Source organism: Bacillus sp. FSL K6-3312, from assembly GCF_038007485.1.
GTDB lineage: Bacteria > Bacillota > Bacilli > Bacillales > Bacillaceae > Bacillus > Bacillus pumilus.
In genome coordinates this window covers 2,532,706-2,645,487 of record NZ_JBBOXI010000001.1, presented here as the reverse complement: position 1 = coordinate 2,645,487, position 112,782 = coordinate 2,532,706, and the positions used below count along the sequence as shown (strand labels likewise).

General features: G+C 41.0%; 125 protein-coding genes, 1 tRNA gene, 3 pseudogenes, 3 riboswitches and 1 other annotated feature (2 of these 133 cut by a window edge). Of the genes and pseudogenes, 89 read left to right on the top strand and 40 right to left on the bottom strand.

Translation table 11 applies throughout. The features are described 5' to 3' along the window. The 5 genes from rpmA to pheA form a co-directional block, all read left to right on the top strand. Positions 1–121: the end of a 50S ribosomal protein L27 gene (rpmA, locus tag MHI11_RS13795; protein ID WP_003216586.1), read on the top strand. The gene continues 164 nt to the left of window position 1, outside the view; 121 of the gene's 285 nt are visible here — the last part of the coding sequence; its start codon lies off the left edge, out of view; it ends in the stop codon at positions 119–121. 255 nt (positions 122–376) lie between these two features. After that, the gene (locus tag MHI11_RS13790; RefSeq protein ID WP_012010758.1) at positions 377–961 is read left to right on the top strand and encodes a sporulation initiation phosphotransferase B; all 585 of its coding nucleotides are present in this window, start codon (positions 377–379) and stop codon (positions 959–961) included. A 30-nt stretch (positions 962–991) separates the two neighbouring features. After that, entirely contained in the window at positions 992–2,278 is a 1,287-nt protein-coding gene (obgE, locus tag MHI11_RS13785) for a GTPase ObgE (RefSeq protein WP_340961234.1), read from the top strand. Positions 2,279–2,333: 55 nt separating this feature from the next. Then, entirely contained in the window at positions 2,334–2,777 is a 444-nt protein-coding gene (locus tag MHI11_RS13780) for an ACT domain-containing protein (RefSeq protein WP_003216269.1), read from the top strand. Between the two features lie 18 nt (positions 2,778–2,795). Further along, positions 2,796–3,674 (top strand): prephenate dehydratase, encoded by an 879-nt coding sequence (pheA, locus tag MHI11_RS13775; RefSeq protein ID WP_034661622.1) that lies wholly within the window; start codon positions 2,796–2,798, stop codon positions 3,672–3,674. A 111-nt stretch (positions 3,675–3,785) separates the two neighbouring features. On the opposite strand, the gene MHI11_RS13770 is transcribed toward pheA, so the two are convergent. The 6 genes from MHI11_RS13770 to MHI11_RS13745 form a co-directional block, all read right to left on the bottom strand. Next, the gene (locus MHI11_RS13770; RefSeq protein ID WP_340960248.1) at positions 3,786–5,138 is read right to left on the bottom strand and encodes an IS1182 family transposase; all 1,353 of its coding nucleotides are present in this window, start codon (positions 5,136–5,138) and stop codon (positions 3,786–3,788) included. Positions 5,139–5,264: 126 nt separating this feature from the next. Further along, complete coding sequence (locus MHI11_RS13765) at positions 5,265–5,708, bottom strand: CotY/CotZ family spore coat protein (protein ID WP_044140422.1); 444 nt, start codon at positions 5,706–5,708, stop codon at positions 5,265–5,267. A gap of 204 nt (positions 5,709–5,912) precedes the next feature. Continuing rightward, positions 5,913–6,404: a CotY/CotZ family spore coat protein gene (locus tag MHI11_RS13760; RefSeq protein WP_003211658.1), complete on the bottom strand. Its 492-nt coding sequence runs from the start codon at positions 6,402–6,404 to the stop codon at positions 5,913–5,915. Positions 6,405–6,550: 146 nt separating this feature from the next. Next, on the bottom strand, positions 6,551–7,033 hold the full coding sequence (locus MHI11_RS13755; RefSeq protein ID WP_044140423.1) for a spore coat protein: 483 nt from the start codon (positions 7,031–7,033) through the stop codon (positions 6,551–6,553). 88 nt (positions 7,034–7,121) lie between these two features. After that, positions 7,122–7,457: a hypothetical protein gene (locus MHI11_RS13750; RefSeq protein ID WP_044140424.1), complete on the bottom strand. Its 336-nt coding sequence runs from the start codon at positions 7,455–7,457 to the stop codon at positions 7,122–7,124. Positions 7,458–7,501: 44 nt separating this feature from the next. Beyond that, entirely contained in the window at positions 7,502–7,888 is a 387-nt protein-coding gene (locus MHI11_RS13745; protein ID WP_044140425.1) for a spore coat protein, read from the bottom strand. A gap of 177 nt (positions 7,889–8,065) precedes the next feature. On the opposite strand from MHI11_RS13745, the gene MHI11_RS13740 reads away from it, so the two are divergent. The 5 genes from MHI11_RS13740 (at position 8,066) to MHI11_RS13720 (ending at position 9,542) form a co-directional block, all read left to right on the top strand. Continuing rightward, the gene (locus MHI11_RS13740) at positions 8,066–8,416 is read left to right on the top strand and encodes a DUF1360 domain-containing protein (protein ID WP_044140434.1); all 351 of its coding nucleotides are present in this window, start codon (positions 8,066–8,068) and stop codon (positions 8,414–8,416) included. Between the two features lie 71 nt (positions 8,417–8,487). Further along, positions 8,488–8,616 carry a hypothetical protein gene (locus MHI11_RS13735; RefSeq protein ID WP_258395192.1) on the top strand — a complete coding sequence of 43 codons (129 nt, stop codon included), beginning with the start codon at positions 8,488–8,490 and terminating at the stop codon, positions 8,614–8,616. An 86-nt stretch (positions 8,617–8,702) separates the two neighbouring features. Then, entirely contained in the window at positions 8,703–8,924 is a 222-nt protein-coding gene (locus MHI11_RS13730; RefSeq protein WP_044140426.1) for a hypothetical protein, read from the top strand. An 84-nt stretch (positions 8,925–9,008) separates the two neighbouring features. Beyond that, positions 9,009–9,146, top strand: coding sequence for a YjcZ family sporulation protein (locus MHI11_RS13725; RefSeq protein WP_003212017.1), 138 nt, complete (start codon positions 9,009–9,011; stop codon positions 9,144–9,146). A gap of 138 nt (positions 9,147–9,284) precedes the next feature. Continuing rightward, a complete protein-coding gene (locus MHI11_RS13720; protein ID WP_003212292.1) occupies positions 9,285–9,542 on the top strand; it encodes a stage VI sporulation protein F in 258 nt (85 codons plus the stop codon). A gap of 16 nt (positions 9,543–9,558) precedes the next feature. Here the strand turns inward: MHI11_RS13720 and MHI11_RS13715 are convergent, their stop codons facing one another. Next, entirely contained in the window at positions 9,559–11,871 is a 2,313-nt protein-coding gene (locus MHI11_RS13715; protein ID WP_340961233.1) for an ATP-dependent helicase, read from the bottom strand. A gap of 126 nt (positions 11,872–11,997) precedes the next feature. Between MHI11_RS13715 and MHI11_RS13710 the strand changes: the two genes are divergently transcribed. Then, positions 11,998–12,255 carry a hypothetical protein gene (locus MHI11_RS13710; protein ID WP_003210759.1) on the top strand — a complete coding sequence of 86 codons (258 nt, stop codon included), beginning with the start codon at positions 11,998–12,000 and terminating at the stop codon, positions 12,253–12,255. An 82-nt stretch (positions 12,256–12,337) separates the two neighbouring features. Here MHI11_RS13710 and MHI11_RS13705 read toward each other — a convergent pair whose 3' ends face one another. Genes MHI11_RS13705 through MHI11_RS13695 form a run of 3 tightly spaced genes read right to left on the bottom strand, consistent with a single transcriptional unit; the run spans position 12,338 to position 14,087 of the window. Beyond that, a complete protein-coding gene (locus tag MHI11_RS13705) occupies positions 12,338–12,772 on the bottom strand; it encodes a GNAT family N-acetyltransferase (RefSeq protein WP_111912330.1) in 435 nt (144 codons plus the stop codon). 6 nt (positions 12,773–12,778) lie between these two features. Then, entirely contained in the window at positions 12,779–13,294 is a 516-nt protein-coding gene (locus MHI11_RS13700; RefSeq protein ID WP_106030372.1) for a YjcG family protein, read from the bottom strand. A 52-nt stretch (positions 13,295–13,346) separates the two neighbouring features. Then, positions 13,347–14,087: an alpha/beta hydrolase gene (locus MHI11_RS13695; RefSeq protein ID WP_003211044.1), complete on the bottom strand. Its 741-nt coding sequence runs from the start codon at positions 14,085–14,087 to the stop codon at positions 13,347–13,349. 221 nt (positions 14,088–14,308) lie between these two features. Next, a riboswitch (SAM riboswitch) is annotated at positions 14,309–14,430 on the top strand. Positions 14,431–14,509: 79 nt separating this feature from the next. Between MHI11_RS13695 and MHI11_RS13690 the strand changes: the two genes are divergently transcribed. The 3 genes from MHI11_RS13690 to MHI11_RS13680 all read left to right on the top strand — a co-directional run bounded on the left by MHI11_RS13690 (position 14,510) and on the right by MHI11_RS13680 (position 17,004). Next, positions 14,510–15,628, top strand: coding sequence for a methionine biosynthesis PLP-dependent protein (locus MHI11_RS13690; protein ID WP_340961230.1), 1,119 nt, complete (start codon positions 14,510–14,512; stop codon positions 15,626–15,628). Beyond that, the gene (metC, locus tag MHI11_RS13685; protein ID WP_340961228.1) at positions 15,625–16,803 is read left to right on the top strand and encodes a cystathionine beta-lyase; all 1,179 of its coding nucleotides are present in this window, start codon (positions 15,625–15,627) and stop codon (positions 16,801–16,803) included. Before MHI11_RS13690 ends, metC begins: the two co-directional genes overlap by 4 nt. A 128-nt stretch (positions 16,804–16,931) precedes the next feature. After that, a tRNA-Val gene (locus tag MHI11_RS13680) sits at positions 16,932–17,004 on the top strand. Between the two features lie 85 nt (positions 17,005–17,089). Here MHI11_RS13680 and MHI11_RS20960 read toward each other — a convergent pair. Next, positions 17,090–17,485, bottom strand: a pseudogene (locus MHI11_RS20960) (site-specific integrase); the annotation flags it as partial. A 437-nt stretch (positions 17,486–17,922) separates the two neighbouring features. Between MHI11_RS20960 and MHI11_RS13670 the strand changes: the two are divergent. From MHI11_RS13670 to MHI11_RS13650, 5 genes are all read left to right on the top strand, one after another. After that, complete coding sequence (locus MHI11_RS13670; RefSeq protein ID WP_340961227.1) at positions 17,923–20,310, top strand: hypothetical protein; 2,388 nt, start codon at positions 17,923–17,925, stop codon at positions 20,308–20,310. A gap of 1,670 nt (positions 20,311–21,980) precedes the next feature. Beyond that, positions 21,981–22,898, top strand: coding sequence for an ETX/MTX2 family pore-forming toxin (locus MHI11_RS13665; RefSeq protein ID WP_065097708.1), 918 nt, complete (start codon positions 21,981–21,983; stop codon positions 22,896–22,898). A 29-nt stretch (positions 22,899–22,927) separates the two neighbouring features. Beyond that, positions 22,928–23,443, top strand: a complete 516-nt coding sequence (locus MHI11_RS13660; RefSeq protein WP_221450810.1) for a DUF3102 domain-containing protein — start codon at positions 22,928–22,930, stop codon at positions 23,441–23,443. Further along, positions 23,425–23,649, top strand: a complete 225-nt coding sequence (locus MHI11_RS13655) for a hypothetical protein (RefSeq protein WP_340961226.1) — start codon at positions 23,425–23,427, stop codon at positions 23,647–23,649. The genes MHI11_RS13660 and MHI11_RS13655 overlap by 19 nt, the downstream gene beginning before the upstream one ends. 613 nt (positions 23,650–24,262) lie before the next feature. Continuing rightward, a complete protein-coding gene (locus MHI11_RS13650) occupies positions 24,263–24,448 on the top strand; it encodes a hypothetical protein (protein WP_185108884.1) in 186 nt (61 codons plus the stop codon). 38 nt (positions 24,449–24,486) lie between these two features. Here MHI11_RS13650 and MHI11_RS13645 read toward each other — a convergent pair whose 3' ends face one another. Next, on the bottom strand, positions 24,487–24,792 hold the full coding sequence (locus MHI11_RS13645; protein ID WP_340961225.1) for a hypothetical protein: 306 nt from the start codon (positions 24,790–24,792) through the stop codon (positions 24,487–24,489). After that, the gene (locus tag MHI11_RS13640; RefSeq protein WP_044142116.1) at positions 24,793–25,050 is read right to left on the bottom strand and encodes a hypothetical protein; all 258 of its coding nucleotides are present in this window, start codon (positions 25,048–25,050) and stop codon (positions 24,793–24,795) included. A 416-nt stretch (positions 25,051–25,466) separates the two neighbouring features. Between MHI11_RS13640 and MHI11_RS13635 the strand changes: the two genes are divergently transcribed. From MHI11_RS13635 to MHI11_RS13605, 7 genes are all read left to right on the top strand, one after another. After that, positions 25,467–26,297: a sialate O-acetylesterase gene (locus MHI11_RS13635; RefSeq protein WP_044142117.1), complete on the top strand. Its 831-nt coding sequence runs from the start codon at positions 25,467–25,469 to the stop codon at positions 26,295–26,297. Between the two features lie 154 nt (positions 26,298–26,451). Then, entirely contained in the window at positions 26,452–27,114 is a 663-nt protein-coding gene (gene catA, locus MHI11_RS13630) for a type A chloramphenicol O-acetyltransferase (protein WP_065097705.1), read from the top strand. Between the two features lie 519 nt (positions 27,115–27,633). Continuing rightward, positions 27,634–28,125, top strand: coding sequence for a hypothetical protein (locus tag MHI11_RS13625; RefSeq protein WP_044142121.1), 492 nt, complete (start codon positions 27,634–27,636; stop codon positions 28,123–28,125). A 56-nt stretch (positions 28,126–28,181) separates the two neighbouring features. After that, positions 28,182–29,063, top strand: a complete 882-nt coding sequence (locus MHI11_RS13620; protein WP_223250602.1) for a hypothetical protein — start codon at positions 28,182–28,184, stop codon at positions 29,061–29,063. A gap of 379 nt (positions 29,064–29,442) precedes the next feature. Continuing rightward, complete coding sequence (locus MHI11_RS13615) at positions 29,443–30,561, top strand: response regulator aspartate phosphatase (RefSeq protein ID WP_003211375.1); 1,119 nt, start codon at positions 29,443–29,445, stop codon at positions 30,559–30,561. Continuing rightward, positions 30,551–30,724 carry a hypothetical protein gene (locus MHI11_RS13610; protein WP_003212043.1) on the top strand — a complete coding sequence of 58 codons (174 nt, stop codon included), beginning with the start codon at positions 30,551–30,553 and terminating at the stop codon, positions 30,722–30,724. The genes MHI11_RS13615 and MHI11_RS13610 overlap by 11 nt, the downstream gene beginning before the upstream one ends. Before the next feature lie 109 nt (positions 30,725–30,833). Next, positions 30,834–31,664 (top strand): SMI1/KNR4 family protein, encoded by an 831-nt coding sequence (locus tag MHI11_RS13605; protein ID WP_340961223.1) that lies wholly within the window; start codon positions 30,834–30,836, stop codon positions 31,662–31,664. An 82-nt stretch (positions 31,665–31,746) separates the two neighbouring features. Here MHI11_RS13605 and MHI11_RS13600 read toward each other — a convergent pair whose 3' ends face one another. Next, positions 31,747–31,953, bottom strand: a complete 207-nt coding sequence (locus MHI11_RS13600) for a DUF2651 family protein (protein ID WP_235355592.1) — start codon at positions 31,951–31,953, stop codon at positions 31,747–31,749. A gap of 533 nt (positions 31,954–32,486) precedes the next feature. On the opposite strand from MHI11_RS13600, the gene MHI11_RS13595 reads away from it, so the two are divergent. Continuing rightward, complete coding sequence (locus MHI11_RS13595) at positions 32,487–33,383, top strand: macrolide 2'-phosphotransferase (RefSeq protein ID WP_044141228.1); 897 nt, start codon at positions 32,487–32,489, stop codon at positions 33,381–33,383. A 4-nt stretch (positions 33,384–33,387) separates the two neighbouring features. On the opposite strand, the gene MHI11_RS13590 is transcribed toward MHI11_RS13595, so the two are convergent. From MHI11_RS13590 to MHI11_RS13575, 4 genes are all read right to left on the bottom strand, one after another. Then, on the bottom strand, positions 33,388–34,263 hold the full coding sequence (locus tag MHI11_RS13590) for a LysR family transcriptional regulator (protein WP_044141229.1): 876 nt from the start codon (positions 34,261–34,263) through the stop codon (positions 33,388–33,390). 23 nt (positions 34,264–34,286) lie between these two features. Continuing rightward, positions 34,287–34,985 carry an aspartate/glutamate racemase family protein gene (locus MHI11_RS13585; protein WP_044141230.1) on the bottom strand — a complete coding sequence of 233 codons (699 nt, stop codon included), beginning with the start codon at positions 34,983–34,985 and terminating at the stop codon, positions 34,287–34,289. A 69-nt stretch (positions 34,986–35,054) separates the two neighbouring features. Continuing rightward, positions 35,055–35,294, bottom strand: coding sequence for a GNAT family N-acetyltransferase (locus MHI11_RS13580; RefSeq protein WP_235355593.1), 240 nt, complete (start codon positions 35,292–35,294; stop codon positions 35,055–35,057). A 168-nt stretch (positions 35,295–35,462) separates the two neighbouring features. Next, positions 35,463–36,353: a LysR family transcriptional regulator gene (locus MHI11_RS13575; RefSeq protein ID WP_044141231.1), complete on the bottom strand. Its 891-nt coding sequence runs from the start codon at positions 36,351–36,353 to the stop codon at positions 35,463–35,465. A gap of 127 nt (positions 36,354–36,480) precedes the next feature. Here MHI11_RS13575 and MHI11_RS13570 point away from each other — a divergent pair, with 127 nt between their 5' ends. Then, positions 36,481–37,179 carry an MFS transporter gene (locus MHI11_RS13570; protein ID WP_340961222.1) on the top strand — a complete coding sequence of 233 codons (699 nt, stop codon included), beginning with the start codon at positions 36,481–36,483 and terminating at the stop codon, positions 37,177–37,179. 121 nt (positions 37,180–37,300) lie between these two features. Here MHI11_RS13570 and lpdA (MHI11_RS13565) read toward each other — a convergent pair whose 3' ends face one another. Continuing rightward, positions 37,301–38,695: a dihydrolipoyl dehydrogenase gene (lpdA, locus tag MHI11_RS13565; protein ID WP_044141233.1), complete on the bottom strand. Its 1,395-nt coding sequence runs from the start codon at positions 38,693–38,695 to the stop codon at positions 37,301–37,303. 184 nt (positions 38,696–38,879) lie between these two features. Here lpdA (MHI11_RS13565) and MHI11_RS13560 point away from each other — a divergent pair, with 184 nt between their 5' ends. The 14 genes and pseudogenes from MHI11_RS13560 to hag (MHI11_RS13495) all read left to right on the top strand — a co-directional run bounded on the left by MHI11_RS13560 (position 38,880) and on the right by hag (MHI11_RS13495) (position 51,562). Then, positions 38,880–39,449 carry a TetR/AcrR family transcriptional regulator gene (locus MHI11_RS13560; protein ID WP_111912348.1) on the top strand — a complete coding sequence of 190 codons (570 nt, stop codon included), beginning with the start codon at positions 38,880–38,882 and terminating at the stop codon, positions 39,447–39,449. A 30-nt stretch (positions 39,450–39,479) separates the two neighbouring features. Beyond that, a pseudogene (locus tag MHI11_RS13555) lies at positions 39,480–39,905 on the top strand (GNAT family N-acetyltransferase). A 241-nt stretch (positions 39,906–40,146) separates the two neighbouring features. Beyond that, on the top strand, positions 40,147–40,668 hold the full coding sequence (locus tag MHI11_RS13550) for a ClbS/DfsB family four-helix bundle protein (RefSeq protein WP_335351734.1): 522 nt from the start codon (positions 40,147–40,149) through the stop codon (positions 40,666–40,668). 238 nt (positions 40,669–40,906) lie between these two features. After that, positions 40,907–42,039, top strand: a pseudogene (locus MHI11_RS13545) (response regulator aspartate phosphatase). Positions 42,040–42,263: 224 nt separating this feature from the next. Continuing rightward, on the top strand, positions 42,264–42,497 hold the full coding sequence (locus MHI11_RS13540) for a hypothetical protein (RefSeq protein WP_340961220.1): 234 nt from the start codon (positions 42,264–42,266) through the stop codon (positions 42,495–42,497). 229 nt (positions 42,498–42,726) lie between these two features. Beyond that, on the top strand, positions 42,727–43,176 hold the full coding sequence (locus MHI11_RS13535; protein WP_340961219.1) for an AraC family transcriptional regulator: 450 nt from the start codon (positions 42,727–42,729) through the stop codon (positions 43,174–43,176). 143 nt (positions 43,177–43,319) lie between these two features. Then, entirely contained in the window at positions 43,320–43,667 is a 348-nt protein-coding gene (locus tag MHI11_RS13530) for a hypothetical protein (protein WP_340961218.1), read from the top strand. Continuing rightward, the gene (locus MHI11_RS13525; RefSeq protein WP_340961217.1) at positions 43,654–43,953 is read left to right on the top strand and encodes a hypothetical protein; all 300 of its coding nucleotides are present in this window, start codon (positions 43,654–43,656) and stop codon (positions 43,951–43,953) included. Before MHI11_RS13530 ends, MHI11_RS13525 begins: the two co-directional genes overlap by 14 nt. Positions 43,954–44,118: 165 nt before the next feature. Then, positions 44,119–45,300, top strand: coding sequence for an alanine racemase (alr, locus tag MHI11_RS13520; protein WP_065097690.1), 1,182 nt, complete (start codon positions 44,119–44,121; stop codon positions 45,298–45,300). A 118-nt stretch (positions 45,301–45,418) separates the two neighbouring features. Then, positions 45,419–46,900 carry a Kelch repeat-containing protein gene (locus tag MHI11_RS13515; RefSeq protein ID WP_340961216.1) on the top strand — a complete coding sequence of 494 codons (1,482 nt, stop codon included), beginning with the start codon at positions 45,419–45,421 and terminating at the stop codon, positions 46,898–46,900. Between the two features lie 236 nt (positions 46,901–47,136). Then, entirely contained in the window at positions 47,137–48,036 is a 900-nt protein-coding gene (hag, locus tag MHI11_RS13510) for a flagellin Hag (RefSeq protein ID WP_044141242.1), read from the top strand. 273 nt (positions 48,037–48,309) lie between these two features. Further along, complete coding sequence (gene hag, locus MHI11_RS13505) at positions 48,310–49,227, top strand: flagellin Hag (RefSeq protein WP_044141243.1); 918 nt, start codon at positions 48,310–48,312, stop codon at positions 49,225–49,227. A 336-nt stretch (positions 49,228–49,563) separates the two neighbouring features. Next, positions 49,564–50,454 carry a flagellin Hag gene (gene hag / locus MHI11_RS13500; protein ID WP_044141244.1) on the top strand — a complete coding sequence of 297 codons (891 nt, stop codon included), beginning with the start codon at positions 49,564–49,566 and terminating at the stop codon, positions 50,452–50,454. A gap of 286 nt (positions 50,455–50,740) precedes the next feature. Further along, entirely contained in the window at positions 50,741–51,562 is an 822-nt protein-coding gene (gene hag / locus MHI11_RS13495; RefSeq protein WP_044141245.1) for a flagellin Hag, read from the top strand. Positions 51,563–51,679: 117 nt separating this feature from the next. Here the strand turns inward: hag (MHI11_RS13495) and MHI11_RS13490 are convergent, their stop codons facing one another. From MHI11_RS13490 to MHI11_RS13480, 3 genes are all read right to left on the bottom strand, one after another. Next, positions 51,680–53,032 carry an IS1182 family transposase gene (locus tag MHI11_RS13490; protein WP_340960248.1) on the bottom strand — a complete coding sequence of 451 codons (1,353 nt, stop codon included), beginning with the start codon at positions 53,030–53,032 and terminating at the stop codon, positions 51,680–51,682. 129 nt (positions 53,033–53,161) lie between these two features. Then, a complete protein-coding gene (locus MHI11_RS13485) occupies positions 53,162–53,638 on the bottom strand; it encodes a hypothetical protein (protein WP_340961215.1) in 477 nt (158 codons plus the stop codon). Next, positions 53,635–54,633, bottom strand: coding sequence for an NAD(P)/FAD-dependent oxidoreductase (locus MHI11_RS13480; RefSeq protein WP_340961214.1), 999 nt, complete (start codon positions 54,631–54,633; stop codon positions 53,635–53,637). Before MHI11_RS13480 ends, MHI11_RS13485 begins: the two co-directional genes overlap by 4 nt. 222 nt (positions 54,634–54,855) lie before the next feature. On the opposite strand from MHI11_RS13480, the gene MHI11_RS13475 reads away from it, so the two are divergent. Beyond that, a complete protein-coding gene (locus MHI11_RS13475; RefSeq protein WP_065097687.1) occupies positions 54,856–55,680 on the top strand; it encodes a methyl-accepting chemotaxis protein in 825 nt (274 codons plus the stop codon). 36 nt (positions 55,681–55,716) lie between these two features. On the opposite strand, the gene MHI11_RS13470 is transcribed toward MHI11_RS13475, so the two are convergent. After that, on the bottom strand, positions 55,717–56,088 hold the full coding sequence (locus MHI11_RS13470) for a DUF5412 domain-containing protein (protein ID WP_044138938.1): 372 nt from the start codon (positions 56,086–56,088) through the stop codon (positions 55,717–55,719). A 244-nt stretch (positions 56,089–56,332) separates the two neighbouring features. Here MHI11_RS13470 and MHI11_RS13465 point away from each other — a divergent pair, with 244 nt between their 5' ends. Then, positions 56,333–56,956 (top strand): poly-gamma-glutamate hydrolase family protein, encoded by a 624-nt coding sequence (locus MHI11_RS13465; protein ID WP_065097686.1) that lies wholly within the window; start codon positions 56,333–56,335, stop codon positions 56,954–56,956. A 26-nt stretch (positions 56,957–56,982) separates the two neighbouring features. On the opposite strand, the gene MHI11_RS13460 is transcribed toward MHI11_RS13465, so the two are convergent. After that, positions 56,983–57,531, bottom strand: a complete 549-nt coding sequence (locus MHI11_RS13460; RefSeq protein ID WP_065097685.1) for an ImmA/IrrE family metallo-endopeptidase — start codon at positions 57,529–57,531, stop codon at positions 56,983–56,985. Positions 57,532–57,841: 310 nt separating this feature from the next. Here MHI11_RS13460 and MHI11_RS13455 point away from each other — a divergent pair, with 310 nt between their 5' ends. Beyond that, positions 57,842–58,741 carry an N-acetylmuramoyl-L-alanine amidase gene (locus MHI11_RS13455; RefSeq protein WP_065097684.1) on the top strand — a complete coding sequence of 300 codons (900 nt, stop codon included), beginning with the start codon at positions 57,842–57,844 and terminating at the stop codon, positions 58,739–58,741. On the opposite strand, the gene MHI11_RS13450 is transcribed toward MHI11_RS13455, so the two are convergent. The 6 genes from MHI11_RS13450 to MHI11_RS13425 form a co-directional block, all read right to left on the bottom strand. Further along, positions 58,730–58,861, bottom strand: a complete 132-nt coding sequence (locus MHI11_RS13450) for a hypothetical protein (RefSeq protein ID WP_257474525.1) — start codon at positions 58,859–58,861, stop codon at positions 58,730–58,732. The two genes, MHI11_RS13455 and MHI11_RS13450, sit on opposite strands and share 12 nt — an antisense overlap. A 100-nt stretch (positions 58,862–58,961) precedes the next feature. Beyond that, positions 58,962–59,132: a type II toxin-antitoxin system SpoIISB family antitoxin gene (locus MHI11_RS13445; RefSeq protein WP_034620052.1), complete on the bottom strand. Its 171-nt coding sequence runs from the start codon at positions 59,130–59,132 to the stop codon at positions 58,962–58,964. Further along, on the bottom strand, positions 59,107–59,877 hold the full coding sequence (locus MHI11_RS13440) for a type II toxin-antitoxin system SpoIISA family toxin (RefSeq protein ID WP_003211137.1): 771 nt from the start codon (positions 59,875–59,877) through the stop codon (positions 59,107–59,109). The genes MHI11_RS13445 and MHI11_RS13440 overlap by 26 nt, the downstream gene beginning before the upstream one ends. 145 nt (positions 59,878–60,022) lie before the next feature. Beyond that, positions 60,023–61,021, bottom strand: a complete 999-nt coding sequence (locus MHI11_RS13435; RefSeq protein ID WP_044138934.1) for an inorganic phosphate transporter — start codon at positions 61,019–61,021, stop codon at positions 60,023–60,025. 15 nt (positions 61,022–61,036) lie between these two features. Then, positions 61,037–61,654, bottom strand: coding sequence for a DUF47 domain-containing protein (locus tag MHI11_RS13430; protein WP_003212390.1), 618 nt, complete (start codon positions 61,652–61,654; stop codon positions 61,037–61,039). Positions 61,655–61,860: 206 nt separating this feature from the next. Next, entirely contained in the window at positions 61,861–62,319 is a 459-nt protein-coding gene (locus MHI11_RS13425; protein WP_065097683.1) for an ASCH domain-containing protein, read from the bottom strand. Positions 62,320–62,545: 226 nt separating this feature from the next. Here MHI11_RS13425 and ggt point away from each other — a divergent pair, with 226 nt between their 5' ends. The 14 genes from ggt to MHI11_RS13355 all read left to right on the top strand — a co-directional run bounded on the left by ggt (position 62,546) and on the right by MHI11_RS13355 (position 76,525). After that, on the top strand, positions 62,546–64,297 hold the full coding sequence (ggt, locus tag MHI11_RS13420) for a gamma-glutamyltransferase (protein ID WP_065097682.1): 1,752 nt from the start codon (positions 62,546–62,548) through the stop codon (positions 64,295–64,297). 643 nt (positions 64,298–64,940) lie between these two features. Then, positions 64,941–65,408: a PTS sugar transporter subunit IIA gene (locus MHI11_RS13415; RefSeq protein WP_185108905.1), complete on the top strand. Its 468-nt coding sequence runs from the start codon at positions 64,941–64,943 to the stop codon at positions 65,406–65,408. A 54-nt stretch (positions 65,409–65,462) separates the two neighbouring features. Beyond that, on the top strand, positions 65,463–66,836 hold the full coding sequence (locus MHI11_RS13410; protein ID WP_003210771.1) for a PTS galactitol transporter subunit IIC: 1,374 nt from the start codon (positions 65,463–65,465) through the stop codon (positions 66,834–66,836). Between the two features lie 19 nt (positions 66,837–66,855). Beyond that, positions 66,856–67,134, top strand: coding sequence for a PTS sugar transporter subunit IIB (locus MHI11_RS13405; RefSeq protein ID WP_003212259.1), 279 nt, complete (start codon positions 66,856–66,858; stop codon positions 67,132–67,134). A gap of 61 nt (positions 67,135–67,195) precedes the next feature. Continuing rightward, positions 67,196–67,642 carry a hypothetical protein gene (locus tag MHI11_RS13400; RefSeq protein ID WP_065097680.1) on the top strand — a complete coding sequence of 149 codons (447 nt, stop codon included), beginning with the start codon at positions 67,196–67,198 and terminating at the stop codon, positions 67,640–67,642. After that, positions 67,639–68,670, top strand: coding sequence for an alcohol dehydrogenase catalytic domain-containing protein (locus MHI11_RS13395; protein ID WP_185108907.1), 1,032 nt, complete (start codon positions 67,639–67,641; stop codon positions 68,668–68,670). The genes MHI11_RS13400 and MHI11_RS13395 overlap by 4 nt, the downstream gene beginning before the upstream one ends. Before the next feature lie 182 nt (positions 68,671–68,852). Then, positions 68,853–69,836 (top strand): thiamine pyrophosphate-dependent dehydrogenase E1 component subunit alpha, encoded by a 984-nt coding sequence (locus tag MHI11_RS13390; RefSeq protein WP_044138927.1) that lies wholly within the window; start codon positions 68,853–68,855, stop codon positions 69,834–69,836. 31 nt (positions 69,837–69,867) lie between these two features. Further along, positions 69,868–70,848: an alpha-ketoacid dehydrogenase subunit beta gene (locus tag MHI11_RS13385; protein WP_034620051.1), complete on the top strand. Its 981-nt coding sequence runs from the start codon at positions 69,868–69,870 to the stop codon at positions 70,846–70,848. Positions 70,849–70,865: 17 nt separating this feature from the next. Beyond that, positions 70,866–72,188 carry a dihydrolipoamide acetyltransferase family protein gene (locus MHI11_RS13380; RefSeq protein WP_106065132.1) on the top strand — a complete coding sequence of 441 codons (1,323 nt, stop codon included), beginning with the start codon at positions 70,866–70,868 and terminating at the stop codon, positions 72,186–72,188. A gap of 12 nt (positions 72,189–72,200) precedes the next feature. Further along, a complete protein-coding gene (gene lpdA, locus MHI11_RS13375; protein WP_044138925.1) occupies positions 72,201–73,583 on the top strand; it encodes a dihydrolipoyl dehydrogenase in 1,383 nt (460 codons plus the stop codon). Between the two features lie 25 nt (positions 73,584–73,608). Then, positions 73,609–74,310, top strand: coding sequence for an SDR family NAD(P)-dependent oxidoreductase (locus MHI11_RS13370; protein ID WP_340961212.1), 702 nt, complete (start codon positions 73,609–73,611; stop codon positions 74,308–74,310). Continuing rightward, complete coding sequence (locus MHI11_RS13365; RefSeq protein ID WP_044138923.1) at positions 74,288–75,073, top strand: SDR family NAD(P)-dependent oxidoreductase; 786 nt, start codon at positions 74,288–74,290, stop codon at positions 75,071–75,073. Before MHI11_RS13370 ends, MHI11_RS13365 begins: the two co-directional genes overlap by 23 nt. Before the next feature lie 93 nt (positions 75,074–75,166). Beyond that, on the top strand, positions 75,167–76,123 hold the full coding sequence (locus MHI11_RS13360) for a sugar-binding transcriptional regulator (protein WP_003211594.1): 957 nt from the start codon (positions 75,167–75,169) through the stop codon (positions 76,121–76,123). Positions 76,124–76,186: 63 nt separating this feature from the next. Continuing rightward, positions 76,187–76,525, top strand: coding sequence for a bh protein (locus MHI11_RS13355; protein WP_044138921.1), 339 nt, complete (start codon positions 76,187–76,189; stop codon positions 76,523–76,525). Here MHI11_RS13355 and MHI11_RS13350 read toward each other — a convergent pair whose 3' ends face one another. Continuing rightward, a complete protein-coding gene (locus tag MHI11_RS13350; RefSeq protein WP_044138919.1) occupies positions 76,526–77,851 on the bottom strand; it encodes an APC family permease in 1,326 nt (441 codons plus the stop codon). Between the two features lie 318 nt (positions 77,852–78,169). Between MHI11_RS13350 and MHI11_RS13345 the strand changes: the two genes are divergently transcribed. Next, complete coding sequence (locus MHI11_RS13345; protein ID WP_044138917.1) at positions 78,170–79,126, top strand: ring-cleaving dioxygenase; 957 nt, start codon at positions 78,170–78,172, stop codon at positions 79,124–79,126. A 135-nt stretch (positions 79,127–79,261) separates the two neighbouring features. Here the strand turns inward: MHI11_RS13345 and MHI11_RS13340 are convergent, their stop codons facing one another. Beyond that, on the bottom strand, positions 79,262–80,578 hold the full coding sequence (locus MHI11_RS13340; RefSeq protein WP_044138916.1) for a trypsin-like peptidase domain-containing protein: 1,317 nt from the start codon (positions 80,576–80,578) through the stop codon (positions 79,262–79,264). Between the two features lie 168 nt (positions 80,579–80,746). Between MHI11_RS13340 and proG the strand changes: the two genes are divergently transcribed. The 10 genes from proG to MHI11_RS13290 all read left to right on the top strand — a co-directional run bounded on the left by proG (position 80,747) and on the right by MHI11_RS13290 (position 91,144). Continuing rightward, entirely contained in the window at positions 80,747–81,571 is an 825-nt protein-coding gene (gene proG, locus MHI11_RS13335) for a pyrroline-5-carboxylate reductase ProG (protein WP_340961211.1), read from the top strand. 189 nt (positions 81,572–81,760) lie between these two features. Then, positions 81,761–82,585, top strand: coding sequence for a M55 family metallopeptidase (locus tag MHI11_RS13330; RefSeq protein ID WP_044138914.1), 825 nt, complete (start codon positions 81,761–81,763; stop codon positions 82,583–82,585). A gap of 18 nt (positions 82,586–82,603) precedes the next feature. Further along, on the top strand, positions 82,604–83,539 hold the full coding sequence (locus MHI11_RS13325) for an ABC transporter permease (RefSeq protein ID WP_003211100.1): 936 nt from the start codon (positions 82,604–82,606) through the stop codon (positions 83,537–83,539). Continuing rightward, on the top strand, positions 83,536–84,498 hold the full coding sequence (locus MHI11_RS13320; RefSeq protein ID WP_340961210.1) for an ABC transporter permease: 963 nt from the start codon (positions 83,536–83,538) through the stop codon (positions 84,496–84,498). Before MHI11_RS13325 ends, MHI11_RS13320 begins: the two co-directional genes overlap by 4 nt. 7 nt (positions 84,499–84,505) lie before the next feature. Further along, positions 84,506–85,516 (top strand): ABC transporter ATP-binding protein, encoded by a 1,011-nt coding sequence (locus MHI11_RS13315; protein ID WP_106067754.1) that lies wholly within the window; start codon positions 84,506–84,508, stop codon positions 85,514–85,516. After that, positions 85,516–87,138, top strand: coding sequence for a peptide ABC transporter substrate-binding protein (locus tag MHI11_RS13310; RefSeq protein WP_268508054.1), 1,623 nt, complete (start codon positions 85,516–85,518; stop codon positions 87,136–87,138). Before MHI11_RS13315 ends, MHI11_RS13310 begins: the two co-directional genes overlap by 1 nt. 113 nt (positions 87,139–87,251) lie before the next feature. Beyond that, positions 87,252–88,193, top strand: coding sequence for a S66 peptidase family protein (locus tag MHI11_RS13305; protein ID WP_185106998.1), 942 nt, complete (start codon positions 87,252–87,254; stop codon positions 88,191–88,193). Continuing rightward, positions 88,190–89,269: a mandelate racemase/muconate lactonizing enzyme family protein gene (locus MHI11_RS13300; protein WP_065097114.1), complete on the top strand. Its 1,080-nt coding sequence runs from the start codon at positions 88,190–88,192 to the stop codon at positions 89,267–89,269. Before MHI11_RS13305 ends, MHI11_RS13300 begins: the two co-directional genes overlap by 4 nt. Then, positions 89,269–90,186, top strand: coding sequence for a C40 family peptidase (locus tag MHI11_RS13295; protein WP_065097115.1), 918 nt, complete (start codon positions 89,269–89,271; stop codon positions 90,184–90,186). Before MHI11_RS13300 ends, MHI11_RS13295 begins: the two co-directional genes overlap by 1 nt. Further along, positions 90,176–91,144: an ABC transporter ATP-binding protein gene (locus MHI11_RS13290; protein WP_065097116.1), complete on the top strand. Its 969-nt coding sequence runs from the start codon at positions 90,176–90,178 to the stop codon at positions 91,142–91,144. Before MHI11_RS13295 ends, MHI11_RS13290 begins: the two co-directional genes overlap by 11 nt. Before the next feature lie 39 nt (positions 91,145–91,183). Here MHI11_RS13290 and MHI11_RS13285 read toward each other — a convergent pair whose 3' ends face one another. Next, on the bottom strand, positions 91,184–92,065 hold the full coding sequence (locus MHI11_RS13285; RefSeq protein WP_065097117.1) for a dimethylarginine dimethylaminohydrolase family protein: 882 nt from the start codon (positions 92,063–92,065) through the stop codon (positions 91,184–91,186). Between the two features lie 179 nt (positions 92,066–92,244). Here MHI11_RS13285 and MHI11_RS13280 point away from each other — a divergent pair, with 179 nt between their 5' ends. From MHI11_RS13280 to MHI11_RS13260, 5 genes are all read left to right on the top strand, one after another. Then, positions 92,245–92,766, top strand: a complete 522-nt coding sequence (locus tag MHI11_RS13280) for an acyl-CoA thioesterase (RefSeq protein ID WP_065097118.1) — start codon at positions 92,245–92,247, stop codon at positions 92,764–92,766. A gap of 114 nt (positions 92,767–92,880) precedes the next feature. Next, positions 92,881–93,207, top strand: coding sequence for a PadR family transcriptional regulator (locus MHI11_RS13275; protein ID WP_065097119.1), 327 nt, complete (start codon positions 92,881–92,883; stop codon positions 93,205–93,207). 4 nt (positions 93,208–93,211) lie between these two features. Then, a complete protein-coding gene (locus tag MHI11_RS13270; protein WP_340961208.1) occupies positions 93,212–93,964 on the top strand; it encodes an HAAS domain-containing protein in 753 nt (250 codons plus the stop codon). A gap of 314 nt (positions 93,965–94,278) precedes the next feature. Next, positions 94,279–94,767 (top strand): small multi-drug export protein, encoded by a 489-nt coding sequence (locus tag MHI11_RS13265; RefSeq protein WP_065097121.1) that lies wholly within the window; start codon positions 94,279–94,281, stop codon positions 94,765–94,767. A 17-nt stretch (positions 94,768–94,784) separates the two neighbouring features. Then, positions 94,785–95,330, top strand: coding sequence for a GNAT family N-acetyltransferase (locus MHI11_RS13260; RefSeq protein ID WP_065097122.1), 546 nt, complete (start codon positions 94,785–94,787; stop codon positions 95,328–95,330). A gap of 17 nt (positions 95,331–95,347) precedes the next feature. Here MHI11_RS13260 and MHI11_RS13255 read toward each other — a convergent pair whose 3' ends face one another. Then, the gene (locus MHI11_RS13255; protein ID WP_065097123.1) at positions 95,348–96,391 is read right to left on the bottom strand and encodes a bifunctional transcriptional activator/DNA repair enzyme AdaA; all 1,044 of its coding nucleotides are present in this window, start codon (positions 96,389–96,391) and stop codon (positions 95,348–95,350) included. Positions 96,392–96,565: 174 nt separating this feature from the next. Next, the gene (locus MHI11_RS13250; RefSeq protein WP_065097124.1) at positions 96,566–96,700 is read right to left on the bottom strand and encodes a YrzI family small protein; all 135 of its coding nucleotides are present in this window, start codon (positions 96,698–96,700) and stop codon (positions 96,566–96,568) included. A 220-nt stretch (positions 96,701–96,920) separates the two neighbouring features. Then, positions 96,921–97,029, top strand: a riboswitch (guanidine-I (ykkC/yxkD leader). A 66-nt stretch (positions 97,030–97,095) separates the two neighbouring features. On the opposite strand from MHI11_RS13250, the gene MHI11_RS13245 reads away from it, so the two are divergent. Together MHI11_RS13245 and MHI11_RS13240 are read left to right on the top strand one after the other, a co-directional pair. Beyond that, positions 97,096–97,425, top strand: a complete 330-nt coding sequence (locus MHI11_RS13245; RefSeq protein ID WP_065097125.1) for a DMT family transporter — start codon at positions 97,096–97,098, stop codon at positions 97,423–97,425. After that, the gene (locus MHI11_RS13240) at positions 97,422–97,736 is read left to right on the top strand and encodes a DMT family transporter (RefSeq protein WP_065097126.1); all 315 of its coding nucleotides are present in this window, start codon (positions 97,422–97,424) and stop codon (positions 97,734–97,736) included. Before MHI11_RS13245 ends, MHI11_RS13240 begins: the two co-directional genes overlap by 4 nt. 32 nt (positions 97,737–97,768) lie before the next feature. On the opposite strand, the gene MHI11_RS13235 is transcribed toward MHI11_RS13240, so the two are convergent. Then, positions 97,769–97,954: a hypothetical protein gene (locus MHI11_RS13235; RefSeq protein ID WP_034663011.1), complete on the bottom strand. Its 186-nt coding sequence runs from the start codon at positions 97,952–97,954 to the stop codon at positions 97,769–97,771. A 162-nt stretch (positions 97,955–98,116) separates the two neighbouring features. Between MHI11_RS13235 and purU the strand changes: the two genes are divergently transcribed. The 6 genes from purU to MHI11_RS13205 all read left to right on the top strand — a co-directional run bounded on the left by purU (position 98,117) and on the right by MHI11_RS13205 (position 103,661). Beyond that, positions 98,117–99,019, top strand: coding sequence for a formyltetrahydrofolate deformylase (gene purU / locus MHI11_RS13230; protein WP_065097127.1), 903 nt, complete (start codon positions 98,117–98,119; stop codon positions 99,017–99,019). 43 nt (positions 99,020–99,062) lie between these two features. Beyond that, positions 99,063–99,280 (top strand) — a binding site (T-box leader). Positions 99,281–99,335: 55 nt separating this feature from the next. After that, on the top strand, positions 99,336–100,433 hold the full coding sequence (gene proB, locus MHI11_RS13225) for a glutamate 5-kinase (RefSeq protein WP_113767581.1): 1,098 nt from the start codon (positions 99,336–99,338) through the stop codon (positions 100,431–100,433). A gap of 12 nt (positions 100,434–100,445) precedes the next feature. Then, positions 100,446–101,693: a glutamate-5-semialdehyde dehydrogenase gene (locus MHI11_RS13220; protein WP_185106981.1), complete on the top strand. Its 1,248-nt coding sequence runs from the start codon at positions 100,446–100,448 to the stop codon at positions 101,691–101,693. 124 nt (positions 101,694–101,817) lie between these two features. Continuing rightward, on the top strand, positions 101,818–102,954 hold the full coding sequence (locus tag MHI11_RS13215) for a Rap family tetratricopeptide repeat protein (RefSeq protein ID WP_065097130.1): 1,137 nt from the start codon (positions 101,818–101,820) through the stop codon (positions 102,952–102,954). Beyond that, positions 102,944–103,081: a phosphatase gene (locus MHI11_RS13210; RefSeq protein WP_065097131.1), complete on the top strand. Its 138-nt coding sequence runs from the start codon at positions 102,944–102,946 to the stop codon at positions 103,079–103,081. The genes MHI11_RS13215 and MHI11_RS13210 overlap by 11 nt, the downstream gene beginning before the upstream one ends. Before the next feature lie 151 nt (positions 103,082–103,232). Then, a complete protein-coding gene (locus MHI11_RS13205; RefSeq protein ID WP_044138892.1) occupies positions 103,233–103,661 on the top strand; it encodes an organic hydroperoxide resistance protein in 429 nt (142 codons plus the stop codon). A 32-nt stretch (positions 103,662–103,693) separates the two neighbouring features. Here MHI11_RS13205 and MHI11_RS13200 read toward each other — a convergent pair whose 3' ends face one another. Continuing rightward, on the bottom strand, positions 103,694–104,140 hold the full coding sequence (locus MHI11_RS13200; RefSeq protein ID WP_003212097.1) for a MarR family winged helix-turn-helix transcriptional regulator: 447 nt from the start codon (positions 104,138–104,140) through the stop codon (positions 103,694–103,696). Positions 104,141–104,302: 162 nt separating this feature from the next. Here MHI11_RS13200 and MHI11_RS13195 point away from each other — a divergent pair, with 162 nt between their 5' ends. Next, a complete protein-coding gene (locus MHI11_RS13195) occupies positions 104,303–104,719 on the top strand; it encodes an organic hydroperoxide resistance protein (protein ID WP_065097132.1) in 417 nt (138 codons plus the stop codon). A gap of 58 nt (positions 104,720–104,777) precedes the next feature. On the opposite strand, the gene MHI11_RS13190 is transcribed toward MHI11_RS13195, so the two are convergent. The 3 genes from MHI11_RS13190 to MHI11_RS13180 all read right to left on the bottom strand — a co-directional run bounded on the left by MHI11_RS13190 (position 104,778) and on the right by MHI11_RS13180 (position 109,092). Then, positions 104,778–105,248: a nucleoside deaminase gene (locus MHI11_RS13190; RefSeq protein ID WP_003212370.1), complete on the bottom strand. Its 471-nt coding sequence runs from the start codon at positions 105,246–105,248 to the stop codon at positions 104,778–104,780. Between the two features lie 138 nt (positions 105,249–105,386). Next, positions 105,387–107,675 (bottom strand): 5-methyltetrahydropteroyltriglutamate--homocysteine S-methyltransferase, encoded by a 2,289-nt coding sequence (gene metE / locus MHI11_RS13185; protein ID WP_106067719.1) that lies wholly within the window; start codon positions 107,673–107,675, stop codon positions 105,387–105,389. Positions 107,676–107,828: 153 nt separating this feature from the next. After that, a riboswitch (cobalamin riboswitch) is annotated at positions 107,829–108,020 on the bottom strand. A 112-nt stretch (positions 108,021–108,132) separates the two neighbouring features. Further along, positions 108,133–109,092 (bottom strand): S8 family peptidase, encoded by a 960-nt coding sequence (locus MHI11_RS13180; RefSeq protein ID WP_003210884.1) that lies wholly within the window; start codon positions 109,090–109,092, stop codon positions 108,133–108,135. Between the two features lie 457 nt (positions 109,093–109,549). On the opposite strand from MHI11_RS13180, the gene MHI11_RS13175 reads away from it, so the two are divergent. The 5 genes from MHI11_RS13175 to MHI11_RS13155 form a co-directional block, all read left to right on the top strand. Next, on the top strand, positions 109,550–109,852 hold the full coding sequence (locus MHI11_RS13175; protein ID WP_065097134.1) for a hypothetical protein: 303 nt from the start codon (positions 109,550–109,552) through the stop codon (positions 109,850–109,852). Then, positions 109,853–110,056 (top strand): helix-turn-helix transcriptional regulator, encoded by a 204-nt coding sequence (locus MHI11_RS13170; RefSeq protein WP_050945187.1) that lies wholly within the window; start codon positions 109,853–109,855, stop codon positions 110,054–110,056. A gap of 236 nt (positions 110,057–110,292) precedes the next feature. Further along, on the top strand, positions 110,293–110,979 hold the full coding sequence (locus MHI11_RS13165) for a response regulator transcription factor (RefSeq protein ID WP_106067721.1): 687 nt from the start codon (positions 110,293–110,295) through the stop codon (positions 110,977–110,979). A gap of 3 nt (positions 110,980–110,982) precedes the next feature. Then, positions 110,983–112,332, top strand: coding sequence for a sensor histidine kinase (locus tag MHI11_RS13160; RefSeq protein ID WP_340961206.1), 1,350 nt, complete (start codon positions 110,983–110,985; stop codon positions 112,330–112,332). Between the two features lie 66 nt (positions 112,333–112,398). Beyond that, positions 112,399–112,782, top strand: the 5' portion of a protein-coding gene (locus MHI11_RS13155; protein WP_340961204.1) for a PepSY domain-containing protein. It continues 303 nt past the right edge of the window; only the first 384 of its 687 coding nucleotides appear in the window; its start codon is at positions 112,399–112,401; the stop codon falls past the right edge of the window.

Sequence of the window (112,782 nt, the reverse complement as noted above, 5' to 3'; positions counted from 1 at the left end):
AGGTGAAAACGTTGGACGCGGAGGCGACGACACTCTTTTCGCTAAAATCGACGGAACAGTTAAATTCGAACGTTTCGGTCGTGACCGTAAAAAAGTGAGCGTATATCCTGCGGCACAATAATTGCTAAAAACTCCGGTCATTGACTGGAGTTTTTTTCACTTTTTACAAGTAGTATCGAAGATGAAAAAGAAGATGCACTCCATCAATATCAAAGAACGTTTGCTGACTTTGCCTCATTTTCTCCTATAGATCAGAAAAAACAACCTTTCCTCACATAACTAGTGTTTTTCTATGCTGTCTTCTCTGTTATAATTCAGGGAGACATAGTGATGATAAGACTCCTAAAAGAGAGACCAAACGATTGGGAGTGCGATAATGGAAGAGATATCAAGTAAACAAAACGAAAAATTAACTCACGTTGCATTAACAAATGAATTGATCTATCTGCTCAGTCGTTCAAGACATGACTGGATGAATAAATTGCAGCTGATCAAGGGCAACTTGACATTAGAAAAATATGACCGTGTGTTTGAAATTATAGAAGAAATGGTCATTGAAGCACAGCATGAATCCAAACTCTCAAATTTAAAAATTCCCCAATTGGCCTATTACTTTCTAACATTTAATTGGGAGTCGCATTTTATCACCTTAGAATACGAAGTGCTTGGTGAAACCCGAGACTTATCAGCATATGAATCGCAGCTGCTAACGGTATCACAGGAGTTGTTTTCGATATTCGATCAATCAGTTTGCCAAAAAACTGAAAATCATTTAACGGTCACGTTCCAAACAGATCATGAAGAGAATGATGTGGTCTTATATTTTGATTTCAAAGGAAAATTAACAAGTTTGGATGCGTTAAATGCGTTTCATGACGCAAACTATCCATGTATGAGTGTAGTTCAATTTCATGTGACAAGTCATGAGTCCATGATTGAGCTTTGTTTGAGGCAAGAATGAGATATGTGATGCAGAGAAACGGAGGAAGTTATGTTTGTAGATCAGGTTAAAGTGTATGTTAAAGGCGGTGACGGCGGAAACGGTATGGTGGCGTTTCGTCGTGAAAAATATGTGCCAAAAGGCGGACCGGCTGGCGGCGATGGTGGAAATGGTGCAGATGTTGTATTTGAAGTAGACGAAGGACTCAGAACATTGATGGACTTTCGTTACAAACGCCATTTTAAGGCGGATCGCGGCGAACACGGAATGAGTAAAAACCAGCATGGCCGAAATGCGGAAGAAATGGTTGTCAAAGTTCCGCCCGGTACGGTTGTGACGGATGCAGAGACAGAACAAGTACTCGCAGACTTAACAGAGCATGGACAGCGGGCAGTCATTGCAAAAGGCGGACGAGGCGGACGTGGAAATTCACGTTTCGCAACACCGGCAAACCCTGCACCACAGCTTTCTGAAAATGGCGAGCCAGGTAAAGAACGTGACGTCATCTTAGAATTAAAAGTACTTGCAGATGTTGGACTTGTTGGTTTCCCAAGTGTCGGGAAATCGACGCTGCTTTCAATTGTCTCTTCAGCGAAACCGAAAATTGCGGATTTTCATTTCACTACGCTTGTGCCGAACCTAGGAGTTGTCGAAACAGATGATAACCGAAGCTTCGTCATGGCGGATCTGCCAGGACTGATCGAAGGCGCGCACGAAGGCGTTGGCTTAGGTCATCAATTTTTACGCCACATTGAGCGGACACGTGTCATTGTCCATGTCATTGATATGTCAGCACTTGAAGGACGTGACCCGTACGAAGATTATGTGACGATTAATGAAGAGCTTGAGCAATACAATATGAGATTGACTGAGCGTCCACAAATCATTGTAGCGAACAAAATGGACATGCCAGATGCAGCTGACAATCTAGCGGCATTTAAAGAAAAATTAACGGATGACTATAAAGTGTTCCCAATTAGTGCGATCACAAGAGAAGGGCTTCGTGAGCTTTTATTTGAAATCGCCAATCAGCTTGAAACAACACCGGAATTCCCGCTTTATAATGAAGAGGAACTGTCTGATAACCGCGTAATGTACAGGTTTGATGAGGGAGATGCACCATTTGAGATCACAAGAGATCCTGACGGTACATTTGTCATAACGGGTAAAGCACTTGAGCGACTGTTTAAGATGACAGATTTCTCAAGAGATGAGTCCGTGAAACGATTCTCTAGACAATTGCGCGGAATGGGTGTCGATGATGCCTTGCGTGAGCGTGGTGCACAAGACGGCGACATCATTCGTCTGCTTGAATTTGAATTTGAATTTATTGATTGATCAAAAGGAGGGTCCAGTCCATGGGCTCTCCCGTTTTTAAAAGGGGAGAAAACAGGTGAAAGAAGAAACGTTCTATTTAGTAAGAGAGGATGTCCTTCCAGATGCGATGCGAAAAACGCTTGAAGTTAAAAAGCTTCTCGATCGCAAAAAAGCGGATTCAGTTGCCGATGCTGTTCAACAAGCGGATTTAAGTCGCAGTGCTTTTTATAAATACAGAGATGCTGTTTTTCCATTTTATACGATGGTGAAAGAGCAGATCATCACATTGTTTTTCCACCTTGAGGATCGGTCTGGGGCTCTGTCAAGACTGCTTCAAATTGTGGCTGACTCTGGCTGTAATGTGTTATCCATTCACCAAACGATTCCGCTGCAAGGAAGAGCAAATGTCACCCTATCCATTAGCACGGCTGGTATGGCAGATGATATCAATACAGTCATGAATCAATTAAGAAAACTTGAATTTGTCGAAAAAGTTGAAATTCTAGGTTCTGGGGCGTAAAAGGAGAGATCATAGCAGATGAAGCAATTAACTGTAGGTTATTTTGGACCAGAGGCAACATTTACTCATTTGGCCGTATGCTCTTGCTTTCCAGCAGATGCAGTGCAGCGTGCCTATGCAACGATTCCGCAATGTATGGATGCTGTGTCAAAAGGCGAAGTCGATTTGGCGGTCGTTCCACTTGAAAATGCACTCGAAGGATCTGTGAACTTAACGATTGATTATTTAATTCATGAAGAAGCGTTGTCCATTGTTGGTGAAATGACAGCACCGATTCGGCAGCATTTGCTTGTCCACCCATCAAGAGCGGAAAGCTGGGAGACATTAGATGTGATCCAATCACATCCGCACGCGATTGCCCAGTGTCATCAATTTCTGAAAAAGCAGTACCCAGATATTCCGCATCGTCCAGTTGAATCAACAGGTTATGCAGCGAAATATATCAGTGAGCATCCGGATGAGGCTGCTGGGGCCATTGCGAATGAAATTGCCGCACAAACGTATGGTTTAACGATTGCAAAAAAAGACATTCATGATTATCCGCACAATCATACACGCTTTGTTATTTTACATAAAGATCCTAAAGCATCGTTCCCAATGAATGCAGGGTTCTCATCGAAGCCAAAAACGACCATTGTCGTCAGTCTGCCAAAGGATGACCAATCAGGTGCATTGCACCGCGTGTTATCTGCCTTTTCTTGGCGAAATCTCAACTTGTCAAAAATTGAATCTCGTCCAACAAAAACTGGTCTTGGACACTATTTATTTATTATAGATATAGAAAAAGAAATGGATGATGTCCTTGTCCCTGGTGCGATTCAGGAATTAGAAGCGATTGGCTGTGAAGTCAAATTGCTCGGCAGCTACCAAACATATGAACTAACGAATGAAAAATAGTGTCCCTTATAGGACACTCAGATTGTAGAGAAACTCATGTTTTTCTACAATCTTTTTTATTTTCATCGTAATGATGATGGATGAGATTAAAGAAAAAGGCCTCCCACACACCTAGCCTAGCTTCGCTAGGTGTGTGGCAATCTTCTTCATGTTCTGACAGGCAGCTGTGAGAAGCACTTGCTCACTCACATTTTGTTTTCCCCTCAACCGGCAGTAGCGAAGCCCATGCAGTTGTTTTGAATCTGCAAAGCTTCGCTCTATTTTTTCTTTTCTTTTTTTATATAGCTCTTTTCCAGAAGCAGACAGACGATTTTGTCTGATCTTTTCTTTATGTTCTTCCCATACATGTCTTGAGATCACTTTTTGATGATTTTTCGACCTTGTACAGCTCTCTAGGAAAGGACACGATACGCATTTTTTAGGGTCTGATTTGTAGAATCGATAACCTTTTCGATCAGTTGTTGTATATAATAGCTTCTCGCCATTTGGGCATATGTAGTGATCATGTTCAGAATCATACTGAAATTTCCATTTCTCAAATAATCCTCTTGTTGGATGAAAGCGTCTATGTGCGATGACACCAAAAATACGGCGATCGGATAAACCTTTACAGATTGGGGTTGTCAAATAACCAGAATCAAGGGCAACAGCTTCTACTTGAAAACCAAATCGGGCGATTTGGTGATCCAATCGATCAAGATACGGAACAGAGTCATGGATATTGCCGGGCGTGACATGGGCATCCGTGATGATATTGTACTTCATATCCGTTGTACGGTGGTCTAGGTAGAAAAAGCCTTCTGGCTTGTTTTCACGATAAAGATAGCCACTTTCAGGGTCAGTCGTACTTTGACGAATGTCTTTTTCCGTTTTCACCTCCTCTTTTACCTTTAAGGGCTTTTTTCCGTGTACCTCTCGATCTTCTTGGATCGCTTCTTCTAAATCATTTATATAGTTCTGAGTATCTTGTTCAATCGTTTTTCTCGTATATTTATGTTTATTGGCATTGGCTTTAAGATGAGTCGAATCAGTAAAAAGAACGCGGCCTCCTACCATATCATGATTGATGGCTTGAAGCACAATTTCATCAAAAATGTCTTGAAAAATCGTTGTATCTTTGAATCGAGTACGACGATTCCAGCTAATGGTCGAGTGGTGGGGAACGGGGTCATTGATGTTCAAACCTAAAAACCATCTATACGCCATGTTATAGTAAATTTCTTTTTCAAGTTGTCTTTCAGAACGGATACCGTACAGGTATCCGATAAACATCATTTTGAACAAAATAAGTGGATCAAGAGAAGGACGACCTTTATTCTCACTATAATAGGGTTTGACTTTATCTACGATAAATGAAAAATCAATGTACTGATCAATTTTACGAAGCAGGTGATCCTCTTCGACCAGTTGATCTAGCAATACAAATTCGGCTTCGTGCTGAGAAGAATTTCTAGTGTGGAACATGAGAAAAACACCTTCCTTTAGTATGCTTTTCTCTATTATAAAACGGGGGAATGGAAACTTTAAGGGAAAAAATAAAGCTGTCGAGATTTTCTCGACAGCCTGAGTCCCATAGAGGGACTTTTTTTGTTAGCAGTTACGGTTGATGAGTCGTGGATTTAAGCACTCGATTGCGCAGAAGCAGTCAAGATCTACTTCAATGCAATACTTCGATTTTTCTAATCGGAACACATCACATACGGAATCTTTGTCTGTAAAATCTAAAATATGACGGTCTTTGTCAAATGCGATAAGCAAGCTGAGTGTTGCGCAGTGGTCAGAGATGTGTTCGACTCTGAAAAATGTAGTGCTGAAGCAAGGACCTGCATCTACTTCTCCGACGTTTCCGAATGCGACGAATGGTTTTGATTTGGATGTAAAGAGAACAAACGGGACAGTGTCACCTAATGAATGGGATGAAGAAAGGAGATTGCTGTAACAGCTGGTCGGGCATTCTTCTTCGACGGCATTTTGTAAGTCGTTAATATTTTCAACAGCCTCTGCTACACAATTCCATGAATGTTTGCGGCTCATATTCAACCCTCCTATACTAGGAAATTTATTTGAGTGTTTGAGCACTGTCATCATCTACAAGCTTTTTGTTTTGCCGGTTGATACTTCTACTTACAATCAATGCGGAAGCGGTAGCTCTTATGCTGACTGCTCCGCATGATTGACTGTCATTCGTAAGGAAGGGGATGCTTTGACTCATGACAAGTGAGATCAATGGCGGTTGATTTAGCCGTGGTGATGATGCTTTTTATCTTTCGATGGCATGACTCTGTCTACTAGTTCTGGGTTTAAACATTGGATTGCGCAGAAGCAGTTTAGATCAACCTCAATACAAAAGTCCGTTTTTTCTAGACCAAAGAAGTCAGGGTCACAAGGGTGACAAACGCTTAGCGTATGTCCGTGTACATCAACAGGTCTTAATACAGATAACGTAGCACAGCAGTCGTGTAATTTTTCAACCCGGAAGAAAATGGATTCGAAGCATTGGCAATCGTCAACAAATCCTCCAATGTTTCCGAAAGTAGAAAACAATCCGCCCTTTTTATCGAAAAGTAAAAACGGAATCGTATCTTTTCCAGAAACGGTTGGGCTTAATAAATTACTGTAGCAGCTCGTAGGACATTTATCTTCTACAGCTTCCTGCTCTGCTAAAATCTTATCAACCGCATCGCATACACAGTTTTCATCATGTCGGCCATGGTGTTTTCCGCAGCTCATGGATTTCAGCTCCTTTAACAAGGTATTTGACTTTAGTCCTTAACAACATATGTATGCGCCCTCTAGTTGGTGTGGGTAAATGACTATTTATATTTGTTGTATTTTTATAAAAGGAAAAGCAGAGCTTTTCGCTCTGCTTTTGGACATTAGAGGATACCGATTGCAACGATTGTCGCAACAAGTGTTTGAGTAAGTGTTTGGATTGCGATCGAGATGTCCGCATCGATTGTCGATACTGTAACGTTTCTTGAATTTTCGATAACAAGTTTTTGGCGGTTTGTTTGTTTGTGAGTAGCGGCTTGTAAAAGATCCTGTGTGACGCGGTCTGCTAAATCACCGTCTGCGATTGAGATATTTGTAATGGTGATGATCGCTGTTTGAACAGCTACTTGGATAGATGCTGCAACCTGTGCGTCAACAGAAGATACGTTAATGTCACAAGAGTCTCTGACGATAATGACTTCCTCAGACGTCTGTTTTGTAAAACTCACTTGATCAAAGTCTTGTAAGACATCTTCATCATCAAAAAAGTGGCCGTCACAAACTGCTTTTCTTTCGTAGTTGTTGTAATCGCCGTGGTGTGTACAGTTACGATCTAGAGCGACCCAAGAGTATGGTTTAGATTCCATTTCTATTCCTCCTTCCGTTTACTTTATTAAATGCTGCAATGAATGGTTTTGTCTCGGGCATTTACCCTAGCAGGCAACCCATTTTTATTTAATCGTTGTTTCGCTGCGCATCACGGCGCTGCTGAATACGATCTCGAAGTGAATTTCGTTTTGGACGTACTTGCGGTTCAGGCTCTGCTTCTTCCACATGTTTTGCTGCCTCAGCCTGCCTTTTTTTCTCCTGCTGTTGCTGTACGAAGTCATCTGCTTTCTTTTGTAAGTCCTCAACTAATTTCAAAATCATTCTTCTTTGATCATCTGAAATATTTGCTTTCTGATCATCTGTGATATTGTTTTTGTTTAAAATATCACTTACAAGAAGGCTCGTTAATGGATCAACATCAGTGTTGATTTGAAACTCCTTTTTTTCGTTCTCTTCAGCCACGATTATTTCACCTCTTTCATACATAATGTTAGAAAAAGAAAGGGTCAAAGAATGCCGGCTTCAACTAATAGTACATTCAATGTTTGAGTGAGAATTTGGACGGAGTTCATAATAGATGCATCTGATAATGTAATCGTGACGTTATAGCAATTGATGATTTGGATCACAGTTTTCTTTTGGACTGTCACTTGTTGTGTGGCTAAAAGCTGATCTGTGATGTCTGTAGCCAATTCATCGTCTGGTACAAGAAGTTGGATTAAAAGAGTAATGATTGTCGTTACGGTCGCTTGAAGGGAGAGTGCGGCTGTTACATCTGTTTTATGAATTGTGACATTTTCGGAATCTTTGATCTCAATGAAATCATCATAATTGCTGATTAATTCGTTTAACAGTTGTGTGTATAATAAATCAGCACTTTCTTCAATAGACAATACTTTCACTCCTTTCTTATCTATACATTATTTAATGCAGCAGAGGCTCAAGGTGGAATCGGAAAGTGTGAAAAAGTACAACCCAATTTTATTTCCGCTCGATTCATCATGGCGCTCATTCTTTTTGCATATATAAAGAAAGGACGCAAAAAAGAAGAAAGAAGGAGGTGGAGGCTCCTGAGCGGTGCTTTGTCATTTGTCGTGTTTGCCCTCGCATCGTTTAGACTGACGAGGCTCATAGTGTTTGATACCATTACTGCTCCTTTCCGCCGTTTATTTCATGAAGAACAAGAAGAGGTCAATGAACAAGGTGAAGTAGAGACATATATTATCATTAAAGGTAAAGGGCTGCGGTCTTGGGTAGGAGAGCTGTTAAGCTGTTATTGGTGTACTGGCATGTGGTGCACTGCTGCTTTACTTCTGATATACATATTATTTCCTGTCATTAGCATGTGGCTTAATTTACTATTAGCGATTGCCGCAGCAGCAGGCATGATTGAAGCGATCGTCTCAAAGCTGGTGAAATAAACAGGCATTCTGATCAGACACGCTTTTAAAAAATGCATATACTATCATGGAAGAGGAAAGGAAGGGTTGCGATGAAACCAAATGAAACACCGTCACACATGCTTCAAGGTTATCCAGCGCAGTCAAATCAACAATCTGTTTATACGAAGAAAATTAAAAAAGCAGGCTGCGGCTGTGGAAAGAAAAAGAAACCTCAATAGAAGAGAAAACAAAAGCCGGATTTATCCGGTTTTTTTGTTGCCCTTTTTTTGAGTGATGCATATGTAAGAGAGAAGGGGTGACCAGAATGGATGCATTCGAACAATTAATCGGTTCCTTGTTCACTAAACCCCATGATGGGAAAGAGCAAGCGCATGAAAAGGTTGAAATGGATCTAACGGATAAAGCGAAGGATCTTGAGGAGCATTTAAAAGCATTTGGCGTGAAGATGGATGCTTTTGCGAAAGAAACAGAAGCATTCATGATACGTCATGGAGAGGCAGATTACGTCTTTAAACAGCGAAAATAAAAATTCCGCACTTTTTTATGTGATCGTCCAAACCATTTGTTGTATTTTTCATATTTTGTAAGGGAGAAGAGGAGGTGCTTATATATGAGTTGTTACGGTTACGGTGGCGGTTCTTGCGGCGGCTACGGCGGAGGTTATGGCGGCGGATATGGATCAACATTTGTTCTTGTCGTTGTGCTTTTCATCCTTCTAATCATCGTTGGTGCTTCTTTCTTTAACTAAACAGTAAGAAGGTGAGGGAAGCAATAGGGGAGCCTTTTGCTTTCCTTTCTCTTTGGGCAAACAAGGCTTTAGGATAGGCACATATCTCGCCTATTTTCATATAGTAAGGTGATTACTCCACAAAGAGGAGGCAAATGAATGGATAATAAATTCTTTAAAAGCGTTGAAAATAAAACAGGTGTGAATATGAACGATGTCTTCAAGCTTGCAGGTTCTTTGCAAAATGCCAACTTTAAAGATGAAGCAACGGTTCGAGGCGTCATTAAAAAAGTAGCGCAGCTTGCGAATAAACGTGTACCGAAAGAAATGGAAGACAAAATCGTTCAATCGATTACAAGTGGAAAAGAAAAGCTTGATTTCAATACCATCGCTAAAATGATGAACAACAAAAAATAAACAACAGGCTCTCCGCTTAAAGGGGGGCCTGTTGTTTTTCTGTGAATAATTCTCGGTTTTTCTTTAGAAGGGGATATAAAAAGCGCGAGCGATGAGCGGTTTTCCCTCGTCTAAATGATGGAACCGATAGATAAAGAGATTGTTTAGCTCTTGTCATGGCCACATATAATAAACGGCGCTCTTCTTCCAAGGCTTCTTCATCACCGTTTCTGAGTTCATCAAGTGAGAAATCATGAGGCAGTGCTCCGTCGACCACGCAAGTGATGTACACCGTTTGGAATTCCAGACCCTTTGCACGGTGAATCGTCATGAGCTGAACACCTGGTTCGTCTGTTTTTTCCTTTTCGGCAGATTTCATGTGTTCGGCATGTGCGAGAAAGGCTTCAATCGTTTCAAAGCGTTTGGCGGCGGTTTTTACATCTCGTACGTCATCCGCCCCTTTTTCAAGCACATTCGTATCATTCACTCGTTTTTTTAAGTAATCACCAAGTCCCATCTTTTGTTCAATAAACGCCACAGCGTCAGACGGCTTTAAATTTCGTAACGTGCGGAACAGAGGAACAATGGATTGCAGCTTTTTCCGTTGAAACGGCTGAATATCTGTTAGTTTTCCGAGTGCGTCGACCATTGAACAATCTTCCGTGATGGTTAGTGCCTTCATTGTGTTTAAGGTCTGCTGCTTTAAAAAGAAAACCGGAAGCAGCTGTTTCATAGCAGCCACATCATCGGCATCCTGACTTAAAGAGAGAAAGGCGAGAAGAACCCGAACAATTCGTCTGCTGTAGAAGGCTTTGACACCAGGCTCCGTCTCATACGGAATCGCGGATTGATGCAGACGCTCATAAATCGCGCGGCCTCCCGTATTGGTGCGAAAGAGTACGCAGATATTATTCGGCTTTGCGCCGTTTTTAATTTTCTCCTGAATATCTGCCACGATCATGGTCGCTTCCTCTTCCTCGTCATATGGATAAAAGAGCGTAGGAGGGATTGTCTCCGATCGGACGGCTTTTAACGTTTTCTCATAACGATGCTGATTTTTCTTAATAATGGCATCCGCACTTGCGACAATTGTATGATGCGACCGATAATTGGCATGTAAATGGACAATCTGAGCCGAAGGATAATCTCGTTTGAACTCAAGAATGAAAGCAGGATTACTGCCCCTAAAGGCATAAATGGCTTGATCATCATCACCGACACAAAATAGCTGCTCAGATTCTCCAGCTAACAGCTGAATCAATTGATATTGAACTGGATTTATATCCTGAAATTCATCCACCAATATATATTTGAACCGTTCTTGATACCGTTTCAGCAGTTCAGGCTGTTCAGTCAGCATGTGCAAGCAGGCAATGGACATGTCATCAAAGTCAAATTGCTGATTGTCTCGTTTTTGATGTTCATAGGATTGATAGATCGTCCACATGTGCTTTTCCTTTTCATCCTTCAAATCAGGAAGCTCACCTGGTAAAAAAGCATTTTTCCAATAGCCGATCGATTGCAGGACTTGATCGGTAGGGTAGTCTTTTTCATCTAGTCCTTCATTCATGATGGCTTTCCGAATGTACTGTTCCTTCTGCCAATCAAACTTAATCAGGTGCTGGCCATTCCATTTGTTTGCGTCATCGTGAAGCAGCATTTTATAAAAAAGACTATGGAAGGTGCCTGTCACCACTTGGCTTGCTTGTGATGGGTGAAGCTGATATTGCTTGCGCAGTCTTTCTTTCATTTCACTGCTGGCTTTTGTGGTGAAAGTCACGAGTAAGATATGGTGAGCAGGAATATGATGATGTGACATGAGATAAGCCGCTCTGGCTGTCAGGACTCTTGTTTTCCCGCTGCCAGCGCCAGCCAGCACCAGCATTGGACCGTCTTTATGTGTGACAGCTTGAAGCTGCGGTGTGCTAAAGGTGATATGCGGAAAGAGATCGATGGTATGTGCTTGTTCATTCTCTTCTAAATGTAACGCATCACTAAATTGAATCGACCTTGGTTCCTGCCAGTCATATGATTCATTCGTTTGCGAGATGATTTGTTTACCTGTTGGAAAACGGAAGCCCCCAAGTTCTTTATAAGAAGCACTTTCCTCTCGCTCTGCGTGTTTTTTCTGATTATCTTGTTCTTCTGCTTGTTCACACAGCTCGTGCTGAGACATATGTTTATGAATAAAGGCAGGTTCTTCATGTATATTTAATCTGAAAAAGACTGGTTGTCCGCAATATGGGCAGAATAAGTGCCCTTTTTTTCCCTCGTCATGGAGGAATTGATAATGTTCTCTCGAATACGTATGTAATGAGATCGTTCGATCATGTCGTCGTGCGCATTTCAAAGCTAGTCCTCCAATAGTTAATCAATCTTAAAAAGAAACACATCTAATCATATCAAATGAGACGTGTTTCAAACAGTCATAATTAGGGAATAGTAGAGTAGAAGAGAAGCAAAGGAGGCGTTCTTGATGGGATATATAGCCCCGATTCAGCCGGATCTGTATTTTCAGTATATCAATCGTCCTGCTCCTCAGGATAAAGAAGACTACGCGAAAGTAACTAAGGTTACTCGCACCTTTCATGACAAGATATATAGAGAGCTGGAGAAAAAAGAGGACTTAGTGACAGAAGCGGAAACGAAAGTACAGCAAAAAAAGCGGGAACGCTTTGTACGAGATATGTTTATGGAGGAAGGCAAAGGCGTTCATATTAATACGTATATATAAATGATTGCGCTTTCTTCCATTGACGAACGATGATAAAGAAAGAAAAGCCAGGGCATCTTGAATGCTCTGGCTTTTCTTTTGGTCAAACAGACAGTGTTTTTGTCATTTTGACATGTGTGATCCCCGCTTCTTCAAACGGTTCAGATACGGCTGTGTAGCCTTTTTTTTCGTAGAAAGGAAGAGCTTGGACTTGTGCGTGCATAACTGCTTCCTTCGCTCCATTCGCAATGGCTTCTGTTTCCAGCGCTTCTAATAGTTTGTGGCCAAGGCCGAAAGAGCGCGCCTCTTTTAACACACAAATTCGTTCTAGCTTTGCCTTTGGCCCTTCAATGATCCGTAATCTAGCGGCTGCTTGAGGCTTCATTTCATCGTTATAAATGACAAAATGAATGGCCTCGTCTTCTAGTTCATCTATTTCAATCTCTATTGGGACTTCTTGTTCTTTGACGAATACTTCTTTTCGAACGTAATATGCATCTTCTCGTTGTGTTTGTGCTGTTGCGATGACTGTTTTCAAATGTCTTTAACCCTCTTCTCCTAAAATAAATGTTTCATAGACGGTCCAAGATCCGTTCTCTAATTGATATAAAAGGTGGAAGCGATCCACTGTTTCTTCATGGTCAATCTTTCTCAGCTTTAATGTGCCAAGTACGTCTGAATGCTCATCATCTGATAGTTTTTGAGCCACTGTCACATGCGGAACAAAGGCATATTCAGGTGTGCCAGCAAGTGGATCTGCGTACAATCTTTCATTGAGCGCCATGATTTCCTCGTTCGGTTCTACTTTCATATAAATGACGTTGTTTACAGGAGCGAATGAACTGAATTTTTTAATACGTAACGTAATAGGAGAAACATTTTTTGCATACTCTCTTAACGTTGAGACGACCTCAGCCGCTTCTAGATCCGTTAATTCAAAAGGTGTTCTAAGTGTTAAATGAGGCGGTATGAGTGCATAGTTCGGATCATAACGCTTCCGGTAAGAGTTCGCAATATCTTGCAATTTTTTTGATGGAAATATAACAACTCCGTATTTCATCTTGTTCCCTCCTGATTAAGAAAGTATTTATTATTGTTTATTATAACAAAATTCAGTTGATTAACGAATATGGGAGCATTCTTTTTAACGAAGGCGCAATGAGCGGCTGCCAAAACGTCCATTTATGATCCCCTTCGAATGTCTCAAATAAATAATCTGCACCTGACTGTTCAAGAAGTGCCTTTAAATCGTCGTTTGGCTGAATAAAATCAAGCACTTGGCCATCTGTCGTTTTCACAGCCGTTTCTTCCAGTCCAATTTGATGGATAATCGCATAATGAGAAAGGGCTGTCGACTGTTTAACAGCTTCTAAGACTGACTCATCAACGTAAGGTGACTGCAAAATGAGTCCGCCAAATAAAGAAGGATAATCAATCGCTGTCATAAGAGAAATCGTAGCACCCAGTGAATCACCAATAAACGTGCGTCCTGAGCCAATTTGATAGGTTGGATAGTGCGTATCAATATATGGGACAAGTTCATTTGCTAAAAAGCGTTTATATGCTTCAAATTTTGTGCCATCTGGATGATACGTATTCCGTCTTTCCGTGACATTTTCATAAGGGACACCAATGATAATGGAGCGTTCCATTTCTTTGTTTTGCATCAATTCTTCTGCCTGTCTGCCTATTTTGCCTAAGCGGAAATAATCATGACCATCTTGGGCAATGATGACATGATATGTATAAAGGGGGGAATAATTGACTGGCAAATAGATCAAAAGGGTCACATCCGCCCCAAGTTCTTTTGAATGTAAGGTTTCTTCTTGAATAATGCCTGTTTTCTTCACCATAATCCATTCCTCCAGCTAACCGATTTCATCACAAAGTGAAACGTTTCCATTCATTGTAACATGAAAAATAGCGTTGTTCCTATATGCTAACATGCAATCAATTCAGTTAACACCGAATCTGTTATAAAATACAGAAAATTTCAATTAATTGTTCAGATTCCTCTTGAAAAATGAGATTTAATGCGTTACAGTATTAAGAATTAGAACAGACAGACAACACATTCTTATCGTGAGAGGTGGAGGGACTGGCCCTTTGAAACCTCAGCAACCGGTATGCATCACTTCATGTGATGTACCAAGGTGCTAAATCCAGCAAGCAGCTTTTTTGCTTGGAAGATAAGAGGAAGCGATTAAAACCCCTTCTTCTTATGAAGAAGGGGTTTTCTGTTTTGAAATCAGATTTTTACTTAGGATGGTGTCAAATGACAGAACATGTGGAAACGACATTAGCGCAAATTGGAAACCGTAGCGAAGAGGCGACTGGTACGGTCAGTCCCCCCGTTTATCTTTCAACAGCATACAGACATAGAGGCATAGGGGAATCAACCGGATTTGATTACATTCGAACGAAAAACCCAACAAGGCAGCTTGTAGAGGATGCGATTGCTTCACTCGAAGAAGGGACGGCCGGATTTGCCTTCAGTTCGGGAATGGCTGCGATCCAAACGATCATGGCGCTATTTGAAAGCGGTGATGAACTCATCGTCTCATCAGACTTATATGGCGGTACATATCGTTTGTTTGAAAACGAATGGAAAAAGTACGGCTTACGTTTTCTTTACGATGATTTTTCAGATGAAGACTGTTTACGCTCTAAAATCACGCCAAACACAAAAGCAGTCTTTATTGAAACGCCGACAAATCCACTTATGCAGGAAGCGGATATTCAAAAAATAGCGAAGATTGCAAAAGAACATGGCGCTTTGGTCATTGTCGATAACACCTTTTACACACCCGTTTTGCAAAAGCCGATTACGCTTGGAGCGGACATTGTCATCCATAGTGCAACCAAATATTTAGGTGGACACAATGACGTTCTTGCCGGGCTTGTGGTGACAAAAGGAGAGAAGCTCTCTGAAGACATGTTCCAGCATCAAAACGCAATTGGCGCCGTTTTATCTCCATTTGATTCATGGCTTTTAATGAGAGGAATGAAAACACTGGCACTTAGAATGCGCCAGCACGAGGCAAATGCGAAGGAGCTAGCTGAGTTTTTAAAGAAACAGCCAGAAATTCAAGATGTCCTTTACCCAGGCAAAGGAGGAATGCTGTCATTCCGTGTAGCCAAAGAGGACTGGGTCAATCCATTTTTAAAGCAGCTGAAAACGATTTGTTTTGCTGAAAGTCTTGGCGGAATCGAAAGCTTCATTACGTATCCTGCGACGCAAACGCACATGGATATTCCTGAGGAAATTCGCATTGCAAACGGTGTGTGTAACAAACTGCTCCGTTTCTCCGTTGGTATTGAGCACGTAGATGACCTGAAGGCAGACCTAAAGCAGGCACTATCACAAGTAAAAGAGGAGGTACATGCCAAATGACCACACATGATTGGACATTCGAAACCCAACTCGTTCATAATGCATTCAAAACAGACCGTTCAACAGGTGCAGTCAGTGTGCCGATTCAGCATGCATCCACCTTTCATCAAAGCAGCTTCGATGATTTTGGTCAATATGACTACTCAAGATCGGGAACTCCTACACGTCAAGCATTAGAGGATACGATTGCGGCGCTAGAAGGAGGAACAAGAGGGCTTGCTTTTGCATCAGGCATGGCAGCCATCTCAACTGCTTTTCTTCTATTATCAAAAGGAGATCACGTCCTTGTCACAAGAGATGTGTATGGCGGTACTTTCAGAATGATTACTCAAGTTCTTTCGCGATTTGGCATTGAGCATACCTTTGTGGACATGACGGATTTGAATGAAGTCAAAAGAGGCATTCAATCGAATACAAAAGTCATTTACATGGAAACGCCGTCAAACCCGACTCTAGGAATTACGGATATTGGGGGCGTCGTCCAGCTTGCCAAAGAACATGACTGTCTGACTTTTTTAGATAATACATTTTTAACACCCGCTCTTCAGCGTCCGCTTGACCTTGGCGTTGACGTAGTCCTGCACAGCGCAACGAAATTTTTGAGCGGTCACAGTGATGTACTGTCAGGCTTAGCTGTAGTGAAAGACGAGAAACTGGGTGAGGAACTTTATTCGCTGCAAAACTCCTTCGGTGCGGTCCTTGGCGTGCAGGATTGCTGGCTCGTATTAAGAGGGTTAAAAACCCTTCAAGTCAGATTAGAAAAAGCAAGCCAAACGGCATTTGAACTCTCTTCATTCCTCAAAGAGCATCCTGCGGTGAAAAAAGTATACTATCCAGGCTTAAATGACCATCCTGGTGCAGACATTCAGCGAAAGCAAGCGAGCGGAGCTGGGGCAGTTCTCTCATTTGAATTAGAAAACCAAGCAGCTGTCAAAGAATTAGTGGATGCTGTCACATTACCTGTATTCGCTGTCAGCCTTGGCGCCGTCGAATCCATTCTGTCATACCCAGCCAAAATGTCACATGCTGCTATGCCAAAAGAAGAAAGAGAAAAAAGAGGGATTACGGACGGCCTGCTTCGATTAAGTGTAGGAGTAGAAAACGGAGAAGACCTCAAACGCGACTTCAAACAAGCACTCGATCAACTAAAGCCTGTTCTTGTAAACCAATCATAAAGAAGAGAAAAAGCCGGCACAGCCGCCGGCTTTTTGACCTTTTTTGAACAAAACCATTGACGACGGATCATGATGATTATATAATAGAGACTGTCAGTAACAGAAAGCCCAGAACTGATACATAACCCGATTCCGTAGCTCAGCTGGGAGAGCGCTACCTTGACAGGGTAGAGGTCGCTGGTTCGAGCCCAGTCGGAATCATCGTTGAAACCCTTGCCTAGCAAGGGTTTTTTTGTTTTTTTTGACAGCGAATATTTGTTCTGTTTCTTTTGATTGGGGACGTACTTTATCCACCAGATTGTTTCTGAGTATTTTTAGGATCAGAACGATTAAGGTGTTCTGCAGTGTTAAATTCTAATTTGTTTGTGACATGACCATAAATATCTGAGGTAGTTTTAGCACTAGCATGCCCGGCTCTTTTTTGAATAGCATTAATGCTCTCACCAGCCTCAATAAGGAGTGCGACCATTGTATGTCTTAAATCATGTAATCGAATGTTTTTTAATTTGTGTTTATTTTTGATCTTAGACCATTAAGCCATTATGAAATAAATATTGGTGATCATCTCCTTCCCATACTAGTTAGGCATCTTTACAAAACGTTTAGAACTTCTTGATTTAGGTTCTTTAACATAGGGTTTGCCATCAACTGTCTTTGAAATTGAACGATTAAAAAAAAGACCTCACCATCAAATGAGGTCCTTTTCTATCCGCAAGCGTTAGAGGAGGTTCCTCTTACATATTTTACCTAAATTTTCTAGTGGTTATAACTCCAAATTTATAAAAAATCACTTTTCCAATTCCACTTACATATAGTATACAGGCCGCATGTCTTTAATCTCTCATGGTTTTACCCCATCTAGAAAAAATCTCCCCCTATGGGGAGGTCTTTTCTTTTTGTGTCTTTATCTTATTTTTTTTCTTGTGGAGGGGAATAATTTATTGTAATTGCTTTACTAATGCTTTTTTGAAAACTATATAAGAAAAAGAACATTATACATATTTATCAATAATAAAAATGTTGTTATAAATCATCTGTTAATTTAGACTGTTTATACATTTTTGCTAAACAATCTCACTAATGTAGATAAGGTGCATAAGATGTCAAAGAGGTGATTTTATGAAAAGGTGTAGGCATTGTGGGAAATTATGTACATCTCATTTGGGAAATAATAATAAACGAGGAAGTTGGTATGGTTCGTATGAAGATTATGACTGGGAGTGTGATAGCTGTAAGAAAGGAAAAACAAGAAAACCAGTGAAAAATCCTTGCTGTGGAAAGGATCCTTGTGTGTGTGTCATCCAAGGTCGTCCAGGGGGTAGAGGTAGAAGAGGCCCAGCAGGTCCAACAGGTCCAACTGGACCAGGAGTAGGAGCAACGGGAGCGACCGGCGCAACAGGAGCAACAGGAGCAGCAGGAGCCACCGGAGCAGCAGGAGCGACCGGAGATACGGGAGCCACAGGAGCAGCAGGAGCGACCGGAGATACGGGAGCCACAGGAGCAACAGGTCCAACGGGAGCGACCGGAGATATTGGCGCAACAGGAGCAGCAGGAGCAACAGGAGCCACGGGAGCAACCGGCGCAACAGGAGCCACGGGAGTAGGACTAACAGGTATTGTGCCATTCGACCCAGGAGCAGCACCAGGTTATCCAGTAGGTCAAGTTGTGACGAATAATGGTAGTACGTATATTGTAAATACGCCATCTCCAACTGGCACGCCAGGAACATCACCAGATTACACGTTGATAGCGGGTGCGGGTGCAACCGGAGCAACCGGAGATACAGGTGCAACGGGTGTCACGGGAGCAACCGGAGATACTGGAGCCACAGGAGCCACGGGAGCCACAGGAGATACTGGTGCAACAGGAGCCACGGGAGCAACCGGAGATACTGGAGCCACAGGAGCCACCGGAGCGACCGGAGATACGGGAGCCACCGGAGCAACAGGAGCAACCGGAGATACTGGAGCCACCGGAGCCACAGGTCCAACGGGAGCGACCGGAGATACTGGAGCCACAGGTCCAACGGGAGCGACCGGAGATACTGGAGCCACAGGTCCAACGGGAGCGACCGGAGATACTGGAGCCACCGGAGCCACAGGAGCAACCGGAGCCACAGGTCCAACGGGAGCGACCGGAAATACTGGAGCCACAGGTCCAACGGGAGCGACCGGAGATACTGGAGCCACCGGAGCCACAGGTCCAACGGGAGCGACCGGAGATACTGGAGCCACGGGAGCCACAGGAGCCACCGGAGCCACGGGAGCGACCGGAGATACTGGAGCCACCGGAGCCACAGGAGCAACCGGAGATACTGGCGCAACGGGAGCCACCGGAGCCACAGGTCCAACGGGAGCGACCGGAGATACTGGCGCAACGGGAGCCACCGGAGCCACAGGTCCAACGGGAGCGACCGGAGATACTGGAGCCACAGGTCCAACGGGAGCGACCGGAGATACTGGAGCCACCGGAGATACTGGAGCCACCGGAGATACTGGAGCCACCGGAGCCACAGGAGCAACCGGAGCCACAGGTCCAACGGGAGCGACCGGAGATACTGGAGCCACAGGTCCAACGGGAGCGACCGGAGATACTGGAGCCACAGGAGCAACCGGAGCCACGGGAGCGACCGGAGATACTGGCGCAACCGGAGCCACGGGAGCGACCGGAGATACTGGCGCAACCGGAGCTACAGGAGCAACCGGAGCCACGGGAGCGACCGGAGCTACAGGAGCAACCGGAGCCACCGGAGCCACAGGTCCAACGGGAGCCACAGGAGCAACCGGAGATACAGGAGCCACCGGCGCCACAGGAGCCACAGGCCCTACCGGAGCCACAGGAGCCACAGGCGCCACAGGAGCAACCGGAGCCACAGGAGCAACCGGAGCCACGGGAGCGACCGGAGATACTGGCGCAACCGGAGCTACAGGAGCCACCGGAGCAACAGGAGCAACAGGAGCCACAGGCCCTACAGGAGCAACCGGAGCCACAGGAGCCACCGGCCCTACAGGAGCGACAGGAGCAACCGGAGCCACCGGCCCTACCGGAGCCACCGGAGCCACCGGAGCCACCGGAGCCACCGGCCCTACCGGAGCAACAGGCGCAACCGGAACGCTTGCAACAGCCTCTGCTTCTACTATTAATACTACTGCTCAAACTGTTGCTGATAATAGTCTTTTTTCATTAGCTGGGACTCAGTTCTTAAATAATGTAACTTTTACTGCTCCAGATACTTTTGTTGTACAACAAAGTGGTAATTATGATTTAAAAGCTCTTGTTTCCGCTGTTGCAGGGCAAGCTGGTCCGCTTGGCATTGATATAATAGCCAATGGATCAGCTATTGGTACCGGTGGTGGTAGAGTTAGGGGAACCACAGCTGGTCAAGAAGTAACAGCTATCGGTTTTTCAGGTCAAATTGCTGCAGGAACGACATTTCAATTAAGGAATGTTAGCGGGCAGGCTATTTCAACAGATTATGTAAGACTTACGCTTGTCAGAATCAGTTGATCACAGTAATAACAGGATTGGTTGATATTAATCCGTTTATATTAGGTTTATATATTGACTTAGCAACGATAGTTAGTTGGATAACTTAGTAATGTGTGTTGGTATTATGGTGTTCTATTAACAGGAGGAGTTAGTGTTTTTAATCATGATAGCTCTGGATTGTAATAAATAGAACACCAGCTTCGTTTGCTGTATATATTAGTAAGATAGTTGCGTAGCACTGTATTGGTTGGAACGAGTATTATAGTCGTAGGTAATTTGGCTCCAATATTGAGAAAGTCTTAACTCTAGCCGCACAAATTAAATATATTAATTAAACAGGAAACTAGGTCGTTGTAATCTTTGCAAGCATCATATGATAGTTTTGGTGATTCCGCAGTGGGTTAAGAGTGTTGATATATTAATCACGTAATTGAAACTCAGGGGTGACTTTAACAGAGTCATCCCGTTCTAATTAATTCGAAAAAGCAATACTAAAAAAGCTGGTAAGATGCCATTAGGATGATGGATAGGCGTGTGATAGTTGTAAGAGGTAAAGTTCGGAAAACCATAAAAAATTCATGCTGCGAAATCGATCCTTGTAAGTACGATATTCAAGGGCGGCCAGGGTAAGTAAAAAATGATCAAAACCTGACAATGATCCCCAAAAGACATATCAACTTAAAATCTATAGGCAAAAATAAAACAGATCCTTTAAGGTCTGTTTTTTATGGGGACGGATTGGGGACCAACCCTTTCAGTTTTGTTCAGAAATGCACATTTTTTATCAGAAAGGCTCATCATAAAACCTTATTAAATCAGTCTTTTTCAGAGAACGTTTGTTTGCTGTGGATAAGGTCATTAACCTTGACAGGGGAGAGGTCGCTGGTTCGAGCCCAGTCGGAATCATATAAAAAGACGTTGATATAAAGCCATTCTTGAGTTATTCAAGGATGGCTTTTGTCTATTTAAAATGAAAAAGTTCTAAAAATCAATGCAATTAATGAGAATAGCATACCCTGCTTCCCTATTTGCACATGTATCTGAAAGGCGAAAGCTGCCATTAAGTGCTGTACGAAGGATGGGTGTATCGTTTCTGACGATGCAGGACAAGCCACAAGTAGGAGAATCCATTTTTTGGGGCTCTGAAACTGTTAGGGACACTTGACACAGTAGGCTTGTTTGACACTATCAAGATGATCAGTTGCCTGTCTGAGTTTGTTTCTTTTTTTATAAGCAAATTCAGGCAGACAACTTGTCCAGCCGTTGTCCATTGCTTTCAACCTATCAAGCCAAAAAGCAAACGACAAGTCAAGACTAATAGTGAAAATAAATTGAGGAGTTGTAAGAAAACATGGGGACTCCTCAAACTTATGTCAAAGGGTTAGCTTCATGTCTGTCCATTTGACAGGTATTAAAGGGAGTAGTTTTAACCGACACCCTATATGATAGGAACACTATGACGGTCACCACTATCATTTTAAATGAGAGTATTAAGCTGATAAGTTGAACTTAAGGAAGTGAAGTAGCCCACTGTAGGAGTGGAGATATAATCTAACGAACAATTGAGTCGTTTAAAACTAAGGTATTCTATTAGGGGTGAATTAAATTTACAATAAATTGTATTTATGTATATTTGTGTTATGATAATTATGTTCAATATAAAATACAAACGGTAAGGATGAGATTACATGAAAAAAGTCTTTTTGTTTAGTACGATTATCTTTAGTTTTATTTTAAGTTCATTCCCATTAGTTACAAAAGCACAAGATATTCAGATTCACAATCTCCAATCCGATTTAGATCAAATTGGAATAAGTTATTATCACGAACGATTAGCTGGTACTACTATGACTGGTTTATACAAATATTCTAGTGAACCCAAATCAGTAGATACAAGTTATTACAATTTTGATATTGATAGGTCTAGCGTAAAGACAACAAGCAATAGAACTTCTATATCACCTGTATTTATAGGTCAAAGTGAATTTGCTAATGGAACAGATAAATCCCAGAGATTTACGACCCAAACTTATTCAGAAGAGATTTCTCAAACATTTGACACTTCAAATGTTTCTGGTTTCAATTTAGGCGGCAATAGATTTATTTCTATTTTGTTACAGATGATTGATGGAAAAAAGTTTGATATTATTCAAAATACAGCATCAAAAACAGTATCAAGCGAAACAAAGAATCAAAGACTTACAGCTTCTCCTCAAACAATTAAGGTTCCTGCTCATAAAACTTATGTTGTAGAAACATATTTAACTAGAGATCAATATGATTTCACAACTACCTATACAGCCAAAGGTAATTTAGGTAGAACAAATATTAAAACTACTGCAATGTGGATAGCGTACGATGGAACACCACATCTCAAAAAAGGTAGTATTTCCGATGACACAATTAATTATTGGAATGCATTATCAAACAATGGAAAGTCTGGAATTAAAAACTTAAAAATAAACAATGTAAATAATAGTTTTTCATTTGATGGTAAAGTTTATACTAAAGCCGTTTATGGCAGTACATACACTATTAAAACTTATGAAAAAAATGAAAAGAATCAACGAATTTTAGTGGATAAATTTACTCTACCAATAGAATAATAAAAAGGTCAAAGAGTGTAGTAGTCTCTTTGGCCTTTTTAATAGAAATCAACTCATATAAACAAGTAGCTGGTCAAGCCATATTTGAGATTGGCAGACGACTAAAACATGTTAAAGAGAATGATTTGGTGCATGGTGAGTGGATTAAGTGGTTAGAGAATATAGACATGGATAGATATCAGGCAGCACGTTTCATCAAAGTATTCGATAATCTAAGCGAATCAAATGTGCGCCTGGGCGCACATTTAGGTCTGAAAACTTTGTACGAAATTGCGACGATACCCGAAGATGCTCGAACCATTTCTCACCAAATCCCATCAACAGGTGAAACAAAAACTGTAGACGAAATGACTGTGCGTGAGTTGCGTGAAGTGAAGAAAGCATTAAAGGAAGCGGAACAAGATAAGAAGCGATTAAAACGTGAGATAGATGAAGCGAGGAATATGGATCATGATGAATTAATCGAGGATTTGAAAAGAACCCAGGTTATCATAGAAGAAAATGGATATTGGGGGATTGTCAGTAAATGCACAAATCAAAGTTAGTTGTTTGGACGTTTATCGTTGTGACTGGATTCTATATGCTGGTGAGTATATGGAACATTGTTGTATTTCCAGATAAGACATGGACAGATTACGCAGGACAGATTTTGATTGTCGTTTTTGGAAGTATGGTGAATGGATTAATCGCTGCTTTCTTTATGTACGCAGCAGCCATATTAGTAAAATATATTAATGGTGATAAAGCTTAAATTTGTAGACAGGGAGATGCAACCTTGTCTATTTTTTTAGAGGAGATGTTACCTCATGGATTGGTGAAGATTTTAGTCACAGAGGTGTCACAAGAAATGTTTTTACTATTAAGAATCACTTACTATAAGTTAGTAAACTAAATCGAATGAATCCTTATGCATCAATGATTTGGACAACTATTCAGAATTTTATAGAATTAGTTAGAAAACGTGTCTCGTCCTTGACAGGATAGAGGTCGCTGGTTCGAGCCCAGTCGGAATCATCGTTTAAACCCTTGCCTAGCAAGGGTTTTTTGTTTTTTCAGTAACGAATATTTGTTCAGTTTCTTTTGATGGGGGCCGAACTTTATCCACCAGATTGTTTCTCAGCATTTTTAGGATCAAAACGATTAAGGTATTCGACTTATCATCTGGCATCGTTAAAGTGACCGAGCCTTTGAAAAGGATGCCATAAACAATGGAATAGACGGCTACTTGGAGCAAAAACAGAAAATGTGGTTAAACGATTCCAGCTCATTTTTGTTGGATGGGGAATTTTTTTTGTTTTAATTGGGAAAAATTTGGTTATAAGGTTAGGTGAAACGTGATATGATTGTAAAAAGGAGGTAATGTGATGACATTTAAAAAAGCGTTCAATATAGGTTATTTTGTATTGCTTTTATCTTTTATTGTCGTATATTTCTTGCTTCCAGTCGATCAAATATTTACCGCAATTATGATTCTAACCGTACTATTTGGAGTATACCAATTTGTGATTTTCAAAAAGCTAAAAGAGCAAAAACAGCAAAAACAGCAATAAAAACAGCCCTAGTCTGCATTAGACTGGGGCTGTTTTAATTATGTTCCGCACATGTAATGCTTTCCTGCCGATCCTATTTCGTCCAGTTTTTTATTTTTACGTTTACTGACCGAGAACATTTTCAAGTGTCTCTTTCTCCACAAATAACAAATATCAGTGTCGGCTCGTGTTCCCCAACGTGCGGAGAAGTAACCTGTTTTCATTTTCAATTGAATCATTATTTGAGCAGCCGCAGTAGCAATCCAACCAACATAAGGAATACGGTTTAAAATGGCTGCTACAATTACTCCTAAAACTGCATTTCCTTCTACTGTAATACGGTAATGATCATATTTGGACCACACTCATTTTACCTTTTGTTTCAGTGTTGTAAAATCAACATTTGCTAATTGTTCAAGGGAATTAGTGACCATTGGATTCATTTGATTTTCTAGTACAATGCTGTTTGCAATCTTATTTACCTGTTCTTCAATTGCAGCTATTTCGTCAGATTTTAGATAGTTACTAGAAACAGAAATATTACCTGTCTCTTTGTTAGATGTATAGGTGATTGTGCCAAGTTCAGTTTTAAAAGTGGTAACATGTTGTGAATCGTTTTCCATGGTTTATATATTTGTTTTCAATCCGTCTATTTCTTCGGTGAATTCTTCGTGATTTTTAAAAGAGTCGTTTTCTTTTGAAGTGTTTTTCTCGGTTGCAAAACTTGGGGGAACAGAGGTCAAAATCAGGGACAAGGACAACAAAATAATAAACAATGCCCGTTTTTTCATGTAATTCCTACTATGGAAAATATAGTCTTGCGACACCATCTTATCTTCTTCAACAAATATAAAAGAGACTAAAATACCATTTTATAGGATTGTTGTGTTTTCATTGTGTGAATAGCTGAATGCACTTTTTGAATTAATTAAAGTAAGCGCTAATAGGGCTTGAGATTGTTGAAATTTATAAAAAAAGAAAATGATAACGTTCAAGCGAATACACATTTGATAAAATATTTAGTGGAGGGGAAAATGATATGAAGTCATTTTTACTAATTGGACAATCAAATATGGCGGGTCGAGGCTTCAAGCATGAAGTGCCTCCGATTTATAATGAAAGAATCATGATGCTGCGAAATGGTAGATGGCAAATGATGACTGAACCTATTCATTTTGATAGGCCGGTAGCTGGTGTAGGACTAGCGGCTTCCTTCGCGGAGGCTTGGTGCAAGGATCATGAGGGAGAGAAGATTGGTCTTATTCCATGTGCCGAGGGTGGCAGTTCCATTGATGAGTGGTCACGAGATGGGGCATTATTTCGTCATGCAATAAATGAAGCTAAATTTGCAAAGGAAGATAGCGAATTGGTCGGGATATTATGGCATCAAGGAGAAAGTGACAGCCAAGATGGGAAATACAAAGAATACTATGAAAAAATACGAAGATTATTTCATGAACTAAGAACTGAATTATCTGTACCTAACATTCCGCTTGTGATAGGAGGTTTGGGCGATTTCTTGGGAAAGAGAGCATTTGGCGCAGGGTGTGTGGAATATCAACTGATGAATGAGGAACTACAAAAATATGCATATCATAATGAAAATTGTTATTATGTTACTGCGAAAGGCCTTGCATCTAACCCAGACGGAATTCACATCAATGCGATGTCTCAGAGAATATTTGGTATAAGATATTATGAAGCATTTCGAAAAAAAGAACATATACATGAACCATTGCCAAATGAACATGAGTTAGTGAATGAATGTCATAATAGAATGAATACCTCAGCGGAAAATACATATATAGCACTAGAAAAATTCACGTTGGGCAAGATAACTTACGAAGAGTTGCTGCAGGCTTTAACATAGGCTAAGCTTATGGTAGCCTTTGAATGAAAACGTTATAACTTACATTAGTGATAGACAGAAACATGACAAGTCTCTTGAAAGGATGATTGTGGTGGTGAAAACAGATAAAGTCTCCTCCTGAATACAGTAAATCACATTCAGGAGGAGATAAAAAATGTTTAAACAAATAGACGAAAATTATCCAAGAAAAGAGCACTTTCACCATTATATGACGTTAACCCGATGCTCATATAGCTTGGTGATCAATCTAGACATCACGACATTGCATGCAATATTAAAAGAAAAAAGGCTAAAAGTATATCCTGTGCAAATTTATTTGTTAGCAAGAGCTGTGCAAAAAATTCCTGAGTTTCGGATGGATCAAGTGAACGATGAACTGGGTTACTGGGAGATTCTCCATCCTAGTTATACGATTCTAAATAAAGAAACAAAGACATTTTCAAGTATTTGGACGCCTTATGACGAAAACTTTGCTCAGTTTTATAAAAGCTGTGTAGCCGACATTGAAACATATAGCAAAAGCAGCAACCTATTTCCGAAACCTCATATGCCAGAAAACATGTTCAATATTTCAAGTCTACCGTGGATTGATTTTACTTCTTTTAACCTTAATGTATCTACAGATGAAGCTTATTTACTGCCAATATTTACGATAGGCAAATTTAAGATGGAAGAAGGAAAAGTCATTTTGCCCGTTGCCTTACAAGTACATCATGCTGTTTGTGATGGCTATCACGTCGGTCAATATGTAGAATATTTGAGGTGGCTTATTGAACATTGTGAAGAGTGGTTAAATGATTCAATGCAAATTACCTGAAGACAAAAGGTGCTCCTATGGAAATCTAGAAGATGAAGGCAGACTGAAATGAGTCTGCCTTTTTGTTTTGTGATGAATGTACAAGTACTTGTGCTAAAGGTTATTGGTGTGCAAAATAGCAATCAAGTTATGTTTCTCGGAAGTTCTTTATTGCGGTTTTTTTGCGGTGCTTTATAAATCCCTTTATGTGATAATAAATGTAATATAAGGTAATTTAATGGAAGTGAGTAGGAGGTGTGGGGAATTCTAGTTTAAACTGTCTTAAAGAGTATGCCTGTAAACTTGATTGTTACGATTCTGAGTGTTTGTTATATATGTTTTTTATCAAATATTATAGGTGATGAACTACGGAATTAAGAATAATCTTTCCTTTCAGTAAGAAGGGTGGGGTAGACTCTAAATAAAGAATAACAGTTATTTGTCAAATATACAAAACTTAATACTCGCTGAAACTTCATACCGTTATATTGTACTATCAGTATATATTTTACTAAAAATTGACTAAAGGTGGTTTAAATTATGAAAAAAAGCAATACATTATTACTTTCTTCAATACTTTTAGCTGGAACGATATTCCCAGCAACTGTTTCAGCAACAAATGTTGATAAAAATGAAAATGAATGGATAACGATTGCAGAGGATTCTGCAAGGGATTCTGTATCGCATTCAATTAACAAAAAATCGGCTAAATCTGACTATGTTACTAATTGGAAACTAAGAAAAACTGGTGGAGCGATTGGTGAGATATTTCAATGTAAATACAGCATGTTAACTACAGCGAAGTCAAAGGGGAAAATTGATTATATTGAAGCGAAATCTCGACTATATGGAGGAGATGGAGGACTTTCTAAAAGCAAAACCGATTCTGCAAAGAAATCTAATTATGCTGGAGCAAATGCTGCCGGTGGTGTAAGTGGGGGTTGGGGATGTAAAGGTAAAGCGATAGGAAACTCATTATATAAAGATAGTGGTTATAAAACTGTTAGTCGCCAAAAGACTTTTAAAATATAATATTAGTGATGAGACATAGAACAATTTTATTCATAACAATTTTCATAGTGTTACTAGTGACACTTATTTTATTTCTCAGACAAGAAAAAGTCTCTAGTGATAAAGAGTATAATGATGAAATGATGGATGTTACTGGTCCAGGAACAGATACCGTTTCATATGGTATGTATGAACCTGAAGGGAAATTGCTTGATACACTAGATATCGGTTTCATTAAAAATAACCAAATTAACAAAGTTCTTTCCTTCTCACATTACATAGATGCAGATAGAAAGTACACGTTACTCTTACTAGCAAATTTTAAACAAATAGAATTCTCTGCAGATAATCATAAGCCATCTAAATCATACACATTTGAGATGACTAAAGATCAGGTGATCACATTACCAATTAAAGCCACATTACCAAAAGATGTTGGAGAAATCGCGTTTATTATCGTTCCTGAGGCAAAGTATCATTTAAAAGACAATGATATAGAAATAGCCACTGGCTTACAAGAAAACTATATTATGCGCTACATTACAAAAAAAGCTTCATCTATTAAGTTTGGAAGTGAACTTCACCCCACATATAAAACGGATGAATTAACTGGAGAAGAAATTTTCATGGCTTCAGGAAAAATGTCAAATAAGGTTCTATATACTTCCAAAAGTCAAATGCCTGTCTATCTCCAATTGTATAATGACGGTAAAGAAAAAATGAATTATGCTTTAGTGGCTTTCTCGGAAAACGATCAACAAAAATTTAGTGGGAAACATGTGATGTATGTATCTGTAGAGAATGAAAAAACAAATGTTTATAAAATAAAATTGCCAAAAGTTAAAAAGGAAAATAATTTTCAAATTATTGCTTTTCCTGCACCTTTTGATAATAGTGCTAAATTTGAGGAAGTTAATTTTAGAGGCTATTCTTCAATTAGAACGTTAATTCAACCTTAGGGGGCAATTTTATGTGGATTATCATTATATTGTTAATCATATTGATTGGATTTACAGGAAACATTGTGTCGATTTTAAAGAATATAAAACAATCTAATGAAAAAATTATAAAATTATTAGAAGAAAATCAGCCACCAAAATAGGTCATCAGTTCATAGTAACGAGCATAGAGCTATATTCTTATTACAGCTCAAAGAGAATAACAAATTAAGTATCAGCTAAAGAAAAGGTTATCTGACAACCTATGTATAATCTATTTTTTACATTGCTCCTTTGAAGGAGCTCTTTTTATTTTTTTAGTTGGTTTTCGGTGCTTTGTGAATTACTGTATGTGGTAACAAATGCAATATAAGGGAATTTAGTGGAAGGGGAATAAGGGATGGAGAAAGTTCTTTCTTCACATGTAGGTGTGAAAATAAATGAATGGTATAAAATGATTCGGCAATTCAGTGTACCCGACGCAGAGATTTTGAAAGCTGAGGTAGAACAAGAAATTGAACGAATGGAAGAGGATCAAGATTTACTCATTTATTATCAATTGATGTGCTTTCGCCATCAGCTTATGCTTGATTATATCAAACCATCAGAAAAACGATCGCCTTCTGTTTCTGATTTGGTTGATAAAATTGAAAACTCAAATCATCAACTTTCTGGTATGCTGCAATACTATAATGCCTTTTTTAGAGGAATGCATGAATTTAGTAAGAAAGAATACATACAGGCCATTCAATATTATAAGATCGCTGAAAGACAGCTGGCACTGGTTGTAGATGATATTGAGCAAGCGGAGTTTCACTTCAAGGTGGCTGAAGCTTACTATATTATGAAGCAAACGCATGTGTCTATGCATCACATCATAAAGGCACTAGATATTTATAAAGAACATGAACAGTATAGAGTTCGTCAAATTCAAAGTCTAATTGTCATAGCAGGAAATTATGATGATTTCATGAGATATGAAAAGTCGTTGCAACATTTAAAGACTGCTTATTCAATTGCTGTGGGCGCAAACGATCAACGTTTAGTAGCAAAAACATTATTAAATATTGGTAATACATATGATAGGCAATCAAAGTATACAGAGGCAATAAAGCATTATAAAGAAGTGTTAGATGTCATTTCTTCGGAAAAAAGTGACATAAAGCCAATCACTCTATTTAGTTTGTGTTGGTCGCTGTACAAGTCTAATCAAACTGATGAAGCGGATCTGCTCGTTGAAGATGGACTTATATATTCCTCAAAGGTAAATGATTCGCTAAGTGTCTTGTTATTTAAAGCATTAAAAGCTATTTATATGGATACTGATGAACAAGCTTTGAAAGAAGTGTTTGATATTTTTGAAGAAAAGAAACTACATGTCTATGTGGAAGCATTTGCTCAAAGTGTCGGGTTATTTTATGAAAAAAAAGGGGACTTTGAAAAAGCTGCCGAATATTACAGAAAGGCTCTTAAGGCTCAAAATGATATTCAAAAAGGAGAGTGTCTGTATGATTATTAAAAAATTACTAATCATTTTATCCATTGTATTGTTAAGTGTTTCAACAGCAGAAACTTTAAAAATCATTGAAACAAAATCAATTCGGAATACAACAATGGAGGAACAAAAATCAAATCGAAACACGACTATGATTGATCGAAATACAACCACTGAAAACGTATAGACAAGATTAAAACAGACTTTAAGAGTCTGTTTTTTTATGAAGTAGAATGAGCAAATGAACAGTTGGTCAATGTTATACTTATCTCAATAGATACGAGGAGGCACCCACTTTGAAATCATTCTGGGAGAAAGAAGAAGATAGTCCTTTTACGTTAAAAAAGATAAATGAGGAACAAATTCGTGAAGCAGAGGGAACTTTTGGAGTCACTTTACCTGATACATACAAAAAGCTCATTTTAGAATGGAATGGCGGCTTTACAGTTCGTAATGCTTTTCCAACTGAACAGCCGAATTCATGGGCTAAGGATCATGTTCAATTTGACCATTTAAGAGGAATCGCCAAAGATGATGGCATCATGAATAGTCTTCAGTTAAGTGATGAATTGGATCTGCCTGAGGGACTTGTGATCATCAGCGGAGAAGAAGTTACATGGATCGCAATGGATTATCGAGAAACGAAGGAACATCCTCCTATTCACTATTTCGATTTAGAGCTGGAAGTAGATTTTAAGCTGACAGATACTTTCGATGATTTTATTGGGCAGTTATATACAGCTGAAGATGCGATGATCGAAGTAGTAGAGATTGAGGAGGAAGCTTCGGATTTATATGTCAGTAAAGAAGAGCTTGAACACATGTTTGAGAGGCAAGACCTTCGTCAACAGAATCTCTTCAAAATGGCACATTATCCGATGGAAGAAACGGAAGAGATCGAATGGTTTTTCGATCGTATGAAACAATGCATCCAACAGATAAAAGATCAACATGTCCTGTATGAAGCAGCGACAACGATCCACTCCATCCTTCTGTTAAACCCGGATATGCCAAGGAATGACCGTATCGATCAAGAGCTGCAAGAAATGGCTGAATTTCTAGAAAAGAGTGGAGAGCCTAATACCGCCTTTTTGGGAAAAGACATTCATCCAGTGAAAAAACGATAGTGAAAGAAGAAAAGCCCCTGTAAAGGGCTTTTTAAATGTATTTAAGACCTCTTTTTATTTAAAATTTTCATGATGAATAATGCTATATATGAAGCAATGAATGAGCCAAAAGTGTAAACAACTGCCAGCCTAAGAAAGAGACAGTAAAAAGTGTAAATGTCAGGATGAGTAAAATGATAAAGCTCACAACTGGCATAAAATAAACCTTTTGTACAATCAATGTGACGATAAAAGAGGCGATAATCATACTGACTGGAAGCAAGCCGAATGCGAATTCTAAATGAGTCATACCAATTCTCCCTTTAAATGACTTAGCTATATTTGAGTTTAATAAATTATTAGACAAAAGAATCAATAACCATATCATAACATGAATAAATACAATTATTTCATTTTATGTAATTGGGTGGGGTATTTGATGATTTTAAATCCCTCTTTTTGTGACCTTATTGAAAGTCATATTTAAATAAAGTATAGTAACTTTATATTACAAAGAGGAGGATGGTTAAAGATGATGCATGCAGGAAGATTACGCCAGCAAACTTTGAACAATCAGTAATTTCATATGTTCAAAGGCTCTGTTTTCATCAAACGGAGTAAACGGGGGAGTCTGCACATTTTTAATGATCTTCAGCGGGAAAGTATGCAATTTCACTAGAAGACAGGCAGATCTGTCTTTTTTGTATGTTTTTATCATACAAAGAAAGGCATAAGTCTAGCTTTGTTTACTCTGACCACATAAAATAGCCTGTTTGTGGTTTTTTGTGATGATATTCTTGATGCCTATTGATCATGACTAAATGAGCAATTGGAGGAATGAATATGAATAGACTAGAATTAAAGCAGTTAGCCAATCATCACGGGTTAGAGATTTTAGAGAATACCATCAAAATCAATGAATCAGGTGTTGATTTCCGTGTTGCACATGTCGAAGGTTTACATGGTGATCAATGGATATTAAGAATGCCTCGCAGACCTGAATCAATGAAACATACCTTACAAGAAAAAAAGACATTAGATCACATTAGTAGGCAGGTTCACTTTCAGGTTCCTAAGTGGTCTATCTTTACAGAAAGTCTGATTGCTTATAAACAATTAGAGGGTGTACCGGCGGCTAGTATTGATGTGGAACAGCAATCTTATGTGTGGAGTTTTGATCAAACGAATGTACCGCAAGCTTATTATGAATCATTAGGAAGCGTTTTAGCGAATGTACATTCCTTAGATCAACAGCCTTTTAAAACGCTCGGTGTGGAGATGCTCAGTGCTCATGAATTAAGAGCATCAATGAAACAGCGAATGGAACGTGTCAAATCGCAATACACCATTAACAGCGGTTTATGGGAGCGCTGGCAAGCATGGCTAGCAAAGGATTCTTTATGGCCGCCTTTCGTGGGGGTGAAGCATGGAGATTTACATCCTGGCCACATTCTGATTGATGAAAATCAATGTGTTACGGGTGTGATTGATTGGTCTGAAGTGGGGGTTGGTGATGTATCTGCAGACTTTTTGTCGCATCAACTTCTCTTTGGGAAAGAAGGATTAACAAAACTTATCCATGCGTATGAAAAAGCAGGCGGGAGAACTTGGCCAGGAATGGATGAACATATAATAGAACTTCTGACGACAAGTGCGATCACTGTGGCCGAGTACGCACAGAGATCAGGATTGAAAGATATGCATGAAACTGCAGCATACATGTTGGCAAACGAAAGCTAATCAATCAGGACGAATCCAAAAAAAACTGTTTGAGTTGATCAATGAAAACGGATTTTGATTTTCCTTTTTTATAAATGAACTCGATATTGATATTGAAATTGATGGATGGATCGATTGAAATTTGTTTTAATGTTCCTTGTTCTACCTCATTTCTAACGCAATGATGAGGTAGAAACGATAGTCCCATTCCTTGAAGTACTAAATTTTTTGCGGTTTCCATATGATCAACCTCAATGGAAATGTTCGGTGTGATGTTGTTCTTTTGAAATAATCGGTGGAGCATCAACCAATCAAATGACCCATAGTCAAAGAAAATAAAAGGCTGTTCTTCTAGTTCTTTCATATTAATGTTGTCAAGGCTAGCGAGCGGGTGATGAGTTGGGACGAACAGCCCGATTGGATCGCTGAAAATAGGGATTGATTCAATTTGAGGATGTGTTTCAGTTCTGACAATCCCAAAGTCTACTTGGTTGTTAATCACTTTTTGGACAACATCCTTTGAATGTCCTGTTACGATTTTCACTTTCAGGTTTTCGTATTTTTCTTTTAGTGCGGGCAATATGTTAGGCAATAGATTATTGGAAATAGAGGATGCGCATCCAATCGTCAATTCATAAGGAATCATCGTTTGTTTGAGACTATGCTTTGCTTCTTGATAAGAATGGAGGATCTTTTTGGCATGCGGGTAAAACTGTTCACCTTTTTCCGTCAGAGACAGTTTCTTTCTCTGTCTATCAAATAATTTCAGGTCTAATTCTTTTTCTAACGATTGAATACGTGCCGAAACAGAAGGCTGGGTTAAATACAGTGCTTCCGCAGCTTTATTGATACTGCCTAGCTGGCATACGTAAATAAACGCTTCTATATTCTCAATATTCATTTTATCCCCTTAAATTACGTACTTTAAATGTATAGCTTTTCAAGCTCATACACTAATTTTACAGCTTCTTTCGCCAAAATGACAGTAGGGTCAATCACTTTCACATCTTTAATTGACCTTAAGACTAAGGGGATTTCTGTACAGCCGGCAATGATGGCTTCTGCCCCTTGATTGATTAATATTTCTGCAGCTAACGCCAATTCACTTTCGCCTTCACTTAATTTTCCTGCTTTCACCGCATATATCCCATTCATCACATTTTTCTGAAGCTCTTCACTAGGAGTGATGATGTCAATATTGTGATGAGCACAAGCCCTTTGATAGAGCTGGGTTTTTAATGTTCCATCAGTACATAGTAAGCCCACAGATGTATAGTGATGTTTGTTTAGATAATTTGCGGTTTCTAATGGCATATTCATGATAGGGATATGAGTGGAATGTCGTACGTTTTCTAAAAAGAAGTGAGCGGTATTGCATGCAATGAGAATAAAGTCCGCTCCTGCACGCTCTAATCTCTTAGCTGATGCAATCATATCATCTGTAGGATCTTCGCCTCTCCCAAATATGGCATTGGTTCTATCAGGGATTTGCGGATAATTATCAGCAATCACATGGATATGATCCTGATCTTTTATCGCTGGAGTATGAGAAATGATTTTTTTCATCAGATCAATCGTTGCTAAAGGACCCATCCCGCCCATAATTCCGATCGTTGTAGACATATACGCCACCACATTTCTTTTTTTTTCTATTATAAAAAAAGAAAGCATGGTGAGTGTTATAGAAAAGTTCTATATGTATATAGAAGGTTTATCAAAAGCGTCTTTTAATGACGTACGGGCCCACTCCGATTGAAGAATCGCATATTGATATTCATCAACCCAATGTCCTTTTGACATATCATTTTGAAGCAAATGTCCTTCGCGTCTCATTTCTAAACGTTCCAGCACGCGAATAGATTTTTCATTGCGCACATCAGTAAAGGCAATGATTTTATGCTTGTTCAGTGTAGTGAAAATATATTCGATCATTGAACTCAAGGCTTCGTGAATATAGCCCTTTCCTTTAAATAGATTGCAATAGAGGGATCTGCTCGATACTGATAAAATGCTTCAATATCTTGCAGATCAAATTGACGAATAACAACCCGGTGTGTCCTTGTAAATATGCTGTTTGCACTCATGTTTTAACCTCACTTTTTAGTTTGTTTTCGATTTGAAAAAGTCTATCAGCCATTCAGATAGCTGCTGCTGCGCTTTGCTGACGAATCGATCTGCATAATAAGTTAATTCCAAGTGACGAACAGGTGCCGGATCAGCAATAGGAATCGAAACAATATTTGGCCATGTCGCATGTTGTTGCAGCAATCCCCGCGGCTGAATGGTTGCACCTATGCCGGCTTCAACCAGCTGTAATAATGAAGATGCGGACCCAACCTCCATGACAGTGTCTAGTTCAACACCCTGTTCTTTACATACATCTTCTACTAAATCTCTTCCTAGATATCCCTTCGGATACATAACCAAAGCATGCTGCGTCAGCTCTTCCAATGTCACTTCACTCTGTTGAGCTAGTTCACTTTCTGAATGAGCAAATAATTCGTAGGGCTCACTTCCAAGTGGAATTTGAATGAGACGCTTATCCGCAGGCCCTCTCAGCCCGATGCCGAGATCCACCTTATGCGACAGAACCTCTTCACGAACGAAGATCGTTGAATATGCTTTCAGATTGGTTTCAGGATAAAGTGTTTTAAATTCTACAAATAGCGGAACAAGCTGAAAGTCAAGATCGGAAGGGAGAACTGCAAGTCGAACGTTTCCCCGTTTTTCAGATAATAGTTCTTTCATCGCATTTTTTGCATCTCTTTCAGCTTGAAGCATTTTCATCCCATATTGATAAAGCAGAGTACCCGCTTCGGTTGCGACGACTTTTTTGCCGATTCGATCAAAGAGCGGCATCCCAACTTCTGCTTCAAGCAGCCGAATTTGCTGGCTTAATGTAGGCTGTGATATCCCTAATTGCTCAGCAGCTTTTGTGAAGTGTAAATGGTCGAATACAGCCATGAAATATGTAATATGCCGAGTATCCATTTGTCATCCTTTCATTGATGATAGTTTTTTACTATCATCATAATACAAATTATTGTATTGATCAATGAATGCGGCAGATTTATACTCAAAGTAACTTCAACAAGTTGAGAGAGGAAGAAGTGCATTGATGAAAAAAATATTTTATTTAGCCGCTTTATTTTTAGCTGCATTAAACTTGCGCCCAATCATTACGTCCGTTGCTTCTATGATGAGTATGATCCAATCAGAGCTTGGTGTGAACGCACTGAAATTGCCGCTGCGAAACAAAAAGGCGATTCAATTTACCTTGTTTTTTGGCTTTATGTCCAGCATGTTTTATTCTTTGACGGCATGGATTTCACCGATTGCTCTTAGTTTCGGAAACAGTCCGCAATATGCTGCCATGCTGCTGACCATATTTACACTCATTCAGATTCCAGTGGCACTACTCGTTCCAGCGGTCGTTACTCGCTTAGGAAAACCGAAATTATTTCTGATCTTATGCAGTGTGTCTGAGCTGATTGGCCTCATCTTTCTTCTTCTGCCAATGCCGATCTTGCCAGCTGTCATTTTCCTAGGTATGGGTGCAGGTGGATTATTTCCTTTAGCACTTATGCTGCCCATTATTGAGACGCGTACACCGGAGGAAGCTGGTACATGGTCCGCCATGTCGCAGATGGGCGGGTATATCATGGGAGGATTCGGTCCGTTTTTCATTGGCTTGGTTTTCGATCTAAGCGGACATTTTTATGCTTCTATTGTGGCAATGCTTGTCATCGTCATGCTGATGATTGGCGTTCAGTTATCCATGAATCTCGGTAAAAAGCGTGAAGTAGGATCCAATTAACGATAAATTGACCGACGTTTTAATATGAGTGCTCAATTGAAATTGCCATAGCCTATTATTCTTAAATAAATAAGCTATGGCGATTATTTTTGCTCAATTTTAGAAGCTACACCTGAACCAATTATCGTGCAAGATATTTTTCAACTTTACGGGTGGCCATTTCTGCAGCTTCCATGATCATTTCACCTAATGTTGGGTGAGGATGAATCGTCATTGCTAAATCTTCTACTGTAGCACCAATTTCAATAGAGAGAGAAAGTTCTGATATAAGAGTAGATGCTTCTGCACCTACGATTTGTGCTCCTAAAATAAGGCCAGATTCGGCATGAGCTACAATCTTCACAAATCCTTTTGGTTCTTTTAATGCCAGCGCTCGACCATTAATGGAGAACATTGTTTTTCCAACGACAGTCGGAATAGATTGTTGCTTGCAATCCGTTTCGCTCAGTCCAACACTCGTCAATTCTGGGCTGGAAAACACAACAAGTGGGATCGCTTTATAATCTATAATAGAAGGTTTACCAGCGATTGCCTCTGCTGCAACCTTCGCTTCATAGGAAGCTTTATGAGCCAGAGCAGGACCCTCGGTGATATCTCCAATGGCATATATGTGCGGAATGGATGTTCTGCATTGTTCATCAACTTCAATCAGTCCGTGAGGGGTAATGGACAACCCGATAGAATCAAGGCCTAATGAATCATCTGTATTCGGTTTTCTTCCGACAGTAATCAGTGCATATTCCGCTTTCACCGTGTGGCTTTCTTTCTGTTTCTCATAATGAAGATCAATTCCGCTTATATGCTGCTCGGCATCTGTGACGTTTGCTCCTGTAATCAGGGTGATGTTATCTTCTTTCAATTGTCGAACGACAGGCGAGACAAGTTCACTTTCAAAGCCAGGCAATACTTGATTGCCGCCTTCCAAAATGGTGACTTTTGCTCCAAACCTTGCAAACATCTGTCCTAGTTCAATCCCAATATAACCACCTCCAACTACGACAAGGCTTTTCGGAATTTTAGGAAGGGATAGTGCTTCAGTTGAAGACAATATACGACCTCCGAAAGGGAGTGATCTAATTTCAATCGGACGGGAACCAGTTGCTAGTATTAGGTGTTTGAAATTGATTCGCTTTTCACCTTTTTCGGCATGTTGAATCACCGCTGTATGATGATCGATCAAGCTTGCCTCACCTTCCAGAATGGTAACTCCCGCTGACTTTAGCAAAAATTGGACGCCTCCAGCTTGTTTTTTCACAACAGCTTTTTTGAACGTTTGAGCATCCTTGAAAGAGCCGCTTTCTTGAAAAACCCCCAATTGTGTGCGGAGTTTGAACCGCTCTGCTTCTGCTATTAGGGCTTTAGAAGGGATACAGCCTACATGGGTACATACTCCACCTAATTGATCACGCTCTACAATCGCTGTTTTCATGCCGAGATGAGCTGAACGTAATGCTGCCACGTAGCCTCCCGGACCTGATCCGATCACTAAAGTATCTACTGTTTCTAAATGAATCATTTCTTGCACCTCCACCTTAAAATATGATGACCATAATATATTATAGTCATCATATTTTAACGAAGTCAATCCCATCTGAGTGAGGAAAGATGAATTTCAGTCAATTGACACAAGATAATATGATGAATATAATATTTTGATAAACACGCTTAGAATGAGTTAAAGAGAAGGAGGTTCGGAAGAGATGCCTTATCCGACAGGTCATAAGTTAAAAGTCCGTGAAAAGATCATTGCAAGTGCTGCACGAGCATTTCGAACAAATGGCGTTCGTAATATCAGTTTGCCATTCATTATGAAAGGGGCAGGTCTAACTCATGGAGGGTTTTACGCTCATTTTAAGAACAAGGATCAGTTGGTGATAGAGGCTTTTCATTTTGCTATTACTGATACGATAAAGCTGCTGCAAAGTGTTGCAGACAAGAAAGCAGACCAGTCTCGAATTCAGACGATCATTGAATTCTATTTAAGTTCCGTTCACCGTGATCAGACGGAGGTAGGCTGTATACTGCCTGCGCTAGCAGGGGAGATTTCTCAATTATCGCAAGAGGTACGGAAAGTCTATACGGATGAATTGAAACGGTTTATGGCGTTTATAGCAGATACGGGAAACATCGGTCTCTCTACGAGTTACGCACTAGTAAGCAGCATGGTCGGTACAATCGCTCTTGCACGTGCTGTCAATGATTCGCAGTTCAGCGATCAATTGTTACTGGCAGGCAGAATACAGGCAAAACACATTTTAGAGGCGAAGTAACATTGAAATAAAAGCATAGGTGATGTTGTGATGTTCATTAGAGAAGCGAGCACCAAAGACTATCCAAAATTTAGACAAATCTATTTATAATCCCGCCGTCAGAGCTTTTACTGGCTCAATACAGAAGAAATCAATCTGCAAGATTTTGATCAAGATATGCTGGAAGAACAAATTTTCTTAGCTGAGGAAAACAATAAAATTCTCGGATTTATCTCGCTCTATGTACCAGATCGTTTTATTCATCTCTTGTTTGTACATCCAGAAGCTGCTGGTCAAGGGGCTGGCGTTCTACTGCTCAAACGAGCTATAAAAGTGCTGGGAACACCAGTCACCCTCAAATGTGTCTCTGACAATCACAAGGCTTTGGCTTTTTATCAAAAAAGAGGCTGGAAGGCTGTAGTAGAAGAAGGGGAACCTGGGGCGAGATACTGGGTGCTTGTTTATGATGGAATGTAAAGAGTGTCTTCATTTTTCACAGCCAGTTTTATAGATATTCTTTATTAAACTTACGTAGATGCTTTCATTTAACCAGAAATGCTATTGCTTTTTTGTTCGTTTAAGAGTTTGATTATAATAGAGACTGTAAAACAGAAGACAATAGAATCATTCAGTATCGTGAGCTCCAGTGAATTTTTTTGTACTTTTGCAATATATGTTCCGAGAAAAATTTGCACAAAAAGAACTAGAGGTGAATCATATGACAAGCTATGAGTCAAAAGATGTTTTAAAGCAAGCAATCATGAAGACGTACAATCAATACGATGAAGAATTTGATATGATTCCAGAAGAAATGAAAGATGATCGAATAGAGGATGTGAGCCGAACTCCTGCAGAAAATTTGGCTTATCAAGTTGGTTGGACAACCCTGCTGCTTCAATGGGAGCAAGACGAAACTGAAGGAAAGGTTGTCCATACGCCAGCAGAAGGATATAAATGGAATCAGCTTGGCGCATTATATTCTCTTTTTAATGAGAAGTATGCTTGTCAATCACTAGTCGCATTAAGAGCTCAGCTCAAACAGAATGTTTTAACTATTTGTGATATGTTGGATCGTATGAGTGAAGAAGAATTGTTTGAACCTCATCAACGAAAATGGGCGGATGAAGCTACAGCAAAGGCTGTTTGGCCAGTTTATAAATTTATTCATGTGAATACCGTCGCCCCTTTTAAAAATTTCCGTACTCAAATTCGTAAATGGAAACGATTAAAACAAGTATGACGTGAAGGATAGACTAGATACATATATTTCGTTAGACCTGATGTTATCATCAAATTTTAGAGAGTACATAGGGCACTGATTCGAGCTCAGTTATTCCTCCTTCTCAAAATTATGATCACTCACATGGCTTCTTTCAAGAAGCTTTTTTGTTCTTTTGCGGTTTCTTTTCGGTGTTGGAAGAATCATAAAATGATAATATATGTCATTATAGGGGAAATAGAGGAAGGGGTAAGGTCTGATGGAGAAAGTGCTTTCTTCTCACGTCGGCTTGAAAATCAATGAATGGTATTATCATATTCAACGATTTAACGTACCGGACGCCGAAGCATATAAAGAGGAAATCAAATCAATGCTTGATCATATGGAAGAGAATCAAGATTTATTATTGTATTTCTCACTTATGGAGTTCAGACATAAATTAATGCTTGATTACTTGAATCCTTTAGAAAATGGGAAAGAGCGGGCGAACTTTAGGGAACTCGCAATGAAGATCAAAAGGGACCAAGAGAAATTAACAGGATTGCTCGAGTATTACTTCAATTTTTTCTACGGTATGTACGAATTTGAAAACTATGAATACCTAAATGCGATTACCTTCTATAAGCGGGCAGAAAAAAAGCTGTCTCTTGTCAGCGACGATATTGAACGTGCCGAGTTCAATTACAAGATGGCAGAAATCTATTACCACATGAAACAAACCCACATGTCGATGCACCATATCGCACAGGCGATAGAATGTTACCGAGAAAAAGATACATACACCGTCAGAGAAATTCAATGTTCTTTTGTCATTGGATTAAACTATATCGATATGGGTTGCCCCGAAAAAGCGATACCCCATTTTCAACACGCACTAGAAAAAGCCGCCGACAACTCAACAAAACGATTAAAAGGATCAGCACTTTATAATTTAGGGTTGAGTTATTTTCATAACAAAGAATTAGCACAAGCGATTACTCACTTTAATGATTCAATTCGAGCATTTAAAGAGCAGGGATACGAACATTTAAATAGAATCTTAGATCCGCTCATTATGTTGTCAAAAGCCTACTTCAAAAAGAAAGAACAGGATTTAGGTACATACGCTTTAAATAACGGCATAGAACTATCTGAAAAGCTGAAAGACCATATTTTATTATTGATATTCAAGTTTTTAAGATCCCTATACATTGACAATAATTTTGAGCAGTTGGAAAAAATAATGGAATTGTTAGAAGTAAAGTCAATGTATCCTGACCTTGAAGATTTAGCAAAAGATGCTGCAAAATATTATAATGAAATGGGAGATAAAGACAACGCGATGCATTTCTATGAAAAGATTCTTTATTTCCAAACTCAAGTAAAGCGGGGGACTGTCAGTATGAAATTTAAAACGTTATCAGTAGTATTCGTGATGATTAGTGTCATAAGTGTTGTTAGTTATTTTACGTCTGAAGTGACAGCAAGTCATGATGAAGCTAGGAGAGGTCATACTGCAAGTATTGGTTATACTGCTTAAGTAAAAAGCCCTTTAAGGGCTTTTTACTATAAAACGGAATATACGCAATGTATAAAGAATATTTTTCCCATAGAAAACATACTGAGGAGGAAGTAAAATGACAATGTTAAAATCAACAGTATTTCGAAAGATTTTCATTATATTTTTTGCTTTAACCTTTATGATTAGTCTGTTCAATATGGCTGTGTTTCCGGGGACGCCAGTGTCTTATTATGTTGGCCTGGTTTGTAAGATGTTGTTTATCAGCTTGTTAAATGGTCTGTTTTTCGGAACAATTATCTATTCGATTGTCACCCTTCTCTTTGCTAAATCTTCAAAGGAAAATCAATAAACAAGTGAGCGGCTAAAGACCGTTCTTTTTTTATTTCAAAAAATTGGATATGTTTATTTGAAGAGAAAATGAGATGACTTAATTTATGATCTAAATCGCAATTCCTGTGAATGTTTTTCCGACATAATTCAATTATTTTTAATATCCTACTGTATTATATTTTAAAGGATGTTACCGTTGGATGTAAGGAATGATTGGCCAATCTTCCAATAAGAGTTGGAGGGGAATCATGAATTACAAAATTGAAATAGTAAGCAAAATGAAGATGGTGTATATGAGGAATATAGGACCATATGGCAACAAAGAAAATGTAGAGATGATGAAGAGATTTAAAAAATGGATCAATCAACATCAATTAAATGATGAATTAAAGGAATTTGGTATATATGGTGTTCCTCAAGATGATCCTGGAAAAATTCCACCAGAAAAATGCAGATACGACCTCATGTTGATGACAAATAGAGATTTCTCAAAAGATCAAATGGTTCAGACTGGACATTTTGAAGGGGGAAAGTATGCTGTGTTTACAGTGACACATACAATCGAAAAAGTGAATTTGTTTTGGAGCCAATTGCCTCAAATGATCCAAAACAATCAATTGAACATGCGTCAGGCATCTATTATGGAGAGATATAGAGAAGAAGAAGGCGTGTGTGAGTTCTTACTACCTATCTTTTAAACACTTGAACGAAATTCAATGAGAAAGCAGATCTTTATGGTCTGTTTTTCCTCCTATCAGATTTATATTCTTAAATCATTTTGCTTCAAATGCTATACTATGGCTAAACCATTCATGAAGGGTCATGATAGGAGGAGCATTGTGTGATATTCATCATAGGCATTGTCATTGCTTTTATGATTGCTATTTTAGGTTTTACTGTTTTCGTAGATGTAGGGAATGGATTGGGGACGGCTCTCAGCATCATCGGAGGACTGGTCATTTTATTCATAGCCGGTAGATGTCAAAGGCGAAAAGAACAGAATGATCCCAACATATTATTGGACAAAATGATGATGCTTTTTCACGAAGATGGGTTTCAAGCATCTACCTATATATTTTCAGAGCAAGTTGATAAGGGCTTTGCGATTGATGATGAGTTAAAGAAAATGCGCTTTATTGAACATCAGCCTGGCGGGTCAACTAGAAAAAATAGATTTGCTGTCACTTGATATTTCCTTGAAAGATTTGAAACAAGTTGAGATGTTAGAAGATGGTGTGCCGATTGATGATGTAGCGGAGAGTGATGATAAAGAAGAGGTCTCGACGCTTGAATTAAGGTTCACAATGAATGACCAAGAATTACACGCGATGACAATCAACTTCCTGCAATTTGATGTGCCTGTTCCTAAGAGCAATGCTCAATACTTAACTGAACGGGAAAATTTGCAGGAGATTTATCATGATATTGATGCAATGATGAAATCTGCGGATGAAATTGAATATCATCGCTCATAGAGAAGGAATCACAGTTGATGTGGTTTCTTTTTTTATGTGCAACAAGACAAAGCAGGTCCAGTCATTGTAGTTGAATGTTTTTCTCAAAAATGAATAAAGATAGACTAGACGCAAAAGCGAACATGGAGATAGAAAGAACGCTCATGTGATGAGGAGGAAAAATAAATGAAAAAGCTATGCAGGGAAGTCTGGATCGAAGTCAATCTCGATGCGATTAAAAGAAATATCGAAGCCATTCAAGCGCATATTCCGAGGAAAAGTAAGATCATGGCTGTCGTGAAGGCGAATGCTTATGGTCACGGTTCAGTGGAGGTAGCCCGGCAGGCACTGGAAAGCGGTGCGACGGAGCTCGCAGTTGCTAGCTTGGAGGAAGGCATTGTGCTGCGAAGAGCAAAAATTGAAGCACCGATTTTGGTTCTTGGATTTACCCCGCTCGACTGTGTGAAAAGGGCTGCGGCCTGGAGAATTGATCTATCTGGCCTTCGTGAAGACTGGATTGTTGAAGCAAATGAGATCTTAGCGGAAGAAGAAAGTCAGCGCCGGCTTGGGATACATGTCAATGTCGACACAGGGATGGGGCGATTAGGTGTACGGACGAAGGAAGAGCTTTTAGGAGTGGTGGAGGCACTTGAAAAGAGTGAAAACCTTAGATGGGACGGGATTTTTACGCATTTCTCTACTGCGGATGAGCCTGACCCTGATTTCACGCTGCTGCAGCACAGCATTTTTATTGATTTTCTTCGTTTTTTGAAAAAACAAGGAATTAAGCTGCCGACCGTACATATGAACAATACAGCGGCTGCCATCGCGTTTCCTGAATTTAGCGCCGATATGATTCGGCTAGGCATCGGACTTTATGGACTGTATCCTTCTCAATACATTGAAAGCTTAGACGCTGTTCAGCTAGAGCCCGCTCTCAGTTTAAAAGCAAGGATTGCGTTCGTAAAGGAAATGGTGACAGAGCCAAGGACCGTCAGTTATGGTGCAACATATGTAGCAAAACCGGATGAAGTCATTGCCACCATACCGATCGGTTACGCAGATGGGTACTCACGTGCTTTATCAAATCGGGGATTTATGCTTTTCCGCGGAAAACGAATGCCGATTGCTGGCCGAGTCACAATGGATATGACGATGATCAGTCTGGGAGAAATGAAAGCAAAGCAAGGTGAGGAAGTCGTCATATACGGTCGTCAAAAGGGCGGAGAAATTTCTGTCGATGAAATTGCTGAAATGCTCAATACAATCAACTACGAAGTCATCGCTACTTTAAGCCGCCGCGTCCCAAGATTTTATCGTCGAGGCGGGAAGATTATTAAAATATCAACGCCGGTGATGTATGTGTGAGGGTAAATAGCAGATGTACTTTGGAGATATTCATTCTAGTGTACAATGATAAAAATTAAATTTATTTACAAATATGTCGATAAAAGGAGGGATATTTAAGATATGGAGGGAAAAAACGATGAAAAAAGGATTTTTTCTAGTGCTTTTGACCATTTTTATGATGGTTACAATTCATCCGTTAAAAGCTCATGCAGCAGAGACAAATGGCTGGACGAAGCGAGCGGACTTACCGGAAGAGCGAATCGGAGCAAGTGTAGGAGTGGTTGATGGGAAAATATATGTATTTGGTGGAGCAAGTCAACAGTCTAAATTCAACAATTCAACATATATGTATGATCCTAAAATTGATTTGTGGTCAGAAAAAACAAGTATGCCTAGATTAAGAACAGGAGCTACCTACGCAACAGTAGGTAAAAAAATCTATGTCATTGGCGGCCTTACTGATACAACTAAAACAGTTCACAAAACCATCGATGTTTATGATACAGAACTAGATCAATGGACAGAAGAACCAATTAAGATGCCTGAGAAATTTATATATACATCATATATAACTGGTTCCTTAAGAGCAGCTACAGTTGGAGAAAAAATTTATATAGTAGCATCTTTATCAAGCTCTCAAGTAAATTTTTATTCCTATGATACGGTAAGTGGAGAGTGGGAAAGTTTAGATAATTCTCAATTAGCTTCTCGTCAGGGTAGAAGTATTTCGGAGATAAATGGAAAGTTATATATTGCTGGTGGTGAGGCTAACGTTAGCCGAGCGAATGATAAAGATATATTAGAATATGATATGAAGCTAGGGAAGTGGCAACGCTTAAAGGATGTTCAATTAAATTCTTTTGCATATGAAGCCGCATATGCGACATACGATCATAAATTATTTATGATTGGCGGTCAGCAAATTGGAGATAGATCAAGTAAGTTATTAAAACAAGTTCAGATATTTGATCCACAAACTAGACAAGTCCAAGATTCTTTATATGAAATTCCTGAAGGTAGAGTTGGATCTGTAGCAGTTATTGCTGATGATCAATTATATGTCATTGGTGGAAGAGATTATGCTGAGTCAATTGGTAGTCATTCTGTCAAAAACACTTTTAAATCTGTTATCTCAATTCCATTAAAAGATCTGCAAAAAGTCACTAAGGATCAGGATGAAACAAAACCAGATGATGGATCAGCAGAAGAACCGAAAGATCAGGACGGAACAAAGCCTGGTGATGGGTCAACAGAAGAACCGAAAGATCAGGATGGAACAAAGCCTGGTGATGGGTCAACGGAAGAACCAAAAGATCAAGACGGAACAAAACCTGGTGACGGCACAACGGAAGAACCGAAAGACCAAGATGGAACAAAGCCTGGAGAAGAAACTGCGAAAGGTATACTTTCCATTACTATGATAAACGGACTGCAAAAAGATTATTTGCTTTCAATGAAAGAAATCAACGATTTTCTTAACTGGTATAAAGAGAGAAGCTTTGGGGTTGGTATGAACTTCTATGAGATCAATGATGAACATAATAAAGGACCTTTCACAAGTAAGAAGGATTATGTGGTGTACCAAAATATTTTAATGTTTGATATCAAACAATACTGATATGATATTCATATAATGGCAAAACTGCTGATGATAGATCAGCAGTTTTTGTTTTTGTGAAATTGTTAAAATTAGGATAAACGTCATGGGAAAATGAGATATTTTAAAAAAAATCTGCTAAACATCCTATTACCACGTCCGATAATAAAATTGTCAGGGTTGATAAGCCCTAGAACGAAGGACTTTTTTCAGACAAGGACGTCTGTCAGGTCCCACATACATGGAGGTAATAGGAAATGAGAATTAACCACAATATCGCAGCACTTAACACATTAAACCGTTTGTCTGCAAACAACGGTGCGAGCCAAAAGAACATGGAGAAGCTTTCTTCTGGTCTTAAAATCAACCGTGCAGGAGATGACGCAGCAGGTCTAGCAATCTCTGAAAAAATGCGTGGACAAATCCGCGGATTAGAAATGGCTTCAAAAAACGCACAAGACGGTATCTCTCTTATCCAAACAGCTGAAGGTGCATTGACTGAAACTCACTCGATCCTTCAACGTGTACGTGAGCTTGTTGTTCAAGCTGGAAACACTGGGACACAAGACGGAACAGATCTTGGTGCAATTCAAGAAGAAATCAATAACCTAGTTCAAGAAATTGGTAATGGTACTGGAAAAAATGGTATCTCTGATCGTACTGAGTTCAACGGTAAAAAATTGTTAAATGGCGACTTTGCTAATGGTACAGCTACTTTAACATTCCAAATCGGTGCAAACAAAGCGCAAAAATTAGACGTAAATATCGAAGCAATGTCTTCTGACAAACTAGGGGCTCTTAATAATGGAACTCTTGTAGCGGGTCAAGCAGTCTCTAACATTGATGTTACACAATTCGCTGCTGCTACACCAACACTTACATTTGATCAACAACTAGACATCGTAGATGGTGCGATCAAACAAGTTTCAGACCAACGTTCTAAACTAGGTGCAGTCCAAAACCGTCTAGAGCACACAATCAACAACCTTGGTGCATCTTCTGAAAACTTAACAGCTGCTGAGTCTCGTATCCGTGACGTTGACATGGCGAAAGAAATGAGTGAGTTCACAAAGAACAACATTCTTTCTCAAGCGTCTCAAGCAATGCTTGCACAAGCGAACCAACAGCCACAAAACGTACTTCAATTACTTCGTTAATAACAGGCCCCTTTATGGGGCTTTTTTATTTTGTTCCTATTCATTTTAATACAGGCTATGTGCTCATCACTTGAACGAATAGCATAATAGAAATCTTTGTGAAACTAAATAGTGAATAAAGATATGTAAAATTATCAATAAATATTAAAAAATGTTAAACTTCCTATGAAATAATCCGATAAAAGAATTGTCAGGGTTGTAAAGCCCTAGAATTAAGGACTTTTTTCAGACAAGGACGTCTGTCAGGTCCCATATACATGGAGGTAATAGGAAATGAGAATTAACCACAATATCGCAGCACTTAACACACTTAACCGTTTATCTGCAAACAACGGTGCTAGCCAAAAGAACATGGAGAAACTTTCTTCTGGTCTTAAAATCAACCGTGCAGGAGATGACGCAGCAGGTCTAGCAATTTCTGAAAAAATGCGTGGACAAATCCGCGGATTAGAAATGGCGACGAAAAACGCACAAGACGGTATCTCTCTTATCCAAACAGCTGAAGGTGCATTGACTGAAACTCACTCAATCCTTCAACGTGTACGTGAGCTTGTCGTTCAAGCTGGAAACACTGGTACACAAGATGAAACAGACCTTGGTGCTATCCAAGAAGAAATCGCTAACCTAGTTCAAGAAATTGGTGACGGTTCTGGCAAAAACGGTATCTCTGACCGTACAGAATTTAACGGAAAGAAACTACTTGACGGTTCTTTCAGCGCAGCTGGTGCTAATGCAAAATCATTAACTTTCCAAATCGGTGCAAATAAAGCACAAAAATTAGATGTGAACATCGAAGCAATGTCTTCTACAGCACTTGGTACATTAGAAGCTGACGGAACTCTTAAAGCAGACCACGCAGTAGCTGACATCGATGTAACACAATTTGCTGATCCGACTGCTACTGGCGCACTTTCTTTCGATGATCAATTAGATATCGTTGATGGAGCTATCAAACAAGTATCTAACCAACGTTCTAAACTAGGTGCAGTTCAAAACCGTCTAGAGCATACAATTAACAACCTTGGTGCTTCTGGTGAAAACTTAACAGCGGCAGAGTCTCGTATTCGTGACGTTGATATGGCGAAAGAAATGAGTGAGTTCACAAAGAACAACATTCTTTCTCAAGCGTCTCAAGCAATGCTTGCACAAGCAAACCAACAACCGCAAAACGTACTTCAATTACTTCGTTAATGAAGGGCCCCTTTATGGGGCTTTTTTATGTCTACTGATATTTGAAAAAAGCAGATCCTGAATATATCATGTGAGACCCACTTGGTGAGTACTTATATTTTAAATTAAAAATATGAAAAGAAGAACTAATATTTTAAAAGGAGCACACAATACGTCATTTCCATAGAATTAAATCATGAATTAAGACTGATAAATTAATAAATAAATATTAAAAAGTGTTAAACTTCCTATGAAATATTCCGATAAAAGAATTGTAGGGTTGATAAGCCCTAGAATAAAGGACTTTTTTCAGACAAGGACGTCTGTCAGGTCCCACATACATGGAGGTAATAGGAAATGAGAATTAACCACAATATCGCAGCACTTAACACATTAAACCGTTTGTCTGCAAACAACGGTGCGAGCCAAAAGAACATGGAGAAGCTTTCTTCTGGTCTTAAAATCAACCGTGCAGGAGATGACGCAGCAGGTCTAGCAATCTCTGAAAAAATGCGTGGACAAATCCGCGGATTAGAAATGGCTTCAAAAAACGCACAAGACGGTATCTCTCTTATCCAAACAGCTGAAGGTGCATTGACTGAAACTCACTCAATCCTTCAACGTGTTCGTGAACTAGTTGTACAAGCTGGAAACACTGGTACACAAGACGATACAGATCTTGGTGCAATTCAAGAAGAAATCAATAACCTAGTTCAAGAAATTGGTAACGGTACTGATAAAAATGGTATCTCTGATCGTACTGAGTTCAACGGTAAAAAATTGTTGAATGGTGATTTTGAAACAGCTACATTAACTTTCCAAATTGGTGCAAACAAAGCACAAAAATTAGATGTAAACATCAAAGCAATGTCTGCTGATAAACTTGGAACAGACCCAGCTGATGCAACTAAAACAGTTTCAGCTCTTAAAGTAACTGATTTTGCAACTATTGCTGCAGGTGCTGCAGGTGGTTTCAATGATCAATTAGATATCGTTGATAATGCAATCAAACAAGTGTCAGATCAACGTTCTAAACTAGGTGCGGTTCAAAACCGTCTAGAGCACACAATCAACAACCTTGGTGCATCTTCTGAAAACTTAACAGCTGCTGAGTCTCGTATCCGTGACGTTGACATGGCGAAAGAAATGAGTGAGTTCACAAAGAACAACATTCTTTCTCAAGCGTCTCAAGCAATGCTTGCACAAGCGAACCAACAGCCACAAAACGTACTTCAATTACTACGTTAATGAAACGCCCCTTAATGGGGCTTTTTTTTATGCTGTTTTCTTCGCATTTTCTCCAGTCTTATGATTCTTAAATCCCGCTTATAAATCATGAAAAATGACCTTTAAATTTGGCATACTCTAGCGAAACGATCATAACCAATGAGACTTTTACCTTATTTATTCCTTTTTTGTTAAACAAATTCCATTAAAGTTCGATAAAGGGATTGTAAGGCTTACAAAAAAATTCTAATTTAGAACTTTTGGACAAGGATGTTCAATTGGTTCAAACACATGGAGGTCATTAAACATGAGAATTAACCACAATATCGCAGCACTTAACACACTGAATCGTTTGTCTGCAAACAATGGAGCAGGGCAAAAGAACATGGAGAAGCTTTCTTCTGGTCTTCGTATCAACCGTGCAGGAGATGACGCAGCAGGTCTAGCCATCTCTGAAAAAATGCGTGGACAAATCCGCGGATTAGAAATGGCATCTAAAAACGCACAAGATGGTATCTCTCTTATTCAAACAGCTGAAGGTGCATTAACTGAAACACATGCGATCCTTCAACGTATGCGTGAATTAACAGTTCAAGCGGGTAACGTTGGGACTCAACAAACAGAAGATTTAACAGCTATTCAAGAAGAGCTCACGGCTTTGGTAGATGAAATTGATGGGATTTCTCAGCGTACAGCATTCAACGGAAAGAATCTGTTGGATGGTAGCGTTGAAGATGGATTCCAATTTCAAATTGGCGCAAACATTGAGCAAAATATCAACGTACAGATCGGCAAAATGGACGCTGAAACCTTGACTGTCAAAGATATTAAAGTAAATGAAGATGGTTTTGACTTTGACGTCGAAGTAGCAAAAATTGATGAAGCGATCGGTGCAGTATCTAAACAGCGTTCAGCACTTGGAGCAGTCCAAAACCGCCTAGAGCACACAATCAACAACCTTGGTGCTTCTGCTGAAAACTTAACAGCTGCTGAATCTCGTATTCGTGATGTTGACATGGCGAAAGAAATGAGTGAGTTCACAAAGAACAACATTCTTTCTCAAGCATCTCAAGCAATGTTAGCTCAAGCAAACCAACAGCCGCAAAACGTACTTCAATTATTACGTTAATGAAAAAGCCCCACTAAGGGGCTTCAGATTGTAGAGAAACTCATGTTTTTCTACAATCTTTTTTATTTTCATCGTAATGATGATGGATGAGATTAAAGAAAAAGGCCTCCCACACACCTAGCCTAGCTTCGCTAGGTGTGTGGCAATCTTCTTCATGTTCTGACAGGCAGCTGTGAGAAGCACTTGCTCACTCACATTTTGTTTTCCCCTCAACCGGCAGTAGCGAAGCCCATGCAGTTGTTTTGAATCTGCAAAGCTTCGCTCTATTTTTTCTTTTCTTTTTTTATATAGCTCTTTTCCAGAAGCAGACAGACGATTTTGTCTGATCTTTTCTTTATGTTCTTCCCATACATGTCTTGAGATCACTTTTTGATGATTTTTCGACCTTGTACAGCTCTCTAGGAAAGGACACGATACGCATTTTTTAGGGTCTGATTTGTAGAATCGATAACCTTTTCGATCAGTTGTTGTATATAATAGCTTCTCGCCATTTGGGCATATGTAGTGATCATGTTCAGAATCATACTGAAATTTCCATTTCTCAAATAATCCTCTTGTTGGATGAAAGCGTCTATGTGCGATGACACCAAAAATACGGCGATCGGATAAACCTTTACAGATTGGGGTTGTCAAATAACCAGAATCAAGGGCAACAGCTTCTACTTGAAAACCAAATCGGGCGATTTGGTGATCCAATCGATCAAGATACGGAACAGAGTCATGGATATTGCCGGGCGTGACATGGGCATCCGTGATGATATTGTACTTCATATCCGTTGTACGGTGGTCTAGGTAGAAAAAGCCTTCTGGCTTGTTTTCACGATAAAGATAGCCACTTTCAGGGTCAGTCGTACTTTGACGAATGTCTTTTTCCGTTTTCACCTCCTCTTTTACCTTTAAGGGCTTTTTTCCGTGTACCTCTCGATCTTCTTGGATCGCTTCTTCTAAATCATTTATATAGTTCTGAGTATCTTGTTCAATCGTTTTTCTCGTATATTTATGTTTATTGGCATTGGCTTTAAGATGAGTCGAATCAGTAAAAAGAACGCGGCCTCCTACCATATCATGATTGATGGCTTGAAGCACAATTTCATCAAAAATGTCTTGAAAAATCGTTGTATCTTTGAATCGAGTACGACGATTCCAGCTAATGGTCGAGTGGTGGGGAACGGGGTCATTGATGTTCAAACCTAAAAACCATCTATACGCCATGTTATAGTAAATTTCTTTTTCAAGTTGTCTTTCAGAACGGATACCGTACAGGTATCCGATAAACATCATTTTGAACAAAATAAGTGGATCAAGAGAAGGACGACCTTTATTCTCACTATAATAGGGTTTGACTTTATCTACGATAAATGAAAAATCAATGTACTGATCAATTTTACGAAGCAGGTGATCCTCTTCGACCAGTTGATCTAGCAATACAAATTCGGCTTCGTGCTGAGAAGAATTTCTAGTGTGGAACATGAGAAAAACACCTTCCTTTAGTATGCTTTTCTCTATTATAAAACGGGGGAATGGAAACTTTAAGGGAAAAAATAAAGCTGTCGAGATTTTCTCGACAGCCTGAAGCCCCACTAAGGGGCTTTTTTTGTTTCAATCTAATGAAAGCAAGTGCTGTAAACGAAAGTCAGGAACCGCTTCATGGAAAAAAGCTCGATTGCGTTCATCGTCCTCTTGATCCCACTGACTCCACCATTCGGCCGTTTCTCCAGAGGTGTCGGCTTGAATCATGTTATGCAACTGTTCTAAGTTGATGATTTCTCTCGGTTCTATTAAGAAAGAATGCATTTGGTGATACGCTTCAAGACGTTCAGGCTGTTTTGTTACTATGGTGTATTGTACGTAGCGATTTAAAAATCCTTGTATGAACGTCAAATGGGGAATGGTTGTTTCTCCTTTTAATTTGACGCCTTCCCACGCCATATCAGCAATCGCACAAAGCCACCAGCCAAGTTCATTGGCATGCTGCATTTGTTGTAATGTGTCCTTTTCAAATGATAGCTGCTCCTTTTTTTGTGCTTGTTTGAGCATACGCTCAAGAGTTTGTGCTTCGAGTGCGGCCTTTGTCATTCCTTGCCCATGAATGGGATTAATGTACACAAGGCATCGCCCATCACCAATAATCCACTCGGCCAATCGTGCATTTGTTCATAGTGATATCTCACGCAAGAAGGTACTCTAAATCCTTTTGGCTTTGTATAGGGCGTTAAATGAGTGATGGCATCTGCTATTGCGGGATGGGTCAGTGCAGCTGTTTCGGAATCAAATTGATCAGCATCCGTTGTTGGATAATGTGATCCGCCAGCTGCAGAGAGAAGAACAGCCACTAAATCATGATCTACCCGTTCAAATAGCCCTGTTGGGATTTGCCTCTCCGGCTGACCCACGACGACCATTGATTGCTGGTATGGCGCTTCTGGTGGTATCTTGTAGTATCTTGTGCTGTAACCGAGTGACACAGATAATTCATCTGCCCGCGGTAAGGTCAGTCCAGCATCCTTCAGCCATTTTGGCAATTTAGACATTCTTCCAGATGTATCGATCACTAAATCTGCTTTCATTTCAAAAATGCTTCCTGGTTTTTCATGCCGATCTTTCACGATCAGTCCGATGACTTGGTTTGTTCCCTCTTTCAACTGAAGTGAGAGGGCTTCATGTTTTTCTAAACATTGCACCCGTCTTTCATTTAACATTCTTTGCATCAGCACCCACTCTAGCATGGCACGTCTTGTGACAGCTGTTTCTTCGGTATCAGTAAGCGTTAATTCACCATCTTTTGTGATAAATCGAGAGGGTTGATGCCACGTATTAAATCCGCCCATTGTCAGTAACTCTTTTGTATAACCAGGAAATAGACGTTCCACTATTTGCTTGCCTAGTGGCAGCATTCTATGTGGATGAAAAGCTTGAGGAGTGCCGAGACGATTCTTAGGAGAGTCTGGCATTTCGTCCTTTTCGATCATGAAAACTTGATGATAAAACGTTGATAAAACTTTTGCAGCGAGTATTCCCGTCATACCACTGCCAATGACGATCGCCCGCTCATATGTCATAGGTTGTCTCACAACATGCGCCTCCAATGAATATATATAAAATGATTACATGACCATTTCATCATATGTTGATACTTAAATTATAGCAAATTTACGTTTTGTTGAATATAAATAGGGAATCTCCTTCTTTTTACTCGTACATATGAGAAATAACTTTCATCATCATCATTATTTTTAAAAAATAACTATTATTTAAAAAGAACGACCGATAAATAATACAAGGGGGTAGGGAAAATGGATATACTACAGAGTATAGTGACAGCAGCACCTTATATGATGCAGATTTTAAAAAATGAAGTGACGATGGGTGTCATTGACCGAGAGAAATTTTTGCTGTATTTGCCATCGAAAGATGTTGATTTTCAAATTCGAGCTGGTGAACGTATTAAACCAGATGATCTGAATATGAAAAAAGCGCTGAGAGGTGAGACATCGAGTATGTTTGTGCCTGAATCAGTATATGGAGTACCTTTAAATGCAATGGGATTGCCCATTTTTGATGGAAATGGGCAAGTGATTGGTGCACTCGCTTTAGGTTTTCCGCTCAAAAATCAATTAGAGCTTGAAGCATATATGGAATCATTGAATGACATTATTCAAAGTATTCAAGAAAAAGTACACGTGGTGGCGGCACATTCAGAGGAGCTTTCTGCTACAAGTGAGGAGATGACCTTACAAACGCAGCAAACTCTTGAAAGCTCGAAACAAACAACCGATATTACAAAAATGATTAAAGGCATCTCGAAACAAACGAGTTTGCTAGGATTGAATGCGTCAATTGAAGCGGCCAGGGCAGGAAAAGAGGGAGCAGGTTTTAGTGTTGTAGCAAGTGAGGTTCAAAAGCTTTCAAGTGAAACTTCACGTGCAACAGAAAACATCGAAAGCTCACTGCAAGGAATTTCCTCCAATATACATACATTACTTGAGAGTATGGACCATATGAAAGGTTCTTCATCAGAACAGGCTTCACTTGTGACAGAGTTTAGTGAAATTGTCGATCGATTGACGACGGTTAGTAAGGATATGAAGAAATTCATGCAAACCGTCATGTCAACGTAAAAAACGAATCCAAGAGGATTCGTTTTTTGTATGTCGTTATTTTCTCTTGTTCTGATCAAAGCGATAATCATACGTGTCGCCTTTCACCACATTTAAAAATTCATGTCCAATTTGAACAAGCTGTCCGTTTTTCCATTGGATGAGAGGGTCTTTATCAGGGTATTTCCAGTAAATCGTTTTCTTGCGGTGGGTCAGTTTGTTTTCAATTTCTGCTCTGACTGCGTTTTCCTTTAGCTTTCCTCCGCTATGCTGATAGGTGTTGATGATATACATTCCGTCAGGTGATGACATCGAGCGGATGAATGTTCCGTGAGACACGCCTTGAAGAGAGAAGCATTTCCAATAAATAATGCCAGCGAAGCTAAGGAGTAAGATGATCAGAGTGAGGGTCGTTTTCTTTTTTAACATGATTTCCTCCAGATGTAGATCACAATATTTCTAATTTATGAGAGAGAATACAAAAAGATTCATATAGTCCAAAAGTTCTATCCATTTCAATTATCGGTCATTTTTTCTCAAAATTCAACAGAATGGCGTAAATGTAAGGAAGATTTAAGGAAGAATTCAAGTGGTATATTTGATTCGAAACCTCTTTACAAAAGAATGAGGGATCAGTAGACTTATGCTCATATAAAGAAATGGAGCAGATGACATGAGGCAAATTATCGATACGTATCAAAGTTATGAAGAGCTTTCCGCTCATGAAAGAAAAGGGATTGATTATCAAATTCTTCACGAGCGGAAAGGTGACCAGCTTCTGGTTTTGTCGCCTCATGCCGGAGGAATTGAATCAGGCGTGAGTGAGCTTGTTCATGAAATATCTTGTGATTATTCTATGTATTTATTTGAAGGCCTTAAAGTAAAAGGCAATCATGTTCTTCATATTACAAGCACACGCTTTGATGAGCCGCTTTGCCTTTCAGAGGTGCATACCCATCATTATACGTTTGCACTTCATGGTTACGGAGAAACAGAGGTGCTTCAAACGTTAGTGGGGGGTACGGACAGAGAAAGAGCGGCAGAAACTGTGAAGCGTTTAACGCTAAATGGCTTTCACGCATTGCTGCTAGCCGAATCTGATCGTTTTTCTGGAACGCATCCTGATAATATCAATAACAAATGTTTGACAGGAAAAAGTGTACAACTTGAAATTAGTCAGGCGCAAAGAAGAGCATTCTTTCAAGACTTTAGGCGTCGATACCGGCGAGATACACAAACTGAACAATTTTATCGGTACACAAATGTACTCAAACAAGTATTAGCCCTTTATGAATAAACTTCTATCGTTTTATGTCCGATTATTTACGTTTGATAAACGGCTTCTTTTTCTGCGACTCTTTCTGCTTTCATTAAATAAGACGTAAACTCCTGTTGAAAGCGAATACCTGCTTTTCGCTGTTCGAATAAGGCAACCCGTTTTTCAGCAAAAGCCCAAGTGACGTGAAACGTTTGAGCAATATGCAAAATGGCTTGCTGCCGAAGGGTTGGAAGCTTCATTTTCAGCAGCATAAAGGTTGGCACACAAAAGTGGTACATGAATTGTTTTGCCTGAAACTCCTGCAGTTCTCGAAAGAGTTTGTTCATTTTGAAATGATTGCCAGTATGCTTTAGCACATGACAAAGCTCGTGGGCAAAATCCTGCCACTGTTCTTCAGGTGATAGGGATCTGTTTAAGATAATACTGTAAAGACCTTGATGCTGGATCATCATGCTGCCAGTCTCTTCGTAATGGACCCATACACGAAATTCAGAAGCGATCCTTTGCATCTCTCTATAAGCAGGACCGCTTATTTGCAATTGATCATATAAACGCTTAATATCTTCTTCTAAATGGGTTAAAAAACCAGTCATTTGAAAACCTCCATACAAACGTATGTTCTATTTTTGGCGTAAAAGAAAAGTCCATATAGGACTAAATAGCTAAATGAGCTATTACTTACTTTTTATATCGGCGTATTTTTAACAATTTTAACATAAAATCAAGGAAAAATGGAATTAATTCCTGTTTTTTTCTGTATTTTTGCACTTCTCACTAATAAAAAGAGTGAATTGAATTCAAATTTTACCATAGTCTTCTCATGAAAACAAACAAGTATTGTCTTACGAACGCCACCGATTGATGAGAAAGATCAATTCAATCTAGCAAAAGGGAGTGCAGTAGATGGTACAAATTTATCAAGATTTTATTCCAGTTGGAAACGGGAACCGCCCAGGATATGCGATGACACCGGAGTATGTAACGGTGCATAACACAGCAAACACGTCAAAGGGAGCGGATGCGAAAAGTCATGCGGCCTATGTAAAAAGCCCAACGACTGAGGTGAGCTGGCACTTTACAGTGGATGATCATGAAATCTTTCAGCATCTGCCATTAAATGAAAATGGCTGGCATGCAGGGGATGGTCATGGGAAGGGTAACCGGAAGTCGATCGGTATTGAAATTTGTGAGAATGAAGATGGAAATTTTCAGCAAGCGGTCAAACATGCACAATGGCTCATTCAAAAGCTGTTAAAAGAACATCACATTCCGCTAGCAAACGTGGTCACACATCAGTACTGGTCTGGAAAAGCATGCCCACGCCAGCTTCTATCTACTTGGGATGAATTTAAAAAAGGGATTGAAACGGCAGAAGATCCGGAGACGGTCATCACGTATGTCGTGAAAAGCGGGGATACGTTAACGAGTATTGCGAAAGCTCATGGGGTCACAGTTCAGGATTTACAGAAGTGGAATGACATTAGCGATCCGAATAAGATTCAAATTGGACAGGTTCTCAAAATTTATCTTAACGATGCAAAGAGCTTGTATGAGCTGCCAGATGGGGTTTTAAAGGTGACTTCTCCATTGACAAAGGGAGAGCACGTACGCCTCGTCCAACAGGCGCTTGCTGCTGTTTATTTTTATCCTGATAAAGCAGCTGCAAATAAAGGAATAGACGGAGTTTACGGAGAAAAAACGGCGAACGCCGTAGCGCGTTTTCAGCTGGTAAATGGTCTGACAAGTGATGGGATATACGGACCTAAAACGAAGGAAAAACTTCTGAAGCTGTTAAGTAAGTGAGTGTTTCTGTTTGTATGATTGGATGACTGCTTCACTTTGCTCATTTAATCGACGCATATAAGGCGACGACTTATATTCAGCAAACTGAACATATCTCAATTGTTTGATTTTCTTTTTCATTTATTGGCACCTCAATCGTTGCAGCGTATAGATTATTGTATGCAAGTCTATGTGAAAATGGAAGCAGGACGCGGATTTTGTTCCGCGTCCTTTAGTGTAATCAAGCCCTTTTATTTTTATACTCACCCAAGAGCTGTTCGTTCTTTTTAAAAATACGCTCTGTATGGGGGCTTACCTTGTAATCCGCCATACTGATATGTTGCTTTTTCTTTAAAATCTTAAAAGGGTTTTTCTTGCGATTGTTGTTATCCCCTTGAAGTGCGTGGTCCATCTTCATCACCTTCCTCTTCGTCAGGCAAGATTAGGTCATAAATTGTTGTAAGTGACGTCATTAATAAATAGTCGAACTCAGTGACAATGTCATCAGAGGTGAGCTTAATGACGAAGTGATCATCTGCTACAGAAAACGGGATGAGCACCAATTTGCCGAAATCATCGTAATAGACTTCCTGCCTGTCAAGCTTCGCCTGAATAAGAGCTCGCTGGTCAAGTGTCCGCAGCAGGTCATCTTTTTGTTCCTGCGTATCGTATGGACAAAGAACTGCTTGAATATTCATCTTGTCGGCAAAAGAATAAATGAGCCGTTCAATTCCCTCTATATATGCCTCTACACTTCCATAATATACATGAATCGGTTCATTTTTCAATAGGTATTGGTACGTTTTTAGCTTATTGAGGTAAGAATGAAGTAAATCGTTATTTTGTTCTAGGAGTTGATGGGTGTCGGTTTCCAGTTCGTGATTTCCGAGTTTTTTAATATAGGAGCTGAGAAAGATGAATGCATCGGTTAATGCAAAAAAAACGGCAATAATCAAGTAGTGCATCCAATCGGTAAAGATTGAAGAAGGGTCATTTGTCCAGTACACAACAGCACCAGCTACATAAATCCAATACCACGTTTTACGAATGGCAAACATCTTTTCTTTTACTTTTTGTTCAAAGCGCCATACGGCAAATACATATACAGCAAGAGCACCTAGCAATAACCACACGGTCAATTGAAAAAATAATAGCATGTTCTTCTCTCCCATAGACAGATGGATACTTATTCATTTCTATGGATATGATTGGAAACCCTGCTTCATGAAAAAATGGCTTGTAGGAAAAGGTGTTGAAGTGTGCGGGCAAATAAAAAAAGACCTGTCAGACAGGTCTTTGATATTAGATAATCGCATGTAACACAAAGTATATAAGAGCCCCTAGAGTTCCCGAAATCGGTAATGTGATCACCCAAGTGACAAGCATGCGTTTTGCCGTACCCCAGTTTACTCCTTTTACTCTGTGTGCAGAACCTACACCTAGAATAGAAGATGAGATCACGTGAGTGGTACTAACAGGTAAGTGAATAAATGTCGCACCGAAGATAATAGCTGCACCCGTTAAGTCGGCAGATACTCCGTTTACTGGACGAATTTTCATAATTTTACCGCCGACTGTTTTAATAATCTTCCAGCCGCCAATAGAAGTACCTAGTCCCATTGCAAGCGCACAAGAGAATTGTACCCAGAAAGGAATGTCGTCAGTTGTATGCAAATTACCTGCAATTAAAGCCATCGTAATAATCCCCATCGCTTTTTGCGCATCGTTTGTTCCATGGGTATACGATTGCAGTGCAGCAGTTAAAATTTGAACACGTCGGAATTGTTTATTTGTTTTTGCGAGATTGTTGTTTCTGAATATAATTTTGATAATGGTATACACGATATATCCCAATACGAAAGCTAGGATAGGTGAAAGCAACAGTGCTTGAATGATTTTAATGAACCCCGAATAGTTTAAAGCGCCAAAACCAGCAGAGGCAATAACAGCTCCTGCAATTGATCCGATCAGTGCGTGCGAAGAACTACTCGGAATTCCGTAATACCAAGTAAGCAAGTTCCAAGTAATGGCCGCAATTAAAGCAGCCAAAATGACGACAGAACCGTTTTGAAGTGTGAAAGGATCTGCGATGTCTTTTGTAATGGACTTTGCCACACCTGTAAATGTCATTGCTCCTAAGAAGTTCATGAACGCTGCCATAATAATAGCATGTCTAGGCTTTAACGCCTTTGTTGAAACCGAAGTGGCAATGGCATTTGCTGTATCGTGGAATCCGTTGATGAAATCAAAAGCAAGTGCACAAATGACAATAAATATGGTAAGGATGAGTAATGTGTCCATGTTTAACTAACCCCGTTACGCATTCTTCATAATGATTGTTTCTAGATTGTTGGCAACACTTTGACAGGAATCAGCAATTTCTTCAAGTGTTTCGTAAATTTCTTTGTATTGAATGACCTTGATTGGATCAGTTTCTTTTCCAAACAAGTTCTTAAGTGATTTACGATAAAGATTGTCACAATTATGCTCGATCTCTTTGATTTTGATTGCGTGTGGTTGAATATCTTTTAAGCGATTTTCAGCCAGTAAATCGATTGTAATTAAAATTTCCTTTGCACATTCTCTGATGTAGTGGCTGAATTTGTCGATATGTTCGTCAGAGCTTGTCATTGAATAAATTTCCATTGTTGCTGAAAAATGCTCAATTCCATCTAAAACATCGTCGAGGCTATTCGTCAATTGAAGAATGTCTTCACGTTCAATCGGCGTAATAAAGGCTTTGTTCAGTTCTTTAATCATCGTATGAACATGATTATCACCTTTTGTCTCATATTCCTTCAATGTGTCAGAAAATTCTTTCAGAGTGGTTTGATTTGTTACTTTATAGCTAACAAAATACTCAGCAGTTTCATCTAAATTTTTAGCAATTTCCGTTAACAAGACGGAAAACTTGTCTTTTTTCCTTTTTAACATGTAAAAACCCTCCATTGTATAAATGAGACAATGCACACATCAAATAATTATATATTCTTTTGTCGAAAAAAAACAGGTGTAGTCGAAAATTTCTTCACTTTTTCTATTTGATCTTATTCTGACCTAAAGATGTGTTCTCAACACACCTTTTGCAGAAAGGAGAAAAGAAATGAAAAAAGCGGTCCATTTTTGGCGCCGCTTAAAGCTTAAGTAGCTGAATAAACTAGTTTAAATCGCTCGCAAACTAGGAGCATGTCTTCTTTAAATTCTAATCCGTACGGTTTGAGTGCTTCTGTGAAAAATGCTTGATGGGCTCTGTACCAATAGTTATATGAAAGATCGCCTTCACCTTCTGCTTGGGCAAATGATTCTGGAACCTCATTCATTGGCATGACATCTACATGCGTGATTTCTATGATGGCTTTTGGTTCGTCATGGCTGTCCAAAATGACCGCATATTGTCCTGCCTTTGGAAGCGGCTCCTGTTCCTTTTCGTAAAAAAGATGTCCAGAACAAGTCGCTGTTTTTTTCCCTTTCAGAACAAGGTCAAGTAAATGATCTGGGTCTGCTCCAAATGCCCAAGCGGAAACAGATGCGTCAATTGGTGCGCTTTCTGATTTTTCTTTCCAATATGTTTCCCAAAATAAGGTGCTCTTCTGATTCATCATCCTTCCCCCTTCGTGATGCGTTTATTATACCGCGAAATCAAAAACATGAAAGGGTATGTCTTTATCCCTACTTAGTAAGTATGTCATATGTTTTGAAAATCCGCTTTATATTTGATGAATATAGGATGATAGAATGAAAAATTTAGAAATTTTAGAATAATCTATTGTATTCTGGTCAAGAAGTCGGTATGGTCAAAGTAAGAATATGGAAGGGGTGTTGTGTATGAAACGCATTTCTCTAACTATTTTGTCCATATGTCTGTTGGTTTTCTCGTTTTTCCTGCCTGTCAGTCAGGTCACTGCAAACGAAACTCATGGGAATAAAGTAGCTGTTGGGAAGGATGGCATGGTGGCTACTGCCCATCCACTCGCATCAGAAGTGGGTGCAGATGTATTAAAGAAAGGTGGAAACGCTGTTGACGCTGCTGTTGCCATCCAGTACGCACTGAATGTGACAGAGCCAATGATGTCTGGAATTGGTGGCGGAGGATTTATGATGGTTTATGATGGGAAGACAAAAGAAACATCCATCATCAATAGTCGAGAAAGAGCACCACAAGGCGCAACACCAGACATGTTTTTAACAGATGAGGGAAAAGTCATCCCGTTCGATGAGCGATCTACACACGGTAATGCTGTTGGTGTTCCAGGGACTGTAAAAGGTCTTGAGGCGGCATTAGATAAGTGGGGTACCCGCTCGATGAAGGAATTAATTAAGCCTTCCATTCAGCTTGCAGAGGATGGATTTGAAATCGATTCTGTCCTGGCAAAAGCCATTGATGATCATCAAGGAAAATTGAAAAAAACGGCCGCAGCGCCAATCTTTCTTCCAGATGATCAGCCGCTCAAAGAAGGGGACCTCCTAGTTCAGCCAGGTCTTGCAAAAACATTTAAGCTCATTGCGAAAAAAGGAAGCAAAGCATTTTATGAAGGAAAAGTAGCAAAGGCACTTGCAAATACAGTCCAAGATTTTGGCGGAACAATGACAACTAATGACATTGGTCGTTATGAGGTCAAGACTGACAAGCCTATCTGGGGAGACTATAAAGGATACCAGCTTGCAAGTATGCCTCCACCAAGCTCAGGCGGGGTGTTTATGCTGCAAATGCTCAAAATACTTGATCACTTTAACCTATCTCAATATGACCCCAAATCATTCGAAAAATATCAACTACTTGCTGAAACAATGCATCTCTCCTATGCTGACCGTGCTGCATATGCCGGCGACCCCGAATTCGTAGATGTTCCACTAAACGGACTATTAGACGATGATTACATTTCAGAAAGAGCCTCTCTTATTCAATTAGATCAAATGAATCGTAACCCGAAAGAAGGAGATCCATGGGCGTATGAGGATGAAAAAAATCCATCCCCTATTGTTCCGCAGCCTGAAGATAAAACCATTGGTGAGACCACACATTTTACTGTTGCCGATCAGTGGGGAAATGTTGTGTCATTCACGACAACCATTGAACAGTTATTTGGTACAGGGATTCTCGTCCCGGAATATGGCTTTTTCTTAAACAATGAACTAACAGATTTTGATGCAAGGCCAGGCGGAGCAAATGAAGTTCAGCCGAATAAACGACCATTGTCCAGTATGACACCGACCATCATTTTTAAAGATAATGAACCTGTCATGACAGTAGGTTCACCGGGGGGAACGACCATCATTGCTTCTGTTTCACAAACCATTTTGAATTTGCTTGAATATGAGATGGAGCTTCAGGATGCAGTTGAAGAACCAAGAATTTATACAAACAGCCCAACTTCTTATCGTTATGAAGTAGGTGTCCCTCTCGATGTGAGAACAAAGCTTAATGACATGGGACATCGTTTCGGCAATTCGCCTATTGATATAGGAAATGTCCAAGCACTACTCATTGATCGAAAAGCAGGAACCTTTACTGGAGTGGCTGACTCCTCGAGAAACGGAACTGCCGTTGGCGTCAATTTAAAGCTATCTGCCCAATAAGAACATTTCCTGGGAAAAGAAGCGCCTCTTAAGGATGGCGTTTCTTTTTTTATTTAAAATAAAAGAAACACAGCTGATCAAAGAGCGGAAGACGCTTCGCCATTTATGAAGTACAGGACTGTAATGTATTTCTCAATGATTAATGACAAATTTGTTGCTGACATCAAAGAGCAAGTACAGAGTAATTAGAGAGAGGAAGTCACATTTAATAAGAAGTAGAGCAGAGTTGATGAAAGATGCAGAAAAGACCGCATCTCAGCGTGTAGACAAACCCTCGCATTCTTTGTCAGTCCTGCGTGCTGGTGCTCACGAATTGCAAATTCGCTCCGCAAAAGTAGCCGTCCTTCCTAGGCTTCAAAGGTTTTCAGGTCACACTGAAAAGAAGACAAAGGGCTAAATAAAGATCATTTTAGCCCTTTGTCAACAATCTGAGATGCAGAAAAGACTGCATCTTTTTTTATAAAATTTTTCCTAGGAACATTGACTTATAATTTAGAATATTATAATATCTTTACAAAGGTAACAACATTGAACATTTTTCAGAACGTATATTTGTAAGCGCTTTATAAAAGGTTCTATTCCAAAATGTTCTTTCTTTTTGTTACATGTGTTCATATTTATACCAAATGAAAGGAGTGGTTGTTTGAACAACTTGTTTGAGTTAGATGAACAGCTGATCAAGCTACAGTGCGATGCATCTTCGAGAGAGGAGGTGACCACATATTTAGCAGAGCGATTAGAAGCGGGAGGATATATTAAGTCGAGCTTTTTACCAGCGGTGCTTGAAAGAGAAAAAACATATCCTACGGGCCTTCCACTTGCGACCTTTGGGGTAGCAATTCCACATACAGATCCTGAGCATGTGAACAAACCGGCGATTAGTGTAGCCACTTTAAAGGAACCTGTTATCTTTCACAAGATGGGGAGCCCTGATGAAACTGTGCTAGCCAAAATTGTGTTCGTCCTAGCAATCTCTGAACCTAGTAAGCAGCTTGTGATGTTAGAGAAGCTCATGACACTTTTTAGAAAAGAAGAGGTGATGATGAGGTTGTCTGATATGACGTCGTATGAAGAAGCGGTTGCTGTGCTTCAGAAAGAATTAAACCAATAGCCTTTCACAAAAAGATTGTAAGCGCTTTATTCGAAAAATTCAGGAGGTGGATGTATGATCAAGCAAGCTGTCGATTTTATATTAGACCTTGGACCAACTATTATGCTCCCGATTATTATGACGCTTTTCGGTATGATTTTAAGGCAAGGCTTTAAGAAATCCTTCCGAGCCGGTATTACGATCGGAATTGGTTTTGTCGGTGTCAACCTTGTTATTAATTTGCTTGTGAGCGGCCTTGGGCCAGCAGCAAAAGCCATGGTTAATTCCCTTGGGCTAAAGCTTGATATTTTGGATGTTGGATGGCCGATTGGAGCGGCTATATCCTTCGGTACACCTGTTGCCCCTTTGATGATACCTCTTGTGCTTTTGTTAAATGTCATCTTATTGTCCGTTAACTTTACGAAAACGCTGAATGTGGATATTTGGAACTTCTGGCATTTGATTTTCGCAGCCTCTGTGACTTACTACGCTTATCATAATATGTTCTTGGCACTTGCTGTTGGTTTGATCGTCTCTGCTATCACGCTTAAATTAGCTGATTGGACGGCACCTACAATCGAACACCATTTTGGATTGAAAGGCGTATCGATGGCTCATGCTGAAACGGTCAACTTCGCACCGCTTATGTATGCGTCCAACCGTATCATTGACAAGATCCCTGGCTTAAACAAAATTCATGCTGATCCAGAAACATTGAAGAAACGTTTTGGTATTTTTGGCGAACCGCTTGTGATGGGTCTCATACTTGGTATCATTATTGGTCTTTTAGGCGGCTATGATGCGAAAGGCGTCATGACGCTTGGTATTCAAATGGCAGCAGTTCTTGTGCTAATGCCAAGAATGGTTGCGTTATTAATGGAAGGTCTTATTCCAATCTCTGAGGGCGCTCGTTCTTATATTCAAAAGCGCTTCCCTGGGAAAAATGTCTATATTGGTTTAGATACAGCGATTGTGATTGGTCATCCGGCGAATATGGCGGTAGCCCTTCTTATGGTGCCGATTACGATTCTACTTGCAGTCGTTCTGCCTTACAATGGCATGCTGCCGTTTGCTGATTTATCAGTTCTACCATTTACAGTTGTATGGGCAGTAGCAGCCGCTCGTGGAAACATTATTCGCGGTCTTATTAACAGTATTTTTACATTAATGATTGTCTTCTTTATCGCAACGAATCTCGCACCGCTTGCGACAACAATGGGGAAAGCAGTCGGGTTTGACTTCCCAGAAGGAGCCAATATGATTTCAGGTATTGACCTTGGTTCCCACGTCATTCCTTGGATCATGGTGAGACTTCTTGATCCGAGCAACCCGTACTTTATTGCAGCCATCATCTGTGCTCTGGCTTATGCGCTTCTATGGTACTGGGTGCGAAATGATATTAGAAAGCAGTATGCGAAAGAAATGGGCTTAGATCAGAAAGATCAATAAAAGAGCTGGAGGGATTCTTATGGCAAAGAAAATATTGGTTTCATGCGGAACAGCGGTTGCAACATCAACGGTTGTTGCCAAAAAGGTCGAAGAGACGTTAAAGGAAAAAGGATATGATGTCGTGGTTGAACAGTGCAAGGCATCTGAAGTCCCGCAAAAAGCGGAGGGCGCCGATTTAATCGTAACGACAACACCAGTGAGTGATACGAAAGGAACGCCTGTGATTCAAACATTATCCTTTTTAACCGGATTTGGCATTGAAGATGATATTGAAAAAATCATCGATCATATTAAGTAAACAATCATTCCATGGAGGAGCTTTCCCGGCTCCTTTTATGTATCTGAAAGGAGGACGTCTCATGCAGCATCATGCTTATAGCCGAACGTCTGCAGTGTTGTCTATTTTTCTTCCAGCCGTACTCATCTGTCTGTTTTTCCTTTGGTCTCTTTATACGTTAATGTCAGCAGGACCTGAACCGTTAGCTGTGTTAGGCGTTTATACGCTGCCTATTCTCATGCTTTCTAGCATCACTGGACTGAACCAGCCGACAAACGTCATTATTAGTGAAGATAAACTCAAAATCGGAGCGTTTGGCAGATGGCACACATATGCGGTCTCTGATATTAAAGGAAAGCTTTTTATCAAGCCATACCCTCATATCGGAAAAGTTTATGTCAGGGTGGGTCCATCTCGCATATTCGGAGGACGTTACTGGATATCCAGTGAGATGAGTGAGTACAAGCAGCTTGTGCAAACGTTGCAAGGTTTTGCGAAAGGTGATGCAAAGGAGGATGCAGCTACATGAAATCAGCTGTCTTTTATTCTTCAGAGGACATTCGGTATGAGGAGCGGAACCGGCCTGCGATTGGTGATGATGAAGTGCTATTAAGAATGCGTGCCTGCGGCTTATGCGGCACAGATATTTACAAAGCAACACATGAGACGGTACCTCCAGGAATGGTACTAGGGCACGAAATCGCTGGAGATGTTGTTGAAACTGGAAAGCATGTAACAAATATAAAAACGGGAGACAGGGTTTATGTTGCGCACCATGTACCTTGCTTCACCTGTGACTTTTGTCAAAAAGGATTTTATACAATGTGTCCGCAGTTTGCAGCCACTAATGTAGAGCCAGGCGGGTTTTCAGAGTATATCCGCGTACCTGCATTGCATGTCAAGCACACAATGGGCAAGCTGCCGAATGACGTCTCATATGAGCAAGGGGCGATGGTGGAGCCAGTCGCCTGCTGCCTGCACGGGTTTGAACGAGCACCTGTTCATCCAGGAGATTCTGTACTGATCCTTGGAGCGGGGCAAATTGGCTGCATTCAACTACAGCTTGCCAAATACTACTTGGCTGGGAAAGTGATGATAACGGATGTGAATGAGAACCGGCTGCTGCAAGCGAGAAATTTAGGTGCAGACGTCGCTTTTCATCCTGCCTCTGAGCCGGTGGAAGACCGGGTCATGAGAGAAACAAATGGAAAGGGAGCAGACCTCGTCATTATTTCTGTTGGGAGTAGTGCGCTTTTAAAAGAAGCGTTTCAAGCAGTAGCGAGAGGCGGAACGATTTTAGTGTTTGCTCATTTTCCAAAGGGAGACGTCTCCATTCCGGCTGATCGGTTTTTCCATGATGAAGTGAAAGTAGTTGGAGCCTATTCCTCACATCCTTATCACTACCTCGAAGCCCTTGAACTTCTAAGAGCAAAAGTGGTCAACACAGAAAAGATGGTGACGCATCGTTATCCGTTAAGTCAGCTCCTTCAGGCGATAGAATGCGCAAGGCATCCTGAAGGTGAGAGTGTCAAAATCATGATGTATCCAGATGAATGAGGGCGCACTAGATTGGAAGAGAAAGAGAAGTTCTTTAGAAAAGGGCTTTGCCTTTCTCTTTTTTTCTGATAAAAGATGAAAACGCTTAAAAATGAAAGAGAAATGCTTGACTTCAATGACACTTAAACGTATGATAATTACAAATGTAACACATAAGAACAAATGTAAAGGGGAGAGAAGAAATGCAAAAACAAATCACTTTGCCTGAACAGATTAGTCATGAGAGATTAGCAGATTTATATAAACAAATGTGGTTAGTGAGATATTTTGATGAAAAGGTCGATCAATTCTTTGCCAAAGGACTTATCCATGGAACCACTCATTTATGTGTCGGACAGGAAGCGTCAGCTGTTGGATCAATTGCCGTATTAAAGGACGAAGATAAGATCATCAGCACACACCGTGGACATGGTCACTGTATTGCAAAAGGTGCAGAGGTCAATAAGATGATGGCAGAACTATTCGGACGTGAGACTGGCTATTGCAAAGGAAAAGGCGGCTCGATGCATATCGCTGATTTAGAAAAAGGGAACCTTGGCGCAAATGGAATCGTTGGAGGCGGTATCCCATTGGCAACAGGTGCAGCGCTCACATCTAAAATGAAACAGGAAGGCTTTGTCGTTCTTTGTTTCTTCGGAGATGGAGCGACGAATGAAGGCAGCTTTCACGAAGCGCTAAATCTTGCATCCATTTGGGATCTACCTGTTGTATTCATTTGTGAAAACAACCAGTACGGTATGTCTGGCCCTGTAAAAGAAATGATCAACATTGAAGACATTTCAACAAGAGCAGAAAGCTACGGAATACCTGGGAAATCGATTGATGGAAATGACATGGTCGAGATTATGAACTCAGTAGATGAAGCAGTCAGCCGCGCAAGAGCTGGAGAAGGTCCATCACTTATTGAAATGAAAACGTATCGCTGGAAGGGTCACTCTAAGAGTGATGCGAAAAAATACCGTACACGTGAAGAAGAAACAGAGTGGAGACAAAAAGACGGAATCAAACGCTTTAAGTCTCTCTTGATTGAACTAAATGTTTTGACAGAAGAGCAGGCAGCGGTCTTACAGGAAGAAGCGAAGCAGGAAATTGAAGCGTCTGTAGAATTCGCTAAAAACAGTAAAGAACCGTCAATCGATACACTATTAGAGGATGTATACGCCTAATTAGGAGGGGAATCACGTGACAAAAACAACAGTGAGAGAGATTTCATATTTAGAAGCCGTTCGAGAGGCTATGAGTCAGGAAATGAGAGAGAACCAAGATGTATTCATTTTAGGTGAGGATATCGGCGTATATGGTGGTGCTTTTGGGGTCACGCGCGGCATGATTGAAGAGTTCGGTCCAGAGCGCGTACGCAATACACCAATCTCTGAGGCTGCCATCGCAGGAGGTGCAGTCGGAGCGGCTTTGACAGGTATGCGTCCGATTTTAGAACTTCAATTCTCTGACTTTATTACAATCGCAATGGATCAGCTTGTAAACCAAGCAGCCAAAACACGATACATGTTTGGCGGAAAAGGAAAAGTACCACTCGTTGTGAGAACACCAGCAGGATCAGGAACGGGTGCCGCAGCGCAGCATTCACAAAGCTTAGAAGCGTGGATGGCTCATATTCCGGGACTAAAGGTGGTTCAGCCTTCAACAGCTTATGATGCCAAAGGACTTTTAAAAGCAGCAATGGATGATGACAACCCTGTTATTTTCTACGAGCATAAGCTTTTATATAAAACAATCGGTGAAGTGCCTGAAGAACCGTATTCGATTCCTCTAGGGAAAGCTGATGTGAAAAGAAGCGGGAAGGACGTCACGATTGTAGCAACAGCGATTATGGTACACAAAGCATTAGAAGCGGCGAAGGAACTAGAAGCAGAGGGAATCGATGTTGAAATCATTGACCCAAGAACACTTGTCCCATTAGATGAAGAAACCATTATCGAATCTGTGAAGAAAACAGGTAAATGTATCGTGGTTCATGAAGCGGTCAAACGAGGCGGCTATGGCGGAGAGATTGCAAGTATGATAGCGGAAAGTGAAGCGTTTGACTACTTAGATGCTCCTATTAAACGTCTTGGCGGACTTGCGGTACCAATACCTTATAACCCAACGCTTGAAAAAGCGGTCATTCCACAAGTGCCAGATATTATTGAAGCAGCAAAAGAGCTTGTACGCTCTTAAATAAAGGGGAGAAGATCATGCCAAAAGAGATATTTATGCCGAAGCTAAGCAGTACGATGGAGATCGGAACCTTGCTTCAATGGTTGAAAGAAGAAGGAGATTCGGTTGAAGTCGGTGAGCCTCTTTTTGAAATTATGACAGACAAGATCAACATCGAGGTGGAAGCCTATGATGATGGCATTTTTCTAAAGAAATACTACGAAGCTGATGATCAAATTCCAGTCAATGCTGTTATTGGATATATCGGAGAGGCAAATGAACAGGTGCCAAGCGAGCCGCCAGCACAGGCTGATGAAGATTCCTCAGAAAGCGGCGAATCGTCTTCACCAGACTCGTCTTCATCCAGTTCTAATGAAGCCCCAAAAACATCTGATGAAAAAGTACGTGCCACGCCCGCAGCGAGAAAAACGGCAAAGGATCATCATGTGGCGATTCAAGAGGTATCTGGCACAGGGCCAAAAGGCAGAGTCCAAAAGCGGGACGTCGAGGCAGTCGTTCATTCTAGCGAGAAAGACCAGCGCGTCTCACCGCTTGCAGAAAAAGTCGCTGCTCGTGAAGGAATCGATTTAGCAGCAGTTTCTGGATCTGGCGCTCACGGTAAGATCATGAAGAGTGACGTACAAGCAGCAACGCAAACAAAAGAGGCTTCGCCTGTGAAAACACAAAAATTAGCTGGCATGAGAAAAGTGATTGCTGATCGCATGTCACAAAGTGCCTTTACAGCACCGCACGTCACATTAACAAGTGAAATTGATATGACGAAAGCGAAAGAAGTGCGTCAGCAGTTACTTCCGGCGATTGAAAAAGAGACAGGCTACAGGTTGTCGTTCACAGAAATCATCATTCATGCGGTCAGCCATGTACTCACGCGCCACCCGCAGATCAATATGACATTTGAACAAAATGAGCTCCATTTCCATGAAGATGTACACATTGGTCTCGCTGTTGCAGTGAAAGACGGCTTGATGGTACCAGTCATTTCTCATGCGAATCAAAAAGGATTAAAACAACTGACAAAAGAAGCGAAAGAAATTGGCCGAAACGCACGCGATCAAAAACTGCTTCCTGACCAGCTGAAAGGCTCCACTTTTACGATTAGTAACTTAGGTATGTATGCCATTGATACTTTTACCCCAATCATTAATCAGCCAGAAGTGGCGATTTTAGGTGTAGGACGGATTCAAGATAAACCTGTTGCAGTAGATGGAGAAATTCAGGTGCGGCCAATGATGGGTGTCAGTTTATCGTTTGATCACCGAGTTGTAGATGGCGCACCAGCGGCTGCCTTTTTAACAGACCTTAAAAAAGTGCTTGAACAACCATTTGAATTGCTAATGTAGGAGATGAATCGGATGACGAAAACGTATGATCTGACAGTCATTGGCGGAGGGCCTGGCGGGTATACTGCCGCCCTTCAAGCGGCTGAGCGCGGACGGAAGGTTGCTTTGATTGAGGAGGGTTTTCTAGGCGGTACTTGTTTAAATCGAGGCTGTATCCCTTCAAAGACCCTGCTGAAACATGCAGAAGTCATTGAATCAATCGAGAAGGCGAAAAGCTGGGGAATCGAAACAGGTGACATGATTCTTTCCTTCGATAAAATGAGAAAGCGCAAAGATGACGTCATTGAAAAGCTCAGAGGCGGAATCGCCTTTTTATTAAAGCAAGGAAAGATTGATGTATATAACGGCAGAGGCACAGCGGTGACAAAGCATCGGATTGAGATTGAAAAACAAGATGGATCAGAATCGATTGAAACGAAAGAGTTAATCATTGCTACTGGATCTACACCAGCTATTCCGCCAATACCGGGGCTTAAAGATATTTCATTTGATACAAGTGATACAATCTTTGACATCCCAGATATTCCTGCTTCTGTCGTCATTATTGGCGGAGGTGTCATCGGTCTTGAGCTTGCTTGTATTTTCCAAAGTCTTCAATCAAAAGTCACCATTATTGAAGCGGCACCGTCCATTATCCCGCAAGAGGATGAAGAAGCATCTAAGCTGCTAGAAAGAGAACTCAAGAAAAAGGGCATCCATATCGCGAAGAAAACCACTGTGACAGAGGTGACGGAAAGCGAAGGAGTCAAAGCGGTCCATGCAACAGATGATAAAGGGGAGACGCACATCTTTACAGCGGAAAGACTGCTTGTCTGCGTTGGAAGAAGACCGAATGTATCAGCTGTTAACCAGCTTGATCTTCAGCTCGATGGCCCGTTTATCAAGGTGAATAATCAGATGCAGACAAGTGCTGAAGGTGTATACGCAGTTGGGGATGTCGCCGGCGGTTATCAGCTGGCTCATGCGGCGATGGCAGAGGCTGCTGTTGCGGTCAGTAATATTTGCGACGTGCCTGAAAAAATGAATGTTGATATTATGCCTAGATGTATTTATACATTACCAGAGGTAGCAAGTGTCGGTCTTACGGAGAAAGAGGCAAAAGCCAAAGGGCTCAGCGTACAAACAGAACGATTTGATTTAGCGGCAAGCGGTAAAGCGTTAGCGGCAGGTGTTCAAACAGGCTTTATTAAATTGGTGTACGATACAGCATATGGTGAAGTGATCGGTGCAACGATGGTTGGTCCGCATGTCACAGAAATGATTTCAGAAGCTTCTTCCTTTATGTATTTAGAAGGAACAGCAGAAGAGATGGCGAAAATGATTCATCCGCATCCGACCATCTCAGAAGGTTTTTATGAAGCAGCTCTTGAAATCGTGAGTAAGCTGAGAAAATAAATGCCAAACAAGGGATAGGGAGGAGATGCATGTGCACGTCCAGCTTCATCAGAAAGCGGCACTTGTGACAGGTAGCACAGATGGATTTGGAGAAGCCATCTGCCTAGCTTTAGCCCAGGCAGGTGCACATGTTTTTTTACACACATTTCATGATGAATCAAAGGCTAGAACCATTTGTGAAGACATTCAAAAAATGGGCGGTCAGGCGAGTATCATTATGAACCCACTAGAAACGCCACGTGATGCCACGCGTATGCTGAGGCAAGTGATCGATACATGCGGGAAACTGGATATTTTGGTCAATCAAGCAGCGCAAGGAGCTGAAGCGGAGCTTGATGCCGCTCACCCTAATGAGTGGATGGACGAAGTGGGAACAGCTGTGAATACTGTCTTTCTTTCCAGTCAAGCTGCCGTATGGCACATGGTTGACCAGAAAACAGGCTGCATTATTAATATATCGTCATCAGGCAGTATTACTGGTGATGGCGGAATTTCACATGCGACATCGAATTCTATGCTGAATGCCATGACAAAAGGGCTGGCGCGAGAATTTAAAGACAAAGGCATTCGGGTGCTCGCCTTATTACCGCCCCCTCTCCATTTGATTCCTAATGCAGAGCAAATCAAGGAGTCTGTGGCCCATATGACGGTCTTTTTAAGTACATCATATGGCGCATTTACAGATGGTGCAGCGATTATGCTTGATGGGGGTGAGAGTGCTGGCTAATGATCAAAAATCAGTTCTCATCGTTGGCGGTGCCCAAGGGATTGGAAAGGAAATTGCCGAGCGTTTCTTAAAAGAAGGTCACAGAGTGGCTGTGTCCGATATAGATGAACAAGGACTTTCGCTTTTAAAAAAACAGCACTCTCAGCTGCTGACATTTCAAGCTGACGTTTCATCGTGGGAAAGTGTTCAGCAGATGATCTCAGCAGCTGAAAGGGAGCTAGGCGGCATTGCTCATCTTGTGTATTCAGCAGGGATGACAAAATCACTTCCTTTTTTAGAAGTCGATTTTTCACTTTGGAAAAAGACACTGGCTGTGAACTTGTATGGTCTTTATTATTGCATCAAAGCGTCAGCACCTTATATATGTGAGCGGCAAGAAGGAAGCATTGTCGTGATTGGATCAGGATCTGCTATAACTGGCTCAGGCGGTGGAATTCAGTATTACGCCTCAAAAGCAGGTGCTTTTGGCCTGATGCGTTCGCTTGTAAAGGAATTAGGGGCACACCATGTGCGTATCAATGTGATTGCACCCCGCGTGATTGAATCTCAAATGCTTGATACGCTCTATCCTACTGAGGTGGAGAAAAGGCAGCTGCAATCGCTCATTCCTGTCGGGAGATTAGGGAAACCAGAGGATATCGCAGGACTCACTATATTTCTTACAAGTGACGAGGGAAGCTATTTACACGGACAAATTATCCTGTTAGACGGCGGGAGAACGTATCAGCCAAAATATACGGAGGGGGAAAGAGCGGAGAGGTAATCGCTCTTTTTGTCATTTTCATAACAATTGTGCCAATTAGAAACGAATGTTTGGTATACTGGGAATCATAGTATATTAAAAGGATGATGTCACATGCTGAATTGGGAAGAAAGACGACAGCTCGTCAAAGTTGCTCATCTTTATTATACAGACGGGTGGACGCAGCAGGAAATTGCAAAAAAGCTCAATGTCTCAAGACCAGTCATTTCAAAGCTCTTACAAAAAGCAAAAGATGTGGGAATCGTTGAGGTGTACATTAAAGACGAAAGTATTCATACGGTGGAACTGGAAAAGCAGCTAGAAACAACTTTTCAATTAACAGATGCTGTCGTTGTCCCAAGCGTCGGGACAATGTCTGAGATGGTGAAACGGGCAGTCGGTCAAGCAGGCGCCTATTATTTATCTAAAAACATGAAAGACGCGGAGAAAATCGGTATTTCATGGGGAACTACACTGGCTGCGCTTGTAAAGGAATACCCGTTCGAGCGAAGAAACGATGTGAAGGTCATTCCATTAGAGGGCGGAATGGGCAGGCAGGCAGTCGACATTCATGCCAATCAGCTGGCATATGAGCTGGCAAAGAAAATGAATGGCACGTGTTCGTATTTATATGCACCGGCGATTTTAGAAACAGAAGAATTAAAAGAGCGGCTCATGGCAATGCAGGATATAGAAGCTGTGCTTGAAGAAGGTAAAAATGTAGACATTGCCCTCATCGGTATTGGCAACCCGCATAAAGGTTCAACGTTAAAAACAGTTGGTTACTTAAAAGAAGAGGATTTATCTGGTTTAAGGCAATCAGGGGCTGTTGGTGATATTGGCTTTCGTTTCTTTGACGGTCAAGGCAAGCCTGTCCAAGATGAATTGAATCAAAAGGTCATTGGTTTATCACTGGAGCAGTTAAAGAGCGTCAAAACGGTCATCGCTGTTGTAGAAGGAACCCATAAAGCTGAAAGTATTTTAGGGGCTTTAAATGGCGGCTTTATTCAAGTGCTGGTGACAGACGAACTAACGGCTGCAGCCATTTTAAAGGAAGCTTCCGTCCAATAAACGGCTAACAGCCATCGAATTGTATAAAAAGAGCAACATCAAACGAGAAAGGAGCTGTGTATCTTGAAGAAAACCGAAATGGAAGCAAACCTACATTGTACTCGGTGCCAAGAAGAGACCCTCCACAGCATCGTTTATGTGAATGATCAGATGAAAAGCGTTGAGTGTACAGAGTGTCATCAGAAGATCAGTGTGCAAGTCGACATCATGAAGGAATTTTACAAAGAAGTATACGAAAAAATTGCGACAAAGCCAAAGCGGATGACGCAGGAATACAAGGCGAATTTGAATGGATTTATCTCAAGACTCCCAATCCGCGTGCTTAGTAAGCCATACCGGCTCATGAGATATTTAAACGAATCATACAAAGTGATTAAGCAATATAAAAAAAAGCAGAGCTGATTAACGCTCTGCTTTTTTGTGTGTTTTTTTCATATAATAATAAATAGGCAGTCCAGCAATCCCGATCAGCATAGAGATGAGACAGCTTTTCCAGTCGGTGATCATGGTGCTGATTAAGACGAATAAAGAACCGATAATCGCAACGATTGGTGTGAGCGGATAAAGTGGTACGCTATAAGCACGCTCCATTCCTTTGTTTTGTTTTCTCAGTTTAAAGACTGCGAAAAAGGCCATGACATAAAAGATGTAGATCATGAAGATCGAAACCTCTGACAGCTTTTCTGGATTGCTGACGACCATAAACACAATGGCGATCAAAATTTGTACAAATACAGCAATCCACGGTGTTTTAAATGTAGGGTGAATACGTGAGATCGAGTTTGCGAAAGGAATTTGCTTTCGCTCTGCCATCGCGAAAATCACACGTGGGAATGAAAGAACCTTTCCGTTCAAACAGCCAAAGATACTAATGATGATGCCGATACTAATGACCTTACCGCCGATTGGTCCAAAGAGCATTGTCGCAGCAGTACTTGTCGCATTTTCTCCAAGCTGTACGATTTGATCTGCTGGTAACACGTGCAAAAGAGCGACATTAATAAAGAGATAGCAAGCCGTGACGATTAAAATCCCGCCTGCCATTGCACGAGGAAGCAGCTTCTCTGGGTTTTTCATTTCACCGCCAAGTGCTGCAAGCAATATCCAGCCATCATAGGCAAAAAGCGTAGCTAGGATCGCTGCACCGAAGTTCATTTGAGCGATGCTATCATTGACAGCCATAAAAATATTTTCGTTTCCTTTCCATAAGCCAAACACAATAATAGCGGCAATCGGGACAAGCTTTCCGATGGTGGTCAGTCCTTGTACAAAACCGCCGTATTTTGTTCCCATGATGTTAATCAAACATAAAAATAAAACAGTGATAATGCCGATTGTTGTCGACCATAAAGAAGAAAGAGAAAATAAATTGGCTAACAATGAACCAAAATAAAGACCGAGTGCACCGATGATGGCAGGTCCGTAAATGATAATCTGCACCCAGCCGCATAAATAGCCCCAAAACTCACCATACACTTCTTCAAGGTAGGCATACAATCCGCCAGTCCGGGGGATTTGTGTACCAATTTCAGCAACAGTGAGTCCGCCTGCAAGGGTTAAAATGCCGCCTAGCAGCCAAGCGAATAATGCGATATCTGAGCTTCCTGAATAGGAAAGGACGTTGCCTGGCTTCATAAAGACGCCGGACCCGATAATCGTCCCGATGACAAGAGATAGGGCGAAAAATAAGCCGATGTCCTGTTTTAACGCTGGTTGTTCTTTGTTCATTACTCGCGACCTCCTGCATCACTTTCGTACGTTACTGTGACATGTATTTTGTTCATTGTAATACGATTTTAGGAAAACAAGAATTAAAAAAATTTTCTGATTTTCGTATTTGTATTTAAAAGTGTTCGTTTATTGGAGATATCAGGGTAAATGTTTCGTTAAAAACGAACAATAAAAGATTATTTTTAATTTAATGTTAATTTTATCGTTAGAAACCGAACATCTAGCCAAATGGTTGACTTTTCTTGAAAAATGACCTATTTTATTCATAAGGATATTATCTTGAATTCGAGATATTTTGAAAGAGGAGTGAACGTAATGAAAATCAATGGAATTCACCACGTATCTGCATTAACAGCCAATGCTCAAAAAAATGTTGATTTCTACCGCCAGATTCTTGGCTTAAAACTTGTAAAGAAAACGGTCAATCAGGATGACCCATCTATGTATCACTTATTTTATGGAGATGAGGTCGCTTCACCGGGAACGGAGCTCACATTCTTTGAAATTCCAATGCTCGCCCGTCGTTTGAAAGGAACAAACGCGATCACAAGCACAGGCCTTCTCGTTTCTTCTGAAGAAGCACTTTCATTTTGGGAAAAGCGTTTTGAAGAGACAGGCGTGCAGCAAGAAACGGCTTCCTTAAGAGGGGGTAGACCTGCCTTGCGCTTTCAAGATCCAGAAGGGCAGCAGCTATTTTTAACAGTAGAACCGAACGCACAAGAAGCAGGCTCACCGCCAGTGCATGATGATATCCCGGCAGAGTTTGCCATTAGAGGCTTGGGTCCAGTGGAATTAACCGTTGCAGAAGCGGACAAAACGATTCGTGTTTTAACAGATATCCTTGGCTTCACCGAAAGAGCGCGTGAACAATCAAATGATGGTGAGATCGTGACCATTTTTGAGTCAGGAAATGGCGGTGCTGGAACAGAAATTCATGTGATCGAAAAAACGGAAGGGCCTTCTGAGCGTTCTGGCAGAGGAAGTGTGCATCACGTAGCCTTTCGCGTGGAAGATGCAGAGGAACTGGAAAAATGGTATGACAAAATATCAAAAGCAGGCTTCACGAACTCTGGTGTTGTGGAACGTTTCTACTTTAAAGCCCTTTACTTTAGAGAACCGAATGGTATCTTATTTGAAATCTCAACAGACGGCCCTGGATTTACAGTCGACGAAGGAGTAGATGAGCTTGGCGATCAATTAGCCCTTCCGCCATTTCTAGAGCACAAACGAGCAGAAATAGAACAGAGATTAACGCCAATTCAGTCATCATAATAAAAGCAGCTCATTCATGAGCTGCTCAGCGTATAGACAAACCCTCACATTCTTTGTCAGATCTGCAAAGGTTTTCTATCACGCTGAAAAGAAAAAAGGGCTAAAATCCAGATGATTTTAGCCCTTCTTTTTGCATTAGGAACTTATCTGCTTAGATTCAGTTTGTGTTAATGTCACCTTCTTCGTTTCTTCTTTTCCGTTTCGAATGAGTGTGATGCTCACGGTGTCTCCAATCTTTGTATTCGTGTATAGCTCATGACGTAATTCACTTCCGGTTTTGATTTGTTTCCCATTGATGGCGGTAATGACATCCTCTGACTTTAAGCCGGCTTTGGCGGCAGGTGAGCCTGCGGCGATTTCTTTGACGTATACGCCTTGATCAAGCTGACTATTTTTGAGACCGAGTGTTTCTTTCTGATACACGTCCGGGACTTGTTCGAGATCCAGCATGCTGATGCCGATATATGGACGCTCAATCTTTCCTTTTGCGAGAAGCTGATCGGCGATTGGTTTGACATCATTGATTGGAAGTGCGAATCCAATGCCTTCAACACCTGTTTCAGAAATTTTCATACTCGTGATCCCCACAACCTTTCCATCTGTCGTAAGAAGCGGGCCGCCGCTGTTTCCTGGGTTAATAGCTGCATCTGTTTGAATCACATTAATGCTGCTTTCGCCTGCTGATGTGTTCATCGAGACTGTTCGGTCGACACCGCTGACAATTCCTTGGGTCACGGTTCTTGATAGATCTTCACCAAGCGGGTTTCCGATCGCGATGACGGTTTCCCCAGCACGCAGCGAGGAGGAATCGCCTAATGCCGCGACCTTCGTTACATGACTGCTGCTAATTTCTACAACTGCTAGGTCAGTCAGCGGGTCAGCTCCGACTAATTTACCTTTGGCGGTTTTGCCATCGTGCAAGGAGATTGTTAGTTTATTTGCCCCTTCAATGACGTGGTTGTTTGTTAAGACATAGGCTTTACTTCCGGATTTTTTGAAAATCACTCCTGAGCCTGTACCTGTTTTTTCCTCTTGACTGCTTTTATTTTGCTGTGACTCATCAAAAGGTGTATTGAAATCGCCAAAGCTCATGTCTGTTTGACTTTGCGCTTGGTAGTTTGTAATGCCGACAATGGCTGGTGATACATTTTCTACCATGCTGGAGATGTTGCTTGTTGAATGTGATGTTTGGACGGCGGTTGTTTTTGACGAATTGGCACTTGTATCATTTGTCGATACAGCTTCTGTTTTTGCTGCTGAATTATGTGCTGTGTTGTCTGATGCATGCTGGGCATATGGCGAAAGGACGTACACACCTAACGCCAGCGTACCGCCTACAACACCGCTGACAAATGGCTTAAACCATCCGTTTGGCTTCTTCTTTTGTTTTTGTGGCTGTTCCGTTGTTTGAAGTTCTTGAGAAGGTTGTTGTTCATTTTTGTGATGTGTCATTCAAATCACTCTCTTTCATCATTTTTTCATGTATGGATTTAAGGGGTTTTACCTTTTGTGGTGGATACTGACTTGATCGTAAGAAAAAAGTGTGGGATAAAAATGAAAACATTGTGGGAAATTGTTAAAATAAGTAGTGAATCTAAGCAAAATAGAGGAGATTAAACTGTGGAGACAATTGGAATCATTGGATATGGAAGTATGGCTGATATGATGGTGCGAAAATGGCTGGAAAAAGAAGTACTCAATGCCCATCAAATCATGATCCATACAAGAAGTGAAACGGACCGCCTGCTTCAACTCAAAGACAAGCATCAAGAAATAAATATCTGCTCATTAGACGAACTTTCTGCGTCATGTGAAGTACTTTTTATCTGCGTGCCGCCGCTTGCTGTACTTGATGTACTCGATCAACTGCCTTCAGCAACCAAATCGGTCCATATTGTATCAGTAGCCGCGGCTGTGACGTTAGACAAGTTATCAAAGCATACGACTCAACCAATTTCCAGATACATCCCAACACTCACGTCAGCTGTTGGAACGGGCATATCCCTTGTTGCGCATGGTGAAACTGCTGGAGAGGAAGAAAAGGCACGTTTGCACCGTCTTCTTTCAGCTTTTAGCATCGTACGTGAAGTGGAGGAAGACCGGATTGATGCGGCGAGTAACTTGACGAGCTCCTCTCCTGGTTTTATCGCGGCTCTTTTTGAAGAAATGGCGAGAGCCGCTGTGAGAAATAGTGAGCTTTCCTTAGAGGAAGCGTATGAATTTTTAACGTATGCCCTTTTAGGCACAGGTCAAGTCCTTGTAGAACGAGGCCTCACCTTTGCTGAAACTGTCGATAGGGTGGCGACAAAAGGGGGCATTACAGGAGAAGGCGCCGAGGTGATTCAAAAGCAGGCACCTCAGATGTTTGATGATCTATTTACACAAACCATGAAGAAATATGAACAACTGAAATCACAGATTAACGAAGCGGACAAACACCACTAAAGACACAGTTAGTGGTGTTTTGTTTGTTAAAAAAATCCTTTTTCATTAAGTCTATTGACCTGTATTAACTGAGTCTAATTTCCTTATTTTCAGACATTGTATTGAAAAATCAATCAAGTAATCATATAATTTTTTAGAAAATTTAGAAAAATATACACAAATTTTAAGTTTAATTAAAGGGGGATGGGGATGAAGCTCTATGTATCTGTCGATATGGAGGGGATTACTGGTCTAGCTGATCATACATTTGTCGATGCCCGTCAGCACAATTATGAACGGGGCAGAAAGATCATGACGGGTGAAGTGAATGCCTGTGTGGAGGCACTTCTTCAGCATGGCGCAACGGATATTTTGGTCAATGACAGTCATTCTAAAATGAATAATTTGTTGATTGAAGAATTGCATGAAGAAGCATCTCTTATATCTGGTGACGTCAAGCCTTATTCAATGGTTCAAGGGTTAGATCAAACCTATGATGCTGCTGTTTTTTTAGGCTATCATGCGAGGGCGTCTATGAAAGGTGTGATGTCTCACAGTATGATTTTTGGTGTCCGACATTTTTACATAAATGATCATCCAATTGGTGAAATGGGCTTTAATGCGTATGTTGCAGGCTACTATGGTGTGCCGGTGATTCTTGTTTGCGGAGATGATCAAGCAGCACTTGAAGCAGAAAAGCTGATGCCTGGTGTGAAAACAGTGGCAGTGAAAGAGACCATATCAAGATCTGCTGTGAAATGTCTCACTCCTGCCAAAGTCAACCAACAAATCTCACAGCAAGTGGAAGCCGCAATGAAACAGATTCATCACATCAAGCCGCTGACGCCTCCTGATCAGCCGCTGCTGAAGATCGAGTTTGCCAATTATGGACAAGCTGAATGGGCGAATCTAATGCCTGGTACTGCCATTATTGAAGGGACAACAACGGTGACGTATCAAGCAGAGAATATATTAGAAGCCTACCAAGCGATGCTTGTCATGACAGAGCTTGCCGCACGTACAACATTTTGTTAAGCGAGGGGGAGACGGCAGATGACCAGCTTTTTGCTCAAGCGTTTTATTGCGATGATTGCCACGATCTTAACGATTACGACGTTAACGTTTATTTTAATGAAGGTCATCCCAGGATCGCCCTTCAATGAAGAACGAAATACAAACGAAACCGTCCAGCGAAACCTCGAAAGCTACTATCACTTAGACGAACCACTGTATGTTCAATATGTCATCTATTTAAAATCCATCGTTACCTTTGATTTTGGTCCTTCCATTAAAAAGCCTTCTGAAAGTGTCAATGATCTATTGGCGAGAGGCTTCCCAGTCTCATTAGAACTTGGTCTTATCTCAATATTGATTGCTGTCATCTCCGGCATCCTGCTAGGGGTCATGGCTGCCCTCCGGCACAATGGCTTGATTGATTATATCGCCATGACCATTGCTGTTTTCGGTATATCCATTCCAAACTTTATCTTTGCTACTTTATTAATTCAGCAGCTTGCTGTGAATTTGAAGCTCTTTCCTACAGCGATGTGGACAAGTCCGATGCATATGGTGCTACCGACCATTGCTCTTGCCGTTAGTCCGATGGCCATTATTGCCCGGTTAACAAGATCGAGCATGATTGAAGTGCTGTCTCAGGACTATATTCGCACTGCTAAAGCAAAAGGACTTTCTCCCTTTAAAATTGTGTTCAAACATGCGCTTCGAAATGCGCTTTTGCCTGTTGTGACCATTCTTGGCACGCTTGTCGCAAGCATTTTAACAGGAAGCTTTGTCATTGAAAAAATATTTGCGATTCCTGGCATGGGAAAATACTTTGTCGAGAGTATTAACAACCGTGATTATCCTGTCATCATGGGAACCACTGTTTTTTACAGCATCATTTTAATCACACTTCTTTTCATTGTTGATGTGGCGTATCGCCTGCTTGATCCAAGGATTCAGCTGCATCAGAAAGGAGGAAAGGCATGAGTATACATTTGCAGCAGGATCAACCGAATCCGCATCATGAAGTGCCGGACGAATGGTTTTCTCCGAGAGAGCAAAAGAAAACGGAGGCCCATGCCATTAAAAGACCCTCTCTTTCGTATTGGGCAGACACATGGAGACGACTGAAGCAAAATAAGCTTGCGATGTTTAGTCTATCGGTATTGATTTTTCTTTTTATCATGGCACTATTAGGCCCATTGCTTGCACTTAATAGCGTGACAGAGCAGCGTCTTTCGATGCAAAATCTGCCGCCATCCGCTGCTCACTGGTTCGGAACGGATGAGCTTGGACGAGATGTGTTCACGCGTACATGGTACGGGGCGCGTATTTCGTTATTTGTAGGCGTCATGGCAGCCTTGATTGATTTTGCCATCGGCGTGATCTATGGAGGGATTGCCGGTTATAAGGGCGGGAGATATGACCATGTCATGATGCGAATCGTCGAGGTGCTCTACGGACTTCCTTATTTACTTGTTGTCATTTTATTGATGGTTCTGATGGGACCAGGGCTTGTCACCATTATTGTAGCGCTCACTGTCACCGGATGGATTGGAATGGCAAGAATCGTGAGAGGTCAAGTTCTTCAGCTGAAAAGCCAGGAATATGTCCTTGCCTCAAAAACCTTTGGTGCAAAGAGCCTTCGTATCATTCGCCGCAACCTGCTGCCGAATACGATGGGGCCGATTATCGTTCAGATGACCTTAACTGTACCGACCGCGATATTTGCAGAAGCGTTCCTAAGCTTTCTTGGTTTAGGCATTCAAGCACCGTTTGCAAGCTGGGGCGTGATGGCGAGTGATGCGCTGCCGACAGTGCTGTCAGATAACGGGCATTGGTGGCGTTTATTTTTCCCTGCGTTTTTTATTTCACTCACGATGTTTTGCTTTAACAATTTAGGTGATGGCTTGCAAGATGCGCTTGATCCGAAGATGAAGAGGTGATGGCGCTTTGAAAAAAGTTCTACAAATCATCGATCTGCACGTCAGCTTTCGGACATATGGCGGCTCAGTTCGAGCGGTACGCGGAGTGAATGTGGATGTATATGAAAAAGAAACCCTTGCCATTGTAGGAGAGTCAGGCTGCGGGAAAAGTGTGACTTCACAAAGCATCATGAGGCTGCTGCCAGCATACAGTGCTCATGTTGATCAGGGAGAAATCTGGTTTGAAGACCGCAATTTGCTGTCATTATCTGAAAAAGAAATGCGCGCCATACGAGGTGTCGATATTTCGATGATCTTCCAAGATCCAATGACCGCACTGAACCCAACCTTGACAATCGGCGATCAGCTCATGGAGGCGGCAAAGGAGCACCAAAAGCTGACGAAAAAAGAAGTGAAAGAAGCCGCCATCCGAATGCTTGATTTGGTCGGCATTCCGCAGCCGAAGGAAAGGCTAAAGCAATACCCTCATCAGTTCAGCGGGGGAATGAGGCAGCGGCTCATGATTGCCATGGCACTGATTTGCGAGCCCAAAGTTCTGATTGCTGATGAACCAACGACAGCGCTGGATGTGACCATACAGGCACAAATATTAGAGCTGTTTAAAGAGATTCAGAGAAAAACAGGTGTCACCATTATTTTAATCACACATGATTTAGGAGTCGTCGCCCAAGTCGCAGACCGAGTGGCGGTCATGTACGGAGGGAAAATGGTAGAGGTCGGAACGAGGCGAGATATTTTTTACAGTCCGCAGCATCCTTATACAAAAGGACTTCTGCAATCCGTTCCAAGACTTGATATGAAAGATGAACTCATTCCAATTGAAGGAAGCCCACCCGATTTATTTGCTCCGCCAAAGGGCTGTCCGTATACAGATCGCTGCCCGTCCGCCATGAAGGTATGTGATCATATCATGCCGCACGAAACGCAGCGGTCACCTACCCACACAGTGCATTGCTGGCTCCAAGATGAGCGAGCGAATCAAACGGTTTTATCTTCAACACAAAGGGGGAGTTTTTGATGAAAAAAAAAGGGTGGATCATCAGTATATGTTTGTTCACGATCATGCTGCTCGCAGGATGTACAGCCAATGAGCAGGCAGGGAAAGGATCATCAAGCAATCAGGGTGAAAAGAAAGTATTAACCTTAAATAACGAAAATGAACCGACGTCGTTTGATCCGCCGATTGGTTTTAATAATGTATCGTGGCAAGGACTCAATAACTTAATGGAGGGATTAACAAGACTAAATGAAAAGCAGGAACCATCTCCTGCAATGGCTGAAAAATGGGAGATTTCAGAGGATGGAAAAACGTACACGTTCCATTTAAGAGATGGCATCAAGTGGTCAAATGGTGATCCAGTGAAAGCGAGTGACTTTGAATATGCGTGGAAGCGGCTGCTTGATCCGAAAACAGGCTCATCTGCATCGTTCCTAGCCTACATGATTGAAGGCGGAGAGGCATTTAACAGCGGAAAAGGAAAGAAAGAAGACGTGAAAGTCAGCGCTGTAAATGACAAAACGCTCAAGGTCACACTGGCATATCCGCAGAAATCGTTCTTAAATATGACCGCAAACCCTGCTTTTTTTCCTGTCAATGAACAGGTAGCTAAGAAGGACCCAAACTGGGCAAAAGACGCCAAAACCTTTGTCGGAAATGGACCGTTCAAGCTGACAGAGTGGAAGCATGATGAGAGCTTCACAATGGAAAAAAGTGAGACGTATTGGGACAAAAAAACAGTCAAGCTGGATCAAGTGAAGTGGCTGATGATCAGTGATCGAAACACAGACTATCAAATGTATCAATCAGGAGATTTAGATACTGCCTTTGTCCCAGCAGAGCAAAGTGAAAACCTGCTGAAAAATAAAGATGTACAAATTGAAGACCAGGCTGGATTGTTCTTTTATCGTCTGAATGTGAACATGGAACCTTTTCAAAATAAGAACATCCGCAAAGCTTTTCAAATGGCGATCAACCCGCAAGATATCGTGGATTATGTAACGAAAAATGAAGAGAAGCCAGCACGTGCCTTCGTCTCGCCAGGCATTCTTGATTCAAAGGGTGAAGATTTCAGAAAAGCTGGCGGTGATCTTGTGAAGAATGATAAGAGTGAAGCTGCGAAGCTACTAGAAAAAGGGCTGAAAGAAGAGAACTATTCAAAACTGCCAGCCGTCACATTGACATATAGTACAAAGCCTGAGAACAAGAAAAAAGCTGAAGCCATCCAGCAGCAGCTGAAAGAAGCGCTAGGTGTAGATGTGAAGCTTGCAAACATGGAAGCCAATGTATTTGCAGAAGATCAAAAGGCACTGAAATTCCAATTCTCACAAAGTTCATTTTTAGCAGACTATGCAGATCCGATCAATTTCTTAGAGAGCTTTCAAACAGGGAATGCCATGAACCGGACAGGATGGTCAAACGATACCTATGACCAACTGATCAAGAAGGCGAGCCAGGAAGCAGACGAACAAAAGAGAAACAACATCCTTCATGATGCAGAGGCACTTCTCATTGAAGAAGCACCGATCATTCCGATTCATTTTTATAACCAAGTTCATTTACAAAAAGAAGGCGTGAAGGGGATTGTCCGTCACCCTGTTGGGTATATCGATTTGAAATGGGCACAAGTAGATGGAGAGTAATATTAGGATCAAAAGACGCTTTTAGATAAAAGCGTCTGTTCCTTTATATTCGTTCATGTTATGAAGCAGAAACCCATAGATTGAAAGAAATAAAGAGAAAGAGGGGATATGGCATGAGCCAGCTGCCAGTGGCACTTCAAACAGGGGATACGGTGGGGATTATTGCACCAGCAAGCCCGCCTGATGAGCTGAAATTAGCAAAAGGGATTGCCTTTTTAGAAAGCCTCGGGCTAAAGGTGAAAAAAGGGAAGTATTTGGGCCGCCGTTATGGGTGTTTAGCAGGTCATGATCATGAAAGAGTGGATGATCTCCATCGTATGTTTCAAGATCCAGAAGTGAAGGCGGTTATTTGTGCTTGCGGAGGATACGGGACTGGCAGACTTGCGGAAGCCATTGACTATGACCTCATTCGCCGGAATCCAAAAATCTTTTGGGGCTATAGTGATATTACGTTTTTACATACGGCCATCCAGCAGCAGACGGGTCTTGTGACGTTTCATGGGCCAATGCTTTCCTCTGATGTGGGACTTGAGGAGGTCCATCCTTATACGAAAGATACCTTTTTACAGCTGTTCGCACCGAAAGCTTTTACGTATGCGCACCACTTGTCACCCCTTCATACTTTCTATCCGGGCACCGCTTCAGGTGAGATTGTAGGAGGAAATCTTGCCCTCATCGTGACAACACTTGGTACGCCTTTTGAAATCGATACGAAGGGAAAGCTATTGTTCATTGAAGATATTGACGAAGAGCCCTATAAAATCGATCGAATGATGCAGCACCTCAAATCTGCTGGAAAATTGGATGATGCGGCTGGATTCATCATTGGAGATTTTCATCAATGTGAGCCAAAAAAGAAAGATCAGTCTCTCACATTGAATCAAGTATGGGACACCTATATTGTCCCGCAAAAGAAACCTACACTTGGGGGCTTCCGAATCGGTCATTCTTCGCCGAACTTTGCCATTCCAATGGGCACGCAGGCTGCATTAGATGCGACAGGAAAAAAACTGCATATTTCTCCAGGCGTTGCAGCGAAAGAGGCGATCAAATGAAAATCGTCGATGTTCGTACATGCAGAATGAGTGTACCGCTAAAAAAGCCTTTCAAAACCGCTTTACGAACGGTGTATGACGCAGTATCTCTGATCGTTATCATCACATATGATCAAGGTGACGTCAGCTACGGAGAAGCAGTCCCGACAACGGTGATTACAGGTGAAACGCTGGAAAGCATCGACTATGCCATCTGCGAAGTGATCAGACCGATTTTGCTTGGAGCTTCCTTGTCAGAATATGAACAAATTTTTTCTCATATGAACCGGGTGCTCGCTTGCAACACAAGCGCAAAGGCAGCGGTTGACATGGCCATTTATGATGGTTTAGCGAAGCAGGCAGGGCTTCCGCTTTATCAATACCTTGGCGGATATCGCAGTCAGCTTGAAACCGATTATACGGTCAGTGTAAACCGTCCGCTTGAGATGGCGGAAGATGCGAAGCAATACGCAGCAGAAGGCTTTCAGACATTAAAGATCAAGGTAGGAAAAGATGATATAGACACGGATATTCAGCGTATCAAGCGAATTCGAGAAAAGATCGGGCCGGATATTCAGATTAGGCTCGATGCGAACCAGGGCTGGACGTGGAAGGAAGCGGTTGTAGCCATTCGGAAAATGGAATCACTGAATATCGAACTAGTCGAGCAACCAGTGCCAAAAGAAGATATCGAAGGTCTGCGCCGTGTGACGCAGGCAACAAATACACTGATTATGGCAGACGAAAGCATTTTCAGTTTTCATGATGCGATCAAGGTGCTTGAAACGAGAAGCTGTGATTTAATCAATTTAAAATTAATGAAATCAGGCGGCATAAAAGAAGCCTTAAAAATCAATGCTTTGGCAGAAGCATACGGCGTAAAGTGCATGGTTGGCAGCATGATTGAGTCAAAACTTGGCATTACAGCAGCCGCTCATCTCGCCGCCAGCCAGCCAAATATCACCCGCTATGATTTTGATGCCCCGCTCATGCTAAAAGAGGACATGGTGGACGGAGGAATCGTGTACAAAGGAAAAGATATCTTTTTCCCGCCGCATCATGGGTTAGGCATTCAAGGAGTGAAAGGAGTCTCATGATGATATTTGAATCAAAGGTTGCAGTTGCGAACGTATGGACAGCGCCGCAGTCACCGAGAGAAATCGATCAAAAGGTACTTCAGAGCTCCTTCAAATTCAAAGAGTGGATTGACAAGCAAACATATGAAGAAAAACTGGCTTTATGTGAAGAAAATCTGATCCAGTCGCAAGTACTGCTCGGTGAACGAGTCATTGGCTTAGAAGAAACAGACGGCTGGATGAAAGTCGTTATTCCGCAGCAGGCCAGCCGGAAACACCCACAAGGCTATCCTGGCTATATACCTGCGAACCAACTAAAGCAAGTGACAGAAGGAAGTGCACCAACTATATCTCATATCGTTTGTCAGAAAAAAGCCATGCTCTATCGAAACGGGCAAGCGGACATGGAAATTAGTTTTTTAACAGAGCTCGCAGCTGTAGAAGAAACGAGTGATTGCTTTCGTGTTGTCACACCAGCAGGGACGAGAGAAATCAATAAAGCAGATGTGCAGCCAGTTTCATCCATTTTTTCTATGGCCGGCAAAGATGTTGTAGACAAGGGAAAACAATTTATTGGTCTTTCGTATTTATGGGGCGGCATGAGCAGCTTTGGCTATGACTGTTCGGGCTTTGCTTACAGCATGTATAAAGCGTGCGGATATCTTTTGCCGAGGGACGCAAGTGACCAAGCAGTGCAAGGAACACCGGTCGCATCAAGCCATTTAGAACAAGGCGACTTATTGTTTTTCGCCAATGACAACGGAAAGGGAGCAGTCCGCCATGTTGGGATCTACGCAGGTGACGGTATGATGCTTCATTCGCCTAAAACCGGCAGAGAAATTGAACTTCTTTCCCTTGCTGGCACTTCATATGAAAAAGAATGGGCAGGTGCAAGACGGTATTTGCCAAGCGAGAGGAGCAAAGGTCATGGCAGTTGAACCACTTTTACAAGTAAACAATCTCAAAAAACATTTTCATCTATCGAAAGGAAGAACGCTAAAAGCGCTAGACGGTGTCTCCTTTCAGCTGAAACAAGGCGAAACATTTGGCCTTGTTGGCGAGTCCGGCTGCGGGAAATCCACACTTGGAAAAGTGCTTATGCGTCTTTATGAACCGACAGATGGGGAAGCCTTATATGAAGGGAAAAGCCTTCATCACCTTTCTCAAAAAGAATCATTTGATTTTAATCGGCAAATTCAAATGGTGTTTCAAGATCCGTATTCCTCCTTAAATCCGCGGCTGTCTGTAAAAGATATTATGCTGGAGCCAATGGAGATTCATAACCTTTATGGGAGTCAAAAGAAAAGGGTTGCCCGGGTGAAAGAACTACTGGAAGCTGTTGGACTTAGCTATGACTTTGCCACGCGCTATCCTCATGAATTCAGCGGAGGACAGAGGCAGAGAATCGGTATTGCAAGAGCACTCGCCTTAGCGCCGAAATTTATTGTGGCAGATGAACCAATTTCTGCACTAGATGTCTCTGTTCAAGCGCAGGTCGTGAATTTGCTGAAGAAACTGCAAAAGGAGGAAGGGCTGACATTTCTCTTTATTGCGCATGACTTGTCGATGGTCAAATATATTAGCGACCGAATCGGTGTCATGTATTTAGGTCATCTCGTCGAATTGACCAGCAGTGATACGTTATATCAAACACCGCTGCACCCCTATACACAAGCATTGCTGTCTGCGATCCCCATTCCAGATCCTGACGTGGAGGACAAGCGCAAAAGGTTCATTTTAAAAGGAGAAATTCCAAGTCCAGTGAACCCGCCAAGCGGCTGTGTATTTCGAACAAGGTGTCCTGCAGCGATGGATGTGTGTGCTGAAAAAAAGCCAATATTACAAGCAGTAGAAGAAGGGCATGATGTCGCCTGTCATTTATACGATCGGACATAAAAATAGGCAGATAAAAAGCCAGCAAGTAGACAAGCTGTTCTACACGCTGGCTTTTTTAGTGAACGAACGCCGAATCGGCAATGTGCAGCATCTAAAAGAGCCGCCAGATTTAATGATTTCTGAAAAATCCACTTCAATGACAGTGTAGCCGTGAGCGGTTAATGCAGCATTTGTTTCTTGATTGATGGGCAAACTGATCACTTTTTTCTGTCCAATGGATAAAACGTTTGGGCCGAGTGTGAATTGCTCTTGTTCGCTTATTTCAATTAGATGATAATGCATTTTGAGCAGGTGAAGATCCTCATTTTTGAACGCTTCTGGATAAATCAATATTTCATCATGAGAGAGAATATTCATCACACAATCGAGATGCAAAATGTGAGGAGGAAGATGAATGGGAATGATGTCATGATCCGGCAGTTCTTTTTTAAGCTCATGAATAGCGGCTGGGTTTGTTCTTTTGCTCGTTCCGACAAATACGCGTTTTTGATCCACAAGTACATCGCCGCCTTCAATCGTTCCGTTTGTCAGGGTAACAGTTTTCAAGCCATTTCCCTGTGCCCACTCTTTTAACAATTGTTCTTCTCCTTGCCGAACCGGAGCGGCCATGCTTGAAACAAAGAGTGTATGTCCAATCGTAAACCCAATATCCCGAGTAAAGACTTGCTCAGGAAAGCGGTCATTTGCAGGAAGCATAATGGGGCGTACTTGATGGTCTTTTAGGGTTTGGATCAATTGCTTATGCTGAGCAATGGCTTTCATTTGAGAAATATTTTCTCTTGCAAAATGTTTTTGGGTTTCGTTGATGATCTGTTTGATTTCCATATAGATGGGACTGCATAAAAGGACTTCTTGTAAATCATCATATTCACTCATGCATTGCGGCATTTTGTGTATTTGCTCTGCTCTTATAGAATCCATCAAATGGCCTCCTTGTTTGTTCATAGTTCTATTATTCCTCGTTCTAGTCATAGTTGAAACATTTCCGAAAGAAAATCTCTCACAAGAGACTAAAGCAAAAAGTTTAGACAAACCTAAAAGAATAGTGTTTAATAAAAGTCGTTCCGCATTCACGAAAACAGCAAGAAGGAGCTATGATGATGAGTGAAGAAAATTTCAAATACTGCAAGGAATCGAAAGTTGTCAAAACCAGCAGGGTATTTCCTCTCGATACGAATAATCACCAAACCTTATTTGGCGGGAAATTAATGAGTTATATAGATGACATTGCCTCCATCTCGGCAGCAAGGCACAGCCGATGTGAAACGGTCACGGCATCAATGGATTCAGTTGATTTTTTAGAGCCGATTGGACAAAAGGAGTCGGTATGTTTAGAGTCCTATGTCACATGGGTGGGTACGTCTTCTATGGAAGTGTTCGTCAAGGTCATCAAAGAAAACTTGATGTCTGGAGAGCGCAGACTTGCAGCCACTTCATTTCTGACATTTGTCTCGTTAGATGAAAACGGAAAACCTAAACGAGTCCCGCAGGTGATGCCGGAAACAGAGGAAGAAATCATGTTGCATCAAACCGCAAAACAGCGAGCTGAAGAAAGAAAAAGCCGCCGAAAGCATAGTAAGGCACTGGCTGACGCACTTGGGACAGATAAACCATGGGCGTAAAAATCACCCTTTAAGCGGTGATTTTTTTCTATGACGGTATCTTGCATGGCAAGATAGTGTGTGGTAAGATGATGCTATCTTGTGATGCAAGATACTGAAATCGGAGGAACAAAGATGACAACATCCACACAAATGCTAAAAGGAATTTTAGAAGGCTGCCTGCTGTCGATTATTTCAGAGGGTGAGATTTATGGATATGAAATGACGAAGAAGCTCGCTTATTATGGGTTTGATCAAATTAGTGAAGGAAGTATCTATCCGATCCTGCTGCGTATGCAAAAGGAACAGCTCGTGACCACTGTCACAAAAGCATCAGCAAGCGGGCCGAAAAGGAAATACTATACGCTCACACAAGCTGGAGAACAAGCGCTCACAGAGTTTATTACTCGCTGGAGTGAGCTTTCAAAAAATGTGAACTGTTTACTACAAAAAGGGAAGTGAGATTATGGTATCAAAAGAAACAAGACACATCTTACTAGAGCTGAAATTTTATCTCATATCATTGGGAAAAAATGAGGACGAAATTGATGAACTGATGGATGAGCTAACGACACATGCCGTTGAGGCTGAAAAAGATGGCAAAACAGGGGAGGCTGTGTTTGGCGGAGATCCGAGGGGCTATGCTGATGAACTCGCAAAAGAGCTGTCAGGAAACCATAAAGACTGGGTTCCCTTCGTCAGTGCCTTCTTAATTGGATCACTCTTCTATATGATTTTATCAGATGCGATCAGTCAAAGCTTATCCTATTCTTGGTATGCGTTAATAGGATATCCGCTCGTTTTAGTTGCCAATGTTATCATGATCATTGTGATGTTTAGAGCGTCTGCCTTTCAGACAAGCGGCCGGGCATTTCTTTATTTTTGGATCTTAGGAATCTTTCAACTGACTTCAATGGTCACAATCAAACTATTGGATCAAAAGCTCGGCACACCATTACTTGTGCTGACTTCAGGTCAAAGATGGGGCGTCATCCTACTTATGCTGTTATGTATCATTGTCTTTAATGCGATCATGAAGGCGAATCTCATTTCATTGATTCCGATCATCTTCTTCGGACCGCAGCTCATATTCGAATGGATTGGCTGGACATCACCAAGCGTGCTTCTCATGCAAAGTCTACTATCGGTTGTGATCGTAATAGGGCTTATGCTCATGGTCTTACGCCGGACGAACAAGAAAAATGAAAACACGAAGTAAAAAACAGAGCACATCCCATCCGATGTGCTTTCAGCGTGTAGACAAACCCTCGCATTCGTTGTCAGTTCTGCGCGCTGGTGCTCACGAATGTCAAATTCGCTCTGCTTTGGTGCTCGTCCTCCCTAGACTTCAAAGGTTATCAATCACGCTGAAAAGAAGACAAAGGCCTAAAATAAAGATCATTTTAGCCCTTTGTCAACAATCTGAGAGCACATCCTATCCGATGTGCTTTTCTTTTTCTAAAAAAATGTAGAAATGGTAGCGTATTTTTCATTACAATGGGAAGAGGACAAAAATGAAAAGGGGTTCTGCGTTTGGATATCTTATGGGGATATGTACTTGTTTTTGTATTGGCTGCTTTGCCTTTTTTTGAAGTGGTTGGTGTTGTTCCACTGGCCATCTTAGGTGGACTGCATCCTGTGACAACGGCTGTAATCGGATTCATCGGCAACTTTCTCACAGTCTTGCTCCTCATTGTTTTCGTAGACCGCTTCAAAGCATGGCGGTTGAGGAGAAAAGAGGACAAAAGTGATGGAAAAGGAGAAAAAAAGCAACTACGAGCCAGAAAAATTTGGGAACGATATGGTCTCCCGGGATTAGCGCTCATTGGTCCTTTTATCATCGGCAGTCATCTAGCGGCATTTATGTGCATGAGCTTCGGAACGAAAAGAAAGCAAGTCGCAGTGTGGATGACAGTCAGTTTAATGATGTGGACGGCGTTGGCAGCTAGTTTAACCGGTGCGGGAATCCATTACTTTGCCCCAGATTCAAATGGATTGTTCGGTGATATTTTTAATCGGTAAGTGAGGGGAGACCATAAATGAAACTTCAAACACGCATAGTGCTTGAAACAGAGCGCCTTAGACTGAGAACGATGAATGAACATGATGCGCCATTTTTATATGACATGTTGTTCCAAGATGAAGAAGTAATGAAGTATTATCCTTCTTTGAAGGATGAGCAGCAGACGAAAGAGTGGATTGCATGGAATCAAAAGAATGACCGTATGTATCATACTTCTCTCTGGATCATTGAAGACAAAGAAACGAATGAACCACTTGGACAAAGCGGGATTGTTCTGCAAAACATTGAAGGACAAACAGAACTTGAAATCGGCTACATGCTAAAAAAAGCAGCGTGGGGAAATGGCTATGCTGCTGAAGCCGCAAAAGGCTGTCTCACCTATGGTTTTCAAGAAATGAAGGTCAGACGAATGGTGAGCTTAATCCGCCCAGACAATGAAGCATCGGTAAAGGTCGCTTTAAAAATGGGCATGAAAAAAGAAAAAACCATTTCAAAATGGGACCAAATCATTGATGTATACAGCATCACCCGCAACGAAGAAAACGGCTCGCTTACAAAATAAGCAGAGCCGTTTTTATTTTATATCCGCTGTTCTAGCTGAAGTAAATATTTCTTACGTTCAACCCCTCCGCCGTAGCCGCCAAGCTCACCACTTGTTTGAATGACGCGGTGGCATGGAATGATGATCGCCAATTGATTGGCACCATTTGCATTCCCTACCGCTCGGACCAAATGCGGATCGCCCAGCATCACAGCAAGATCTCGGTAAGAACTTGTTTCGCCTGAAGGAATGCGTGTAAGTAGGTCCCACACCTTCATTTGAAAAGGGGTGCCATGCATGGAAAGCGGTACGGTAAACTGCGTCAGTTTTTTCTCGAAATATAAGGTCAATTCCTTTACCAATTGCTGATGGACGTTTGTTTCCCCAACTAAAATACGCGCATGATGCTTTTTTCTCATGTTCTCAATTTCCTTTTCTAGTCCCCGCCTGTCCATAAATTCCAGTAAATACACATGCGCGGCATCTGTCACGCTGATCATCCGTCCGATCGGTGTGGAAATAAAATTGGCATGGAGAATCTTAGTCTGTGCCTTTTTAGGGGGGGTTCCCATGATTTTCGTAAAGGCATCATTGAAGGCACTCGAAGAATCATAGCCCAAGGCGACCTGCTGATCAATCACTTTTTTTCCATTCATAATTTCTTTAAAGGCAAGCCCCATTCGGCGTGATCTCGCATATTGAACAAAGGTCATGCCGTAGATTTCTTTGAATTTTCGCCGAGCCGTTGCAGAGTGAATCCCTAATTGACGAAAGTCCTCTTCTTTCCAGCGTTTTTCAGGATGTGTTTCAACTGCTGAAACGAGTGTTTTGACTTCTTCTGGAATGCTGTTTGGATAGGTTAATGGAGTGCAGCGCTTGCACGGACGATATCCTGCTAGCAGTGCTTCCTCTGCTGTAAAGAAAAACTCACAGTTCTCATATTTTGGTTTTCTAGCGGTACATGTGGCATGGCAGAAGATACCGGTCGTCTTAATGCCGGCGAAGAATGTGCCGTCATATTGCGGATTCTTGTCAACCAGTGCTTGATAAAATTCATGTTTCTGTTCGTCGGTTATCATCATACGATTCACCTCTTGGTTTCATTATTTGGGCCGATACAACGGATGATCTGTAAATGCAGCATCCTAAAGTTGAACGTTCATCACATCAATCTGAGTTCATTATACCAGCGATATGATCGTTCCTTTAACGTCTGAGCGTGTCTAACTTGGTCCTTCTTCCATATTTTTTCTGTTTTAGCTCATATACTTTAGTTGTTTCTGTTTCATTTCTTCATAAAATGTTTCAACTTCTTGTTCGTAAAGAACGGTCTCCATGTCCTTGTATTTACGCTTGATCGTCAATGTAATAAAAAATAAATGGATTGTCATATACGTTCATTTCCCTTCGGTTAGCAGCACGCAAATATCCCGCAGATACTCTTTATCAGTTGATCTGTTTCTAACACTTAGTATACGCCGGTCCCAAATCATTTCTTTCGAAAAATGAACAAGTATATTTGAAGAGGGAGAGCAAACTGGTAGACCGGCATATCGGGGTGTGATAAGATTTTTAATACAGAATCTGCTCTAAGTCAGATCTGTTTATCATGAATTGGTTTTCTAGGGTTCCGTGCGCTGGTGCAGTCTGGACCGAGAGAAAACACATAGGGTCTTTAGAAGAGGCCATATGGACACGGAGGGATAAAAGCCCGGGAGAGTTGATCAAACGATCGATTTCCAGGCTTTTTTTGTTGGTTGGAATCGTTCAGAAAGGAGAAGATCAGATGAAATGGGGAAATGTCTTTATTGCGGCCATCTTTGAAGTCGGCTGGGTGATGGGGCTGAAATATGCCCACTCGCTCATAGAATGGGGCGCAACCATCGTTTGTATTATCGTGAGCTTTTATTTACTCATGAAAGCAACAAGTGTACTGCCAGTTGGCACACTTTATGCCGTTTTTACCGGGCTTGGGACAGCAGGTACCGTCGTCATAGGCATGGTGCTTGGTGAGCCGGTTCAGCTTGTTAAACTGCTTTTGATTGTCATGCTTTTGTGCGGTGTATTAGGACTGAAGCTGACAACAGGTGAAAAGAAGGGAGAGGCTGAATCATGAGCTGGCTTTTACTTATTGGAGCAGGCATCTTAGAAATGTTTTGTGTGACCATGATGAACCAATTCCAAAAAGACAAGCATGTCAAATGGATTTTATTCATTGCGGCTGGCTTTTCGATGTCCTTTCTGATGCTGTCTCTTGCGATGAACACGATTCCGATGGGAACGGCGTACGCCATTTGGACAGGAATCGGAGCTGCTGGAGGCGCCACCGTCGGTATGCTGTTTTACGGAGAGTCGAAAGATGCAAAACGTATTTTCTTCATCGCGCTGATTTTATCTGCGGCAGTAGGATTGAAAATCATTGAATAAGAAAAGGCTGGCAGATAGATGCCAGCCTTTTGTTACATCGAATGATGATTGGAATCGTTTTCATTTTTGCGGTAAAGCTGGCTCACAAGCAGAAAACACACACCAAATGTGAGAAAAGGAATGAGTCTTTCACCGGCTATAAAAAGGGAAATACCTGTGATCAGACAAACGATGCCGAGCCAAAAGCTCACTTTTCCAAACAAAGTCATACTTTTCATCTCCACCACTCCTTTTATGATAAAAGGTCTATTCACATTATATCACGCCAGGTGCAGAATTGAATGAATATTCAATAAAAAATAGGGCTCTACATTGCTTTTTCTCTTTCCAGTCCAGTATAATATTTCATTAGAATGAAAACGTAAATGAGGTCATGATACATGAGAACTTTGATAACAGAGAAACTTGAATTACACAGACAAAAGCATGAGCAAAAAGGAAGATTGCTTGTCAGCTGCCCGGATCAGCCTGGAATTGTCTCCGCTGTCTCTTCCTTTTTATTTGAGCACGGAGCAAATATCATTGAATCCAGCCAATACACAACAGATCATGAAAGCGGCCGGTTCTTTTTAAGAATTGAATTTGATTGGAAAGACATCTTGGCAAATATGGATCAGCTGAAGCAGCAGTTTGAGCCAATTGCAGCATCTTTTCAAATGACGTGGAGCATGTCGCGTGCAAGTGAGCTGAAAAAGCTGGCAATCTTTGTGTCAAAAGAGCTTCATTGTTTACATGAGCTGCTATGGGAATGGCAAAGCGGCAATTTGATGGCTGAAATTGCGGTCGTGATCAGCAATCATGAAACGGCAAAAGATACAGTAGAAGCGCTTGGAATCCCGTTCCATTTTGTAAAGGCGAACAAAGACATTCGCAAAGAAGCGGAAAAACAGCAGCTCGCAATATTAGAAGAGTATGATATTGATGCCATTGTGCTTGCTAGATACATGCAAATTTTAACGCCTGGATTTATAGAACAGCACCCGAACAAAATCATTAATATTCATCATTCCTTCCTGCCAGCGTTTATCGGTGCAAATCCATATAAGCGGGCATATGAGCGAGGAGTCAAATTAATTGGCGCAACTTCTCATTATGTGACCAATGATTTAGACGAAGGACCGATCATTGAACAGGATATTGAGCGTGTAGATCACCGGGATGATGCGGAAGCTTTAAAAAATATTGGCCGAACAATTGAGCGGAGTGTGCTTGCACGTGCCGTCAAATGGCATCTAGAAGATCGAATTATTGTGCATGAGAATAAAACGATTGTATTTAATTGACCGCTTGACTTTTCCTTAGCAATTGGTGATAATATAAAAAAATTAACGAGCGTTGAAAAGGAATAGTAAGCAGGAACTGATGCGTAAAGAGAGCAAATGACATGCTGAAACATTTGCCGCAGACAGCTGCTGAACCTACCCTTTGAGCCTTAGAGGAAAAATCTAAGCGCGTGCCTGGCGTTACAGGAGTTGAGTGGAATAAGTAGATGTATGCTTATTCAATGAAGGTGGTACCACGGAAAATCCCTTTTCGTCCTTTACATAAGGAGAAAAAGGGATTTTTTTGTGCCTAAAGGTATAGCGGAGGGAATCAATAATGAAAAAGCAAAGGATCGTCATCAAAATTGGCAGCAGTTCATTAACAGAGCAAAAAGGAGCCATTGATGAACAAAAAATGCAGGATCATGTGAAAGCGATAGCAAAGCTGAAAGAGGCTGGGCATGAAATTATTTTAATTTCATCAGGAGCCGTGGCAGCAGGGTTTGGCAGCTTAGGGTATCCATCAAGACCTGTGACCTTAAAGGGAAAACAGGCAGCAGCAGCCGTTGGTCAGGGATTGTTAATGCAGAAATATACAGAACTATTTTCACAGTTTCACATGACACCTGCGCAAATGCTTTTAACCCGTAATGACTTTTCAGATCGAACTAGATATCGAAATGCTTACGCAACGATGATGGAGCTGCTAGAAAGAAAAATTTTACCGATCATTAATGAAAATGATTCTGTCTCCATTGAGGAGCTTACCTTTGGGGATAATGACATGCTGTCAGCTCTTGTCAGCGGTTTAATTCATGCAGACCAATTGATCATCTTAACAGACATTAATGGGATTTATAATGCAAATCCAAATGAGCATCCTGAGGCGAAGCGTTTTGATGTTCTAACACACATTTCAGAAGAATTGTTTTCATATGCGAAGAGCACAGGCTCAAAAGTGGGAACAGGCGGGATGAAATCAAAGCTGTCTGCTGCACAAACGGCACTTTCACTAGGCGTGAAAGTCTTCATTGGCACAGGTACTGGTGAAGATAAGCTGCTTCATATTCTAGCGGGTCAAGGAGACGGAACGTATATCGGAGAACAGGACTTATCAGCTGTTAACAACCGCCGTCAATGGATTCAATTCCATTCACCCGTTTCTGGAAAAATTATGATAGATGCAGGAGCGGAAGCGGCGATTTTGCATCATGGCAGAAGTCTTCTTCCAGCTGGCGTCATTGATGTCGCTGGGGACTTTTCTAAAGGAGAGGTCGTTGAAGTCGTAGGGCCGAACGGACTAGTAGGTAAAGGACAAACCTTGTATGCATCCGATGAGCTTCTCGGTATTAAAGGGATGCGAAGTGATGAGCTTTCAAATGAGAAGCCTGAAGTCATACACAGAGATCACTGGGTACAGCATGTACAAAACTGAGGAGGGAATACGATGAATGAAGTTCTTGAAAAAGCAATAAAAGCAAGTGTAGCCAAAGATCAGATGCTGCTAAAAACGACGGAGCAAAAAAATGCAGCTTTACATGCCATCGCAACTGCAATTAAAGCATCTTCCGCTTATTTACTCGAGGAGAATAAAAAGGATATGCAGGCTGCAGAGGAAAAGCAGTTCACGCCTTCTGTTATTGACCGGATTACACTCACAGAAGAGAGAATTGAAGCCATCGCAGACGCGACCTTTCAACTCATTCACCTAAAAGACCCAATTGGTGAAACATTAGAAACCATTCAAAAAGAAAACGGTCTGTACATCGAAAAGGTACGTGTGCCTCTTGGAACGGTTGGAATGATTTATGAAGCAAGACCAAACGTGACTGTAGATGCTGCCACCCTTTGTTTGAAAACTGGGAATGCTGTTATTCTTCGCGGGAGCTCCTCTGCCATTCATAGTAATAAAGCGATTGTGAAGGTGATCCATGAAGCCCTTCACACAACGGATATTCCAGTAGACAGTGTGCAATTGATTGAAGATACAGGCCGTGAAACGGCGAAAACGCTGTTCACTTTAAATGAATATCTGGATGTCCTTATTCCGCGCGGCGGGAAAAATTTAATTGATCTTGTCGTGAGAGAGTCTACCGTGCCAGTGCTTGAGACAGGTGCAGGGAACTGTCATATCTACATTGATGAAACAGCGAAAAACGAAATGGCTGAGCAGATTGTGCTGAATGCTAAAACCCAAAGGCCATCTGTTTGCAACGCGATCGAGAGCATTGTCATTCATGAAACATGGGCAAAAACATATGGCGCTTCGTTATTTGAAGCCCTTCATGCAAATGGGGTAGAGATACGGGGCGATAAAGCTGTATGTGCCCTTGCGCCAAGTGCTTCATTAGCGACCACAGAGGACTATGAAACAGAGTTTTTAGCCCCGATTGTCAGTATTAAAATCGTAGAGAGCATAGAAGAAGCGATTCAGCATATACAAACGTATAGCTCCAAGCACTCTGAAGCGATCATTACGGAAAATGATCAAAGTGCGTCACTTTTCTTAACAGCTGTTGACGCTGCCGCTGTCTATCATAATGCCTCTACTCGGTTCACAGATGGCTTTGAATTTGGCTACGGAGCAGAAATAGGGATTAGCACACAAAAACTGCATGCAAGAGGACCTATGGGTCTGCCTGCCTTAACCTCTGAAAAGTTTGTCATTCGCGGTCAAGGACAAATAAGAGAATAACGAATTCAAAAGAGAGTCTCGTGACAATAGGCTCTCTTTTTCCTTTCATTTTTGTATTTCTTCGGTCAAGTATGATAAAATATGGTAATGTTTTATATTTTGAGAAGATTGGAGAAGGCAACGTATGGCGAAAATCATTCCCTCTTCGGATATTGGAGTGAAAATCAACAAGTGGTATGAATTAATCCGCAGATTTGATTCAGAACAAGCAGAACAACTAAAGCAGGAAATTCGCACCTCTCTTGATTCAATGGAAGAAGATCAGAATTTGCTTCTCTATTTTTCTTTAATGGAATTCAGACATGAGGTTATGCTCGATTATTTAAAGCCATTAAAGGAAGGAAAGCTTCGCGCCAACTTTTCCGAGCTTTCGAAAGAAATAGATGAGCATCAAACACATGTCACAGGCATGCTTGAATACTACTATCATTTTTTCAGAGGCATGTATGAATTTGGCCGTAGGCAGTATATTGCTGCCATCTCGTCTTATCAAAAGGCAGAGCACAAGCTTTCTTTTGTGTCAGATGATATTGAACGTGCGGAATTTCATTTTAAAATGTCAGAAATATATTATCACATGAAACAAACACATATCTCGATGCATCATGCCAAACTGGCGCTAGATGTCTATATTCAGCATGAGCTATATGCGCTTCGCACGATCCAGTGCGAATTTATTGTGGCAGGTAATTATGATGATATGAGAAGACATGAAAAGGCATTACCACATCTCGAGAGAGCGCTTGCGAGATCAAGAGACTTTCAAAATGTGCGATTTATTGCTTCCTCTTTGTTTAATATGGGCAACAGTTATTACCGAATGGGAGATCTTGACCGCGCACTGGAACTAATGAAAGAATCCATCTCGTTATTTGACCAAAATCAATCCGATCACCTTCGTCGATCCATAGACCCTCTTTATACAGCCGCTCAGATATTATACAAACAAGGTAAACACGAAGAAGCCTTACACTACAGAGAAGAATGTATGAAGCGAGCAGAAGCACTTCAGGATGATATTCATATTCAAAAGACGATATTTTTAGAAGCATTGTATTTAAAGCAAGATGCGGAGCATATTAAACGAATTTTTCATTTTTTAGAGTCTTCCTATGCATATCCAGATATAGAGGAGCTGGCATTAGACACCGCAAAGCATTATAATGAAATGGAAGATTATGAAAAATCTTCCATGTTCTACGGAGAAGCGGAACATGCTCGAATCTATATTCAGAGAGGGGATTGTTTATATGAATTTTAAAAAATGGGCAGTCGTCTGTACAAGCATCACCATCCTGGCATTATGGCTGGCAGCAGCACCAAATGCCGACCCGGATAACAGAAACCATACGCTACAACAACCAAATGCGCAGCATGACATCCTCTAAAAGCCCTTATTAAGGGCTTTTTTTACTGTGTACATAAAATAGAGGAGAAAGGAAATCTTAAAAAAAGAGTGTGTATTCGTTGACTCTTGAATTTTAATTGTGTACAATTAAATTGTGGAAAATATTATTGGAGAGAAAGAGGGTTATATACATGTCAGAAGTTTTATTTACTGCAACGGTATCAGCTGTAGGAGGAAGAGAAGGAAAGGTTGTTTCAACTGATGGTGTGCTTGAGCATGATGTAGCAATGCCTGGAACACCAAGAGCGAAAAAAATTGAAAAAGCAACAAATCCAGAGCAATTATTTGCAGCAGGCTACTCTGCATGTTTTGATTCAGCCCTTCAAATGGTCGCAAGACAAGAGCGTATCCGTTTTGAAAGTGAAGTAACAGCACATGTGAGCTTAGTAAAAGACAGTTCAGATGGCGGCTTCAAACTAGGCGTTAAGCTAGAAGTAAAAGGAACTGGAATCGAGCAATCAGCATTAGATGAGCTTGTTCATAAAGCACACGGCGTATGCCCATATTCAAAAGCAACTCAAGGAAATATTGAAGTAGAATTAGTAGCTGTCGCACAATAATTGATATCATAAAAGGCTGAGGGAATATTCCCTCAGCCTTTTGATTGTGTTAATTTTTGCAAAAGCTCATGCAAAGAGGCGCGCAGCGTTTTTAACTCTTCTTCCGATCTGCCTGTCCCAGACAGCATCTGAAATGGAATTGCAGTAGCCTTCTCTTTTAGTTGCTCACCATATTCCGTTAAACGAATTTGCACAGAACGTTCATCCTCTTTCGAGCGCTCGCGGATGATGAGTCCGTTTTGCTCCATCCGTTTCAGCATTGGTGTGAGTGTACCGGAGTCTAAATATAAAAGCTCTCCCATCGTTTTCACATTTAATGTCCCATGCTCCCACAATAAAAGCAGTGCCAAATATTGCGGATACGTAATGTCTAACTCTTCTAATAACGGTTTATACTGCTTCGTCATCTCTCTTGAACTTGCATATAACAAGAAACAAAGCTGATTTTCCAGCTTCATATGCTCGAATTCATTTGTCATGTCAGTCACCAACTATTTTTTGTCATACTTATCATTGTATAAGATTTTCTTCTTTTTTAAAATAAATACAGCCCAAAAACGAAAAAATTCTTTAATGTGCGATAAATGTTTGAGAATTGGATAGAACGTGAAAGGAATAAATAGATAAAGGAGGAGATGAAGATGAAACCATTATTCACAGCAAAAGTAAAGGCACAACACGGAAGAGCTGGACATATTCGTTCAGAAGATGGTGTGCTCGATCATAACATTGTCATGCCTAATGCAAAGAAAGACGGAGAAACTGGTACGAATCCAGAGCAATTATTTGCAGCGGGCTATGCAGCATGTTTCGGAGGGGCACTTGAACAAGTAGCGAAAAAGCAAGGGGTCAACATTGAATCAGAAGTCGAGGGACATGTCAGTCTTTTAAAAGATGAAAGTGATGGCGGATTTAAGCTTGGTGTCAAGCTGATTGTATCTGCAAAAGGCCTTGACCATGACAAGGCGAAAGAGCTTGTCGAGGCTGCGCATGAATTCTGTCCATATTCAAAAGCAACAAGAGGAAACATCGAAGTAGAGCTTGAAGTGGCTGAATAAAAAAGGTTCTCTATTACGCTGAAAAAAAGAAACACCTGCTGATGAGCAGGTGTCTTTTTTAATATTCTTTCTTTTGTTCGTAGGTTTCCCATGCTTCAAATGGTGCAAGGGTTTTTTGAAGTGTCAGCTGATAAAATGGAATATTTCTTGATTCGTAATCTTTATTGATTTCTTCATAAATAAACGAGTCATCAAAACCAGAAACTGCTGCATCCTGATGTCCAGCAGCAAAATAGACCGCTTTTGGTCTAGCCCAGTAAATAGCACCAAGGCACATCGGACAAGGCTCACAGCTTGTATATAAAATACAATCTTCTAATTGGTATGTATTCAGCGTCTGGCACGCCTTTCGAATGGCTGTGACTTCAGCATGTGCGGTTGGATCATTTGTTGTTGTCACATTGTTGCTTCCCTCGGCAATAATCTGTCCATCCTTGACAATGACTGCTCCAAAAGGGCCGCCAGTACCACTATTGACTCCTTCTACTGCAAGATCAATTGCGCGTTGTAAAAAATCTTCGTGATTCATTGTCTTCCTCCCTTTGTTCGACTGACTTCTCTAGTATAAACGAATCATGCTAGAAAAGGAAACCTCCTAGTAGATGGTCAAGCAGGACAATTTACGCATAAAAATCCCCCGCCATGATAGCAGGGGAGAGGGTATCAATTATGCATGCTGCGCCAGCTTTTTACGAGCGACTTCAGCTGCCGTCACCATGTTTTTCAAAGCAGCAATGGTTTCAGGCTCTTGTCTCGTTTTTAGACCACAGTCAGGATTCACCCAGAAGCGATCTGCCGGGCATACGTTCAGTGCATCATCAATGATTTGACTCATTTCTTCGATAGATGGAACGCGCGGGCTATGGATGTCATATACACCAAGTCCAAGTCCTTTCAAATACGGGTGCTTCTCTAGGTAATCGAGGAATCCACCATGACTGCGTGAATGTTCAATAGTGATCACGTCGGCATCAAGGTCTTCAATCGTATCGACAATATCCTCGAAGTTACTGTAGCACATATGTGTATGAATTTGCGTTTCATTTTGAACAGATGATGTTGATAGACGGAATGACTCTGCTGCCCAGTTTAAATAGTCTGCCCAATCACTTTCTTTGAGCGGAAGACCTTCTCTTAGTGCAGGTTCATCCACTTGAATGACTTGAATCCCTGCTTCTTCTAACGCTTCTACCTCTTTACGTAATGCGAAAGCGATTTGGAAGGCAATGTCTTTTCGGGAGATATCTGTTCTTGGGAAAGACCAGTTTAAGATGGTGACAGGACCTGTCAGCATTCCTTTGACCTTTTTCTCCGTTAAGCTTTGTGCGTAAACCGTCTCTTTCACGGTCATTGGCGCTGTAAACTCGACATCTCCATAAATGATTGGCGGCTTCACGCAGCGTGAGCCGTAGGATTGTACCCAAGCAAATTTCGTAAAGGCAAATCCGGCTAGCTTTTCACCAAAGTATTCAACCATGTCTGTACGCTCGAATTCTCCATGTACGAGAACGTCCAGACCGATTTCCTCCTGAATATCAATCCATCTTTTTGTTTCTTTCTTAATAAATTCATCATATTCTGCATCTGTCCATTCATTTTTACGCCATTTTTGACGAGCACTTCGCACTTCAGCAGACTGCGGGAAGCTGCCAATGGTTGTTGTTGGCAAGAGCGGCAGTTCAAGAGATTCGTTTTGGATACGAAGGCGCTCTTCAAAGGCAACTGGACGTTTAAAGTCTTTCGATGAAAGATTGTTGCGTTCTGCTGTCAAATCCGCATTGGTTCCTTTTGCAAATTCTTTTAAAGTAAGAAGTGCTTGCTTGGCTTCATTGATGTCTGCTTCAATCGCTGCGGCGCCTTTTGTTAAGCCTTCTTTTAATGTTGTTAATTCAGCCAGCTTTTCAGTAGCATAAGACAGTCCGTTTAATAGTTTTTCTTCAAGCTGTTCGCTTGGGTGTTTTGCAACTGGTACATGCAGCAAACTGCTTGATGGCTGCAGCCATACTTCCTTCGGCTGAGCGTCAGCAATGACCTCAGAAACGAATGACAATCTTTCGCCAAGATCTGATCTCCAAATATTTCTTCCATCAATGACGCCTGCTGATAAAATTTTATCTTTCGGGAAGCCATGCTTTTTCACTTGATCAAGATTGCGTCCTTGATCGTGGACAAAATCAAGACCGATGGCTTCAACAGGATATGTGACAAGCTCTTCATAGGCATCTACTGAATCAAAGTATGTTTGAAGAAGAATATTTAAGGCAGGTACGGCTTCTTTGATCGTTTGATAGATTTCTTTGACGGATTTCACGTCTTCATATGAAGCTGTGACAAGTGCTGGCTCATCAATTTGTACCCATTTGACGCCGGCTTCTTCAAGTTCTTTTAAAACTTGAGTATAAAGCGGGACGAGACGCTGCTGAATCTCTTTTACTTCATTTGGTTCATAGCCTTTAGAAAGTGAGACAAATGTATAAAGACCAAGTACGACAGGTTTTGTTTCAACACCAAACGCCTTTTTCACCTTTTCGTAAGCTTCAAGCGGTTTGTTATGTGTGAGTTTGAATTCGGTGGTTTTTTCGTATTCTGGAACGATGTAGTGATAGTTTGTATTAAACCATTTTGTCATTTCACTTGAGACAGCATCTTTTGTTCCTCTTGCCATCGCGAAGTATGTATCTAGCGGGTCTTTTAAGCTGCGGAAGCGCTCTGGAATCCAATTGAACATGACAGCAGTATCGAGCACGTGATCGTAGAAGGTAAAATCTCCAGAAGGAACAACATCAATTTGTTGATCAATTTGCGTTTTAATGGCAGTTAAAAATTGTTCATCCAGTGTGCTTAAGAGGGTTTCACGGTCAGTTTGACCTTTCCAATAAGACTCAAGTGCTTTTTTCCATTCTCTGTTTAAACCAATTCGCGGGAAACCTAGATTACTTGTTTTAACAATTGTCAATTCCAATTCCTCCTCTAAATATAAAAAGACATTTACACTCATGGTGAAGATTGATGAGGGCAAATGTCTGGTTTAAAAAGACAAAATGTGTGTGCGAAATAAGACGTGAGCATAACTGACGCTTTTTCCGACATCTCCTATCAACCGTAGGGGGTTTGATGTGATAGAGCGGCTGGTATCCTGGCTGGTGAATCTGCAAGCTTTTCTTCCTTCCCGTCCTTATGACAGTGGATTCATGAGAAAAGCTCTCCTCACTCACAGTGGCGGGACCGCGCCGGATTTTCACCGGTCTTCCCAATTAAAATTCGACGTATGATCGAATTACCGACTCTCAAACTATGAATTTATTGTGTTCGATTATATAACGTCCATTTCATTTCGTCAAAGTAAATTTTGAATAATTTTAATTAAAAAAATCCTGAGAAAATTCTATCTATTCTCAGGACCTCTATTCAAGCTATAGAGATAAAAGATCTGCTTCCAATGTTTTTTCTAAAAGGACATCAGGCGCAGTTAAATATAAAAATCCATTTCCGACGAGGGCTTTAGATTGCTTCAGTGGAAGGGTTCTTCTGACAAGCTGAGCATAGACCTCAGGCTCTGTCAGCTTGCGCTGGAACGCTTCTTCTTCGGCATTTTTAATAATGGCTAGTGCACCGCTCACGTGAGGGGCAGCCATTGAGGTGCCTGTGAGTCTGCCATATTTATGGTTAGGAAGAGTGGATAAAATGTCTTCTCCTGGAGCGACGAGGTCGATTTCTTTATTGGCGTTGGAGAATTCAGAGGATTCTCTTGCAAGGGAGACAGAGCCGACGGCAATGACTTCATTGTATGCTGCAGGGTAGGAGAATTCTTCTGTACGCTCGTCCCCGTCCCCTTCATTTCCTGCTGCGCACACAACAAGTACACCGCTTTTCACAGCATTTTGAATGGCTTCCTGCAAGGCGGGCTCATTGCTTGGACCACCGAGAGACATAGAGATAATATCCACCTTCTGCTCAGCGGCATAGTTGATGCCATTAATGATCCATTCGTATTTCCCGCTGCCATTTTCACCGCCAAGAACTTTCACGATCAGCAGCTTGGCTTCAGGGGCAACCCCTAGAATTCCGCCATTTTGATCTGTTGCTGCAATCGTTCCTGCTACATGGGTACCATGCCCGTTGTAGTCTTTTACATTTTCAGCATCTCCATTGTCATCATCGGTAAAGTTCTTGCCTCCGATAATCTGATCTTTTAAGTCGGGATGCTCTGTGTCACAGCCTGTATCAAGGACAGCAATGGTTATGCCTTTTCCTTTGAAGCCACTTGACCAAAGTTCGGGTGCTTTAATCTCCTGAATACTTTCCGGCGTCTCTTTCGCTTCCATCACATTGGCTTTTACTTCATACGGAATTAAGCGAATTTCACCTTTCATAAGAAAGCCCTCCTTATTTTGTTTTCAAAGTAGATTCAGGCTGCGTAATGTTATTGTATAAAAGAAACTTTTGATCGGAAAGGGTCAATTGTAATAATTTTTCAAATAATCAATCTATTATCAAAAGTGCAGTTCTCCTCACTTCTTGACGAAAGAACTCAACTTTTGAGGAAAACTCTTGATATCATATGAAAAAGAAGGAAATGCTGCATAGTGAGCTTGCACCTGTATAGATGAAAATGGGTGAAAAGGACTAAAAGAGGCAAACTACATAACAATGAAATCAGGAGATGATAAATAGAAGGGAAGGAAGAGCACAAGCGAGGGGCGAATGATTGTTTTTTTATGATAACGTTATATAAAATAAAATGTAAAAAGTATTTGACATTTATCGGAATGATGCTATGATTTTAAATGTAAAGAGTTTTTTACATTTTGATGGAGAGGGGACGAATAAATGGATGTTGTAAAAATTTTGTATTCAGTTATATTATTACTGATCGGACTGTTCATCTTTATTGCACCAATGATTCAAAAAGGTGATGAGAGAAAGAAATTTATCTACTCGAAAGCTCAATCCTATGCTTTTATGGTGGTAATCGGTATACTGGTATTAGAAGTCGCACAGGCCATATTTTTAATGATTCAAGAAAAAAATTCTTATAAAGGTTTTGGAGTTTCCCCTATCATGTTTTTGACTCTGATCTCAATCATATATTTGTTTTCATTAATCATTTACAGAAAAAAATATGGTGATTAAATGCAAAATCATATTAGAGAACTCAGAAAATCTTTTAAATTATCCCAAGAAGAACTGGCTAAACGTTGTAAGGTCTCAAGACAAACCATAAATGCCATTGAAAATGATAAATATGATCCTACTTTACAATTAGCCTTTGACATTGCAACTGTTCTGGATACCACAGTAGACGAGCTTTTTGACAATAATCCTAAAACGAAATAAATAAAAAGCCTCAAGAAAGAGGCTTTTTTTGTTGAGCATCTATTCAATTTGATTTCTCTGTATTTCGTGAGATTGAATGACTATGTTTAAAAATTGATGAAAATGAATACAGCTTTATTAAATATGTGTTCCTTTTTTAAGTAAAAAAAGACGTGAAGTTTGTGACTGTTCCAAATGGGAAAGGCAACATATAATAATGGAAAGACAAGCTTGCCTTTCAGATAGGAGAGATAGAGATGAACAAAGGGAAGATACTCGTAGTCGAAGATGAAAAGAAAATTGCAAGGGTGCTGTCACTAGAGCTTGAATATGAAGGATATGAGGTGACAGTCAAAGAGACAGGAATGGATGGACTCAAGGCTCTTGAAGAGGAAAGCTTCGATTTGGTGCTGCTTGACGTCATGCTTCCAGAATTGAGCGGTCTTGAAGTGCTGAGAAGGGTTCGAAAGACAAATACAGCGACACCTATTATTTTGATAACAGCAAGAGGGAGTGTGCCTGATAAAGTAAGCGGCCTCGATCTTGGGGCGAATGATTATATTACAAAGCCTTTTGACATAGAAGAATTATTAGCGCGAATTCGTGCGCAGCTAAGGTTGAATATTCATGCGCAAGAAGAAAAGGAAACAGAGCTTAGCATAGCAGATTTGACCGTCAACGAGAAAACAAGAGACATACAAAGGGCCGGGCAAATGCTTGAGCTCACACCGAGAGAATTTGACCTGCTTGTCCACTTGCTGAAGCATCAGCAGCAAGTGCTTACAAGAGATCAGCTTTTAACAGCCGTTTGGGGCTTTGATTACTTCGGTGACACAAACGTAGTGGATGTCTATATTCGTTATTTAAGGAAAAAAGTCGATTACCCATTCGAAAAACAGCTGATTCACACAGTGAGAGGTGTGGGTTATGTGATGAAAGGATAAAGAATGAGATTAAAAAATAAAATTCAGCTTTATACATCGTTGTCCTTGTTTTTAATGGTGCTGCTATTTCATACAGCCATTTATTTTATTTTTTCGATGACCTTAACGCAAAAAGATATGTCCCGGCTGTCTGAGGTCGCTGAAAATATTGCCATTGCCTTAAAAAAATCAGAAGAAGAGGGTCTTCCATCCTCGGAGCTGCTGAAAGCGTACCTGCCCCAAAATGGTATGATCCGTGTCGTGACAGAAAAGGGTGAGTCAAAGTTGACTGTCACAAAGGAATCAACGTTTAGCTCACTGCCTTTTACATATGAAACTGGTCAGACAGCAGAAATAAAAGAATACAACAAGCATATGATTGCGTTCGCTGCGATTCCGGTCATTTGGACAAATGGAGAGATTGTGTCGCTTCAAGTATATGAAGAAATCGAAAATACGGAAGAGAATTTGGCGTTATTAAGAATGATTTTAATCGCTGCTGGCGTTTTAATTATAGTGCTTTCCTATTTTGCTGGCCACATTTTAACAAAACAAATCGTACGCCCTATTAGTAGAATGACGAGCACCATGAAGGCAAGTATGAAGGAGAAGGCGTTTAAGCGAATCAAACTAGCAGGGGATTCAAAGGATGAATTGTATCAAATGGGACAAACCTTTAATGAAATGTCAGAAATACTCGAGAAGCATTATGAGAAAGAGCAGCAATTCTTGCATGATGCCTCTCATGAATTGAAGACACCGATTACCGTCATTATGAGCTACAGCAATTTACTAAAGCGCTGGGGACAAACACGTCCAGAGGTTATAGAAGAATCCTCTCAAGCGATTCATGATGAAGCGAAAAAAATGAAAAGGCTGACAGATCAATTATTAACACTTGCGAAAAATGGTCAGCCGCTTTACTTGGACATGAGGCCAGTTGATCTTGGCCATTTATGCAAGCAGATATGCCATTCACTTGAAGTCGCAACGAATCGAACCATTGATCCTGATGTGCAAACAGATCAGCCGCTCGTCGCTGAGGGGGATGAAGAGAAAATCAAACAGCTTTTGACCATCTTGATTGATAATGCGGTCAAATATAGTACAGAGCCAGTTGATGTGACCTGCGGATGGAGAGGAGAGAAGCCGTATATTTCAGTCGTTGACCATGGAATTGGCATAAAAGAAGAGAATCTTCCGAAAATCTTTGACCGCTTTTTCCGTGTGGATGAAGCAAGAAACAGTGAGACCGGCGGAACGGGTCTTGGTCTTTCAATTGCGAAGCAAATTGCAGAAGAGCATGGAGCTGAGCTGATGGTAGACAGCCGAATCGGCGAAGGGACAACCATGACCATTCTTTTCCCGAAATAAATGGGTCTTTTCTCATCAATTTCTCATTTCCTCCTTATAAAATAGGAAATAGGAAGGAGGAGCTGCATGTCTAGAAAAACGAAAATGGTGCTTGCGTTTGCAGGATGTCTCGTCGTTGCAGCCTTTGCAATGCTCATGATTCAAACCATTGATCAAAAAATATTAAGTGAAGCAGAGATCAAAAAAATCATCGCAAAAGACTACAATGGAAACATTACAAATATTGATTTAATCAATCATAAACAGGACTATACCTTGACCCTGGAAAATTCAAATGGGATCTATCAAATCATTGTATCCTCCGCAAGCGGTCAAATGAAAGAAATCAAGCAGTTAAAAAGCTATCAAAAGCCAAATGAAAAAAATGCTGAGCTTCTGGCAGAAGAAGCGGCTGTTAAAAAAGTGAGCGGTACGGTCATTCAAAAGAAAGAAAAGTCCGATCGTTTTATC

What these genes read in the sequence shown, in the direction of transcription:
- MHI11_RS13790 (WP_012010758.1), top strand. Translation starts at nt 377, where the DNA reads ATGGAAGAGATATCAAGTAAACAAAACGAAAAATTAACTCACGTTGCA.
- obgE (WP_340961234.1), top strand. Translation starts at nt 992, where the DNA reads ATGTTTGTAGATCAGGTTAAAGTGTATGTTAAAGGCGGTGACGGCGGA.
- pheA (WP_034661622.1), top strand. Translation starts at nt 2,796, where the DNA reads ATGAAGCAATTAACTGTAGGTTATTTTGGACCAGAGGCAACATTTACT.
- MHI11_RS13770 (WP_340960248.1), bottom strand. Translation starts at nt 5,138, where the DNA reads ATGTTCCACACTAGAAATTCTTCTCAGCACGAAGCCGAATTTGTATTG.
- MHI11_RS13765 (WP_044140422.1), bottom strand. Translation starts at nt 5,708, where the DNA reads ATGAGCCGCAAACATTCATGGAATTGTGTAGCAGAGGCTGTTGAAAAT.
- MHI11_RS13760 (WP_003211658.1), bottom strand. Translation starts at nt 6,404, where the DNA reads ATGAGCTGCGGAAAACACCATGGCCGACATGATGAAAACTGTGTATGC.
- MHI11_RS13755 (WP_044140423.1), bottom strand. Translation starts at nt 7,033, where the DNA reads ATGGAATCTAAACCATACTCTTGGGTCGCTCTAGATCGTAACTGTACA.
- MHI11_RS13735 (WP_258395192.1), top strand. Translation starts at nt 8,488, where the DNA reads ATGAAACCAAATGAAACACCGTCACACATGCTTCAAGGTTATCCAGCG.
- MHI11_RS13730 (WP_044140426.1), top strand. Translation starts at nt 8,703, where the DNA reads ATGGATGCATTCGAACAATTAATCGGTTCCTTGTTCACTAAACCCCAT.
- MHI11_RS13725 (WP_003212017.1), top strand. Translation starts at nt 9,009, where the DNA reads ATGAGTTGTTACGGTTACGGTGGCGGTTCTTGCGGCGGCTACGGCGGA.
- MHI11_RS13720 (WP_003212292.1), top strand. Translation starts at nt 9,285, where the DNA reads ATGGATAATAAATTCTTTAAAAGCGTTGAAAATAAAACAGGTGTGAAT.
- MHI11_RS13710 (WP_003210759.1), top strand. Translation starts at nt 11,998, where the DNA reads ATGGGATATATAGCCCCGATTCAGCCGGATCTGTATTTTCAGTATATC.
- MHI11_RS13700 (WP_106030372.1), bottom strand. Translation starts at nt 13,294, where the DNA reads ATGAAATACGGAGTTGTTATATTTCCATCAAAAAAATTGCAAGATATT.
- MHI11_RS13695 (WP_003211044.1), bottom strand. Translation starts at nt 14,087, where the DNA reads ATGGTGAAGAAAACAGGCATTATTCAAGAAGAAACCTTACATTCAAAA.
- MHI11_RS13690 (WP_340961230.1), top strand. Translation starts at nt 14,510, where the DNA reads ATGACAGAACATGTGGAAACGACATTAGCGCAAATTGGAAACCGTAGC.
- metC (WP_340961228.1), top strand. Translation starts at nt 15,625, where the DNA reads ATGACCACACATGATTGGACATTCGAAACCCAACTCGTTCATAATGCA.
- MHI11_RS13670 (WP_340961227.1), top strand. Translation starts at nt 17,923, where the DNA reads ATGAAAAGGTGTAGGCATTGTGGGAAATTATGTACATCTCATTTGGGA.
- MHI11_RS13665 (WP_065097708.1), top strand. Translation starts at nt 21,981, where the DNA reads ATGAAAAAAGTCTTTTTGTTTAGTACGATTATCTTTAGTTTTATTTTA.
- MHI11_RS13655 (WP_340961226.1), top strand. Translation starts at nt 23,425, where the DNA reads ATGCACAAATCAAAGTTAGTTGTTTGGACGTTTATCGTTGTGACTGGA.
- MHI11_RS13650 (WP_185108884.1), top strand. Translation starts at nt 24,263, where the DNA reads ATGACATTTAAAAAAGCGTTCAATATAGGTTATTTTGTATTGCTTTTA.
- MHI11_RS13640 (WP_044142116.1), bottom strand. Translation starts at nt 25,050, where the DNA reads ATGGAAAACGATTCACAACATGTTACCACTTTTAAAACTGAACTTGGC.
- MHI11_RS13635 (WP_044142117.1), top strand. Translation starts at nt 25,467, where the DNA reads ATGAAGTCATTTTTACTAATTGGACAATCAAATATGGCGGGTCGAGGC.
- catA (WP_065097705.1), top strand. Translation starts at nt 26,452, where the DNA reads ATGTTTAAACAAATAGACGAAAATTATCCAAGAAAAGAGCACTTTCAC.
- MHI11_RS13625 (WP_044142121.1), top strand. Translation starts at nt 27,634, where the DNA reads ATGAAAAAAAGCAATACATTATTACTTTCTTCAATACTTTTAGCTGGA.
- MHI11_RS13615 (WP_003211375.1), top strand. Translation starts at nt 29,443, where the DNA reads ATGGAGAAAGTTCTTTCTTCACATGTAGGTGTGAAAATAAATGAATGG.
- MHI11_RS13610 (WP_003212043.1), top strand. Translation starts at nt 30,551, where the DNA reads ATGATTATTAAAAAATTACTAATCATTTTATCCATTGTATTGTTAAGT.
- MHI11_RS13600 (WP_235355592.1), bottom strand. Translation starts at nt 31,953, where the DNA reads ATGACTCATTTAGAATTCGCATTCGGCTTGCTTCCAGTCAGTATGATT.
- MHI11_RS13595 (WP_044141228.1), top strand. Translation starts at nt 32,487, where the DNA reads ATGAATAGACTAGAATTAAAGCAGTTAGCCAATCATCACGGGTTAGAG.
- MHI11_RS13590 (WP_044141229.1), bottom strand. Translation starts at nt 34,263, where the DNA reads ATGAATATTGAGAATATAGAAGCGTTTATTTACGTATGCCAGCTAGGC.
- MHI11_RS13585 (WP_044141230.1), bottom strand. Translation starts at nt 34,985, where the DNA reads ATGTCTACAACGATCGGAATTATGGGCGGGATGGGTCCTTTAGCAACG.
- MHI11_RS13580 (WP_235355593.1), bottom strand. Translation starts at nt 35,294, where the DNA reads ATGATCGAATATATTTTCACTACACTGAACAAGCATAAAATCATTGCC.
- MHI11_RS13575 (WP_044141231.1), bottom strand. Translation starts at nt 36,353, where the DNA reads ATGGATACTCGGCATATTACATATTTCATGGCTGTATTCGACCATTTA.
- MHI11_RS13570 (WP_340961222.1), top strand. Translation starts at nt 36,481, where the DNA reads ATGAAAAAAATATTTTATTTAGCCGCTTTATTTTTAGCTGCATTAAAC.
- lpdA (WP_044141233.1), bottom strand. Translation starts at nt 38,695, where the DNA reads ATGATTCATTTAGAAACAGTAGATACTTTAGTGATCGGATCAGGTCCG.
- MHI11_RS13560 (WP_111912348.1), top strand. Translation starts at nt 38,880, where the DNA reads ATGCCTTATCCGACAGGTCATAAGTTAAAAGTCCGTGAAAAGATCATT.
- MHI11_RS13550 (WP_335351734.1), top strand. Translation starts at nt 40,147, where the DNA reads ATGACAAGCTATGAGTCAAAAGATGTTTTAAAGCAAGCAATCATGAAG.
- MHI11_RS13540 (WP_340961220.1), top strand. Translation starts at nt 42,264, where the DNA reads ATGACAATGTTAAAATCAACAGTATTTCGAAAGATTTTCATTATATTT.
- MHI11_RS13535 (WP_340961219.1), top strand. Translation starts at nt 42,727, where the DNA reads ATGAATTACAAAATTGAAATAGTAAGCAAAATGAAGATGGTGTATATG.
- alr (WP_065097690.1), top strand. Translation starts at nt 44,119, where the DNA reads ATGAAAAAGCTATGCAGGGAAGTCTGGATCGAAGTCAATCTCGATGCG.
- MHI11_RS13515 (WP_340961216.1), top strand. Translation starts at nt 45,419, where the DNA reads ATGAAAAAAGGATTTTTTCTAGTGCTTTTGACCATTTTTATGATGGTT.
- hag (WP_044141242.1), top strand. Translation starts at nt 47,137, where the DNA reads ATGAGAATTAACCACAATATCGCAGCACTTAACACATTAAACCGTTTG.
- hag (WP_044141243.1), top strand. Translation starts at nt 48,310, where the DNA reads ATGAGAATTAACCACAATATCGCAGCACTTAACACACTTAACCGTTTA.
- hag (WP_044141244.1), top strand. Translation starts at nt 49,564, where the DNA reads ATGAGAATTAACCACAATATCGCAGCACTTAACACATTAAACCGTTTG.
- hag (WP_044141245.1), top strand. Translation starts at nt 50,741, where the DNA reads ATGAGAATTAACCACAATATCGCAGCACTTAACACACTGAATCGTTTG.
- MHI11_RS13490 (WP_340960248.1), bottom strand. Translation starts at nt 53,032, where the DNA reads ATGTTCCACACTAGAAATTCTTCTCAGCACGAAGCCGAATTTGTATTG.
- MHI11_RS13485 (WP_340961215.1), bottom strand. Translation starts at nt 53,638, where the DNA reads ATGACAAAGGCCGCACTCGAAGCACAAACTCTTGAGCGTATGCTCAAA.
- MHI11_RS13475 (WP_065097687.1), top strand. Translation starts at nt 54,856, where the DNA reads ATGGATATACTACAGAGTATAGTGACAGCAGCACCTTATATGATGCAG.
- MHI11_RS13470 (WP_044138938.1), bottom strand. Translation starts at nt 56,088, where the DNA reads ATGTTAAAAAAGAAAACGACCCTCACTCTGATCATCTTACTCCTTAGC.
- MHI11_RS13465 (WP_065097686.1), top strand. Translation starts at nt 56,333, where the DNA reads ATGAGGCAAATTATCGATACGTATCAAAGTTATGAAGAGCTTTCCGCT.
- MHI11_RS13460 (WP_065097685.1), bottom strand. Translation starts at nt 57,531, where the DNA reads ATGACTGGTTTTTTAACCCATTTAGAAGAAGATATTAAGCGTTTATAT.
- MHI11_RS13455 (WP_065097684.1), top strand. Translation starts at nt 57,842, where the DNA reads ATGGTACAAATTTATCAAGATTTTATTCCAGTTGGAAACGGGAACCGC.
- MHI11_RS13450 (WP_257474525.1), bottom strand. Translation starts at nt 58,861, where the DNA reads ATGAAAAAGAAAATCAAACAATTGAGATATGTTCAGTTTGCTGAATAT.
- MHI11_RS13445 (WP_034620052.1), bottom strand. Translation starts at nt 59,132, where the DNA reads ATGGACCACGCACTTCAAGGGGATAACAACAATCGCAAGAAAAACCCT.
- MHI11_RS13440 (WP_003211137.1), bottom strand. Translation starts at nt 59,877, where the DNA reads ATGCTATTATTTTTTCAATTGACCGTGTGGTTATTGCTAGGTGCTCTT.
- MHI11_RS13435 (WP_044138934.1), bottom strand. Translation starts at nt 61,021, where the DNA reads ATGGACACATTACTCATCCTTACCATATTTATTGTCATTTGTGCACTT.
- MHI11_RS13430 (WP_003212390.1), bottom strand. Translation starts at nt 61,654, where the DNA reads ATGTTAAAAAGGAAAAAAGACAAGTTTTCCGTCTTGTTAACGGAAATT.
- MHI11_RS13425 (WP_065097683.1), bottom strand. Translation starts at nt 62,319, where the DNA reads ATGAATCAGAAGAGCACCTTATTTTGGGAAACATATTGGAAAGAAAAA.
- ggt (WP_065097682.1), top strand. Translation starts at nt 62,546, where the DNA reads ATGAAACGCATTTCTCTAACTATTTTGTCCATATGTCTGTTGGTTTTC.
- MHI11_RS13410 (WP_003210771.1), top strand. Translation starts at nt 65,463, where the DNA reads ATGATCAAGCAAGCTGTCGATTTTATATTAGACCTTGGACCAACTATT.
- MHI11_RS13405 (WP_003212259.1), top strand. Translation starts at nt 66,856, where the DNA reads ATGGCAAAGAAAATATTGGTTTCATGCGGAACAGCGGTTGCAACATCA.
- MHI11_RS13400 (WP_065097680.1), top strand. Translation starts at nt 67,196, where the DNA reads ATGCAGCATCATGCTTATAGCCGAACGTCTGCAGTGTTGTCTATTTTT.
- MHI11_RS13395 (WP_185108907.1), top strand. Translation starts at nt 67,639, where the DNA reads ATGAAATCAGCTGTCTTTTATTCTTCAGAGGACATTCGGTATGAGGAG.
- MHI11_RS13390 (WP_044138927.1), top strand. Translation starts at nt 68,853, where the DNA reads ATGCAAAAACAAATCACTTTGCCTGAACAGATTAGTCATGAGAGATTA.
- MHI11_RS13380 (WP_106065132.1), top strand. Translation starts at nt 70,866, where the DNA reads ATGCCAAAAGAGATATTTATGCCGAAGCTAAGCAGTACGATGGAGATC.
- lpdA (WP_044138925.1), top strand. Translation starts at nt 72,201, where the DNA reads ATGACGAAAACGTATGATCTGACAGTCATTGGCGGAGGGCCTGGCGGG.
- MHI11_RS13370 (WP_340961212.1), top strand. Translation starts at nt 73,609, where the DNA reads ATGCATGTGCACGTCCAGCTTCATCAGAAAGCGGCACTTGTGACAGGT.
- MHI11_RS13365 (WP_044138923.1), top strand. Translation starts at nt 74,288, where the DNA reads ATGGGGGTGAGAGTGCTGGCTAATGATCAAAAATCAGTTCTCATCGTT.
- MHI11_RS13360 (WP_003211594.1), top strand. Translation starts at nt 75,167, where the DNA reads ATGCTGAATTGGGAAGAAAGACGACAGCTCGTCAAAGTTGCTCATCTT.
- MHI11_RS13350 (WP_044138919.1), bottom strand. Translation starts at nt 77,851, where the DNA reads ATGAACAAAGAACAACCAGCGTTAAAACAGGACATCGGCTTATTTTTC.
- MHI11_RS13345 (WP_044138917.1), top strand. Translation starts at nt 78,170, where the DNA reads ATGAAAATCAATGGAATTCACCACGTATCTGCATTAACAGCCAATGCT.
- MHI11_RS13340 (WP_044138916.1), bottom strand. Translation starts at nt 80,578, where the DNA reads ATGACACATCACAAAAATGAACAACAACCTTCTCAAGAACTTCAAACA.
- MHI11_RS13330 (WP_044138914.1), top strand. Translation starts at nt 81,761, where the DNA reads ATGAAGCTCTATGTATCTGTCGATATGGAGGGGATTACTGGTCTAGCT.
- MHI11_RS13325 (WP_003211100.1), top strand. Translation starts at nt 82,604, where the DNA reads ATGACCAGCTTTTTGCTCAAGCGTTTTATTGCGATGATTGCCACGATC.
- MHI11_RS13320 (WP_340961210.1), top strand. Translation starts at nt 83,536, where the DNA reads ATGAGTATACATTTGCAGCAGGATCAACCGAATCCGCATCATGAAGTG.
- MHI11_RS13310 (WP_268508054.1), top strand. Translation starts at nt 85,516, where the DNA reads ATGAAAAAAAAAGGGTGGATCATCAGTATATGTTTGTTCACGATCATG.
- MHI11_RS13305 (WP_185106998.1), top strand. Translation starts at nt 87,252, where the DNA reads ATGAGCCAGCTGCCAGTGGCACTTCAAACAGGGGATACGGTGGGGATT.
- MHI11_RS13300 (WP_065097114.1), top strand. Translation starts at nt 88,190, where the DNA reads ATGAAAATCGTCGATGTTCGTACATGCAGAATGAGTGTACCGCTAAAA.
- MHI11_RS13295 (WP_065097115.1), top strand. Translation starts at nt 89,269, where the DNA reads ATGATATTTGAATCAAAGGTTGCAGTTGCGAACGTATGGACAGCGCCG.
- MHI11_RS13290 (WP_065097116.1), top strand. Translation starts at nt 90,176, where the DNA reads ATGGCAGTTGAACCACTTTTACAAGTAAACAATCTCAAAAAACATTTT.
- MHI11_RS13285 (WP_065097117.1), bottom strand. Translation starts at nt 92,065, where the DNA reads ATGGATTCTATAAGAGCAGAGCAAATACACAAAATGCCGCAATGCATG.
- MHI11_RS13280 (WP_065097118.1), top strand. Translation starts at nt 92,245, where the DNA reads ATGAGTGAAGAAAATTTCAAATACTGCAAGGAATCGAAAGTTGTCAAA.
- MHI11_RS13275 (WP_065097119.1), top strand. Translation starts at nt 92,881, where the DNA reads ATGACAACATCCACACAAATGCTAAAAGGAATTTTAGAAGGCTGCCTG.
- MHI11_RS13270 (WP_340961208.1), top strand. Translation starts at nt 93,212, where the DNA reads ATGGTATCAAAAGAAACAAGACACATCTTACTAGAGCTGAAATTTTAT.
- MHI11_RS13260 (WP_065097122.1), top strand. Translation starts at nt 94,785, where the DNA reads ATGAAACTTCAAACACGCATAGTGCTTGAAACAGAGCGCCTTAGACTG.
- MHI11_RS13255 (WP_065097123.1), bottom strand. Translation starts at nt 96,391, where the DNA reads ATGATGATAACCGACGAACAGAAACATGAATTTTATCAAGCACTGGTT.
- MHI11_RS13250 (WP_065097124.1), bottom strand. Translation starts at nt 96,700, where the DNA reads ATGACAATCCATTTATTTTTTATTACATTGACGATCAAGCGTAAATAC.
- MHI11_RS13245 (WP_065097125.1), top strand. Translation starts at nt 97,096, where the DNA reads ATGAAATGGGGAAATGTCTTTATTGCGGCCATCTTTGAAGTCGGCTGG.
- MHI11_RS13240 (WP_065097126.1), top strand. Translation starts at nt 97,422, where the DNA reads ATGAGCTGGCTTTTACTTATTGGAGCAGGCATCTTAGAAATGTTTTGT.
- MHI11_RS13235 (WP_034663011.1), bottom strand. Translation starts at nt 97,954, where the DNA reads ATGAAAAGTATGACTTTGTTTGGAAAAGTGAGCTTTTGGCTCGGCATC.
- purU (WP_065097127.1), top strand. Translation starts at nt 98,117, where the DNA reads ATGAGAACTTTGATAACAGAGAAACTTGAATTACACAGACAAAAGCAT.
- proB (WP_113767581.1), top strand. Translation starts at nt 99,336, where the DNA reads ATGAAAAAGCAAAGGATCGTCATCAAAATTGGCAGCAGTTCATTAACA.
- MHI11_RS13220 (WP_185106981.1), top strand. Translation starts at nt 100,446, where the DNA reads ATGAATGAAGTTCTTGAAAAAGCAATAAAAGCAAGTGTAGCCAAAGAT.
- MHI11_RS13215 (WP_065097130.1), top strand. Translation starts at nt 101,818, where the DNA reads ATGGCGAAAATCATTCCCTCTTCGGATATTGGAGTGAAAATCAACAAG.
- MHI11_RS13210 (WP_065097131.1), top strand. Translation starts at nt 102,944, where the DNA reads ATGAATTTTAAAAAATGGGCAGTCGTCTGTACAAGCATCACCATCCTG.
- MHI11_RS13205 (WP_044138892.1), top strand. Translation starts at nt 103,233, where the DNA reads ATGTCAGAAGTTTTATTTACTGCAACGGTATCAGCTGTAGGAGGAAGA.
- MHI11_RS13200 (WP_003212097.1), bottom strand. Translation starts at nt 104,140, where the DNA reads ATGACAAATGAATTCGAGCATATGAAGCTGGAAAATCAGCTTTGTTTC.
- MHI11_RS13195 (WP_065097132.1), top strand. Translation starts at nt 104,303, where the DNA reads ATGAAACCATTATTCACAGCAAAAGTAAAGGCACAACACGGAAGAGCT.
- MHI11_RS13190 (WP_003212370.1), bottom strand. Translation starts at nt 105,248, where the DNA reads ATGAATCACGAAGATTTTTTACAACGCGCAATTGATCTTGCAGTAGAA.
- MHI11_RS13180 (WP_003210884.1), bottom strand. Translation starts at nt 109,092, where the DNA reads ATGAAAGGTGAAATTCGCTTAATTCCGTATGAAGTAAAAGCCAATGTG.
- MHI11_RS13175 (WP_065097134.1), top strand. Translation starts at nt 109,550, where the DNA reads ATGGATGTTGTAAAAATTTTGTATTCAGTTATATTATTACTGATCGGA.
- MHI11_RS13170 (WP_050945187.1), top strand. Translation starts at nt 109,853, where the DNA reads ATGCAAAATCATATTAGAGAACTCAGAAAATCTTTTAAATTATCCCAA.
- MHI11_RS13165 (WP_106067721.1), top strand. Translation starts at nt 110,293, where the DNA reads ATGAACAAAGGGAAGATACTCGTAGTCGAAGATGAAAAGAAAATTGCA.
- MHI11_RS13160 (WP_340961206.1), top strand. Translation starts at nt 110,983, where the DNA reads ATGAGATTAAAAAATAAAATTCAGCTTTATACATCGTTGTCCTTGTTT.